Source organism: Bradyrhizobium sp. 160, assembly GCF_023073735.1.
Classification (GTDB): Bacteria; Pseudomonadota; Alphaproteobacteria; order Rhizobiales; family Xanthobacteraceae; genus Bradyrhizobium.
Genome location: NZ_JADPKD010000034.1, coordinates 285360 through 400702, shown reverse-complemented (window position 1 = coordinate 400702; position 115343 = coordinate 285360). Strand labels below are relative to the sequence as shown.

The window sequence follows — 115343 nt, the reverse complement described above, 5'->3', positions numbered from 1 at the left end:
GCGTCCCTTGCGGCTGTTCGACAAGCCGGAGCCGATCAAGGTGCCGTTCGCGACCGTGCCGGACGGCCCGCCGCATCAATTCACCTGGCGCCGCGCGCTGCATGCGGTGGTGCGGGTGGAAGGGCCCGAGCGCATCGCGATGGAATGGTGGCGGCAGGACGGCAAGCAGCTCACGCGGGATTATTTCCGCATCGAGGATGCCGAAGGCCTGCGCTTCTGGATCTTTCGCGACGGTCTTTATGAGGGGGAGGTGTTCGACGACGACGGCAAACCCGCTTCTCCCGGCTGGTATGTGCACGGTCTCTTCGCATGAATACGCCTGCCTATGCCGAGATCGGCATCACCACCAATTTTTCCTTCCTGGGCGGCGGCTCGGATCCGCGCGCCTATGTGCATCAGGCCAGCATCCTCGGCATTCCCGCGATCGGCATTGCCGATCACAACACGCTGGCCGGCGTGGTGCGCGCCTACAAGGAGCTCGACAATGCCGAGGTGCTGCACAAGCCGAAACTCCTGATCGGCGCGCGCATCGTCTTCATCGACGGCACGCCGGACATTCTGGTCTATCCGCGTGACCGCGCGGCCTATGGTCGGCTGTGCCAGCTTCTCACAAAGGGCAAGCGCGGCGACGACATCACGCGGATCGAGAAGGGCGAGTGTCGTCTTACCTTCGCCGACCTCCTCGAGTTTTCGGAAGGCCAGCTCCTGGTCCTGACGCTGCCGCATCGTTTCGAACCCGCGCAGGCGCTGGATGTTCTTGCAAAACTCAAGGACAGCCGGGCCGAGGGCGTGTGGCTGGCGGCGAGCCTGATCTATCGCGGCGACGACCGGCGCCGGCTGACGCGGCTCGATGATCTCGCGGCAAAAGCAAGAGTGCCGTTGCTCGCGACCAACGAGGTGCTCTATCATCATCCCGCGCGCCGTCCTCTCCAGGACGTGCTGACCTGCATCCGGGAAAAGACCACGATCGAGGCGGTCGGACGGAAGCTGGAAGCCAACGCCGAGCGGTTCTTGAAGGCGCCGCAGGAGATGTCGCGGCTGTTCCGCGATTTCCCCGAGGCGATCGCGGAGACCATGCGCTTTGCCGACGCAATCGACTTCTCGCTCGATCAGCTCAAATACCAATATCCGGACGAGCCGGTGCCGCCGGGCAAGACCGCGCAAGGTCATCTTGAGGATCTGACCTGGGCCGGTGTCGACAAATATTTCGGCGGCGTCACCAAAATCGACGAGAAACTGTACGCTACGCTGAAGAAAGAGCTCGCGCTGATTGCCGAGCTGAAATACGCGCATTACTTCCTCACCGTGCACGACATCGTGCGCTACGCGCGCAGCCAGAATATCCTGTGCCAGGGGCGGGGATCGGCGGCGAACTCGGCCGTGTGCTACGTGCTCGGCATCACCTCGGTCGATCCAACCAAGGTCGATCTGTTGTTCGAGCGCTTCATCTCCAAGGAGCGGCTGGAGCCCCCCGATATCGATGTCGATTTCGAGCATTCGCGGCGCGAGGAGGTGATGCAATATGTCTATCGTCGCTACGGCCGCCACCGCGCCGCGATCATCGCCACCGTCATCCATTATCGCCCGCGCAGCGCCATCCGCGACGTCGGCAAGGCGCTGGGCCTGACCGAGGATGTCACGGCCGCGCTCGCCGACACCGTCTGGGGAAGCTGGGGCAAGGGCCTTAACGACATGCAGGTCAGGCAGGCCGGACTCGATCCCAACAATCCCATGATCAACCTCGCGGTCGAGCTCGCAACCGAACTGATCGAATTCCCGCGCCATCTCTCCCAGCATGTCGGCGGTTATGTGCTGACGCAGGACCGGCTCGACACCTATGTGCCGATCGGCAATGCCGCGATGGACGACCGCACGTTCATCGAATGGGATAAGGACGACGTCGACGCGCTCAGCATGATGAAGGTCGACGTGCTGGCGCTGGGCATGCTGACCTGCATCCGCAAGTGTTTTGATTTGATCGCGGAGCACAAGGGCGAGCGCTGGGTGCTGGCGAGCGTTCCGCAGGACGACCCCAAAGTCTATGACATGCTTTGCGACGGGGAATCGCTCGGCGTGTTCCAGGTCGAAAGCCGCGCACAGATGAACATGCTGCCGCGGTTGAAGCCGCGGACGTTCTATGATCTCGTCATCGAAGTCGCGATCGTACGTCCGGGGCCGATCCAGGGCGATATGGTGCATCCGTACTTACGGCGGCGGAACGGTCAGGAGAAAGTGAGCTATCCCTCGCCATCGCCCGAGCATGGTCCCGCGGACGAGCTCTACAAGGTTCTGCACAAGACCAAGGGCGTCCCGCTGTTCCAGGAACAGGCGATGCGCATCGCGATCGAGGCGGCAAAATTCACCTCCGAGGAGGCCAATGGCCTGCGCCGCTCGATGGCGACCTTCCGCAATGTCGGTACCATCGGCAAATACGAGGACAAGCTGATCGGCAATATGGTCGCGCGCGGCTACGATCCCGACTTTGCCCGAAGCTGCTTCGACCAGATCAAGGGTTTTGGCTCTTACGGCTTTCCGGAGAGCCATGCCGCGAGCTTCGCACAGCTCGTCTATATCTCTTCATGGCTGAAGCATTACCACCCCGACGCCTTCTGCTGCGGCCTCTTGAACTCGCAGCCGATGGGCTTTTATGCTCCGGCGCAGATCGTCGGGGATGCCCGCAAGAACGGCGTCGAGGTGCGCGACATCGACGTGTCCTACAGTTTTGCGCAGAACACGCTGGAGCAGGGGAGAGGCAAATACTGCGCCGTTCGCCTCGGCTTCCGCCAGATCGACGGCTTTCACTGGTTGGACGAAGATGAGGAGAGGCTAAAGCGCTCTCAGTCGTCATTCCCCATTGCGCAATTACGCAATGGGCGCGCGCCACTTGGCACGAGCCCGGAAGCCGTCGGGCCGCATACGCCTGACGGAATGGATACTGGGCTCGACGCTGCCGCATCGCGCCGGAATGACAGGAGAGAGGACTGGGCCGACCGCATCGTCGCCGCCCGCAACCGACGTCCCTTCACCTCGCTCGAGGATTTCGCGCGCGACACCGGCCTGCCCAAGCGCGCGCTGATCCTGCTGGCGGATGCCGATGCGTTCCGCTCGCTCGGGCTCGACCGCCGCGAGGCGCTATGGCAGGTGCGGCGGCTGCCGGACGACGTGCCGCTGCCGCTGTTCGAGGCGGCCACCGCGCGCGAGCAGCCGGACGAGCACGCAAGGCCGCTGCCAGTGATGCCGCGCGCCGAGCAAGTGGTCGCCGACTATCAGACCATTCGCCTGTCGCTGAAGGGCCACCCGATGGAATTCCTCCGCGAGATGTTCTCGCGCGAGCGCGTCATCGCCTGCAAGGATGTCAACCATGAGAACGAGCGGCGCCGCGTCCGCTGCGCCGGCGTGGTCTTGGTGCGGCAGCGGCCGGGCAGCGCCAGCGGCGTCGTGTTCATGACGCTGGAGGACGAAACCGGCATCGCCAATGTCGTGGTGTGGCCCAAGATCATGGAGCAATACCGCAAGGAGGTGATGTGCGCGCGCCTCATCCTGGTCGAAGGCTACATCCAGAGCAGCCCCGAAAAGGTGACGCATCTCATCGCTCAGCGCATGATCGATCGCTCGCACGACCTGATCGGCCTCGCCAACGACGCCTTAAGCCGCAAGCATCCGGTGCCGGCAGGCACCGCCCTGATCGAGCCGCTCAACGACGATCCCCGTGCTCACGCGGATAGCCCGGCGCAGAAAATCCGCCACCCCCGCAACGTCCGCATCCTGCCGCCATCGCGGGATTTTCATTGAGTATTTCGGCTCTCTCCCCGATGTCGTCCTGGCGAAGCCAGGACGACATCGAATGCGTGGTGAGCGCTCGTAACCAGCGTTCAAAAATTCACTCGGTTCGAGATTGCGCCGTCCACGACGAGATTGGACCCGGTCGTGAACGACGACACCGGGCTCGCCAAGAACACTGCCGCGCTCGCGATCTCCTGCGGCGTCGCCATGCGGCCGGTCGGATTGCGGCTCATCGCATCCTTGTAGCGCTCGGGCATGTTCTGCTCGATCATGCTCCAGACGCCGCCCTTGAAATAGACGGTGCCGGGCGACACCACGTTGACCCGGATCTTCTTCTTCGCATATTGCCGCGCCAGTCCCTTGGCCATGTGAATCAGCGCCGCCTTGATCGGGCCGTAAGAGCTGGCGAGGTCAGCCTGTGCGGCCGAGATCGAGGAGATGATGACGAAGACCGCATCGCCGCTTCTCTCGCCGCTGGCTTCGAGGAACGGCCGGGCGGCATCGAACGCATGCACGGCGCCGAGCACGTCGAGCCGAAAATTCTGTTCCCAGGACGCGGCATCCTGGCCCTGCGCCATTGCGCCGGCATTGGAGAACAGCATGTCGATGCCACCGAGCTCCTTTGCGGCATTCTCGATCCAGGCTTTCAGCGCCGCGCCGTCGGTGGCATCGACTGGACTGCCGGTCGCACGGATTCCGCTCGCCTTCAATTCAGTGACGGTGGCCGCAACCTGATCGGCGTTGCGCGCGCATACCGCGACATTGGCGCCTTCACCGGCGAGTGTCGCCGCGATCGCCCGTCCGATGCCGCGCGTGCCGCCGAGCACGATGGCGTTCTTTCCTTTGAGACCGAGATCCATTGTCTGGTTTTCCTTGTTGTCTTGCCGGGAGTGTAGCTCTTTTGGGAGATATGCTGAATTCTCCAACGATATGGAGAGAGGCGCCGCCCTCACTCCGGCGCCGCTCCCACCGGCGGGCCGCCGGGCGGGCGGTGCAGGAAGGTCAGCGAGACGTAGGCGCCGACCCAGGAACCTGTCGCGGCGAAGGCGACATAGAAGGCGTTTTCGGTGTAGCTGATCACCGCGTAGGAGGAGAGCATATACCAGATTGCGCTCCAAGTCGCGGCCGGCACGCGCTTTCGCGCAACCACGGCCGAGGTGAACATCACATAGACCGCGTCGGTGGCCGCCGTTGCGACGAACACGGCACCCGCGGTGAGGGGATCGATGGCGGCCATTGCAATCCTTTCTGCGATCATGAGATGGTCGTGAAAATTAGCGCATGATCCGGCAAAGCGTGTAACGGTTTTCCCTCGCGACAAACGACGAATGCGTTTGCGCGAAGACCATGCTCAAACAAACGGGAGAAAAGCGGCCATGCAAAGTGCCGCCGGCATTCTCAGGGATATCTGGACCTCCGTCGGCGGCGATCCGGCTGCGCTCGACCGCGTGCAGCTGACCGGTGAGGAGCCGCAGATCCCATCCTCGTTTCGCGTCGCTGTCGCCGGGCAGACGACGATCGCCGCCGCCGGCCTCGCCGCCGCGGAGATCTGGCGACTGCGCAGCGGCGAGGCGCAGGACGTCTCCGTCGACATGCGTCATGCGGTCGTCGAATGCCGATCCGAGCGCTATTTGCGCGTCGACGACAAGCCGCCGCCCCCGGCGTGGGACGCCATCGCCGGCGTCTACAGGACCGGCGATGGCCGCTTCGTCCGCTGCCACACCAATTTCCCGCATCACCGCGAGGCCGTCTGCAAGGTGCTCCGCTGCGTGCCCGAGCGCGAGAAGGTGCAGGCGGCGCTCATGCAATGGAACGGCGAGGATTTCGAGGCTGCGGCTTACGCCGCAGGCGGCGTCGTTGCCCTGATGCGCAGCTACGACGAATGGTCGGCGCTGCCGCAGGCGCGTGCGCTCGCCGAACTACCGCTGGTCTCGATCGAGAAGATCGGCGAGGCCCCGGCGAAACCGTGGCCGCTGGGATTGTCGAACAGCGATCGTCCGCTCGCGGGCCTGCGCGTGCTCGATCTCTCCCGCGTCATCGCGGGCCCTGTCGCAGGCCGCACGCTCGCTGCGCACGGCGCGGACGTGCTGCTCGTCTCAGGGCCCGAACTACCCGCCATTCCCTGGCTCACCATCGACACCGGCCGCGGCAAGCTCACCACCTTCATCGACCTGAAGAGCGCGGCGGGCAGGGCGCAATTGCGCGCCCTGTTGAAAGACGCCGACGTCTTTTCGCAAGGCTACCGCCCGCGCGCGCTTGCCGCCCTCGGCTTCGCGCCGGAGGACGCAGCGCAAATCAATCCCGGCATCGTCTATGTCACGCTGTCGGCCTATGGTCATGCCGGCCCGTGGGCGGAGCGGCGCGGCTTCGATTCACTGGTGCAGACCGCGACCGGCTTTAACCAGGCGGAGGGACAGGCCGCCGGCATCGACGGTCCCAAGGAATTGCCGGCGCAGATGCTCGACCACGCCACCGGCTATCTGATGGCGTTCGGCGCCATGATGGCCAAAGTGCGCCAAGCCCGCGAAGGTGGCAGCTGGCACGTCCGCGTGTCGCTGGCGCAGACCGGACGCTGGCTTTGGAATCTCGGCCGGCTTGACGGCGGACTGGACACCCCGGATCTTACGGGGGAGGCCATACATGCTGCGTTCATCGAGAGCATGCCATCTGGCTTCGGCATGTTGAAGGCGGTGCGCCATTCGGCGGTGCTATCGACGACGCCGGCACAATGGAGACGTCCGGCGATGCCGCTCGGCACTCATCCGGCACAGTGGCCGGCGCGAAGCTGACATGAAGCTGACACATCGCGAAATTTTAACGTCGACCAAGAGGCGCCTAGCGTTTTTTAGGTTGTTTGAAATCGGAATTCGGCACTATTAGCGCGACCGATAAGGCAGTCATTTGCCGAGATCGTCGCAAACACGACCGGGCTCAATGGTGGTTGAAAATACCAAGCGATTGCAGGTGCTTACAAAACAACGGGTGATCACCTCCGTGGTTTTACTAGCGCTCGCCGGTGCCGGGGCCTACGGCTTCCTGTATTCGGGATCTAAGGAAAAGAAACACTCCGAAATCTCGAGCCAATCGCGCAGGAATGCGCAGACCTTCACACCGACGGCGTCCGAATGGGCGACGCTGACGATCGAGCCGGTCAAGGCCAAGAGCTTCCGGGCCGAGTATGTCACCGAGGGCAAAGTCGCGGTCGACGAGGACCGTTCGACGCCGGTGTTCTCGCCCTATGCGGGCCGCGTCACCAAGCTGCTCGCCAAGCCGGGTGAGATGCTGAAGCAAGGCCAACCGCTGTTCACGATCGAGGCCGCCGACACGGTGCAGGCTCAGAACGATTTCGTCGCGGCCATGACGTCGCAGAACAAGGCGAGGTCGGCGCTTGAGCTCTCCGACATCCAGTTCAAGCGCGCTAAGGACCTCTATGAGGGCCATGCCATTCCGCTGAAGGACTATCAGCAGGCGGAGGCGACCCAGGTTCAGGCGCAGAACGACATGCGCTCCTCGGTGACGGCGCTGGAAGCGGCGCGCAACAAGCTGCGCATCCTCGGCTTCACGGACGAGACCATCAAGGCGTTCCAGGAAAAGGGTGTCATTAATCCGGAAATCACGATCTATTCGCCGATCGCGGGCACAGTCGTGCAGCGCAAGATCGGCCCTGGCCAGTACGTCAGTTCCGGTGCCAGCGATCCGGTCTTCGTGATCGGCGACCTCTCCACGGTGTGGCTCACCGCCTTCGTGCGCGAGAGTGATGCGGCCGCGGTGTGCATCGGTCAGGATATCAGCGTCAACGTGATGGCGCTGCCCGGCCGGCCGCTGACCGCCAGGATCAACTACGTCGCCGCCGCGATCGATCCCAACACCCGCCGTCTCCTGGTCCGAGCCACCATCGACAACAAGGACGGCCTGCTCAAGCCGGAGATGTTCGCCAACGTCACGATCTACTCGGCCGGCGACCGTGCCGCGCCGGCGGTGCCGAAACAGGCTTTGATCTATGAAGCCGACAAGGTCCGCATCTGGGTCGCGCGCGAGGACAAATCGGTCGAGCTGCGCCAGATCAAGATCGGCCTCATCAACGGCAACCTCGTCGAGGTCACCAGCAATCTGAAACCTGGCGAGCAGATCGTCACCAAGGGCAGCCTGTTCATCGACCGCGCGGCGTCCGGCAGCTGATCGACGACCCAAGAAAACTGAAGAGCTGATGGATCGTCTCGTTGCCCTTGCCGTAAACCGGCGCTTTCTGATGGTCGGCATGTTCGTCGCCGTCCTGATCGGCGGCCTGATCGCGTTCAACCAGCTCAACATCGAAGCCTATCCCGATCCGACCCCCCCGATGGTCGACATCGTGACGCAGAGTCCGGGCCTGTCGGCAGAGGAGATCGAGCGCTACATCACGATCCCGATCGAGACCCAGGTCGCTGGCCTGAAAAATCTGACGACCATTCGCACCATCTCGCTCTACGGTCTCTCCGACATCAAACTCCAATTCTCCTTCGCCTACACTTATGACGAGGCGTTGCAGCAGGTGTTGAACCGCCTGGCGCAGCTCGCTCCGCTACCGGGCAACGTGCAGCCGCAGATCTCGCCGCTCAGCCCGATCGGCGAGATCTTCCGCTACCGTCTCGTAGGTCCGCCGAACTACAGCGTGCTGGATCTCAAGACCATTCAGGACTGGATCCTGCAGCGGCGGTTTCGCGCCGTCCCCGGCGTCATCGACGTCACCGGCTGGGGCGGCAGGAGCAAGACCTACGAGCTCCAGGTCGACTTCAACAAGCTGGTCGCCAACGGTCTGACGCTGCCGCAATTGCTCCAGGCGGTCGGCAATTCCAACGTCAATGTTGGTGGCAACACCGTCAATATCGGCCAGCAATCGGCCGTCGTGCGCGGCGTCGGCCTGATCCGCTCGATCGACGACCTCGCCAACACGATGGTCTCGCAAACCAACGGCAATCCGGTGCTGGTCAAGGACGTCGCCACCGTTACCGTCGGCCAGAAGCCACGTCTGGGCATTGCCGGCATCGACGATTCCGACGACATCGTGCAGGGCATCGTCCTGATGCGCCGCGGCGAGCAGAGCTCGCCGACCATCAAGCGCGTCCACCAACTCGTTCAAACCATCAACAATTCCAGCATCCTGCCGCCCGGCGTGCGCATCGAGCGGATCTACGACCGCGGGGACCTGATTGAGCTCACCACCCACACCGTGCTGCACAACATGGTGGTCGGCATTCTCTTGATCGTGCTGCTGCAGTGGATCTTCCTCGGCGATCTGCGCAGCGCGCTGATCGTCGGCGCCACCATTCCGTTCGCGCTGTTCTTCGCCGTGATCATCCTGGTGCTCCGCGGAGAATCGGCGAACCTGCTGTCGGTCGGCGCCATCGATTTTGGCTTGATTGTCGATGCCACCGTCATCATGGTGGAGGCGATCTTTCGACGTCTGACCCAGACCACGCCGATGTCGGAAGCCGAGCAGATGTCGCATGAGACGCTGTTCGGCATGAAGAGCCATGCCATCCTCAGCGCCGCGGCCGACGTTTCGCGCTCGATCTTCTTTGCAGCGGCCATCATCATCGCGGCCTTCCTGCCGCTGTTCACGCTGTCAGGCGTCGAGGGCAATATCTTCGGACCGATGGCGCGCACCTATGCATATGCGCTTGCGGGAGGGCTGCTTGCGACGTTCACTGTCACCCCGGCGCTGTCGGCGATCATCCTGCCCGCCCATGTCGAGGAAACCGAGACCAGGATCATGCAGATCCTGCACAGGCTTTACTCGCCGCTGCTGCATTGGGCGGTCGTCAATCGAAACATCGTGCTCGGCGGCGCCGTCGGCCTCGTGCTGATGACGGTTGCGTTCGGCCGGCTGCTGGGTCTCGAATTTTTGCCCAAGCTGGAAGAGGGCAATCTCTGGATCCGCGCCACGCTGCCGCCGACCATCTCGCTCCAGGAAGGCAATTCTTACGTCAACGAGATGCGCAAGGTGATCCGCGCCCGGCCCGAGGTCGAGTCCGTCGTGTCGCAGCACGGCCGTCCCGACGACGGCACCGACGCGGCCGGCTTCTTCAACGCCGAGTTCTTCGCGCCGCTCAAGCCCGCGAGCCAGTGGCCCGGCACGCGCGACAAAGAAGAGCTGACCGCGCAACTGCTCAAGCAGCTCGACGACCGCTTCCCCGGCGTCGAGTTCAACTTCTCGCAATATCTCCAGGACAACGTCTCCGAAGCCGTTTCCGGCGTGAAGGGCGAGAACTCGATCAAGCTGTTCGGCAGCGATCTCCAGGCGCTGACCGACACCGCCAACAAGATCAAGTCGGTGCTGGCCACCGTGCAGGGGGTCACCGATCTTGCGGTGTTCACCTCGCTGGGGCAGCCGACTATCCAGATCGACATCGATCGCGCCAAGGCCGCGCGCTATGGTCTCGCCCCCGGCGACATCAACGCCACGATCAAGGTGGCGATCGGCGGCGACACTGCGGGCGATCTCTATGAGCCTGGCAGCGACCGCCACTTCCCGATCATCGTGCGCCTCGCGCCGGAATATCGCAGAAGCGCGGAGGCGATCCAGAATTTGCGGATCGGAGCGCCGGGGCCGAACGGCACCGTCACGCAGATCCCCCTGAGCGAGGTCGCCAACATCAGCCTCGTCTCCGGCGCCGCCTACATCTATCGCGAGCAGCAGGAGCGCTATCTGCCGATCAAGTTCTCGGTACGCGAACGCGACCTCGGCAGCGCGATCCGCGAGGCGCAGCAGAAGATCGCCGAGCAGGTGCAGCTACCCCCCGGCTCGCGCATGGAGTGGGTCGGCGAGTTCGGCAACCTCCAGGATGCGATCCGGCGGCTGTCGATCGTGGTGCCGATCTCGCTGGCGCTGATCGGCGTCCTGCTCTGGTTCAATTTCGGCTCGGTGACCGACACGCTGCTCGCGATGAGCGTGATCCCGATGGCGATCTTCGGCGGCGTGCTGGGCCTGTTGATATCAGGCACGGCATTCAGCGTCTCCGCGGCAATCGGCTTCATCGCGCTGTTCGGCATCGCCGTCATGGACGGCATCATCATCCTGTCGCAGTTCAACCAGCTCATCGAGGAAGGCATGGACCGCATGAGCGCGGTGGTGCGCACCGGCGAATTGCAGCTTCGGCCGGTGCTGATGACCTGCGTCGTCGCCGGCGTCGGCCTGTTGCCGGCGGCGCTGTCGGACGGCATCGGCTCGCAGGTGCAGAAGCCGCTCGCGGTCGTGGTCGTCACCGGCATGATGCTGGCGCCGGTCGTGATCCTCGTGACCTTGCCGGTTCTGATCTCCTTTTTCTCCCGCTCCGCGCGCTGATCGTCAGAACCCGTAGAGCCGCGCCGGATTGTCGACCAGGATCTTCTTGCGCACGTCCGCATCTGGCGCCCATACTGGCAACTGGTTGAGCAGACGTCCGTCGTCGATCTGATAGAGCGGCGCGATGTCGGTGGGCTTGCGTCCCTCGACGCGGCTGGAATCCGGATGCGGCCAGTCGGTGCCCCAGACGATGCGGTCCGCGTTCGCCGCGATCAGCGCCTTCGCGAAGGGCACCATATCCTGATAGTCGGGAGCGAGCTTTGATGAACGGTAGGCGGCCGAAATCTTGACATAGGCCTTGCCGGATTTCACCAGCGCCACGAGATCGGAAAAGCCCGGCTGCTCCAGGCCCCGCGAGGCTTCGAGGCCGCCAAAATGGTCGAACACGACGGGCACCGGCGCAGTCTCGACGAGGTCCTTGATCGCCGAGATCATGGCGAGCGTGGTGTAGAGTTGCACGTGCCAGCCGCGCGCCTTCATCCGTTCAACGGCGGCAGTGAAGCGCGGTCTGCCGACATTGGGGTCATTGACGCCGCCGGTCGCAAGATTGAGGCGGATGCCGCGGAATCCGTCCTGATGCATCGTGTCGAGTTGGGCCTCGGTGGTTTTGTCGTCGATCACGGCCACTCCGCGCGCGGTCGCGCCGCGTGCTTTCATGCCGAACAAGGTCGATGAATTATCGGTGCCGTAGACGCTTGGTGTCACGATCACCACCCGCTCGATATGCAGCGCCTTGTGCAGCGCGGCCATCTCTTCGGGGCTCGCCGGCTCCGGCGTGTAGACGCGCCCTGCGAAGAACGGAAACTTTTCGACATCGCCATGGATGTGGGTGTGGCAGTCGCAGGCATGCACCGGGACATCGAAATTGATCGGCGTCTCAGGCTGCGCCGCACGGGCGTTGGCTCTGTTGGTCATGGCTACTCCGGCGCCAAGGGAGGCGAAGAGGACGCCGCGTCGGCTGAGCATGGTTTCTCTCCCTGTAATACTATCTTTGGTAATAGGGCTGGGACAGTATCACATCGGCCCGGCAGCCGCTCCACTCCGCTGCATAGCTGCTCAACTAGGTCTGCAAGCGGGCGTGAGCCGTCAACACGCACGATCGGGTACGTCAAGACGGGCGAGCAGGGCGGAGCGCTGGAGATACTGCGCCGCCGGCTGCTACTGCCCCGACGGCGTGCGCAAGCCGTGCCAGGCGTCGCGGACCTGGTGGTAATGCACCTCGGGCAGGTAATCCGGCGTGTTCAGGTTCAACGTTTTGACATCGAGATGGCCGACCGCGCTGAGTAGCGTGTAGGAGGCGATGACGCGGTCGCGGTTGGCGCTGATGAGGCGCGCCTTGGCCTGGATCAAGTCGGCTTGCGAGTTCAGCACGTCGACCGTCGTACGTTGTCCGCCGGCGGCCTCGCGCTGCACGCCCTGGAGCGCGACGGTGGCCGCCTTCACTTCGGACTCCGAGGCTGAGACCGTGATCTTGGCGCCTTCATTGGCAACCCAGGCGCTGATTGCGGCCGTGCGCGCCTGATTGCGCACCTGGTCGAGCACGAGCCGGCTCTGCGCCGTGATCTCCTTGGCCTGCCGGGTCTGCGCCGCGGCCTGGCCGCCGTCGTAGATCGGGGCGGTGACGTTGGCGACAATCGAGGCCTGATCCTCGGCGAAGGTGCCGAGCGTCGGGTCGTTGTTGCGGCTCTTGCTGGCGCTGCCCTGGATGCTGGCGCTCGGCAGCAGCGTGCCTTCGGCGATGCGGATGTTGGTGGAGGCGACGTCGACGTCGAAGCTTGCGGCCATCACCGCCGGATGCTGGCGGATCGCCATCGTCATGGCGTCCTCGCGGCTCTTCGGCAGATAGCGGTCGACGGCTTCGGCCGGCCGAAGCTGCGACGGCGCGTTGCCGATGACCTGCGTATAGGTTGCCTGGCTGACGGCGAGCGCGACTTCCGCCGCGTTGAGATCGGCAAGGCCGCGGTTGAGGCGCGCCTCGGCCTGGGCGGTATCGGTCGGTGTGACATCACCGGCGTTGAGGCGGCGCTGGGTGACGGCGAGTGTTTCGCGCAGGAAGGCGACGTTCGAGCGCTGAGCTTCGACCAGCGACTGGTTGGCGAGCACGTTGGTGTAGGCGGTGACCGCGTCGAGCAGCACGCCCTGGCCGACATTGCGCAGCGCCTCGCGGCCCGACTGCACCTGGAGTTCGGCAGCGCGCACGCTGTTGGCGGTGCGGAAGCCGTTGAACAGGGTCTGCGTCACGGTGACGCCGATGATCCAGGGTTTCAGATTGGCGGTCTGGATGGTGTTGTCGGGCAGCAGATTGCGCACCGATTGCAGGCCCGCGCTGAGGCTCGCCACGATCTGCGGCCGGTAGCCGGCCAGCGCCTGCGGCACGTTCTCGTCGGTGGCGCGCTGGCGCGCACGCTCGGCATTGAGCTGCGGATTGGTCTGATAGGCTTTTGCCAATGCCTCCGGCAGGGCTTCGGCCCATGCCGCGGAGGGAAGGGCGCACGCGAGCGCCAGCGTGGTCCATGTCGCAAGCACATGACCCGCGCCCGATCGACGTCGCGTCAAACCGCGACTAGCTCTGGCGGTACGCCCAATCATGTAATCCCGCTTAACCCCGGCTGTCCGCCCCCGCCGACGATGGCCTCTTAGCTGTTTAGCCAGCCGAGGTCCCGCAGGCAAACTGCCGCGGGCAAAACCTCCATGTATTCCGTGCTTGTTGCAGGCACGTCACAGGATGTGCGCAGGAGAGCGCCAGAGCCTTACACCAGCCTGACCGGTATGTGCGCTACCGGTTCTTGTTCACCGGCTTGCGCTTCTCGATGAACGCCGCCATGCCCTCGGAGCGGTCTTCCAGCGCGAAAGTCGCGTGGAACAGGTTGCGTTCGACGCTCATACCCTCGGCGAGCGTGGTCTCGAAGGCGCGGTTCACCGCTTCCTTGGCCATCGCGGCGGCAGGGCGCGACATCGCCGCGATCTTCTCGGCTGCCGCCATCACCTCGTCCATCAGCTTGTCGGCCGGCACGATGCGGCTGACGAGGCCACTGCGCTCAGCCTCCGCCGCATCCATCATGCGGCCGGTGAGGCAGAGGTCCATCGCCTTCGATTTGCCGATTGCGCGCGTCAGGCGCTGGGTGCCGCCGATGCCTGGAATGGTGCCGAGCGTGATCTCGGGCTGGCCGAACTTGGCGGTATCGGCGGCGATGATGAAGTCGCACATCATGGCGAGCTCGCAGCCGCCGCCGAGCGCATAACCCGCGACTGCCGCAATGGTCGGCTTGCGGCAGCGCGCGACGCGGTCGCCGCCGATCGCGGCAAAATCCTCGGAGAACATGTCGATGAAGCCTTTCGGCTGCATCTCCTTGATGTCCGCGCCGGCGGCAAAGGCCTTCTCGCTGCCGGTCACGACAATGCAGCCGATGGCCTCATCGGCCTCGAGATCGTCGACGGCGGCCGCAATCTCGCGGAAGACGCCGAAAGAGAGCGCGTTGAGCATCTTCGGCCGATTCAGCTTGATGATGCCGACCGCGCCTTTGCTTTCGACGATGATGTGTTCGAACGTGCTCATGTTCCACCCACGTTTCTGATTGGGTGGGCAATGTGCCCGCTGGCGCGGTGGGCTTCAAGGGGCCGGACGCAGGACGCGCGGGGCGGTGCGTCCTGGCGGAACTGACGGTCAGGCCATGAACATGCGCGCGGCCGAGGCCAGCGTCAGAAACGTGCCGACACCGATGAAGATCTTGCCGATCAGGGAGCTCTGGTCCCAGGCCGAGCTCTGCTGGCTGCTTGCGATCACCGGCGTGGGGCGCGGCTGCGCTTCGGTTGCAGCGACCACGGCCTTCTGCGCCGGCGGGTTGTCCTGTTGCACGGCGCGGTCGATGTCGTTGAGCTGATCGGGGGCCACCACCTGGGTCTCGGCCTTGGGTGCGGTGTTATTGGGGGTGTCATCGGCCGCCGCCTGGACGTTGTCGTTGGCACGGCCCGTCATCGCAGAGGCCGCGGCAGCGGTCGGCATATCGGTGGCGGTGAGCTGCGCATGGGCGTTGGCGACTTCCGGCGGCATCTGGGTTGAGGCGGTCCCGTCTGTGCCGGCCTTGGGCTCGGAGGTATTTGCCGCAGTGTCCTTCTTGTCGGCCTTGTCGTCGGACTTTTGCGCCGTCTTGCTGCTGGCGCGGCGCGACTCATGGTGCCGCTGCTTGCTCGGCTTGGCCGTGTCGGCCTGATTGCCTGCGCTGTCGGATTTGCTGCTTTCGGCTGAGTTCGGCGCCGCCTGTGCAACGCCGCCAAACAGCAAGAAAAGCCCGGCCACAAGGATCAGGGCCGCGCGCCCGCTGGCTTTGATCATGTTGACGATCTCCCCAATTCCGCCCGTCCCAAGAACGAACAGAGACCCTGGGGCGTGACGACAGCGGGGCAGAAAATGGGAATCTTCGGGCTCCACAGGGCGAAAACGGGGCAATCGCCCCTCGCGGCCGGCCGCCGGATGCGGGCCGGGTTGATAGGTGTTATGAGGCGTCGCGGGCTCTTACGGCCGCACCGGAGACGGAGGCTTGGCGTCGATCACGAATCCGTGATCGCGCGGGCGCTGGGGTAACAAATTGAAAGAGCGGCCGAATTGCATGGTGAGGGGCGCGCGTGCGCGGACGTGAGGATGAATGGACCGCCCTGATGCGGTCGGCCATGGCTGGCGATAATGCGGCGTATCATCGCCTGTTGAAGGCGGTTACGCCGGTGCTGCGCGCTGCTGCGAGACGTGGGCTGGCGCGGGCAGGCCAGTCTCCCGACCAGGCCGAGGATATCGTGCAGGAGATTTTGTTGGCGGTTCATCTGAAGCGGCACACCTGGGACAGCGAAGCCCCCTTCGCGCCTTGGCTGTTCGCGATCGCCCGCAACAAGCTGATCGATACGCTGCGGCGGCGCGGCAGGCGCGTCTTCGTCAACATCGACGATTTCGCCGAGACGCTGCCGGGCGAGGCGCCGCAGGAGACGGCTTCGGCGGGCGAGGTCGCCGCCCAGCTGAGCACCCTGCCGGAGCGCCAGCGCGAGGTTTTGCAGTCGATCGCGATCGAGGCCGCCTCGATCAAGGATACGGCGGCAAAGTTTGCGATGAGCGAAGGTGCGGTGCGGGTCGCGCTGCATCGTGGACTTGCTGCACTGACTGCCAAACTGCGGGACCACTAGGCATGGATACCGATCAACTCATTCGCTCGCTCGCGGCCGACAACGTCCATCGCGCGCCGCGCGTCGGCACCGTCCTGACCATGGCACTGCTGGTGGCCGCGCCGCTGTCGATCCTGATCTTCGCGACGTTCCTCGGTGTGCGTCCGGACATGATGAGTGCGATGCGCAACCCGTTCTTCGACATGAAGTTCGCGGTGACGCTGTCGCTCGCGATTCCCGCCATCATCGTCAGCCTGCATCTGTCGCGTCCCGAAGCCCTGCTGCGCGGCTGGGGCTGGCTCTTGCTGCTTCCCGTCGGACTGCTTGCTGTGGCGATCGGCAGTGAGGCGATGATGGCGCCAGCCATGCCGATGACGATGCGCTTGATGGGCAAGAACTCCAGGGTATGCCTGTTTGCGATCCCCGCGATGGCACTGCCGCTGCTTGCGGGAGCGCTGTTCGGCCTGCGCCACGGTGCGCCGTCGCGCCCGGCGCTCGCCGGCGCGCTCGCCGGGCTGTTGTCTGCCGGGCTGGCCGCGACGCTCTACGCTTCGCACTGCACCGACGATTCGCCGCTGTTCGTCGCGACCTGGTACACGATCGCGACCGCGGTGGTGACCGCGATCGGCGCGGCAGTGGGCTCGAAAGTCCTGCGGTACTAGCGCGCCGGGCTTCACGTCGCCGGCGTCGTGCTCTGCTGCATGCGGTAAAAGCGCAGTACCTGCTGCGCGGTCGATGAGCGCAGGGCCTCGTAGGTGTCGCGCAGCGTCAGCATGTCAGTCTGCGAGCCGCCGGAGAGCTTCTCGCGCATGGCGATGATGGCGCGCATGCTCGACCATGACATGCCGGCGACCTTGGCGAGGATCATCACGCCCTCGGTCCGGCTGTCGATCATTATGGTCTCGGCGGTCTCGATCGCGACGCCCGCGAGAGCTGCGAGTCCCGCATTGGTCTCGTCGAACTTGCCCTGCTCGGCGAAAGTGCTGACCTGAAATTCGTTGAGGCGACCGTCCTCGTGCAGCGACTTCACCAGCGCGCGCGCCATCTCGGTCTGCCTGGTCGTGGCGGCGGCGCGGACCCGCTGGGCGGCTTCCTGGACAACGCTCGACACCTCCTCCGCGAGCCCGGGGTGTGCGGCCTCTAACTTCTTGCGCACGCTCAAGGAAGCCTTTGCGATCAGCTTCAAATAGTGATGACGCGGCAGGTCGGGTCGCAGACCGATGCAGGTGGCGAGGTCATCGTCGCGTTCGGCGCGGTTAACGAGGTCGGTGAGACTTCCCTCCGACAGGCGCGCGCCCGGATTGCTGACGGTCGACTGCACCACGTCCTCGTTGCCGCGCGTCACCAACACGTCGGTCAACGCCTCCGATAGCACCCGCCGCAGCGAGATCGCCTTGAGATGCGCCTGGCCTCTGCTGCGCGCGATCTCGATCAGTGTCGCTTCGTCCAGCCGTTCCGATTTCGACAGCACGGGGCCGGAGACTTCGATGACCTCGTCGAGCGCGAGCGTACGGATGATCTTGGGCGGCGCGGACGCGATCGGTGCGAGGCGGTCGGCGAGCAGCGCTCTGGCCGAAACCTCGATCTGCTCGATCAGGCACTGGAACACGTCGTCGAACACGCGGACGTGGTCGTCGGAATAATCCACCGCGTTGCCCACGAAGAGATCGGTGACGCGGCGCAGCGTCTCGACCCGGCGCGCAACGGTGCCGTGGGAGAGCGCCGCCTGCAATTCCTCGAGCAGGTTCTCGGATGACGTTGCGGATTTCGATCTCATGGCCCTGTCCTGGAGCGTTCGGTCCGGCGCCGTCTTCTCACGCGTCGGAAAAAATGAATTGGTCAGTCCGTTATAACGCGGTTGCGCCCTTGCGCCTTGGCGGAATAGAGCGCGCGGTCGGCACGCACGAGAAACGTGTCGGCAGTATCGTTGTCGCGCAGCGTCACGACGCCAGCGGAAATGGTCACGCGCATGCCCGGGGAAAATGCATTCCAGTCGAGATCGGCGACGATTTGGCGCAAGCGGTCGAGCATGCGCGATGCCGCCGCGCCATCCGTTCCGGGCAGCAGCAGCAGAAATTCCTCGCCGCCGTAGCGGCCGAAGCAGTCGGCCGGGCGGATGTTGGCAAAAATGGTGATCGCGAAGGTGCGCAGCACCTCGTCGCCGATGGGATGGCCGTGGGCATCGTTGATGCGCTTGAACCAGTCGAGATCGATCAGCGCGATCGCGCAAGGCGTTGATGCCTGCCGTGACTCTTCGATCGCGGTGTCGAGAAGCCGCATGATGCAGCGGCGATTGTAGGAGCCGGTGAGTTCGTCGAGCTCGGCCAGCTCCTCGATGCGCTGATAGGCGGCCTTGAGCTCGATGCTGCGCCGGTACAGGATCTTGCGCAGCGTTGCGCCAAAGAGGCCGAGGGTGGCGCACTGGCCGATCACCAGCACGAAGCACAGCATCGAGGCGGTCCGCTGCAACCGAGTCGTAACGGGCAGGCCGATCGGCAGATCCGAGCCCAGAAAGACCACGACGAGCCCGCAGGTGGTAAGGCCCCAGGTGACCATCGCCTGGCTCGACGTCATCCGCAGCGTACCAAACGCGAAGATCAGAAACAGCACGGCGAGGAAGGCGACCCCGACCGTCGGTACCGCGAGCAGGAACACCAGTTGCAGCGTCGTATGCGCAGATATCTGGAAAACGGTGAGGTAATGATCTTCGAACCGATCACCGAAGCCGGCTTCCGACAGCACAGTGAACGTACCGATGATCAGGAGGCCGCCGAGCCAGAACAGCGACGGCACGCCCATGGAGATCGCGCCGTCATAGGCGTACAGCAGCAGGACCGAGGCCCCGAGCGAGTAGCTCGCGACCTGGCCGACATACATCTGGCGGCGCTGCCGGGCCCGCCGGGCCACGACTTCCGGAGCCGCCGCCTCGCGCGCGAGGACGAGATCCGCGACTTCAGCGGCATTCCTCTCCGGAAAGGACGTCGCGGCCGTGTTCATTATCCTGCCGATGGTGGATGTCAGCCCACAAATCTACGTGGCAAGCCTTTAGGTTTGGTATCCTTCGGAACCGAATCCGTACGGTGCGTTCCAGCCATGGAACATTTGCGGGTAAGGACATCTGCCGGCCATGAGGCATCGAGTACCGGTCGAGCTAAAACGGGGGTCGCGCGACACACGTCGTGCAGGGCTGCTATGGAGCGAGACTTGGCCACGCTGGCTGTGCCAGACCCGCTTTCTGCTAGGGAAAAATTTCAGTATTATGCTACCGATATGGACTGAGATGGCAGACCGCAACGGGCGGAATACGAACAATGCATGTATGTGGGGTAGATCACATCGGCTCGCGTATGACTGCGGTAAGTTGAAGAATTTCGCCCTTTCGGTCGAACCGTCCGCCGCATCGACCCGACCAATCTTGCGAGACGGCCTTTGAGCGTGACACAGGCGGCTTCGGACGAGGTCCTCATCGCCAGGATCGCTCAAGGCGACCGGCTCGCCATGCAGGTGCTGTACGGGCGGCACCATGTCAGGGTTTACAGGTTCGGGCTCAGGCTCGTGCGGAATGAGCAGGCGGCGGAAGACCTCATCAGCGAGGTATTTCTCGACGTCTGGCGTCAAGCCGGCAAGTTCGAGGGTCGATCCGCTGTTTCCACCTGGCTGCTGGCAATCACCCGATTCAAGGCCCTGTCTGCGCTTCGGCGCAGGAAGGATTTTGAGTTGGATGAAGAGGCCGCCAACGCGATCGAGGATACGTCCGACGATCCAGAAACGCTGGTGCAGAAGAAGGATACCAGTGAGGCGTTGCGGGAGTGTCTGACGGGTCTCTCGCCGGAACACCGGGAAATCGTCGATCTCGTCTACTACCACGAGAAGTCCGTGGAAGAAGTGGCCGAGATCGTCGGGATACCGGAGAACACTGTGAAGACGCGCTTGTTCTATGCGCGCAAGAAATTGGCCGAACTGCTGACGGCAGCCGGCGTTGAGCGAGGCTGGCCATGATGGCGTTGAGCAAGAAGATGCTGGAGCATGAGCCCAGTGAAATTGAACTGCTGCTGCCCTGGCACGCCGCCGGCACGCTGAACGCGCGCGATGCCCGCCGCGTCGAGGAAGCGCTGGCGCGCGATCCGGAGCTCGCGAAGCAATATGCCGCGATCCGCGGCGAGTACGAAGAGACCATTCATCTAAACGAGAGCCTGGGGGCTCCGTCCGCGCGCGCGCTGCAGAAGCTGTTCGCCGCGATCGATGCCGAGCCGGCGCGGGCGACCGGTTCGCTGCCGCTGTCCGCGCGCATTTCGACCTTCTTCGCGAGCCTGTCGCCGCGGACGCTGGCATGGTCGGCGAGCCTCGGCGCCGTCGCGCTCGTGCTGCAAGCCGGAATCATCGGCGCCGTGCTGATGAAGAACCAGCCGGCGACCTTCCAGACGGCTTCGCTCTCGACCAGCGCGCCGATCACACGCGAGCTTGGAAGCACGGCCGCGCCGGCGCGTGCGCTGGTGCGCTTCACTCCCGAGGCGCGCATCGCCGACATCACCGCGCTGCTCGACAGCTATCAGGCGTCGATCATCGACGGAGCCAAGGGCGGCATGTTCCGCCTCCAATTCAACAAGGCGATGAGCCAGGACGAGCTCGCCTCGCTGCTCGGCAAGATGCAGCGCGAGAAGTTCGTCAATCTGGCCGTCGCGACGCCCTGACCGCGCCGCTGAACCGATGACGCGCCAGTCGGAGAGCAGGGTACGCGCCGGGGCCTACGCGACTTCGATCGGAGCCGCGCTGCTGCTCACAGCCTGTCTCGGCGTCGAGCTTGCGCGGGCGCAGGCGACCATGCGTACGCCCACGATCAGCGTTCCCTCGCGCACGCCGACCATCTCTCCGAGCATTGCCCCGCGTGTGAGCCCCGGTGTCGCGGCGGCGCGCGCGGTCGGCGTCGGCCGCGGTCCGCGGACGATCCCGGCCATTCCCCACACCACGTCGTCGCGCATACGGCCGACGCCGGTAATGCCCTATGCGCGCTATTCGCCGAACCTCTATCCGGCCTGCACCGCACCCTACCGCGATGCCGGCGGCGAATGCCTGGCGCAGCCGAACGCGGGCGGCGAGGGCGGTGGAAAATCAGTCAAGAAGAGCGCCGGCAAGGGACGCGGCAACAGCACGCCGGCCGCGGTCACCTCGCGCAGCTTCGCCAAGGAGTTCGTCGCCGAGATCCACGGTGCGCTGTCGCCGGCCGAGGCCGACGAGCTCGCCCGTCGCCACGGCTTGACGCGCGTCGCCTCGGAGAATTTCCCGCTGATCGGCGCCACTTTGGGCCTGTTCCGCCTCACCGATGTCCGGCCATACGAGACGGTGCGGCGCGAATTCGCGGCCGACGGCAGTGTGCGCTCGCTTCAGCCCAACTTCCGTTATGTGCTCCAGGACCAGAAATCGTCGGGGCCGACCGAAGGCGATCCTGCGCAATATGCACTGACAAAGCTTCGCCTGCCGCAGGCGCATACGCTGGCGCACGGCGCCAACGTCACGGTTGCCGTGATCGATTCCGGGATCGACGCCAGCCATCCCGAACTCGCCAATTCCATCGCCGACAATTTCGATGCGCTCGGCACCACCGAGGGACCGCATGTTCACGGCACCGGCATCGCGGGTGCCATCGTCGCGCATGGCCGGCTGATGGGTAGCGCGCCCGAGGCGCGCATCATCGCGATCCGCGCCTTCGGCGGCCCTGCGGGCGGGGCCGAGAGCTCGTCCTACATCATCCTGCGCTCGCTGAACTATGCTGCCGAGCACGGCGCGCAGATCGTCAATATGAGCTTTGCGGGCCCCAAGGACGCCGTGATCGAGCGGGCCATCGCGGCGAGCGCCGCGCGCGGCCTCGTGCTGATCGCGGCCGCCGGCAATGCCGGGGCAAAATCGCCGCCGCTCTATCCCGCAGCCAATCCCAACGTGATCGCGGTGAGTGCGACCGACCAGCAGGACCGGCTGTTCACCGCCTCCAATCGCGGCAACTACATCGCGGTCGCAGCTCCCGGCGTCGACATCTTCCTGCCGGCGCCTGATGGCAAATACCAGATGACGTCCGGAACCTCGTTCTCCGCCGCCTGTGTCTCCGGCGTCGCGGCGCTGCTGCTCGAGCGCAACCATGCCTTGAAGCCGGAAGCGCTGCGCACGACGCTGGCGAAGACCGCGCGCGATCTCGGTCCACCCGGCCGTGATGATCTGTTCGGCCACGGCGAGGCCGATGCGTTTGCCGCGGTCATGGCCGTTCCGGCCGACAGTGCGGCGCCGGTTGCGGCGGCATCCGGTACAACAAAACGTGAAGATGCCGGGAAGCGTCCCGACGAGTCCGGCATCCGCGCCATCGAGCGACCCTCGTTGTCGAGCGCAGACGAAAAATCCGCGATTTCTCAGGCGGATAGGCCGGGGACGCGGTAGCGGCTGCGACAAGACGCGCGCGCCCGCCGAAGGTCAAAAAAGCGAACGCCGCGTTGAACGTTCAGCCAGCTGCCACGACCAAATTATGTGGGAGCGGTCATCCCTCCCCATCGGTCATATCAGGCGCGAGCGCCCATCCACCCCAAGCGCCCATATGGCTCGACCCGTCCGGTTGTCCCCCCGGACGGGTCTTTTCTTTGTGGGCATCCAATTTAAAGCGTCGCGATCGTTCAGCTTCCGGTTGAAGGATCGCATCCGCGTCCGTCGCGTCGCTCGCGCGGCATGCGGCAAGCCGGTCATGCTTGTGCGAAGCTTGACTCGAAAACACAGCAAATCTCCGCACGATTACGGTGCTCGACGGCGGACGCGGTGTCGTTGCTGGACAAGTCAAAACTTTTCCACAAAATAATCATGTCGCGTCTAAATTGATTCGTGTGCGTTGCGTCCCCGCGTCCGTGTTTTCTCCTGACGGGCTGGTTCATGACACATCGCCAAGAAGTCGTTCGCGACGTGGCCGTTAGCCGCGACATTGCGGCACGCTGGTGCGCTCTCGCGGAGCAGCGGCTGCAACATCTCTCCGAAATGTTCGAAACCGGACGCTGGCGCCGCTACCACTCCGAGATCGCATTTCTCGAAAATATCCAGGAGGCCAAGCGTGCGGTCCAGACCTGGCGCGCCCTTGCAACGGGTGCGGACGTCGCTGCGGCAGCCGCCAGCGTGACGCCCGCCTTCGGGTGGTCGCCGGCGACGATGCCGCGCGTGTTTCCGCGCGAACAACAGGCGCAGACCGTGCAGCCGAAGGCCGTCCACATCGCGCCCGAGACCGCGGTGCCGGTCAGGCTCGATCCCACGCCGGACGTTCTCGCCGACATTACCGAAACCCCGATCGCACCGCTGTCCGCGCCGCCCGCGATGGCACCGCGCGCGGCACCTGCCATTATGCCGCCGCCAACGGCGGCAACGCTACTGCCGCAGTTCTCCCCACCCGCCGCCGAAATCGTCGCCGGCCCCGAGCGCGTCGTCGAATTCACCTTCAGCCTCGATGGCCTGGAGGCCAAATACCCGCTGCTGCGCAACGCGTTCTAACGCCGCACCGCATTCCCGCCGACCACCACCTGCGCGAATCGCTGCGCGCCGTCGGCCGACAGGTCGGACGTGACCGCGCGCGCGTGGTCCAGCCCGACCACGGCGCCGCGCGGGGTCTCCGAGATCATGTTGTTGTTGACGAGCGCGGTGCCGGCGCCGGGCATCACGGAGACGCCGACGCCGGCCAGCGCCTTGCGGATCACGTTGCCGGTGATGGCGACGTCGCGCAGATACTTGCCCCAGCCGGCGACGATGCCGTAGGACGGCGCGTTCTCGATCACATTGCCGGTCACCGAGGAATCCGCCTCGATATAAATGCCGACGCCGGCATCGTCGTCCGGCGCGGTGCCGATCGGCCGTTTCGGTATCAGGTTGCGGATGATGTTGCCCTGGACCACGGCGATGCGGCCACCCTCGTTGAAATTGCAGACGGAGACGCCGACGGCGGCGCCGTCGACAATGTTGTTGGCAATCACCGCGGCCTCGAACGCGAACTCCGAATAGAGCGCGACTTCACGCACGTCGCTGACGCTGTTGCCGGTGATATGGATGTTCGAGGCGGAGTTGCCGCGCACGGCGGAGTAATCGCAGTTCCTGATGCGGTTGCCGCGCACGATCACGTTGCCGGCGCGAAAGGCATTGATGGCGTTGCCGTACTGGCCGGAGCCGCCGGGGCCGGCCTTGATGTCCTCGATGCGGTTGTCGGCGACCAGCGTGCCGTCGTCGCCGATCGCGGTGCGCAGAATCTCGATGCCGTTATCGTTGGTGCCGGTGATGGTGTTGCGGGAGACGCTGAGGCCATGGGCATCGAACGAGACGACCGCCGTCATTGCGATATTGGAGAAGATGTTGCCGGAGATGTCGCCCGAGACCTGCTCGAGCCAAATGCCGCTGCCGCCGGAGCCGATCATCACGCAATCGGTGATGCGGACGTCGCGGCCGCCGAGGACGTGGATCAGGCCGCGCCGCGTCGGCAGCGGAATGTTACCACCATCGAACGTGATGCCGGTGAGACCGATCGAGTCAGCGCCGTCGCTCTGGATCGCCGACGCGCCCCCAGTGAAGACGAATTTCGTCGCACCGCGCACGCCGATCAGCTGCCCGCCGCTCGGTACTCGTAATAGTCCAGTGCGGTAGATGCCGGGCGGCAAGGCGAGCGGCATCTGCGCCCGCGCGCTCTCATCGATCGCACGTTGGAGCGCGCGGGTCTGGTCCTCGCTGGCGCCGGGCCGCACACCGTATTGCGTGGCGTCGCGGCCGAGCAGGGAGGTCAGCGGCGCCGCGCGCGCAGCATCGGCCGGCACGGCGAGCGCGCCGGCGATGCCAGCGGTCGAGGCTCCGATGAGATGACGGCGATTGAGGTCCATGACGCGTCCTCCGGCGGACGCGGGAGGTGTCCGCGGGGGACTAGGTAGCTCAGGACCGCCGGTGGCGTGAGGATTGTTCGCGGTAGGGTTAAATGTTTACGCAAGCAGGGTGCGGTAGGGGTTACGGCCCCAACGTGTTCCGTTCCTTCCGCGCCAATCGCACCATCTCCATCAGCATCGCTTCGCCCGCATCCACCAGTTCCTCCAGCGTGATCCGGGCTGCGCCCTTGCGGCGCACTGCGCCGCTGCGCGCGAGCAGCGGGATGTGGATGAACGCCGCAAGCCTGGGCCCGCCTGCTCTCACGTTCTCGATCGCGCGCCAGCTCAGATAATTGCAGAGATAGGCGCCGGCATCGCGCGAGGCGCGCGCATCGATGCCGGTGAGGCGTGCGGCGCGCAGCAGCCTTGCGGTGTGCGGACCGAACGTCATCGCGTCCGCATCGCCGGCGATGCCGCGCTTGCTCGATCGGGTGTTGGCGGCATCCGGCCAGAGCATGGTGACCGCATTGCGGGCGCGGGTCTCGATGCGCAAGTAAGGCGTGCGCGCGGCGAGGCCGAACATCAGAAGCGCATCCGGCTTCACCTTCGCGAGCACGTCAGGCAATTGCCGGTCGACCGCAGCATAGGTGACCGGGAAGATGTGGCTTGCGATCGCGACATTATCGAGCGCCGGGCGGCGCAGCTGCGCCAGCCGCGCTACCAGCGGCTGGGTCGGGTTAAAGGGCGCGCCGGGAAACGGCCCGAAGCCGGTGAGGAGAATGCGGAGCTTTTCGCTCATTGCAGCAGCTCCAGAATCTGCTCCGCGGCGAGGGCCGGCGTGAGGTGGCCGTCGGCCACCTCGGCCTCGATCTTCCGGACCTTGGTGCGCACCGACACCTCGCTGCGCAGCCGCGCCAGCATGCGCTGCTCCAGCATCGACCACATCCATTTCACCTGCTGATCGCGCCGCCGCGCGGCAAACTCGCCGGATGCGCTCATCGCCTTGCGGTGATCAAGGATCCTCTGCCAAATTCTCGCGATTCCGTCGCCGGTCAGCGCCGAATAGGTCTCGACCGGTGGGTGCCAATGCTCGGACCGCGGCGCCAGAATGTGCAGCGCGCCGCGGTAGTCAGCGGCGGTGATCTTGGCGCGCTTGAGGTTGTCGCCGTCGGCCTTGTTGATGGCGATCATGTCGGCGAGCTCGACCAGGCCCTTCTTGATGCCTTGCAGCTCGTCGCCGCCGCCCGGCAGCATAAGTGCGAGGAAGAAATCGGTCATGTCGCAGACCGCCGTCTCGGATTGGCCGATGCCGACGGTCTCGACCAGCACGACGCCGAAGCCTGCGGCTTCGCAAATCAGCATTGCCTCGCGTGTCTTGGCCGTGACGCCCCCGAGCGTGCCCGAAGACGGCGAGGGGCGGATGAAAGCATCGGTGGAAACCGACAGCCGCGCCATCCGGGTCTTGTCGCCGAGGATCGAGCCGCCGCTGCGCGCCGAGGACGGATCGACCGCGAGCACTGCGACCTTGTGGCCCTGTTCGATCAGATACGTGCCGAGCGCGTCGATCGTGGTGGACTTGCCGACGCCCGGAGAGCCGGTGATGCCGACGCGCACCGCCTTGCCGGAGTCAGGCAGCAGCATCTGCACCAGTTCGCGCGCCAGCGCCTGATGGTCGGCGCGCCGGCTCTCCACCAGCGTGATGGCCCGCGCCAGCGCCGCGCGGCTGCCGGCGCGCACGTCACGGGCGAGGGACTTGGTGTCCGGCGAGGCCTTCTTCTCGGTCATGCCTTGCTTTACAACGGCCCGGCTGGGCAGGCGAGGGCGCTCGCCTGTAAATCACCGGGATGTTGCCGTCGCCGTCTGGGGCGGTTTCATCTTGCGCCACGCCCACACCATTACCGGCCACAGCAGCGCGCCGATCGCCATCGCGGCGAGGATCGCCGCGACCGGGCGCTCGAAGAACGGCAGGATGCTTCCGTCCGATTTGATCAACGACGTGACGAAAGCCTGCTCGACCATGGTGCCCATGACGATGCCGAGCACCATGGCTGCCACGGGATAGCCGTTCGCTTCCATGACATAGCCGATCACGCCGAAGGCGGCGACGGTGACGACGCCGAACATGTTGTTGCCGATCGCGAACGAGCCGACCGCGCAGCACAGCATGATGATCGGCATCACGGTGGAGCGTGGCGCCAGCAGGATGTAGGCCGCGACCCGGATCATGGCGATGCCGAGCGGGATCATCATGATGTTCGCGATGATGAACATCAGATAGATCGCGTACATGCTCGACGCCTTCTCGGTGAACAGCGTCGGGCCGGGATTGAGTCCCTTCATGTAGAGCACACCGATCGCGATCGCGGCGATGGTGTCGCCGGGGATGCCGAACAGCAGCGATGGCACCCAGCCGGAGGCGATGCTGGCGTTGTTGCTGGCTCCGGCCTCGACCAGGCCTTCGACGTGACCGGTGCCGAACTTTTCAGGCTCCTTCGAGAAGCGCTTCGACATCGCGTAGGAGACCCAGGCGGCCATGTCGGCGCCGGCGCCGGGCAGCACGCCGATGATGATGCCGACGATATTCCCGCGCGTCATCTGCCAATGATACTTCTTGGTCAGCTTCCACTGGCCGGCCATGATGCTTCCGAATTTTCGTCGCGGCAGCGGTGGCGGCTCGGGCGTTAGCATCGCGCGCATCACCTGCGCCACCGCGAACACGCCGACCAGCGCCGGGATCGGTTCGATGCCGCCGAACAGATCGGTGAGGCCGAAGGTGAAGCGCGGGACGCCGCCGGGATTCTCGATGCCAATGCAGGAGACCAGCAGGCCGATGAACATGCCGGCGATCGCTTTCACGGGCGAGGAGCGCGCGACCAAAGTGGCGCACATCAGGCCGAGCAGCGCCAGCCAGAAATATTCGAACGTCGAGAACGACAGCGCGATCTCGGCCAGCGGCGGCGCCAGGATCATCAGCGACAGCACGCCGGCGATGCCGCCGACCGCGGAGAACCAGACGCCGGCCCCAAGCGCGAGCTCGGCCTGGCCCTTGCGGGTCATGGCATAGGCTTCGTCGGCATAGGCGGCGGAGGCCGGCGTGCCGGGAATGCGCAGCAGCGCGCCGGGAATGTCGCCGGAGAAGATCGCCATCGAGGAGGCCGCGACGATGGTCGCAATCGCCGCGATCGGCGACAGGTAAAAGGTGACGGGGACGAGCAGGGCGGTCGCCATCGTCGCCGACAGGCCCGGCAGCGAGCCGATCACGAGCCCGTACACGGACGCCGCGAACATCGCGATGATGACCTCCCAGGTGGAGATCAGTGCGAACGCATCAATCAGGGTTTTCAGCATGGGATTACCAGGGCGTCGGCAGCAGGCCGGCCGGTAGCGGCACGCGCAACAGCTTGCCGAAGATGAGGTGGATGGCGAACGGCGAGAGCGCCGCGAGCGGCAGCGCCAGCTTCCACTTCGCCCCCAACGCAGTCGAGGTCACGTAGACCATGATCGCGGCAGTGAGGATGAAGCCGAGCCGGTCGGCGGCAAAGACGTAGAACAGCAGCAGCGCCGGCGGCAGCAAGGCGCGAAAGCCGTAGAGCTTGCCCTGCGGCGGCGGGCTGGCGGCCTGGCCGTTCTCGAGCGGGACCAGCTCTTCCTCCTCCTCGAAGGAATGGCCAATGCCGAACACGATGGCGAGCCCGCACAGGGCGAGCCCGGTGCCGATCACCAGCGGAAACACGTTGGGGCCGACCGGCTGCCCCGGCACCGGCGGCAAGATCCAACCGCCATAGGCGGCGGCCGCGCCGAGTGCGACGAGAAACGATCCCGTGACGGAGTCGGGAAGACGCATGGGAGAATCCTATGAGAAGTGCACTTCCTCTCCCCGCGTGGGTTGGGCTAGCGCATATGACGAAGCTGCTCGGCCTGCATGGTTCGAGACGCCCGCTTTCGCGGCCTCCTCACCATGAGGGTCTGATATCTCGCCGCAAAACGCGACCTCATCCTGAGGGCCCGCCGTAGACGGGCGTCTCGAAGGATGGGCTGCAAGCGAGCTACTCGCCACGCTCTTCATATGCGACAGCCCTGCCGCCCGCGCGGAGAGGTGAAAATCACGCCTTGCTCAGGCCCGCCGCCTTCATCGCCTCGCCCATCTGGGCGTCGCCCTTGTCCATGAAGGCGGCGAAATGGGCGGCATCGCCCCACACGGTGCCGAAGCCGCGATTGCTCATGAAGTCCTTGAACTCGGCGGAGTCGTAGACCTTCTTCAGCGCTGCGGTCAGCTTCGTTGCGATCTCCGGCGGCAGGTTCTTCGGGGCGCCGATGCCGCGCCAGGCACCAGTCGCGTAGTCGATGCCCATCGCCTCCTTCAGCGTCGGCACATCTTTGAAGATCGGGTTGCGCGCCGGCGCCATGATGGCAAGGCTCCTGGCCTTGCCGGCCTCGATGATGGCCCGCGCCTCCGGCACCGAGCAGGTGGTCAGGTCGAGGCCACCGGCGGCGAGATCCTGCATCGCGGGCGCTGCGCCATTCGACGGCACCCAGGCGACCTGGTTGGCAGGCAGGCCCATCGCCTGCATCCAGCCGACCAGCGCCAGATGCCAGATGCCGCCCTGGCCGGTGCCCGAAGCCTTGAACTTGCCCGGAGGCGCCGCCTTGATCGCGTCGGCGAGTTCCTTGACCGTCTTGTAGGGCGAGGAGGAGGAGACCTGGATGCCGGGCGGATCCTCGTTCATCAGCGCCAGCGGCGTGTAGCTCTTCGGCGTCAGGTCGGTGAGGCCTTGCCAGTGCATCATCGAGATTTCGACCGTGAGCATGCCGATGGTGTAGCCGTCGGGCTGCGCGCTCGCGATCGCGCTATGGCCGACGACGCCGGAGCCGCCGGTGCGGTTGACCACGTTGAAGGGCTGGCCGAGATCCTTCTCCAGCAGCGCCGCGACGATGCGCGCGGTGGCATCGGTGCCGCCGCCCGCGCCCCAAGGCACGATGACGGTGACCGGACGCGCCGGATAGGCTTGTGCGCGTGCCGGCTTGAACCCGAAAGCGGCGGATGCCGCGACCGCGGCAGACGAGGCCGCAAAGGCGCGGCGGGTGATCTTGGACATTGAATGCCTCCCAGCGGCGCCCGTGACGTCGAGCGCTCTTGTCAACGGCGGCATTCTAGTCGGCTTTGCGGCGGCGCCGCAAGGTAGCGCTACCAGCGAGATCGCCGTTTGTGTGAAACCCATCGGACGGCAGTCGGAGATCGGGTGGGTTTTGCCCGCGCAAGTCGCCAACCTCAGCGCGCAACAAGAGCCAAGGCAAGCCATGACCCAAGCCTATTACAGCACCGTGCTGGACCAGCCACTGGACGAAGTCTGGTCGCTAATTCGCGACTTCAACAACTATCCCGCTTATATCGACGATAATCGTCGCGGACGCGCGAGCCGAAGATGGCGAGCTTCGATACGCCCTTGCCTTTGATGGCATCCGCGTTCTTGTATTGCAGCAATGATTTCGTCAGGTGTCATGGACACAACCTGGCCGGGCGCACGACCAGTCCATCACTACTCCGCCGCCTCGCTATGCCCAAGCCGGACGTTCAGCTTGCGGATCAGTTCCTCCGCCGCATCGGCGATCACGGTGCCCGGCGGGAAGATGGCTTCGGCGCCGGCCGCGTACAGCGCGTCGTAATCCTGCGGCGGCACTACGCCGCCGACGATGATCATGATGTCGTCGCGGCCCTGCTTCTTCAGCGCGGTCTTCAGTTCCGGCACGGCGGTGAGGTGGGCGGCGGCGAGCGAGGAGACGCCGAGGATGTGCACGTCGTTCTCGACCGCCTGCCGCGCAGCTTCGTCGGCAGTCGCGAACAGCGGCCCAATGTCGACGTCGAAGCCGATGTCGGCGAAGGCTGACGCAATCACCTTCTGGCCGCGATCGTGGCCGTCCTGGCCGATCTTGGCCACCAGGATGCGCGGGCGGCGGCCTTCCGCCTCCTCGAAGGCGTCGATCAGCGCCTGAACCTTCTCGACCTGGTTACCCATGCTGGACGCCTCCCGCTTGTAGACGCCGGTAATGGACTTGATCTCGGCGCGATGCCGGCCGAACACCTTCTCCATCGCCTCCGAAATCTCGCCGACGGTCGCCTTGGCGCGCGCCGCGTCGATGGCGAGCGCGAGCAGATTGCCGTTGCCTTCTCTGGCCGAGCGCGTCAGTGCGGCGAGGGCGGCATCGACGTCCTTCTGGTTGCGCTCGGATTTCAGCCGCGTCAGCTTGTCGATCTGCAAGCGGCGGACATTGCTGTTGTCGACTTTGAGGATCTCGATCGGCGCCTCGTCGGTCGGCTTGTACTTGTTGACTCCGATCACGGCCTGCTTGCCGGCATCGATCCGCGCCTGCGTCTTGGCCGAGGCCTCCTCGATGCGCAGCTTCGGCACGCCCGCCTCGATCGCCTTGGCCATGCCGCCGAGCTCCTCGACCTCCTGGATGTGGCTCCAGGCCTTGGCCGCGAGGTCGCGCGTGAGCCGCTCGACATAATACGAGCCGCCCCAGGGATCGATGATGCGCGTGGTGCCGCTCTCCTGCTGGAGGAAGAGCTGGGTGTTGCGGGCGATGCGCGCCGAGAAATCGGTCGGCAGCGCCAGCGCTTCGTCGAGCGCGTTGGTGTGCAGCGACTGGGTATGGCCCTGGGTGGCCGCCATCGCCTCCACCGTGGTACGCATCACGTTGTTGAAGACGTCCTGAGCGGTCAGCGACCAGCCTGAGGTCTGGCTATGCGTGCGCAGCGACAGCGAGCGCGGGTCTTTCGGATTGAATGGCTTCAGCAGCTTCGCCCAGAGCAGGCGCGCGGCGCGCAGCTTGGCGACCTCCATGAAGAAGTTCATGCCGATCGCCCAGAAGAACGACAGGCGCGGCGCGAAGCGGTCGACGTCGAGGCCTGCAGCGAGGCCGGCACGCAGATATTCGACGCCATCGGCCAGCGTGTAGGCGAGCTCGAGGTCCTGCGTCGCACCGGCCTCCTGCATGTGATAGCCGGAGATCGAGATCGAGTTGTATTTCGGCATCTTCTGCGAGGTGTAGGCGAAGATGTCCGAAATGATCCGCATCGATGGCGCGGGCGGATAGATATAGGTGTTACGCACCATGAATTCTTTCAGGATGTCGTTCTGAATGGTGCCTGAGAGTTTTTCCGGCGGCACGCCCTGTTCCTCGGCGGCCGCGACATAGAGCGCGAGGATCGGCAGTACCGCGCCGTTCATGGTCATGGACACGCTCATCTGGTCGAGCGGAATCCCTGCGAACAGCGTACGCATGTCGTAGATGGAATCGATCGCCACGCCGGCCATGCCGACGTCGCCGCCGACGCGCGGATGATCGCTGTCATAGCCGCGATGCGTGGCGAGATCGAAGGCGACCGAGAGGCCCTTCTGTCCGGCCGCGAGATTACGGCGATAGAACGCGTTGGAATCCTCTGCCGTGGAGAAGCCGGCATATTGCCTGATGGTCCAGGGCTGGTTGACATACATGGTTGGGTAGGGGCCGCGCAGAAAGGGCGCGATGCCAGGATAGGTCTCGAGGAAATCGAGGCCGGCAAGATCGGCCTCGCCATAGGCCGGTTTCACGAGGATGCCCTCGGGCGTCAGCCACGGCTCGGCGCTGCCGGCCGGCGCGGCGGTGGCTGTCCGCGCGAAGGCGACGTCGGCGAAATTGGGAATGCGGCTCATGGTCTCAACCATATCATAGGCGCTCAATCATGATCCGGATGCTGATGGCTGACGATGGTCGCCATCTTCTCCGGTCCGTAATTCTGCTGCGTGGTCTGGCTTGGCAAATTGGAGATGCCGACTACCCAGCCGAGGCGAGATTCGGTGCCGAACTGCCGCGTTGGGACAACGTGGTCGGGGCGGTCGAACGTGCCTGTCATGATCTCGATCCGGTCGCCGTCGATGCGGCCAAAGCTCAGCGGCGTGCCGCAGGCGGCGCAAAAGCCGCGCTCGGCGATCGAGGAGGAGCGGAAGAACGACGGCCGTCCCCTGGTCCAGGCAAAGTCCGTCTTGTTGATGTCGGCGAAGGAGGCGAACGGGGCGCCAGCCGCCTTCTGGCACATCCGGCAGTGGCAGATCGAGACCTTGGTCGGTGCCGTCGTGACTCGAAAGCGCACGGCCCCGCATTGGCAGCCGCCGGTGAGAACGGTTTTGCCGGTTTCGATCATGATTGCTCCATCCGTCGATAGGCGTCTTGCAGCGTCGCAAGCGCATCGCCGCCGGCGAAGACGAAACCGGTGACGCCGGCCGCGCGCAGCGCAGCCTCGGCATCCGTCGGGCGGCCTGCCAGGTAGATATGGCGCGCGCCGGCCGTTTGCAGGGCTCTTGCCGCGGCTTCCGCTTGTTCCGCATAGACCTTGTCGCTGGAACAGAGACAGGCGAGGGCGGCGCCGGAGGCCTCGAAGGCGGTAACAAGCTTGGCCGGATCGGCAAAACCCTCGCTGTCGAGGGCCTGGATGCCGCCAGCCTCGAAGTAGCTCTTGGCAAACGTCGCCCGCGCGGTGAAATCGGCGGGCGTGCCGAGATTGGCCAAGAACACCTTTGGGCGGGCGCCACGTGCTTTCAGCGCTGCATCCGACTTGTCACGCAAGGCCTCGAACGGTTGCGCCAGCCGGATCGGCGGCAGTGCATCGAATTTGTATTTTTGCTCACCATAAGGCGGAAGCGCGATTGGCGTCACCTTCAGGACGGCCGTCTCGCTCTCGTGCAGGTTCGGAAACTCACTGGCGCCCGTCAGCACGTCCCGGCGTTTTGCGATGTTGGCCTCGCGCGCCTTTCGCGTAGCCGCTACTTTGCTCTGAAAAACACCCTGCTGAAGCGCGGCAAAGGCGCCGCCGGCTCTCTCGCTCTCCTGGAACAGCGCCCAGGCGGCCTCGCAGAGCTGCGCCGTCAGCGCCTCGATCCCGCCGGCGCCCGCTGCGGGATCGCTGACCTTGGCGAGGTTGCTTTCTTCCAGCAGCAGGGCTTGCGTGTTGCGCGCCACGCGCCGTGCGAACGGATCGGGCAGTCCGAGCGCCAGCGTATGCGGCAACACGGTGATCGCGTTGGCGCCGGCAAGCCCGGCCGCAAAGGTCGCGATGGTCGCGCGCAGCATGTTCACGTAAGGGTCGCGCTGCGTCAGCATGCGCCAGGCCGTGTCGGCAGCGATGAACAGCGGTTTCGGCGTCAGGCCACAGGCCTGCTCGATGCGCGCCCACAGCAGCCGCAGCGCGCGGAATTTGGCCATAGTCAGGAACTGGTCGGCATCGGCGGAAAGCCGCGCATAGACCATGCCCTGCGCCTGCTGCAGCGCAATGCCGGCATTTTCGATCGCGCGCAGATAGGCAACGCCGCAGGCGAGCACGAAGGCAAGCTCCTGCACTTCCGAACCGCCGGCATCGTGGATCACGCGTCCGTCGGCGGACGCGAACGGCCCCTTGAAGCCGAGCCCAGCGAGACCCTTGATGGCGCCGGTGATGGCTGGAACGATCTCCTCCCACGTATAGGGGCTGTGGCCCCACACCGCGCCGGCCGCGAGCGGATCAAGCCCGAAGCGGATGTCGCAGGCGGCGGGATCGAGGCCTGCGCGCTTCACATATTCCGCGACATGGATCGCGGCCATCCGTGATTGCGGACCGATCTGGAGTTCGAGGCCGATGCCGGCATCGAGATGGATGTCCTTCAGGACTCTTGCGACCGCATCGGCTGACGGTTCCAGGCCGAAGCCGTGGGCGCCGCTGCCGCCGGCGAACACCAGCGCGAGCCCCGTCGCGCCGTTCTCGAGATCGGTCAGCGCCTGCGCGTTCGCGGCAGCCGCATCGGGATGGTCGATCCGCTGCATGATCTGCCAGGGCGCAGCTGGCGGCCGGCCCACCACGGGCGCAAGGTCCTTGGCGCGTGGGTAGAGCGGTTCGATCTTCAGGCCATCATAGGTCTTGCCGACCAGCTTCTCGAACGGCGCGCCCTTCAGCACGCCGTCAACCAGCTTGCGCCAGTCTTCGATCGTCGCCTTGGGAAAATCCGCCGCCAGCGGCAGGTCGTCAGTCACGGAGGTCATGCGGCGAGGGGCTCCCGAAATCTTGTTATTCGCAGGCGAAATTGCCACGGCGGACCGCCCCTGCAAACGGTTGTTTTTGGTTAGCCGGTATCCGGAAGCCGCTCAATGCCTTGCGTCGAGACGCTGGCGAGCCCGTCACGCACACGAACGCCTGATATGAGGCGGTCGGGCGCGATCTCGGCCAGCGGCACCAGCACGAAGGCGCGCTCGAACAAGCGCGGATGCGGCAGGGTCAGATCGGGCTTCTGCAAGCTGACATTGTCATAGGCAATCATATCGAGATCGAGCGTGCGCGGGCCCCAGCGCCGCTCCTTGTCCCGCGTGCGGCCGAATTTCTGCTCGATCTTCTGGAGCACGAACAGCAGTGCATGCGGATCAAGGCTGGTCTCGATCTCGATGCACGCGTTGATGAAGGGCTCCTGGTCCTCATCGCCCCAGGGCGGCGTTGCATAGTCGGACGAGCGCGCGATCAGCGCGGCTTGCGCCATGCCGCAGATATGCGCGATCGCCTTGCGGAAGGTCGCGCGGACATCGCCGACATTGCCGCCGAGTGCGATCAAGACGCTCGCCATCTTATGGATGCCGCGAGCGCGTCAGCATGATGCCGACGTCGTCGAAGATCGCGGCGATCGGCGCATGCGGCTTGTGCACGGTGATCTTCACGGCGCGGATGCGTGGGAAATGCGACAGGATGGCATCGGCCACCGCGCCGGCCGCGCGCTCCAAAAGCTTGTAGTTGGTGTTCTTGAACGCCGCCGTGGTGGTCGCCACCACTTCGGCGTAGGACACGGTATCGGCGAGCCGGTCGCTGCGCGAAGGCTCCGACAGGTCGGTATAGAGTTCGAGATCGATGACGAAGCGCTGGCCGACTTCGGTTTCGTGATCCATGACGCCGTGGCGGGCGTGGATCGACAGGCCGGTGACGAAGATCGTATCGGTCATGGCTTGCTCTCGATTGCTGCTGCTACACGCAGGGCCTGCAAGGTTTCGGCGACGTCATGGGTCCGAATGATTTTTGCGCCGCGCTGCGCGGCGATGACGTGCGCGGCGATCGAGCCGGCGAGCCGCTCTTTCGGCTCCGACGGCGACACTGCGGCGATGAAGCGCTTGCGCGAGGCGCCGACCAGGATCGGCAGGCCGAACATGTCGAGTTCGCGCAGCCACGCCAGCGCGATCATGCTCTGCTCGGCCGTCTTGCCGAAGCCGATGCCGGGATCGAGTACGATTTTGTCCCGCGCGATCCCAGCCTTGGCCGCGATATCCAGCGAGCGCAGGAAGAAGGTCTTCATGTCCGTGACGATGTCGATGGTGGGGTCGGCATTGTCGCGGTTGTGCATGATGATGACCGGAACGCCTTTAGCCGCGACCAGCGGTGCCATGGCGGCGTCGCGTTGCAGGCCCCAGACGTCGTTGACGATCGCCGCGCCCTGGTCGAGCGCGAATGCCACCACCTCCGCCTTCATGCTGTCGATCGAGACGGGCGCGCCAAGCGCCACGACGCCAGCCAGCACCGGCTTCAACCGGGCGAGCTCGCGTTCCGCTGTGACCGGCTGGGCCCCCTTGTAGGGCCGCGTGGACTCTGCGCCGATATCGATGATGTCGACGCCATCAGCGATCATCGCCCGGGCACGCACCAAAGCCTGCTCGGGCGCGATGAACGCACCTCCGTCGGAGAAGGAATCCGGGGTGACGTTGAGCACCCCCATCACCGCCGGAAGCGACCGTTCCAACAGCGTCCGCAGCACGTCGGCCCCGGCCGAGCCGGCCGGCGGGACGGATGGGGAGGGCGAGGCATTCATGCGGGTGGCTTTAGCGGTCGGGGAGGGGGAGTTCAAGACCAACCCCTCGTGTCATTGCCCGCGAAAGCGGGCAATCCGAGGCATTGCGACAATACGGAGGAGGCGCGGCGTACGGGATACACGCCTTCGCGGGGTATGACGGAGAGAGGGTGCGGCTAATACGTAATCTTCGGCGGCAGCTTCTTCGCCTTGGCGATGATCTCGCCGACCGACTTCTCGGAAGGCAGGATGCGGAGGAGCTTCTTCTTCTCGTTCGCGTCCCGCATGCTCTGCGCGAGCCTTGCCGGATTCCGATAAGCGAGCTCGCGCACCGTGGTGACGCCGGCAGCGCGGACCAGGCCGACCTTGGCCCGGCCCATGCCGGGGATGCGCATGTAGTCCGAGACGTTGGCCCATTCCAGCAGCAGCTGCTCGCTGATGCCGGTCTTGGCGGACAGCGCCTTGCGGCCTTTCACGGTGCCGGCAGCCTCGAGCAGCGCGTCGGTGGTGCGGATTCCCTGTGCCTTCAACTTGTTGGCGGCAAAGGCCGACAGGCCCTCAATCTCGGAGATGGGATATGTCATGATACTCGATGTGAAATGCGAAAGCTTCAGGCGAATTGGCTGAGGCCCGGCGTCCCCGCGATGATCTTGCCCATCTGATCGGCTCCGATTTTGTCTCGGCCGAAGCGAAAAAGTTCACGGGCGATGTTTTGAATCTCCGACATGCCGAGTCCGAGGCCCATCAGGCGTGAGCCGACGGCCATCAGGCCGCCGCCCATCAGCCGCGACAGTCCGCCGCCGCTCCTGGACGTCTCGATCGCGGCTTCCGCACCGGGAATCTGGTCGATCAGGGCCTGCACGCTGTCGGAAGGACCCTCGCTGCGGAGGAAACCCAGGATAATGCCGACAGTCTTTTCAGCGACAGCACTATCTATGCTGGCGTTTGTTGCCAGCCGCCCGATCAGCTCGTCCATATGGCCTGCCCCTCAGCCGGTTCACATGCCGGAGTATTGCTTTCGAAAATGATCTTGAGCCGGTGCGATGTGAAATACAAGCGATGAACGCGACCAACGTTTCGAACGCGCGAAAAGTGTTGCAGCGATGCAAGAGCGGAGATGGCATCAGCAAGAAAATACCGCGGTGCGAATGCACTTTTCCGACTTTCGGCTGATGTTTCCGACGATGTCGCGTGTCCGGACCACGTTGAATGGTTTCAATCGGCTTGCGACATGCGGTAAACTCCGGAACTGGTGTATTCGAGTTTCGATACGCGAAACTGCAGAGATCAGAGACCATAATGACCGCACAGGACAACAAGCTCGGCGACACCGGCGACAAGATCTTCGTCGGCAAGGGAAACGAGCAGGCATGGCTGACGCTGGCGCTCGCCAATCGCCACGGCCTCGTCACCGGTGCAACCGGAACCGGCAAGACGGTGTCGCTGCAAGTGATGGCGGAAGGATTTGCGCGCGCCGGCGTTCCGGTCTTCGCAGCCGACATCAAGGGCGACCTCTCCGGCATCTCCGAGGTCGGCGAACCAAAGGATTTCATCGTCAAGCGCGCCACCGAGATGGGGCTGACGTTCCAGCCCGACCAGTTCTCGACGGTGTTCTGGGACGTATTCGGTGAGCAGGGCCACCCCGTGCGGGCGACCGTCACCGAGATGGGACCGCTGCTGCTCGCGCGGATGCTCGACCTCAACGACGTGCAGGAAGGCGTGCTCAACGTCGCCTTCCGCGTCGCCGACGACAACGGTCTCGTCCTGATCGACATGAAGGACCTTCGCGCGCTGCTCGACGCCATCGTGCCGGATAGCGGGAAGAAGGGGGCGGACGCGGCGGCGGATCCGCTCGCCGCCATCCGCAAGGCCGCGCAGGGCTTCGGCAACGTCACCAAGGCGACCGTCGGCACCATCCAGCGCCAGCTCCTGGTGCTGGAGAACCAGGGCGGCTCCAAATTCTTCGGCGAACCGGCGCTGACGCTGAAGGACTTCATGAAGACCGACCGCGACGGGCGCGGCATGGTCAACATCCTCGTCGCCGACAAGCTGCTCCAGAGCCCGCGGCTTTATGCGACATTCCTGTTGTGGATGCTGTCGGAGCTGTTCGAGGAGCTGCCCGAGGTCGGCGACCTGCCCAAGCCGAAGCTCGTGTTCTTCTTCGACGAAGCGCATCTGTTGTTCAACGACGCGCCCAAAACGCTGATGGACAAGATCGAGCAGGTGGTGCGTCTGATCCGCTCCAAGGGCGTTGGCGTTTACTTCGTGACGCAGAACCCGGTCGACGTGCCCGATCGCGTGCTCGGGCAGTTGGGTAACCGGGTGCAGCACGCGCTGCGCGCTTTCACCCCGCGCGACCAGAAGGCGGTCGCCGCCGCAGCCCAGACCTTCCGGCCCAACCCGAAGCTCGACACCGCCAAGGTGATCATGGAGCTCGGCAAGGGCGAGGCGCTGGTGTCCTTCCTCGAGGGCAACGGCACGCCTTCGATGGTCGAGCGGGTGATGATCCGGCCGCCGTCGGCCCGGATCGGACCGATCACGTCGGAGGAGCGCAAGGCGATCATGGCTGTAAGCCCGGTCAAGGGCAAATACGACACCGCTGTCGATTCCGAGTCTGCCTACGAGATTCTTCAGAAGCGCATCGCCGGCACGGCGGCAACGGCAGATGGTTCGGCAGGTGGAAGCGGTGGCGGCATCCTCGGCCAGATCGGCTCGATCGTCGGCTCTATCTTCGGCACCAACGTCAAGCGCGGCCGTCTGTCGACCGGCCAGGTCATCGCGCGCGACGTGACGCGATCGGTGACCAACCAGGTGATCGGGGGGATGGCCGCCAATATCGGCAAGTCGGTCGGCGGCCAGCTCGGCGGCTCGATCGGCCGCACCCTGGTTCGCGGCGCGCTCGGCGGATTGTTGCGGCGCTAGAGCGTGATCCGGAAAAGTGTGAAGCGGTTTTCCGAAAAGATCATGCTCGAACAATAACCTGAAGCGCGATGACGATTCATCCCGATCTCGTCGCGCCTTAGGCAGCACGCCCGGCCATGACGCTGCAGGAGGTTTAGCGGCCATCGGGAGGCCATCACAGCGCACAAATTCCGGTGAGGGGCTCTCCAAGCATCCGCCCGTCTGCTACGTGGCTGGGAACCTCGCTCGCTTTGGGCGCGGCCGGCATCCTCATGCTGCTATCGCTGCCGTGGTTTCCCAATGTCATCCAGACCTGGGGCAATAATCTCGTTGCGACCGCCATCCTTGCCGGCAGCCTCGCATGGCACATCTGGCATCCGCCGGTTGCGGCTGGTCCCGAGGCCGCGCCAGCGCTAAAAGCGCAGACACCTTGAGACCAACAATCGGGAATACGACCATGGCCAATGCGCAGCTTCAATCCGTGCTCGACCACATCGACAAGGATTTCGATAACAGCCTGGAGCGTCTGTTCTCGTTGTTGCGGATCAAGTCGATCTCCGCGGATCCGGCCTTCGCCGCCGATTGCAAGGCCGCGGCCGAGCATCTCGCCAAGGACATCGCAAGCCTCGGTGTTGCCACTGAAGTGAGGCCGACCGCCGGACATCCCGCCATCGTCGGCAAGGCCAGGGCGGGCGGACGGCCGCACGTGCTGTTCTACGGCCATTACGATGTGCAGCCGGTCGACCCGCTCGATCTCTGGAACCGTCCGCCGTTCGAGCCCGTCGTCACCGACCATGCCGATGGTCGCAAGATCATCGTCGCGCGCGGCGCCGAGGACGACAAGGGCCAGGTCATGACCTTCGTCGAGGCCTGCCGCGCCTGGATGAAGGTGACGGGCTCGCTGCCGGTCGACATCACCTTCCTGATCGAAGGCGAGGAGGAGGTCGGCTCGAAGAATTTCGTGCCCTTCATCGAGGCCAACAAGGACGAGTTCAAAGCCGACTACGTGCTGGTCTGCGACACCGGCATGTGGGATCACAACACGCCGGCGATCACCACATCGCTGCGCGGCCTGCTCTATGAGGAGCTGAAGATCACTGCCGCCAATCGCGATCTGCATTCCGGCGTCTTCGGCGGCAGCGCGATGAACCCGATCCGGGTGCTGACGAAAATTCTGGGCAGTCTGTTCGACGACGACAACCGCATCACCATTCCCGGCTTCTATGACGGCATCAAGGACACGCCCCCTGACATCTTGGCGCAGTGGAAGAAGCTAGAATTCACACCGGACACGTTCCTCAAGCCGGTGGGCTTGTCGATCCCCGCCGGCGAGAAGGGGCGGCTGCTGATCGAGCAGGCCTCCTCGCGTCCGACCTGCGACGTCAATGGCATTTGGGGCGGCTATATCGGCGAGGGCTCCAAGACGGTGATCCCGTCGCACGCGTCGGCCAAGGTTTCGTTCCGTCTGGTCGAGGGGCAGGACCCCCAAAAGATCCGCAAGGCGTTCCGCGACTACGTGACCGCGCGCATTCCGGGCGACTGCAAGGTCGAGTTCGGCGACCATTCCGCCGCGCCCGCGGTCGCGCTCGATTGGAATATGAAACCGCTCGCCGCCGCCAAGAAAGCGCTGACCGAGGAATGGGGCAAGGAGACCGTGCTGATGGGATCGGGTGCCTCGATCCCGATCGTCGCCGATTTCAAGCGCACGCTCGGCCTCGATTCGCTGCTGGTCGGCTTCGGCCTCGACGACGACAACATCCATTCGCCGAACGAGAAGTACGATCTGCGCAGCTTCCAGAAGGGTATCCGTTCCTGGGCGAGGATCCTCGCCGCGCTGGCGGAGGTGAAGTGACCGCGTAGCGGTCATTCCGGGGCGCCTCGAAGAGGCGAACCCGGAATCTGGAGGTTGTTGCGCGAGATTCCCAGGTGCGCAATTGCGCACCTTAGTTCGCGCTTTTCGCGCGCCCCGGAATGACGGGCGTGACGAGTTACCCCAAATAAAAACGCCGCCCGGAATTGGGCGGCGTTTCATTCCAAAAGGCGTAGAGGTTCGTTGAACGCCACCCTACACCAAATCCCGAAAATCTCAAGTCCGATAGCCCGGATTGACGCGGTCGAGCTTGCGTAGCAGCGGCGGCCACACGAGGTTGGTGGCGCGCAGCTCGGCGCGGTCGCGGTTCGACAGCAGCTCGGTGTTCTTCTCGATCGCGACGTCGTCGACCGGATAGATCGGCGTACCCAGCGCGCGCGTGCGCACCTGCATCGAGCAGGCGCGCTCGAGGTGGTACATGCGCTCGAAGGCGGAAGCGACGGAGCGGCCGACCGTCAGCGTGCCGTGGTTGCGCAGGAGCATGTGGTTGTGGTCGCCGAGGTCCTTCTGCAGCCGCGGCCGCTCGTCATGGTCGAGCGCGATGCCTTCATAGTCGTGATAGGCGAGGTCGTGGGTAACGAGCTGGGCGGTCTGGTTCAGCGGCAACAGGCCTTCGGCGCTGCTCGACACCGCGGTGCCGTCGAGCGTGTGGAGATGCAGCACGCAGATCGCGTCCTCGCGCACCTCGTGGATCGCCGAATGGATGGTGAAGCCGGCGGGGTTGATGCTGTATTCGCTCTCGGAGAGCTGATTGCCATGCAGATCGACTTTGACGAGGCTCGACGCCGTGATCTCGTCGAACATCAGCCCGTAGGGATTGATGAGGAAGTGATGATCGGGGCCGGGCACGCGCGCGGAGATGTGCGTGTCGACCAGATCGTCCCAGCCGTACAACGCGACGAGGCGATAGCAGGCGGCGAGATTGACCCGTTGCTGCCACTCGGCCTCCGTCATGTTCGACGGCACTTCCTTCAGGCGCGCTTCCGCTGGCGACATGGCTGATCTCTCCGAACATCGTTGTTGCGGGGAAGGAGCCTAGTCTTGGGTGAGGCGGGCAGCAAGGCGCGGCCAGCGCGCGGCAGTTCAGCGTTGCCCGCATGAGCGAAGCGATATGCGGGCAGCTCCAAAGTGGCCCCGGATGTCGCTTCGCTCATCCAGGCTTCGCGTTGGGAGAAGATTATTATGGAGCCGGGATCGACAGCAGGCTGGAAATGCTGCGGCCGCGGATATCGTAGACGCGGGCGAACACCACGTCGTCGCGCTTGATCTCGACCATGACGGGTGCGGTGAGGCCCTTGCAGTAGAATTCGCCCAGCGTCATCGCGAAATCGGCCGCGTTGGAATCCCAGCCGATTGTGAAGTCGGGGCCGAGCGCGACCTGGGCCGGTCGCTGCGGCCCGCACACCGCGACCTTCCATTTGCGATTGCTGGGCGGCACTTCCTGGCGCTCGATCAGCTGCTCGCGCAGCTCGTCCGAGGCCTGCTTCAGCGCCAGGCCCCAATAATCGAGCATAAAGCGGTCGTCGGCGCCGCGCACGGTGCCGGCGATGTGGTTGAAGTGCGTGTATTGATAGGGATGCAGCCGGATCATCTCGGCCAGCGACAACGCAAGACCGAAGCAGAAGGTGGCGAGCACGACCGGCTGCCAGGTGCGGTGATTGGCGCGCAGGCGTTCCATAGTCCAGCCGAAGGCGACGCCGCCGAGCACCGCCATCGGCGGGATCACGAAGACGAAATGGCGGATGCCGTTGTACAGCGCGGGACGCTTCACCATCGCGATCGCGAGCGGCAGGGTCGCGGCCAGCGTCAGCATCAAGAGGATGGTCTTGCGGCGCGCGGGAACCTCGCGGCGCGGCAGCATGGCGAAGGTGCTGACGACGGCGCCGCCCATCAGCACCAGCATCACCTCGGGCAGCTGCAGCGCGAACAGCGTCGGCAGATAGGACCAGGGCATGTCGGGCACGGATACGATCGCGCCGTCGAACATCTCCTTCCACGGCTTCTCGAAGAAATGCGAGAAGTAGGTCAGCGCCTCGAAAGGATTGCCCGGCTCCATGATCGACCACGGCCAGATCAGGCCCATCACGAGATAGCCGAACGCAAGGCCAGGCAGCAGCACATAGACGACGTGGGCGAAGCGGCGGACCGCCTCGCGCAAGCCCTCGCTGCGCAATTCCTCCAGGAACAGCGGGACGAAGCCAAGCATGGCGTAGACCAGCGCGAGACCGCCGAGAACGCGGCAGCCCAACGAAAGGCCGGCACCTAGGCCGACGATCAAGACCGTGCGCGGCGAAGGCTGCGGATATTCCTCCGCGAGGCGGACGAGGCCCAGCATCAGGATGATCATGGCCACCGCGAAGGGCGCATCCTTCGGGTTCATGAACATGTGGCCGTAGAAGATCGGGCAGAGCGCGAGGAGCAAAAGTGAGGCAAGACCGGCGAGGGGCCCGCCGATGCGGCGCCCGAGCCGCCACGTCACCGCAAGCCCGATCACGCCGACGATGGCACCGACCAGACGTCGTGTCTCGAACAGTTCGAGCGGAATGATCTTGTGCAGGAGAGCGGCGATCATATCGAAGCCGCCGCCATACATGTATAGATTCGCGAACGACAGCGCTGCGGTATCCCTGAAACCGGAACCGAACATGCGCAGCAACAGATCGGCATATTCAGCGTGGGTGTAATCGTCCCAGCCGAGCCCGTAGTCGCGGAAGGTCAAGCCTGCAATGACGGCGACCGCAGCCAGCACCAGCATGGCGAGATCGTCGCAAGTCCGTTCGACCGAGCGCCGCAGAGGCGTGTCGATCGCCGAAGTCGTGATGGATGTCATGGCTATTGGTGACCCGGAATCCCCTCTGGACCCTGCTGGCGCGCGCGGGCCTGCTCCCCGGGATCCCTATAGCGCAGTTCCATTACCAAGTAATTGGGCATTATGGCTAAATTCCTAATGCGGCGCAGCAAATGCGGAAACTTGGAGTACCGGTAGCAGTAGTGAGCCGCAGCTGAAGGGAATGTGAATAAGTCTCTGATTTCCTTCCCTTTGGGAACACCGCCCACAATTGGCCGTTGGCGTGGAACACCGGATGACGGTATCGTGGCGTGACGAGCGTCGCGCGTGGATGCGCGGTCGGGGGTGAGTTCGATGATCTTGGCATTGCTGATCGTGGGGATATTCGCCGTTCTGGCGGGCCTCCTTGCGATCCTGTTCGGCTACTCCGTCAGGGAATTCAGCGTCGGCAGCACTCTCATAATCTCCGGAACCATCGGCGTCTGCACCGGAATGTTACTGGTCGGCCTGCATCTTCTGCTCCTTGAGCTGAGGCGCATCGCCCGCCGGTTGGCCGCCGGATCAGCCGCATCGTCCGAGGTTCGGGTCAGGCCCGTGCTGCCGGGTCTCGCAATGCCGGGTGCGCCTGCGCCCGAGCCGGCGCTTGCCTCGCCTGCGAAGACCGAGCCGGAGCCACCACCAGCCGCAGGCCCTCCGCCGTGGCAGAGCGAAGCCGCCCTGCGCGAGCGTCCAGGCGCCGAGGCGCCCGAGCCACCAACGCCTCCTGCGGCTCCGGAAGCGCCGCGCCGCCGCAACCTGTTGTTCGCCTCGACCTCGCGCAAGGAGCGTGAGCGCGCGGAGGCAAAGCCCACGGAGGGCCGGCAACCGTCTCATGAAGAGCCCGCAGCCCCGGACGGTCCGCCTGCCAGTTTCGAGGATGCCTGGCCGAAGCCGGAACGCATGCGCCCGCCGGAGCCGCCGGTCACCGCGCGCCGCCCGCCGCCGCGCTCGCCCTCGATCTTTGCGGAAGCCGCTCCCCCGCCCCCTGCACCTGAGCCGGCGCCTTCACCTGAGCCGGCGGCTGCGGCCGAGCAGACGCCCGTGACCGTGCTCAAATCCGGCGTCGTCGATGGCATGGCCTATTCGCTCTATTCCGACGGTTCGATCGAAGCGCAGATGCCGGAGGGCATGATGCGCTTTGCCTCCATCGACGAGCTCCGCGCGCATCTCGACCAGCGGGGCTGAGGCCGCTGTTTGAAAGTAAAGCGCCGCCGTTCACCAGTAATCAGCCCGTCGTCGTCAGTCGTTGTGGTTCAGCCGAACGTATTGTTGACACGGAATACTCTGACGTCGTCAATCCCGTGAGACGCAAGGTGGAGAAGGGGTGGGCGTATGTCGGATGCTGGGAATAAGAATTTCATCGAGCTGACCGCGAGCATCGTGTCGGCCTATCTCAGCAACAATCCGACGGCGGCGGCCGAGATCCCGAACCTGATCAGCCAGGTGCATGGCGCCTTGGTGCGGGTCTCGTCAGGCCGCACCGAGACCGCGCCGCTCGAGCCGGCCAAGCCGGCGGTGTCGCTGAAGAAGTCGATCGCGCCGGATTATCTGGTGTGCCTGGAAGATGGCAAGCGCTTCAAGTCGCTGAAGCGCCATCTGCGCACCCAGTACAACATGACTCCGGAACAATATCGCGAGAAATGGGGCCTGCCGGCCGACTATCCCATGGTCGCGCCGAACTATGCGGTGGCCCGCTCGCAGCTGGCGAAACAGATGGGGCTGGGACAGCAGCAGCGGAAACGGAAGTAAAATTCTTACGAAGCTTCCGCGAGCGCCTCTTTGGCGTCGGTCTTGATGCGCTCGACCATCGAGCGCAGTCCGTTGGACCGCTGCGGCGTCAGATGATCGCGAAAGCCGAACTCGTTGAACACCGCAATCGCATCGGTATCCAGGATCTCCTGCGGTGTCCGGCCTGAATAGAGCGCGAGCACGATCGCGACCAGACCACGCACGATATGCGCGTCACTGTCGCCGCGATATTTCAGGACCGGCGCGCCATTGCTGCGCTCTACCAGCTTCTGGAGCCAGACCTGGCTGACGCAGCCTTGCACCTTGTTCTCGGCAGAGTGCTCCGCCTCCGGCATCGGTTCCAGGGTGCGGCCGAGCTCGATGACGTACCGGTAGCGGTCGTCCCACTCGTCGAGAAGCTCGAAATTGTCCCTGATTTCGTCGATCGTCGTCATGCTGGCCCATGGTTCCCGTTCAGGCCAATATAGGGACGCGAAGCCCTGAAATCGATAGGGTTTGGGCGCTAATTGACGGTGCAGGCCTAATTCGCCGTGGCAGGTCCGCGCCATTCCAGCGCGAGGTCGTCCTGGGTCAGGGTGTCGTGCGGCGCCTCGCTCGCAGCAATGTCGCCTTCGCCGGCCAGCGCGATCGAGCCGGTGTGGTCGGGCGTCTTCTTGTCGGTCTTGTCGTTCTTCTCGTTGGTGTTCTGCTCTTTCTTGTCGTTGATGATCTGGTAGATCTTGCGCGCGCCGTCCTGGGCGCGCTGGCCGATGATGGTTGCGGCCTGTCCGCCGACCTCGCAGGCCGCCGGCTGACGCTTGCAGAACTGGGTCACGTCGGAGACCGCCGCGGTCGCAGCCTGCACGGCGTCGGCGGCGCCGATCTGCGGCAGCTTCTCCGATTCGGGCGTCTTGTCCCGCGGCAGGAGCACCAGCACCAGCCCGAGCCAGAATGTGATGCGGAGCAGAAAGCGCATCTTGCGACCTGTACGTTCGATCCTGCCGCGGCGATTTCCGCGGATATCGGACCTAGCAACGCTCGATAAATCGCAAGTGATTGCCTTGAGCTTAATTCGCGAAAAAATTGCGCAAAAATCTTCGCGGGATCGACCATCTCGTAAATTTTCAATTGACGCCCGCGCCCATGGTTCTGCTGGCCCCCCGCATCCACCAATTCGAAACCATGCCGAGGGATGTGAAACCCCGTGTTCACCATCCGCAGCGAAGACGCCGCCAAATCATCTAAAAAGCCGCGCGATGACGCGGTGTCCGGCCGCATGCCACGCCGCCTTAGCACTCGTTTAAGGTCGCTCTGACACGGTGGCTCAACGACAAGGAGGCGTTCCGGCACGTCTTCTCAGACGATTGAGCCGAAGCGCGAGACCCGTGACAGTTTTGAGTACCATCCGCGATTGTCTCGATGCACTGCTGCATCCCTCCGCGCGTTACGATGCGCTGACGCGAGCGCGCCATCGTGCCTTCATGGCGCCGCGGCTGCTCGGCAGCCTGGCCGCCTTCGCCGCATTCCCGATCTATCTCTTTCTGCGCGGCGCGCCGAGCGCGATCGAGGTCACCGCCTTTGCCTGGCTGATCGCGCCGATCCTGTTGTCCTGGTTCCTGTCGCGCACCGGCCGCTATGAGGGCGCACACGTGCTCTCGTCGCTGGCGCTTGCCAGCCTGATCATGGCGGTGGCGGCCACCACCGGCGGCATCGAATCTTTCGCCGCGATCTGGCTGGTCGTGATTCCGCTCGAAGCCGCGCTGTCGGCCTCGCGCCGCGTTGTGGCCTTCGCATCGCTGCTCGCGCTGTCCTGTGCCGGGATCCTGATCCTCGTCAGCCAGTTCGGCTGGCTGCCGGTCGAGGAGCCGGGCGCTGCGGCGCGCGGCGTGCTAATGGCGCTCGGCGTCGCCTCGGCGACACTCTATGCCGCCGGCCTCGCCTTCGGCGCGGAATCGCTCGCGCGCACCAGCGTTGCGCTGCTATCGCGCGAGGAAGAGCGCTATCGTCTGCTCGCGCGCAACATGAGCGACGTCATCTCGCGGCACCAGCGCAACGGCGCGGTCGAGTTCATCTCGCCGGCGGTGGAGGCCATGCTCGGCATGCCCGTCACGCAACTGCTCGGCCACGGCCTGTTCGACCGCGTACACGTCGCCGACCGTCCGGCCTATCTCACTGCGTTATCGGATGCGGCGCGCGGTGACGTGTGCAGCGTCGAGTTCCGGTTGCGGCGGGAGCCTGCTGGCTCCGAGCGCGGCCAGACCGACTTCATTTGGGTCGAGATGCGCTGCCGCCCGCTCGAACAGGACAGGGCTCATGACGTCACGGGCAAGGCCGAAGTCGTTACCGTGATGCGCGACGTCACCGATCGCAAGCTTTCCCAGCAGGCGCTAGATCAGGCCCGCAGCGCCGCCGAGGCGGCCGATGCTGCCAAGACGCGCTTTCTCGCCACCATGAGCCACGAATTACGCACGCCGCTCAACGCCATCATCGGCTTCTCCGAGATGATCGCGCAGGAGCAGACCTTGATGCTGGGTGCGGCCCAGCGCAAGGAATACGCCCAGCTCATCAACGATTCCGGCCAGCATCTGCTGTCGCTCGTCAATGGCATCCTGGACATGTCCAAGATGGAATCGGGCAATTTCGAGATTGCGTCGGAGCCGTTCGCGCCGCGCGCAGCGCTGCTGCATTGCTGCAATTTGCTGGCGCTGAAGGCGCGGGAGAACGGCATCGACCTCATCACCGATGCGCCGCAGGATCTGCCCGTCATGACCGGTGATCCCAGGGCCTTCAAGCAGATCGTGCTCAACCTCGTCGCCAATGCCATCAAGTTCACCGAGCGCGGCGGTCAGGTCACCGTGACGGCGGAAGTGTCGGGCGCGCAGCTTGCGCTGCGCATCAGTGACACCGGCGTCGGCATTGCGCCCGACGATCTCAAGCGCATCGGCGCACCGTTCTTCCAGGCCGGCAAGACCTATCAGCGCCGCCACGAAGGCACTGGCCTCGGACTTTCGATCGTGAAGAGCCTCATAGCGTTGCATCTCGGTGAATTGACGGTACAAAGCAGGTTAGGCGAGGGCACCACCGTCACCGTCAAGCTGCCGCTCGTCTACACGCCGCCGCAGGTCAAGCCGGCGGAGAGCAAGATCGCGACGCTGACGCCGGTGTTGCGCCAGGAACCCCACGACCAACTTCACGAAGAATCTCACGACCAACCTGCGCTGGTGAAGAAAAGTGCCTAAGAAGTCTGCAAAGGACGAAGCTGCTCCGCGCCGTCGTGGTGCCAAGGCCGCGGTCATCGATGTCGAGACCGAGCGCAACCTCGTCATGCGCGTGCTGCTGCACAGCCCCAAGGATACGCTGGCCGGCCTCGTCGCCGCCGCCGCGATCGGTGCGATCGTCGCCAATGCGCTGTTCCTCCAGACCGGCCGGCACCCCGCGCCGATGTTCGGCACGGTGATCAATCTTCCCGCGCCGTCGTCCGTGTCACTGTCGAACCCCTTGCCGCGTCCGCGCCCCGTTGGCGCCGACACTTCGCCGCTCGAGCCGCGCGCGACGGAGTTTCGCACCGAGCCCAAACCTGTCGAGCGCGTCGCCGAGAAGGCTCCCGAAAAGCCCGTCGAGGCGACCGCCTCGACGCGCTCGAACGATCCGATGACCAATCTGGTCAAGGCCACGACTTCGACGTCGCCCTCGGTCGTGCGCCCGCCGGCGCCGATCCCGGTGCAGAGCCCGGCCGCGCGACGTATCGCCGGCGTGCAGCGCGCGCTGTCCGAATATGGCTACGGCAATCTGAAGATCACGGGCACGATGAGCGGCGAGACCCAGTCCGCGATCCAGAAATTCGAGCGCGAGCACAAGATGCAGGTCACCGGTCAGGTGTCGGACCGGCTGCTGCGTGAGCTCGCGGCCGCGATCGGCCATCCCGTCGAATAGTCTTGGCGCCTGCACGGAGGCTGGTGCTGCTTGCAGCGCTGGCTTATCGTTCGACTCATGCGTTTGAAATCCAACATATGGGTGGCCGCCTATTTGCGTCGCTGCCAAACCGAGGGCGTATTCGGCGCGGTGCGTCGCCGCGGCGCCGAGGAGGCGGGCGCGGTGTTCGTGAAAGTATCGCTGCTCGACGGCCATGCGATGCTGTACGCCCCGGCGCCGCAGACCGTCTATGACGACGGCCGCCCCGTCGACCGCTTCTTCGTGCCGGTCGCGCCGCAGCCTTTGCCGGAACACACCATCGAGGAACGGCTGACCAAGGAAATTCGCTTCGATCCGGACGCCTGGATCGTCGAGACCGAGGACCGCGCGGGCCGGCATTTTCTGGAGCTGGCGCGGACCTGATCAGCGATCGGACGATCCGCCGGTGCGGGTGCGCACCGTCGGGCTCGTGCCCGGCTGCACGCCGGGCCGCGTCTGGCTTGCGCCTGTACGTGCGCGCTGGCGCTCGCCGTCATGCAGCGAGGACTGGTACTTTGCGCGGGTGACGGCGAGCGTCGAGCCGCGCCAGGCCGCCAGCATCACCAGCGCCGAGCGTTCGCCGAGCCGGTCATAGAGCCGCGACAGCCGGTACACGTCGTTCACGGAGGTCCCGATCTCCGGCTTGAAGAACAAGAGGATGCGCTGGAAGACCGGGCTCGGCATGTCGAGTGCGCGCGCGGCGACCGCGAGCGCTTCGCCGCCGGCATCATCGACGATCTGGGCCGCGACGCGCGAGGGCAGGATCAGGCTGTCGCCGAGCTCGAGGGTGAAGTTCTCGATGTCACCCGCGATCGCCGCCATCTCCAGGATCTGGATCGCGCGCTTGGCGCGCACGGTCGGAATCCGCGGCGCCGCCTTGAGCGGGGTCTGCGCCAGATTGTGCAGGATCAGCGCGCGCTCGGAGGCGCCGGCGCCGAAGAACATGTCGTGGATCTCGGCGGCATCCTTCGGCTGCATCGCCATGTTCGAGGCCAAGCGCTGCTCGGCCTCGGTGGGCGTGCGGACCGGGGCGGGTGCCGGCGGCGGCGTCGCAATCTCTCGCGCCAGCGGAACCCTGCGGCCTTCCTGGGCGGCGACCAGTCCGAGCTTCTGGAGGATCGGGACCGGCGTCGATGGATAGACCGCGAGCCGCGCCTTGACGGCGGCGCGCGTCGCCTCGTCGACCTGGTCGATCAAACGTGTGGCGAGCTCGACGAATTGCCGCTGTTCGTCATCGCTGTGGACGCGTGTCTGGACATAGAGGTCGGTCAGCACGCGCAGCAGCGTCGGACGGATGTCGACGCCTTCGCGACGGGAGAGGGTCATCAGCCCGTCGAATCCGGGAAACAGCGACTTGGTCATTGAGGCGTACGCAACTCGGGAGAGACACTTGTCACGAGCCTATCGCAGGTCTTTTAAAACCTCGTTAAGGAAAATGAGGCGTGAAGCCGGCCCGGCAATTTAAGGCATTGTCGTGCCGCAACGGGACGCCGCGGCAGGGCCCGTGCGGTTACGGTCCGGAAAGCGCGTTTACATCCCGTTAACCATGAACTGATCTTAATGAATGCATGTTGCATGAGCGGTTTGGTCGCACGGCAATTGATAGAGAGCTGGATATGGGGACGATCATCGAATTTCCGGCCGGTCGCCGGGCAGGCTCGTCGGGGGATGCCACACCGCACACGGAAACGGGAACGGTTCTGATTCTCCCGGTGGTCCGTATCGAGCGCGTTGCGGACGAAACCAGCGGCGATCGCGGGCCAGAGCAGGGCACAGCGCCGGGGCGCCGTCGTCGCCGCCGCTGACGTCCGGCTTTGCAATGCCGGACACCATCCGCCAGATCCGGCCTTTCGTATCGGCCCTCCTGCTCGCGCTGCTCGGCGCGACGCTCGGCGCCTGTAGCGGCGGCGATTTCGGCCGCACCCGCGCCGACATGCGCAGCGACGACATGCATCGCTGGTTAGGTGCGGAGGTCACCTCCAGCGTCGGCCTGAAGCCCTCGCAATTCCAGCTCACCGACGAAGAACGCCAGCTTCGCGACCTCGCCTATCCCATGATCGAGCCGCCGTTGTCGCGCCCCGCCTGGAAGAGCGTGTTCGGCGACTACAAGCCGCTGCCATCGCCCTGGCGGCAGAAGATCGTGTTCGACCGCACCATGTACGGGCGCACGCTGATCGACGAGCCGCACCGCTCGCATTCCTCGCGCTATGCGCAGCTGATCGAGGACGTGCGCAACGACATCACGCGCTTCGAGCCGTTCTTCGCCAGCGCGATCCGCGTCATCGATCTCGACAGGAAGCGCGATGCCAGCATGGCACGCGTCTCCGCGCTCTCGCCGAGGGAGAAGGACGACGCGGTCGCGCGCATGCAGGAGAACTCGCTGATCGTGCAGTGGGTGCAGCAATGTCTTGAGCAGCGGGTTTCATCCTACCGCTGGGCGCTGGAGCGACTGGTGATCCAGGCCCCCGACGGCATGGCCGCCGACGCCGACCGCCTGATCGGCGAACTCGCCGCCCAGACCGCCAACCCGCCGGTCGCAGCGCAGCCGCCCTACGGCCGCGCGCTCGTCTCGAAGGGCTGACGTACAAGCTCGCCGCGTAAGCTCGCTGCCTGTCGAGAGCGGCCATCTTACCTCGCGGCCAATCGGCGCGACGAGGTGGAGCCGCCTGTCGTGCGCGATCTTTGGGACCTCACGCCGGCGGTAGCCCGCTAACGCTCTTGGGCATCGGGAACCGCATTGATTGTGCTTGTCCTTCCGAGCCGTCTGGATAGGATTATCTCGTTTCTTCAAGTCATTTTACCCAAAGGTCCTTCAAGATGAGCTTAGACGCCACGCGTCCGTTTAAGAGCCGTCTGGACATTTCACCACACCACCTGCTGGCACTTGCCATTCTGCTTGGATCGACAGGCTCCGCAGCCGCGCTGACCAAGGAGGCGGCGATCGAGAATTGCCGGATGACCGTCGGCCGACCGATCGTACAGGGGTGCATGCGCGCAGGAGGAGGCCCCGCCGGGGGCGCCAATCTGGAAGCTTGCCGCGCCAAGGCCACGCCTCAGGTCCGGGCCTGTGTGCAAGCGGCGCTGAATGCCGCCAATGGCCGCGCCAATGTTGCAGTCGAGATTCCGAAGGAAGCGGCGCCCAAGCTCGAGCAAGGCGCCGCGCTTCCGAAGGACTTCGTTGCGCCGCCGCGCAGCATCGCCGACATCACGGCGATCCTCGACGGCGACAAGCCCGACGAGAAGATGATCGCCGAACTGAAGTCGGATGCCGATGCCGCACCGAGCGGGAAGGAATCCCGTCAGGATCTGGCGCAGTTCTATTTCGATCGCGCCAACGCGCGCGCGCAGCTCGGCCGCCTCGGCGAAGCCATCACCGACGCCGACAAGGCCGTGGAGGTTGGGCGCGGCGCCGTCAGTCCTCATTTGCTGGGGCGGATGATGCAGCTCCAGTCCCTGCAGCACGCTCTCGCAGGCGATCCGAAACGCTCGCTCGAGATCATGCAAAGGCTTCTGCGCGAATCGGCCAGCATGCCGGGCGCTAAGGGAATGCAGTTCAATACGAACCGCGCGATCGCATCCGTTCTCATTCAGATGGGAGACGTCGCGCAAGCGGAGGCCTATCTTCGCCGCACCCAGACCGCGATACAGGAGGCCCGCACCAGCGGTCATCCCAATTGGCGATCCGCCTATGCTCGATTTGGCCAGAGCTGGGAAGGCGAGCTGGAGCTCGCTCGCGCCTTGATCTTCGAGGCACGCGGACAGTTTGCCGAAGCCGAGGCTGCCTATCGCACGGCAGAGCTTCGCAAGCGCGCAAGCACGAAGGCCATCATGGAATCGGACAATCCACCGGCCGAGACCCTTCTGCTGCAGGCGATCGACGGCACCGTGTTGAACCAGGCGCGCATGAAGGCGAAGCAGGGCAGGCTCGCCGAGGCCGAGGTGGACGCGCGCCGCGCGCTGCTCTCGCGCCTGAAGGATACCGGCAAGTACAATCCCGTGACGCCGCGTTTCGTGATGGCGCTGGCGGGCATTCTGGTCGATCAGGGCCGTTACGAGGAGGCGGAGAAGCTCGGCCGTGTTGCCCTCGACATCAACAAGACCGTGGGTGTGCCGGAGGATTCGCACGCGACGGTGCAGCTGCTGTCACAGCTCGCCGGCATATTGACGCTTCGGCGCAACAACGCCGAAGCAAGCGCGATGTTTGCTCGGATCGACAAGGCTGTGGCCGGCTGGGAGCCGCAGCGCCGCCAGGTGTTCGAGCTCAATCCGGCCCGGATCCTGTCGCTCTATGGTTCCGGGCAGCTCGACGCAGGCATTGCCGCCGCCGAGCAGCTCGTGAAGAAGCAGATCGCCCGGGTCGGGGAAAATCATTTCGACGCGGCTTCGGCGCGTGGCACGCTGGCGGTCGGATTGATGCGCGCTCGGCGCGATGCCGATGCCATCAGGGAGTTCAAGGCTGCCATTCCGGTCATGATGGCAAGCGCCAACGAAAATGCCGATGACGAGAACACGACCGTGGTGGCTGCGCGGAGTCAGCGGCTGCAGACCATCGTCGAGAGCTATATGCTGCTGCTCGGCAGGGCGGAAGGAGCCGGCAAGGACGTCGGCGAAGAGACGTTCAGCCTCGCCGACGCCGTCCGTGGTCGCTCGGTGCAGCAGGCGCTGGCGGCATCGAGCGCGCGCGCGGCGGCAAAGGATCCCGCGCTCGCCGAGCTCGTGCGCAAGGAGCAGGACCTGACCAAGCAGGTCAATGCCCAGCTCGGCACGCTCAACAACGTGCTCGCGCTCCCCGCGGCGGAGCGCGACGAGAAGGGCGTTGCGCAAATCCAGGCCGCGATCGCCGCCTTGCGCGGCCAGCGCGACAAGGCGCGCCAGGAGATCAAGCAGAAGTTTCCGACTTACGCCGATCTCGTCTCGCCCAAGCCGCCGAGCGTTGCCGAAATCCGTGCGACGCTGGCCGACGACGAGGCCATGCTGTCGTTCTATTTCGGCCAGAACGGCAGCTTCGTCTGGGCCGTGCCGAAGTCGGGGCCGGTCGCGTTCGCGGCCGTCCAGGCCAGGATCGGCGACATCGAAACGAAGATCCGCAAGCTGCGCGAAGCGCTCGAGCCGCAGGCCGCGATGATCTCGGACATTCCGCCCTTCGATCTCAAGCTCGGCCATGAACTGTACGAGCTGCTGCTCAAGCCGGTCGAGAGCGGCTGGAAGCCGGCCAGGAACCTGATCGTCGTGACCAATGGCGCGCTGGGACTGTTGCCGCTGGCGTTGTTGCCGACGGCACCGGCAGAGGTGGCTGCGGATGAGGACCCGCTCTTCATCGGTTATCGCAACGTGCCTTGGCTGGCGCGAACCCATGCCGTGTCGACGGTGCCGTCGGCGGCGGCGTTGCGCACACTGCGGCAGCTGCCGCCGGGCAAGCCCGGCCGCGGCGACCTCGTGGCCTTCGGGGATCCCTATTTCAACAGCGATCAGCAGGCCGAAGCGGAAGGCGGGCATAAGATTCAGGTCGCCGACGCCAGCGGCAACATCACGCGCGGCGGGCCGCTGAAGCGACGCAACAGTCCCAAGCTCGAGGGCGTCGACAGCGCCGAGCTCGGTCTGTTGCCTCGTCTGCCCGATACCGCGGACGAGCTGAAATCGATCGCGCTGGCGCTGCAGGCGGACCCCTCGAAGGTGCTGTTCCTTGGCAAGAGCGCGACCGAGAGCGCCGTGAAGACGATGAATCTGTCCGGCTTCAGAATCCTGGCCTTTGCCACCCACGGTCTGGTCCCGGGCGAGCTGAACGGATTGACGCAACCGGCGCTCGCGTTGTCGTCACCGGCGGTGACGGGCGAGGGCGGCGACGGGCTCTTGACCATGGAGGAGATCCTCGGTCTCAAGCTGGACGCGGACTGGGTCGTCCTGTCAGCCTGTAACACCGGCGCCGGCGCTGGCGCAGGGGCCGAGGCGGCATCCGGGCTCGGGCGCGCGTTCTTCTACGCCGGAACGCGGGCGCTGCTGGTGACGAACTGGTCGGTGCATTCGCAGTCGGCACGGCAATTGGTGACAGACTTGTTCAAGCGGCAGGCCGATGATCCCAAGCTGTCGCGCAGCGAGGCGCTGCGCCAGGCGACGATGGCTCTCATCGATGGTCCCGGCTATCTCAACAACGAGGGCAAGACCGAGTTCACCTATGCGCATCCGCTGTTCTGGGCGCCGTACACCATCATCGGCGATGGCGGCTTGCGTTGACCAACCGGGGAAGGGGTGCACGGACAATGGAGCGGAATGTCTTGCTGGGCCTCATGGCCGCAGGTTTGCTGTTCTCCGGACCAACGCGCGCCACGCCATTGATCACGGAAGAGGAAGCGAAGCTGCCGCCGCCGAAGGGCGCGGTTGCCGTCGATCAGCGCGGCATCATGCGCGGCCCCAAAGTCGAGTTCGTCTCGCCGGGCGACTCGGCGAGTTCACCTCTGCGACTGGTATTGAAGTTTCAGTCCTATGGCGGGGCAAAGATTGATCCGGAATCGGTCAGGGTGATCTTCCTCCGGACGCCGAATGTCGACTTGACCCCGCGGGTCAAGCCCTTCGTCCAGCCCGACGGCATCAACATGCAGGATGCGGAACTGCCGCCGGGCGAATACACGGTGCGCGTCGATATCAAGGACAGTGATGGTCGGCCGGGCACGACCATCTTTACGCTGAAGGTCGCACCCAAATGATGTGCCCCTACTGCCGGTCCGGGACTGCAGAGGGTGCGCTGGTTTGTGCGTCCTGTGGGCGCGACATCGCCGTTCCCGCCACGCTGATCGCCGAGCGCGACGATCTCCTGCGCAAGCGCGAGGAGCTGCGCGATGAACTGCGGCAGGCCAGAGACGAGGTCGAGGCCATCATGAGGCGAAGGAAGTCGCGCTAGCGATGGAATGTCCGTTTTGCGCCGAGACGATCAAGGACGAAGCCATCGCGTGCAAGCATTGCTCGCGGGACTTGCGCGTCGTGCGGCCGACGCTTGTCGAGATTGACGAAATTGTTGCCGATCTGGACAAGATCAGGCGCGATCTCGATCGTGTCAATGTCCGCCTCGAGCGCTATAACAATCCGCTGCGCTATTACGGAACGCATGCGGTGCTCTATGTCGCCATTCCGTCCCTGCTGCTGGTGATCGCGCATGTGCTCGTGACCATCACCTTCAACGTGTCCCCGATCCCGCTTCGGATCGCATCGATCGCCATACCGCTGCTGTTCGGATTCGTGGCCTATCCACTGCATCGGGTTTTCGCCCTGACGGCGTTTGTGCTGGGGTTCCTGACGGCTTGCGTCAGCATCTTCGCGATGCTGACGGTGACCGGGATCCACGATCACGTCCCGATCCTGCCGACGATCTGGATCGAGTGGCGGGAAGTGTTCGAATATGGCGCGAGCATCCTGCTGGCCTTCGTCTCCGGCAATATCTTGAGCGTCGTGATCTTCCAGGTCTTGCCGCGTGTGCTGTCGCACGGGGGCAAACCGAACGCGTTCGCCTTCCGCGTGGCGCGCCTGCTGGGGCAACATGTCGGCGAGGAACAACTGCGCCGCCGCGCCCGCTTGATCCAGGACCTCATGCAGACCGCCGGACCGCTGGCCGGTGTCGCTGCAACCGCGGTCGGCTCGATCTACGCCGGCTTGAAGGGGCTGCTTGGATAGCCTTGCGGACGGGCGGCCGGCGAGAGCAGCACCTGCCTATCGCGATTCCACCACCTTGCCGTCCTCCTTCACGAACCGGCCGACGGGATTCTCCAGGAGATCGATCACGGCTTCCGAGGGACGGCACAGTCGTGTGCCCTTTGGCGTCACCACGATCGGACGGTTGATCAGGATGGGATGCGCGAGCATCTGGTCGATCAGCTCGTCATCGGACCATTTTGGGTCATCGAGGCCGAGGTCGTGAAAGGGCGTGCCTTTCTCCCGCAGCAGTGCGCGAGCGGAGATCCCCAAGCCTTTGATGAGCTCGACCAGCGTTTCGCGGGATGGCGGCGTCTTCAGATATTCGATGACGACAGGTTCGACGCCACTCTGCCGGATCATCGCAAGCGTATTGCGCGAGGTACCGCAAGCCGGGTTATGATAGATCGTGACGGTCATCGGGTTGCCTCCGCAACAGGGATTGGACTGGCCGAGCGAGTGTCCGAGCAGCTAAGTCATCAGCAGCATATCTGCAAACGCGCCACAAGGCTCCCCAAGGATGAAGCGGGGCGGGTCAGCGGGGCGGAGGCCCGAAAGGTGTTTTCCAGGGTCGCGCGACCGCCACGGCCGGATGGCGGACGAGGCCGGCGCACTCCTATTGGTCCCGAGAGTTTCTGTCAGCCGCAGCGCACCTCCTGAGTCCGCAGCAAGCGGTGCCTGACTGTTCGCGCGATCGCTGCCGGCGCCTCGTCGGGGATGGCAAAGCAGGAACTCGCGTTGATCTCGCACAGAACGTATGTGTCGGCCCCCGACGCATCGCGGGGCCCGTACAGGAAGTCCGCATCCCAGATCACCGGTAGCGAAGATTCATCGATGCCGAGCGTCTCCATCATCTGCGGGGTCCATTCGTGCTCCATCGATCTTCGCAACGACTGGAACGGCGGCGCATCAGGCCCGTGCATGATTCGCGGTCCCGGTTGCGCCTCAGCAGCATCCGGGCTTCGCTGCGGCGGCGGGATCAAGGCCTTGATCAATTGATGCCCAAAGCCTGCGACCCTGGCGCCGCTCATATAGCAGCGGATCATCCCCTCGGGCAGACGAGGTTGGAATGCCTGGTCAATGATGCAGCCACCCCAGCCGAAATATTGCTCGCAGCGCGCGATGAGGGCATCGAGCTGGGTGTCCTCGGGCAAGCTGCCACGTTGGGCATGGAGCACCCGGACCATGGCGTCCGTGTCCGGAAGTGCTTCGACCTTCCAAACGCCTTGGCCGCCATTGCCGCGATTTTGCTTCAGCACGCGCGGGCCGCTTGCCCGCAGGCGCGATGGAAATTCGGCGCGGAAGGCCGCGGCGGTATCATAGCGGTGCGTGTCGGTGCCCCAGCCCAGGTGACGCGTCCGGTAGAGCACCTCTTTGACGCCCATCTTCAGGATCACGTCGGGATGTGCGCTCACCCATGTACCTTGCGCTGCAACGTCGCGGAGCAGGTCGTCGAGCTCGGCGCGGGTTTTGCCTTGATGGATCGGATCGATCCAGACGAGCACGCCGTCGGCAGCGAGCAACTGGTCGCGCACCGCATCGGCGAAGCTTTCGTCGTAGATCACCGGTTGGGCTTCGATGCCGAGAGCGGCGAGTGCTTCGAAGACGCGGACGAAGCGGCTGTTTTGCGCCGTCGCCTCCCGGCGCGCGGCAGCATCGCCGCGCGAGAGGATGGCTACGGTGTTGCGGGAAGTGGGGTGTTCCTCGGTGTCCATGCGCAAGCTCCACGAATTGCGTGCTGCGCAGAGCTTGGACCGGAGTCTCACGGGGAGTCTGCTTCATCCCCACGCAGGTAATCTACGTGAGATGGTTCTCATGTTTCAAGACCCCGGTTCGCTCGGTTCCGTCGGAACGTTGAACATTTCTTGACCGGCCGCGGGCATGCGCGCGTTGACAGCTCGTCCGTCGAGGCTTTTACTCGCTGCAACGGGGACATGCGATCTCCCCGTGAGGCGACATGCCCAAGCATCGCGTCCTGATCACCAAGGGCGCCGCATGTCATGATTACCCGATCTCATCCGAACAATTCTTGGTTCATCGTGCGCACGCCGAAGCGCATCGATGGCCGCATCGTGTTGCGTCTCCCGGGATCATCCGGGCGCCACGTCGCAAGCCGATCTAACCTGGGGCAGGGAGTTCACCAGGAGAGAAAGACCATGTGTACACGCATCCTTCATGCCGCCCTGTTTCTCGCGTTCGCGTCAGGGCTGTCGAGCGCACACGCTCTAACACAGGAGGAATTCATCGCCAAAATCCAGGCTGCCGGCTATTCGCAGGTCAGCGACGTCAAGTCGACCGCCGAGGGCACGACCGCAAAGGCCGTCAAGAACGGCAAGCAAGTGCGGCTCGTGGTCGATAGTGGCGGCCAGATCAAGGAGCAGAAGTGAGGCACTGGCGGACGAAATCCAAGCTTGAGGGAGCAGTTCAATGAGAAAGACAATCCCGGTTCTGATGCTCATCGGCACCTGCTTCATGGTGGCGGCTCACGCCCAGAATGTCGACTGGCAGAAGGTTGATGAGACGCTGGGCCGCAAGCCCACTGTTACGGACGATGTCCATCGCTACGGCTTTCCTCGCACCGATCTCACGGTGACGCTCGACGGCGTAACCATCAAGCCGGCGCTGGCGCTTGGCGGCTGGGTCGCGTTCAAGCCGGCGCATGGCGGCGCCATGGTCATGGGCGACCTCGTGCTGCTCGAGACCGAGGTCAATCCCGTCATGGCGAAGATGATTGCGAGCGGTCTCGAGATCACCGCCGTACACAATCATCTGCTTCGCGCGAGCCCGGCCACATTCTACATGCACATCGCCGGACACGGAGATCCAGTCAAACTGGCCTCGGCCATCCATGATGGGCTTGCCGAAAGCAAGACGCCGCTGACGGTGGCGGCGCCGGGAAACGCGCCGCCTGCCATCGAGCTCGACACGGCGAAGCTCGACCAGATCATCGGCGTCAAGGGGCAGGGCAATGGCGGCGTCTACCAGTTCAACGTGAAGCGGCGCGACCCGATCACGGAGGACGGCATGCCGCTGACTCCGGTCGGCGCGATGGGCGTTGCGATAGCCATTAACTTTCAGCCGACCGGCGGCGGCAAGGCGGCCATCACAGGCGATTTCGTCCTGACCGGCGACGAGGTGAACCCGGTCCTCGCGGCGCTGCGGACGCATGGCATCGAGGTGACGGCGCTGCACAGCCACATGCTGGACGAGCAGCCGAGGCTCTTCTTCATGCATTTCTGGGCCAACGACGATGCCGTCAAACTTGCAGAGGGCTTGCGCGCGGCGCTCGACAAGACCGCCAGCACGAAGAGCTGACGCCAGGGAGGGGGCTGCGCACGGTGGTCTTCGTCGAGCCAGTCGCGTGCTGACCGAGTCCAAGTCATCCAAAGCGCTGGTCCAATGCATGGGCGTGGAGCAAGGCACTTGTCGTGCCTTGCCCCGCCGTGCAGCGCCAAGCGCTGCGATCCTTTCTGAACTCATGTGCGGACCGGTTGTTACCGTTCATCGAACAGAGGAGGAAACCATGCGTGTTCTTGCGATGATCACGGCAGTTCTGCTGTCCTGCGCTGTCGGCCCCTCACTTGCCGCCGAAGTGGAGAAGGCCCCGACGCAGTCGGGTCCGGCCGCCGTTCCAGTGCAACCGGATCAAACGCCCGGGCAGGCCGAGCAGGCCCGCGAGCAGGACAGAAAGGATGCTGAAGACGTTCAGATTGGCCGTGATTGGAAAGCGCAAGGCGGCAGCGAAGGCGAACGCGCGGGTCGAGCTGAGTCATCCGGGCAGGAGCATCAAACCGTGGGTCGAGATTGGCGAGCTCATCCTGACGATCCTGAACGGCGGTGAATCGACAGCCAACCTCCGGACGCTCGCAAGCGCTGGTTGTCTACGAGTCAGTTGAAATATCCATCCGCTGGTCAGAGCGGAGTGCGGAGGGCATTTGACAAATCCGCCCGCTGCGCAATAGTTGCGGGTACGGGGAAGCGATCTCCCCGTGAGGCGACATGCCCAAGAATCGCGTCCCTTTTTCGAAGGACGCTGCATGTCTGCCGTTTGCCTATCCATCTCCAAGCCCTTCTATTCCTCTCGCGCGTCAGGACCTCGCGGTCGGCCGGTCGCCGCGCGATCGCAGGCTCGTCAATCAGTGGGCGTCGGGTCCCTGACAGCCTCGCCGGCGGAACGCCGATTCTGGCGCTCAACATGTACGAGCACCTGTCACGTCGATTATGGCGCCAAGGCCAGCAGCTATGTGCTCGCCGGCATCTTGCAGCATATCGCGAGGACGGGAGGTAAGCGGGAGAAGCGTCTGACATAACACCTTATGATTTCGGGGGTACCGCGAGCTCCCCGTGAGATGGATTCCCATCCAAGCGCTCGCCACCTCGTTCCGGGGACGGTCATATGGATGTTCTTGTCTTCACTGTCTTTGCTCTTGCCGCCCTCGTCGGCGGTTTCGTCAGCGGCTTCTCGGGCTTTGCGATGGGTCTGGTGGTTTCCGGCGTCTGGCTGCACATCATCACGCCGATACAGACCGCCACTCTGATCGCTGGATACGGTCTGCTCACCCAGGGCTACGGCATGTACAAGCTGCGACATGTGCTGGATCTGCGCAAAGCATGGCCGCTCGCGCTAGGAACCGTCATCGGCATTCCGATGGGCGTTGGAATTCTCGCCTATCTCGATCCCGTCTATCTGAGGTTCGGCGTCGGATTATTGTTGCTGGTCTACTCGATATATGGCCTCACACGGCCGGTGTTCGCGCCGATGAAGATCGGGACCGGCGCCGATATCGCGATCGGCATCTCAAACGGGATGCTTGGCGGGCTGACAGGACTCGGCGGCGTCATCTCCACGATATCCTGCCAGTGGCGAGGTTGGCCGAAGGATGTGCAGCGGGCCGTCTTTCAGCCGGTGCTGTTCGTCGCCTTCGTGGTCATCTCTCTGTCCCAGGCGGCGGCCGGCACGATCACCAAGGAAACACTGATGATGTACGCACTCGGCGTTCCCTTCATGGTCGCCGGCCTTTGGTCCGGATTCAAGCTGTTCGGAACGATCGATGACGAGACCTTTCGCAAGGCTGTGCTGGCATTGCTGCTGATCGCCGGGCTCTCGCTGATCGCGTCGACACTGCCGTTTTCCTCCCGCTGACCATGAGGGCTTCATGCCACTGAAGAGCTTGGGCTTCATCCCGGTCCCGAATGGCCTGAACAGCGATTTCGATCACGCCGCCGTCGATCCGAAGACGCGCGGCGTCTTCATTGCGCACACGGCGCCCGACTGCCTGGAGGTGATCGCCTTCTGGTATTCTCCGGCGAACGATGACTGCAGATGAGCCGAGGCAAGCCGCACGCCGATCCCATGGCCCGAAAAGTTGATGATAGGACAATTGATGATAGGCACCGCCACAAACTTTCCGTCGCGACCTTCCGCATGGGCGTGGCTTGCTCTTGCATCCATGCTGATTTGGTTATTGGGAGGGAACGCCATGGCCGAGACCCTGAATTTTGACAACGTTCCGGCCGGAATGCCGCCGGAAGGATGGACTTTAACGAAGACCGGTCAGGGAGAATCGAAATGGACTGTCGAGGCCGAGCCCACGGCGCCAAGCAAGCCGAACGTCCTCAAGCAATCCGGACGGGCGACTTTTCCGGTGGCCATCAAGAGTGGTACCACCATCCGCGACGGTTTTGTTGAAGTGAAGTTCAAGGCGGTTACCGGGTCCGAGGATCGCGCCGCGGGAATCATCTGGCGCGCCAAGGATGCCGACAATTACTACGTCGTGCGGGCCAACGCACTGGAGGACAATGTCGTGCTTTACAAGACAATCAATGGCATTCGAACGTCGCTGGAGATTGTCGGTCGCAAGGGCGGATATGGCGTTCGCACGCCGGTGGCGTCCGGGCAATGGCACGCGTTGCGTTGCGACTTCGCGGGACATCGATTCAAGGTGACCTTTGATGGAAAGCCGTTATTCGAGGTGGAGGACGCCACGATTACGAACGCCGGCATGATCGGCCTGTGGACCAAGGCGGATAGCGTGACCCTGTTCGATGATCTGGCATATGGTGAGGTCAAATAGCATCTGCCCAACCTCGCCGGACTTAGCCATGAACGCTCGATGTCTGTCGGTCGCGACCGCCCTGCTGATCGCGTGCATCAGTCCAATGCAGGCGCAAGAAGCCCTGGTTGCCTACAAATCGCTCAGTCCGGAGCTGGCGCTCGATCTCGCGCGTGCCGCGTTGGACAGCTGCCGCACCCGTGGCTACCAGGTTGCCGTCGCTGTCGTCGATCGCTCCGGTCTGACGCAAGTGATGCTGCGCGACCGCTTTGCAGGTCCCCACACGCCAATAACGGCATCGGCAAAGCGTGGACAGCTGCGTCGTTCAAGACCAGTACGACCGATCTGAATGCGATCAGCCAACCCGGCATGATGCAGGCGGGCATTCGAAATCTGCCCGGAACAGTCATCATCGGAGGCGGGCTGATCGTCGAAGCAGGCGGCTCTCTGGTCGGAGCGGTCGGCGTGTCCGGCGCTCCGGGCGGCGACGCGGACGAAGCGTGCGCGAAAGCCGGAATCGAAGCCATCCGTGACAAGCTGGAGTTTTGAGGCGCGGATCAAGCTCGCGGCTGGAATGCCCTTAAACGTTGGCGCGAAGCCGGACCGGGGTTGTCGCTACGGCTGCGGAGGAAACCGATCGAACGTCGGCAGCTCGTGTGCACGCTCCATCCAGCGCAGACGCTCGGCGACCTGGATGTGGATCGTGGCCGGCACGGCATCGGGATTATCGTAGGTCGCACTCTGGACGTCGATGATCCCAGGCATGTTGGCGTTGACGTAGAACAGGCCAGTTCCGCAGTCACCGCAGAAGCGCCGCCGAGCATGTTCCGAAGACCGGTACACCTTGGGCTCGCCCTTGGTCACCTTGACCGCATCCTCCGCATACATCGTCCAGCCGACGAGCGGAGCGCCGGCGTGAAGCCGGCAATCGCGGCAGTGGCACAGCGCGTGCACGATTGCTTCGCCCTCGATCTGATAACGGATTGCGCCGCAGTGACAGCCGCCGGTGATGGTGCTCATGCGTTCCTCCCGCTTGACGCAGTTTTGCAGATCGATAGCGCTGGAAACGTGCTGCTTCAACGGGCGCAATCGATTTTCGCTTGCGTCCTACTGTCGCCTGACATCTCCCGCCATCGCAGCTGCGGTCAGATGACTGGGGAGCAGGTGTCGGCCGCGCGGTTCCGCACGCGCAACGGCCGATCCCTCGATGATGGCATCGTGCCGGTGTTTTGCCCGACGTGTCAAAAGGACGTTTGGCCAGCCCGGTGCCCTCGCGGCCGCTGTGGAGGAAATGCCGACATGAAAGCGGTATGGACTTCAGTAACTTGGCTACTGTGCATGGGGTTGTTTTCGCAGTTTTTGTTGCTGCGCTGCCAAAGCAGCGCGGTTCAACGCCGGCTGCGCGGCGCTTCGGCCTTGGCCGGCGGCTCGGTCTGGGGGGCGCAGGTCGCGGCCGCGAGCGAGCCTTGCGCCTGCTGCATCAGGCCGGGCTCGGGGGCGAGCGCCTTCATCACGATCAGCCCGGTGGTAGCAGGGGAATCGATGATCAGGCGGTCGGCCGCGGTGACCTCCTCGTCCTCGGGCAGCTCGTTGTGCTGCGCCTCCGTCATCAGGTCGAGCTCGATCACCTTGCGGCCCGCGGAGCGGTCGTTGATGGCGTAATAGGCGATCTCGTTGCGGGTGTAGAACGACACCGAGGTGTAGGCCGGGCTCACCGGCACGGTCAGCTTGATCGGTCCGCCCGACAGATCGTAGCGGCAGATCGCGAGCGCAAAGGCCGGATCCATGAACGGCATCGGTGAGGTCTGCGGATCGGCGAGGGGAAGCTGGGTGACGGCGTTCACCTTGGTCATCGGCGTCAGCCGCGAATAGGCGTCCTGCGTCGCGATCCGCGGCAGCGCCAGCACGCTGACGAGATGGACGACGAGACCCAGAATGATGCCGGCAACGATGGTGAACAACAGGCGGATCATGAGCAGCCCACCGTCGTGATCTGCGGCATCGGCGCATCGCGCTGGGTGCGGGTGGCAACGCCGACCGGGGTATCGTAGAGGCGCAGCATCAAGGCGTAGCGCTCGATGCCGCCGGTCGGCAACCAGTTGCCGGCGCGCGAGCGCGAGGCGATGCGGATCTCGAACGAGCCGTCGGACTGGCGCACGATCTCCTGGCTGGTGAAGCCGTAGCGCTGCAGCGAATTGGCGACGAGGTGGCCCTTGCGGTCGTACAGCGTCAGGGTCCAGAACCGCGCCGGCGGCGTCACGCCGGAGACGATCACGTCGCAGCGGCCGTCGAGCGCCTTCTTCTTGTCGTCGGTGGTCGCGGTGAAGGCGACGCCGTCGCCGGTGCCGATCGGCAATTCGCCGTTGCGCACAATAGTGGCGCGTGAATAGGGATCGACGTCGGCGGTGCCGGTGCGCGGGCGCGCGGTCCAGGCGCCGATGGTCAGCGCGCCGATCTCGGTGCCGCGCGTCGTCGTCATCCAGGTCGCGCCGACGCCGACTACCGTCGCAAGCAGAAGGGCCGTCAATGTGATCAGGATCAGCCGCACGGGTTTCGATCAGTTCTTGCGCGGGGCGGAGGCGTTGGCGTTCTCTTCCGCATAATTCTGCGGGAAGGCGAGCGCATTCGTCGACGAGGCCGGCTTGGTGTCGGCGGCCGATTTGTTCGCCGTCTTGGCCGCATCATCCAGCAGCTTCTCGACGCGCACCAGAACGTCGGCGCCGCGCTTGGTCAGCACGGGCGGCGGACCGGGCTTGGTCTCCAGCACCTTCGGCGCCGCATTGGCCTGCGCATTGCTGACATGCTGCGGCGGCAGCTTCTGACCCATGCCGATGCCGGCGATCTCCCGCACCTCGACGCCCTGATGCGCCGCGACCATGATGTCGTGCCAGGTCTGCGCCGGCAGCGAGCCGCCGGTCATTCGGTTGGTCGGCGAATAGTCGTCGTTGCCGTACCACACCGCGCAGGTGAAATTGCCGGTGTAGCCGACAAACCAGGCGTCGCGATACGCGTTGGTGGTGCCGGTCTTGCCCGCGGTCGGAATGCCGTCCAGCGCAGCGCGGCGCGCGGTGCCTTCGCTGACGACGTGGCTCATCATGCCCGCCATGTCGGCGGCAACGGAGGCGGGGATCGCCTGGCGCGGCTTCGGACCGTCGCGGTCCCAGCGCCAGACGAGGTCGCCGGCGCCGGTGCGCACCTCCAGCACCGAATGCGGCGTCACCGCCTTGCCCCGGTTCGGGAACGTCGCATAGGCGACGGCATGCTCGAGCACGGTGACTTCGTCCGAGCCGATCGGCAGCGACGGCGTATCGGGCAGCGGGGCCTTGATGCCGAAACGGCGGGCGACCTCGACGATCTTGGCGCGGCCGACCTTGGCCGGGTTCGGCGCCTTCGGCTGATCCCGCCGGCCGATCTCGATCGACAGCTTCACCGGCACGACGTTGATCGAACGCGTGATCGCCTGGGTCAGCGTCACCGAGCCGGAATAGGAATGGCCATAATTCTGCGGGCACCAGTTGCCGATGCAGACGGGGCCGTCGACCACGACCGAGTTCGGCGTGTAGCCATTCAGCAGGGCGGTGGTGTAGACGTAGGGCTTGAACGAGGAGCCGGGCTGGCGATAGGCGTCGGTGGCGCGGTTGAACTGGCTGGCGCCGTAGTCGCGGCCGCCGACCATGGCGCGGATGCCGCCATCGAGATCGGCGACGACGGTTGCCGCTTGTGTCGCGTGATAATCGCGACCGAACTGGCGCAGCTGGTTCTCGATCGCGTCTTCGGCGGCCTTCTGCACATTGGTGTCGATCGCAAGCCGTACCACGAAGACGCGCTCGGTGTAGGACTTCGGGAAGGTGTCGACCAGCTTGCGCATCTCGTCGAAGGCGTAGTCGAGATAATAGTTCGGCGACGCCTCGTCGCGGCGGTCGACCGCGAAGGCCGGGTTGCGGCGGGCGCCGAACACCTGGCCCTCGGTCATGAAACCGGCATCGACGAGGTTGTCGAGCACGACGTTGGCGCGGGCGCGGGCGGCGGGCAGGTTGATGTGCGGGGCGTATTTGGTCGGCGCCTTGAACAGGCCGGCGAGCATCGCCGCTTCCGCCAGCGTCACGTCGCGCGCCGACTTGTTGAAGTAGAAATGCGCGGCGCCATCGACGCCGAAGGTGCCGCCGCCCATATAGGCGCGGTCGAGATAAAGCTTGAGGATCTCGTTCTTGGTCAGGCGCCATTCCAGCCAGATGGCGAGGAAAGCCTCGTTGACCTTGCGCTCGATGGTGCGCTCGTTGCTCAGGAACAGGTTCTTGGCGAGCTGCTGGGTGATCGAGGAACCGCCCTGGCGAACGCCGCCGGCCTGGGCGTTGGTGACGAGAGCGCGCGCGGTGCCGGCGACGTCGATGCCAAAATGGTCGTAGAAGCGGCGGTCCTCGGTCGCCAGCGTCGCCTTGATCAGCACGTCCGGAAAGTCTTCCAGCGGGATCGAGTCGTTGTGCTTGATGCCGCGGCTGCCGATCGGGTTGCCGTAGCGGTCGAGGAAGCTCACCGCGAGGTCGGACTTCTTCAGCCAGTCCTCGTCCGCGGTCTCGCGGAAGGCAGGGATGGCGAGCGTGAGCATCACGACCAGGCCGCCGAGGCCGAGGGTCGCGGCTTCCGACAGCGGCTCGATGAAGACCCAGCGCTTCCAGCGCCCGACATAGAACCGGTCCATGAAGGTCGAGTAGCGCTCGTAGAGTTCGCGGATGCCCTTGGCCGAGGAGAACAGCGAAGAGTCGATGCGCGCATCGAGATCCAGGAGGAAATTCCGGATCTTCTGCTTCCAATGCGGTGGTATGATCTGGCGCACCTAGAACCCTTGCGGCTTGCTTCGAAAGCGTTCAAGCACCCGGCCGGGGCGGCATCGAGACGTCCTGCGGGAATGTTGCGGCAAACCCAAGGCGCCCGGTTCGCGTCCTTTGGGGACTTGCTGTTCGTTCTAGCCGAGCAGGGCCCATAAACCAATGGCCACGCTCGCGATTTTGAACAACAGGCCTAATTGACCCCGGGTCATTACGGGCCTCAAAGGGCGTCTGCTTGCACCTGCACAGCCGCACGCCGTAGATGACATCGCCGTAGCTCTTTCGAACTCTTGTTGAGGCGCATGACCGCAGCTCCCAAACGACCTTCCGGCCAGGAAGGATTCTTCTGGAAAACCAAGACGTTGGAAGAGATGTCTGGGGACGAATGGGAAAGCCTGTGCGACGGCTGCGGGCGCTGCTGCCTGAACAAGCTCGAGGACGAGGACACCGGCGAGATCTATTTTACCCACATCGGCTGCAAGCTGCTCGATGGGGCGAGCTGCGCCTGCAAGGACTACCCGAATCGCTCCGACAAGGTTCCGGACTGCGTTCGCCTCACCCCGGCCAATGTCCGCACCCTGAACTGGCTGCCGCCGAGTTGCGGCTACAAGCTGGTTGCCGAGGGGCGCGACCTCTATTGGTGGCATCCGCTGGTGTCAGGCGATCCCAATACCGTGCATGAGGCCGGCGTCTCCGTGCGTGGGCGGGTCGAGGGCAGCGAGGAGGAGATCCCGGACGAGGATCTCGAGGACCACATCGTGCGATGGCCGGCCGTGCTGCCGAAACGAGCCCGCCTGAAGCGACGGCCGAAGAGCTGACCCGCCGCAGGCTCCGCATCACGTGTTCGGGATGACCCGGCGGCGGGATGCACCCATGCGCCGCGGTGCCTGCCCGGGAAGGATTTTGCTGTCTACATTGGGCTGCATAGAACGAATCCTTCGCGGCGTTGCGCCGCCACACGACGTCCGAGCGAGATGAACAAGTTCGACCGGCAGAGCAGTTCTGCCGACATCCAGGCGTTGCCTGACGACATTGCCGAAGAGCTGTCCCGCCTTCCGAGCGAAGTCATCAGCGTCGATGACGCGCCGTCCATCGCCCCGCCGGTGCCGCTGTCACAGGACGAGGTCCGCACCATCGTCATCAGCCTAATGGTGACGATGTTCCTGGCCGCGCTCGACCAGACCATCGTGGCGACCGCGCTGCCGACCATCGGACGCCAGTTCCAGGACGTCTCCAGCCTGTCCTGGGTGATCACGGCCTATCTGCTCGCCTCGACCGCGGTCGCGCCGGTGTTCGGCACGCTCAGCGACATCTACGGTCGCAAGGCCATGATCATCACTTCGCTCAGCCTGTTCGTCGCGGGCTCGGTGCTGTGCGCGATCGCGCCGAACATGCCGATGCTGATTCTGGCGCGCGGTCTTCAGGGCCTCGGCGGCGGCGGCATCATGCCGGTGGTGCAGACGGTGATCTCTGACGTCGTCTCACCGCGCGAGCGCGGGCAATATCAAGCCTATTTCTCCAGCGTCTGGATGGTCGGCGGCATCCTCGGCCCGGTCATCGGCGGCGTGTTCGCCGAGCATCTGCACTGGTCAATGATCTTCTGGATAAACCTGCCGCTGGCAGCCGCCGCGATCGCGCTGCTGCTGCCGAGGATGAAAAAGATCCCGGTGTTCCACCGCAAGCGCAAGGTCGACTGGCTCGGCGGCGTGTTGCTGATGGCGTCCGCCGTTGTGTTCATGCTGGTGCTGACCTGGGGCGGCACGCGCTATGCCTGGCTATCGCCGGCCGTGCTTGCGATGCTGGGTGGCGCCGTCGCGCTCGCCGTGACCTTTGTCTGGCACGCGCGGCGTGCGGACGAGCCGTTCCTGCCGCTGCCGCTGCTCGGTGGGACTGTTGCGCCGTTCGCCCTGACGGCTGGCGGTTGCGGTCTCGGCGCGATCACAGGCCTCACCGTGCAACTGCCGCTTTATTACGAGCAGGTCTATCATCTCACCGCCAGCGAGGCGGGGCTTGCTCTGATTCCGCTCGCGGCGGTTTCGACCTGCGGCGCGGCGATTGCCGGCCGCACCATGGCGCGCGCCAAGCACTACAAGCGCGTCGCCATCATCGGGACGTCCTGGGCTGCGCTGTGCGGCCTTGGCCTCACACTCACGACCTTGCCGCTATGGGGCCTCCTCACGCTGATGGCCGCGTTCGCGCTTGGGCTCGGCACGACCTTCCCGGTGTGCGTGGTTTCGCTGCAGAACTCGGTTGCGCGTCCGCAAGTCGGCACCATCACCGGCGCAATGAATTTCTTCCGCTCGCTGATGTCCTCGTTCACGGTCGCGGCGTTCGCGGCGATCCTGCTGATCGCCCTCGGCACCGACGTTCCGCTCGCGGGCGAGCATCACGCCGCAGGCAGCATCGCAATCCCCGCCGACGAGATGCGGCACGCCTTCCGTTACGTGTTCGGTGCCGCCACCGCGCTGATGACCACCGCCGCGCTCTGCCTGATTGCGATGGAGGAGCGGCCGCTCGCCGGGCCCGCCACCGCGCAGCCGGTCGAGATGGCGGAGTAGGGCGCTTCACCCGCCGCGATCGGCGTAGGGATCGTCCCCGGCGCTGCCTTGGCTCGCCTTCCGCGCCTTCGCTGCAAGCTGCTCTTTGAGCTGCGCCAGTGCTTCGGCGGACCAGTCATGGACATCGGTGACCGCGACCCAGGCATCGACGTAATGCTCGGGCGCGTAGACATGGCCAAAGCCCATCGGCGCCCCGTTCGCGGCCGCCATGTCGAGGGCGAGCTGCAGCATAGTCACGACGGGATACCATCGCAGCTCTGGTGACACGTCCGGCCCGCGCGGCGTCAACCAGGCGGGGGCCTGATAGGCGTCGCGGTACGCGAAGAAGGTGATCGCGTCGCTGGCATATTGCAGGTAGACGATGCGCATCGGCCCCCAGGGCGCATCCGGCGGCACCGTCGGTCCGTTCTGGTTCATGAAGCGCACGACGCGACTGTCACGGAATTCCGGCAGCCACGCCGGCGAGCCCGGATTGCGGTTCGCGGTGACCGCGCGCCAGATGCGGCTCTCGAAGGGCGCCCCGCTCCACAGCGCACCGGCAATCGGATCGCCGATTGTCTCGAACAGCTCCGCGGATTTTTCCGAGTTCATGGCGCCGAGGCTGAGCCCGTGCAGATACAGCTTCGGCCGGCGGTCCTTCGGCAGCGTCGTCCAATAGCCGTAGATCTCCGCGAACAGGATGCGCGCAGCTTCCGCGCCGTACTCGGGCTGAAACAGCAGCGACAGCGGGCTGTTAAGATAGGAATACTGCATCGCGACGCTCGCGACGTCGCCGTGATGGAGATATTCGACCGTATCCATGGCGGACGGATCGATCCAGCCGGTGCCCGTCGGCGTAATGATGATCAGGACGCTGCGCTCGAATCCGTGCTGCCGCTTGAGCTCCTCGAGCGCAAGCTGCGCGCGCGCCTTCACATCGCCGCTACCGAGGCCCACATAGACGCGCACCGGGTCCTGCGCGGACCTTGCGGTGATGGCGCTGATCTCGGTTGCTGTTGGACCCGAGGTGATGAACCGGCGCCCCGTACGCCCGAGGTCCTGCCATGTCACCAGGGACGCAGGACTTCCCGTTCGCCCGGGAGCGGTCGGCTGCGGCCGCTCGGGCTCATGCAAGGCGTCGAGTTCGCGGAAGGAGGAATCCAGTGCGCGAAACGCCGTGTCGATCAGGAGATTGCTGGCGATCGACCAGAACAACAGGCCTGCGAGGACAATGCCGACGACGTTCGCGATCTTCCGCGGAATGATGCGCCTGGTGCGCGCAGCAAGGAAGCGCGCGACAAGCGCGAACACCCGCCCCAGCACCAGCAGCACCACGAATGCAATCAGGGCGACGGCGCAGACCTTGAGCGGATGCGCGGTCTCGACGGGCGCCATCTTCATCACAGCGCGGATCGAATTCTGCCATTCGGCGCTGCGCCGCAGAAAGACGACGACGACAAGCAGGCAGCCGGCTGCGACAAGCGCATTCGCTATCGATCTCGCGTGCGCCGAAGGTTCGGGCAATTCGAGATGGCGCCAAAGCCAGCGCCACAGGACGCCGGCGCAATAACCGATCGCAAAGCAGCCGCCGGCGAGGGCGCCCTGGGTGAGGTAGCTCCGTGGGATCAGCGTCGGCGTCAGCGCGGCCGCAAAGAACAGCGCGCCCAGCGCCAGGCCGACACCGGACAGCGAGAGCAGGTGCCGTCGAATGAACCACGCGAGACTGTTCAAAACACCCCCCTGGTTGGCGCTATCCCTTGTCGTTCTCCGCGAAACTGCTCTTCCGCGGCAGCAGGATCGTGAACTCGGTGAACGCGCCGGGCTCCGTCGTGACGTCGATGGTGCCGCCGTGCTGCTTCACCACGATGTCGTGGCTCATCGACAGCCCGAGGCCGGTGCCTTCGCCGGCTGGCTTGGTGGTGAAGAACGGATTGAACATCTTCTCCCTGACCTCGTCCGCAATGCCGGTGCCATTGTCGCGGATGCGGATCTCGATGCTGTCGCCGCGGTCGCGCGTGGCAGCGATCACCACCGGCTCGTAATCGGCAGCGCCCTCGGCCTTGCGCTTGGTGACCGCATGGAAGCCGTTCGAGATCAGGTTCAGCAGCACCCGGGTGATCTCCTGCGGAAACACTTCGGCTTGCCCGGCCGCAGGATCCAGCTCGCGCTTCAGCGTCACGTCGAATCCCGGCTTCTCGGCGCGTGCGCCGTGATAGGCGAGGTTGAGGCTCTCCTCGACCAGCGCGTTGATGTCGCTCAGCCCATGGTCGCCGCCGCCTTCTCGCGAATGCAGCAGCATGTTCTTGACGATGGAATCGGCACGTCGTCCGTGCTGCACAACCTTTTGCAGATTGCCTTTCAGAAGCCCCGTCAGCTCGTCGACCTCCGCCCGAATGTCGTCTGCGAGCATGACAGGCGCAAGCACCTCGTTCAGCTCGTCCGTCAGCTCGGCGGAGAGAGAAGCAAAATTGTTGACGAAGTTGAGCGGGTTCTTGATCTCATGGGCGATGCCGGCGGTGAGCTGGCCCAGCGATGCAAGCTTCTCGGTCTGAACCAGCCGGTCTTGCGCGGCGCGTAAGTCGTCGAGCGATTTGGCGAGCTCGCGGGTACGGTCCTGCACCTCGTTGAACAGGCGCGTGTTCTCGACCGCGATGACGGCTTGATCGGCAAAGGTCTTGAGCAGATTGATCGCCTTCTCCGGAAAATGACCGGGCTCCCGCCGCGTCACCGCGATGGTGCCGATCGCGATGCCGTCGCGCAGCATCGGCACCACGAGGATGCTGCGATAGCCCCGCGTCCGCGCCAACTCCTTCATGGCCTCGGTGAGATCGGGTTCGCTCTGCATGTCGCTGCGGAAGGCATATTGTCCGCTTCTTGCCACCCGGCTGTGAATGCCTGACGCCGACAGCGGCGTCGGGAAGGAGCTGAGCAGGTCTGCGTTGCCGGCCTCAACGTCGGTGGTGAAGGCTGCCAGATGCAGCATGCCGTCGACGACCCGTGTGACGGTGGAGGAGTGCCCGCCGATCAGCGCCTTGGCGCTGTCGGATATGGCCTGAAACACCGGCGTGACGTCGGCAGGCGAGGCCGCGATCACCTTGAGGATGTCGGCAGTCGCGGTCTGACGTTCCAGCGCTTCCCTGGTGGCGTTGAACAGGCTCACATTCTTGATCGCGATCACCGCCTGGTCGGCGAAGGTCTGTAGCAGCCGCACGTGATGCTCGGCGAAGCGGCCGGTCGCCCGGCGCGTGGCGATGATGATGCCGATGGCTTCGCCCTCGCTCATCAACGGCGTGAACAGCATGCTGCGATAGCCGCGGGCGCGCGCGATGTCGCGCGCGGCCGGCTCGAGGTCGGTGTCGGGCAATTGCGCCGCGGCGCCGTTGGCCACGAGCGAGTATGGCGGGAACTGCGCAAAGGGCACCGGAAAGGAATTCTGGAGCACGCGATCCCCGGCCGGATCGGTCGGGGTGAATGCCGCAAGGTGTGCGGCGCCGTCGATGTAGCGCAGCACCGCCGTGGAGAAGCCGCCGATCAGGCGATTGGCGTTGGCGGCGATGGCCTCGAACACCGGCTGCACGTCGGATGGCGAGGCGGCCATCACCTTGAGGATGTCGGCGGTTGCGGTCTGGCGCTCCAGCGCCTCGCGCGTCTCGTTGAACAGCCGTGCATTCTCGATCGCGATCACGGCCTGGTCGGCAAAGGTCTGGAGCAGCTGCACGAGATCGGGCGCGAACGCGCCAGGCTCGGCGCGCGTGACGCTGATCATGCCGACCGGGGCGCCCCGGTTCATCAGCGGCATGAACAGCACGCTGCGGAAGCCGCGCAGCCGCGCCAGCCTTCGGTTCAGCTCCGGGACGTCGGCGGCCTCGCTGTCAGGGAACTGGATCGTCTCGCCATCGCGCACCAGGGCAAAGGTCGGGAAGTCCGCGATCTTGCGCGGGAACGATGCCTTGAGCCCTTCGTCAGCCTCCGGACTGGTCGGCGTGAACGCCACGAGGTGCAACTCGTCGCCGATGAACTGAAGTACGGTGGCGGAGAAGCCGTCGAGCAGGCGCTTCGAACTGGACGCGATCGCCGCGAAGACCGGCCGGGCGTCGGAGGGCGAGGCTGCGATGGTACGCAAGATCTCGGCGCTGGCGTTCTGGCGATCCCGCGCGACCGCAAGCTCGCCGCGCAGCCGTGCATTCTCGGTTGCGGCCGACTGCAATCGCTGTTCGAGTTCTTCGATTTCGTTGGAAGGGGCAGTCATTCCTAATCCGGCTTGATGCCGCGACAAGCGCGGCACCGGGCCGGATTATCACATCTTCTGCTGCCTGAGCCAACGCCCCGCCATGCCACTGAAGCCCGGCCGGCTCACGTGCCCGGCCGCGACACCTCGGTTTCCTTGCTGGTGATGAACTCCAGCAGCACCGGTACGCCTTCCCGCGTTTTCTGGATGCCGCGCTTGATCGCGGGCACGATGTCCTCCGGCCTCAACACACGCTCGCCATAGCCGCCGAAGGCGCGCGCCATCGCGGCGTAGTCCCCGGAAATGTCGGTCGAGCGATATTTCTCGGTCGAGACCGGCATCACCTTCAATTCGATCGCCATAGAGAAATTGTTGAGCAAGATCGACATGATCGGGATGCGCTCGCGCACCGCGGTCTCGAAATCCATGCCCGTAAAGCCAATGGCAGCATCGCCCCAGACATTGATACAGAGCTTGTTCGGCTTTGCCAGCTTGGCGCCCATCGCGAGCCCAAGCCCATAGCCGAGCTGCGTCGTCTTACCCCAGCCGAGATAGCTGAGAGGCTCGACCGATTTCCAGAATGGCGAGAGCTGGTCGCGCGGGCTGCCGGCATCATGCGTGATGATGGTGTTGTGGATGTCGACGGTGTGCTGCAGGTCCCAGAGTACCCGATACGGGCTGAGCGGCGCATCGTTGCTGGTGAGTTTCGGCATCCATTTCGCCAGCCACTGCTCGTGCGAGGCCGCAATCTCCGCCGCGACCACAGAGGCATCACGATCGGATGTAACCGACTTGCCGATCTCCTCCAGCAGTGCATCGAACACGAGGCCGGCGTCGCCGACGAGGCCGATCCTGGCTTCCACATCCTTGTTGAGATGGTTCGGGTCGAGTGTGGAGTGGATGATGGTCTTGCCCTTCGGCATCGCGATGCCGAAATTGGTCTCGGTGAAGGAGCAGCCGACGCCGAAGATGACGTCGGCTTCAGCCAGAAACTTCGGGACCGCGCGCGGCACCGCGAGCCCGCCCGAACCGAGCGAGAGCGGATGTGTTTCCGGAAAGGACGACTTGCCGCCAAGACTGGTGGTGACGGGGATAGCCAGCCGTTCGGCCAGCCGTTTCAGTTGCGGCCACGCCTGCGCGTAATGCACGCCCTGGCCGGCATAGATCACCGGCCGTTTTGCATTCACGAGCAGGCTGGCTGCTTCCTTCACGTGAACAGGATCGGCGCCGTAGCGCGTGCGCAGCACCGGCGTGTAGTCGAGCGGCTCCGGCACCTCCTCGGTCCACATGTCGGCCGGTATCTCGACGATCACAGGCCCGCCGCGGCCGTTCTTCAGCTTGGTGAAGGCGCGGCGGAAGATGTTGGCGACCTCGGCCGCGAGGTTGATCGGCTCGGAGGATTTCGCAAATGGCTTCATCGCCTCGCTGGAATTGAAGTTCGGCTCGATATGCGCAAGCCTGCGCGGATAGCCCATCGGCAACACCAGCACGGGAACGGATTCGCCGAAACACTGCGCAACCCCGCCCATCGCGTTCTCCGCGCCCGGCCCATGCTGCATGCAGAACGCGCCGATGCTGCGCCCCGATGACACCCGCGAGATCGCATCCGCCATGTGGATGCCGACGCGCTCCTGCCTCACCATCACGGGCCGGATCTCGGCTTTCGCCGCATGCTCGATCAGATGGTTGACCGGGTAGCCGCAGAGGATCTCGATCCCCTCACGCCGCATGATTTCCGCGATTGCGGTGCCGAGTTTCATGGCGTCTCTCTCCTGAGGCTTGGCCGGTTGGCCCGGCTGATTGGAGGAGAGAGGATCAGGAAATTGGGTGAGGGTAAAGCGCGAGCAGACGGTAGTCGCGGTAGGTCAGCCATGCGGTGTGCTGCGGTAGCCCGGCTGGAGTGCAATCCGGAAAACTGCATCCGCGGAGCCACTCCCGGTGTTCGCTCCGTCTCCAAGCGGGCTACAATCTTGCCAGCCACTCAGCCGCTTTTGCCAACGGCCGAGAAACTTCCCTATTTGCAATTCTTGCAAATCGTCAGCTTTCGCTTCAACGCCTCATCGTCCTGATCAATCGATGATTGCCCCGCGAGGCCATTTGTCTCCAGATTGGAACTGGAGCCCTTTGCTGCGCGTGACCTCACGGGCGGCGTCACCTGACTTGGGGTGTCATGGTCGTCGGCGGTGCCTATGCTGAAGCCATCGTAATCGGCGGCCGGATTCGGCACCTGCGGCGCAGTGCCGATCACGGGGGGCGAAGCTTCTCTGCCGGATGCCGCCGGCGGAATTCTGGAGTTTGTTGCGCTCCCGCGTGGCGGCGATGTATTGGGGGGAGCAAGCGAAACCGGTGGCGCGGCCGAACTCTGTCCTCTGGCGCTCTCGCCCGAGCAGACGCCGACAAACATAAAACTGAGAGCCAAGAGCGCCACGCTTCTCATCCGCATCCTTCAAGCAGCTCTGGTTCATCCATTGACGGCATGGCTCGTCGAGCCATGTCGTGCCGAAGGATATCAGGACTTACATGGCCGTCAAAGCGCGGCGCTGCGAAGCTTCGCTGCGCTCGGAATGACGAGATGGGGAAGGCGGCATGCTCCGGCAAGGCGCTGCGAGCCATGCTGAAGTCAGTGCGCGGGAAGTCCGCCGCCTCAGGCGAGGGCGGCCGTTACTTCATCGACGAACTGATCGAGTTGAACTTGTTGTTGAGGAGCTGGCTGCCCGTGTTGTTCACGACGGTGACGATGGCCAATGCAATGCCGGCGGCGATCAGGCCGTATTCGATGGCGGTGGCGCCAGTCTCATCGGCAAGGAAAGACCTAAGCAAACTCATTGCCAACTCCTCTTCATCCGATCCAATGTATGGCCGCGTTGTTTTCGAACTCGTCAATCGATCGAATAGATTTTCTTCGCGCCAAAACAATTAAACCCAGGCGAGCGCGCCACTGCTTCATACGTTGCCATTCATTAAGTTAAAGTTCCCTCATCCCATCCAAATGCGCGCAATTCGGTGCACTCTCTGTGGCAGCCGCAGCGTGCGCTAGGACGGCATCATTGTGCCAGCAGGCGGCGTTTCAGCACGGCGGCGAGGCGGCCGACGAAGGCCCATCTTGCCGGGCTGCGACTGCGCCGTGTGCGCGGCCCAGTGCTCAACTTCGTCTCGCGCAGGAATACCCTGGTTCACGCGCAGAGCGCCGCATATTGGAAAACGAGGGTCTCGCTTAACGGATTATTGAGCCTGTTCGTCAAGGGGTCGGCAAGCATGCCAACCGAAGGTCGCGGCCATCGCTCTCATGCGCGCCGGCCGTCCGCATTCAGCGCCCGCAACATGGCGATGCGGGCAAACATCACCCAGCCGCCGCCGGTCTCGGCCGCATTGATCAAGGTTTCGATGGCAGTCTGCCAGTGCGCCTCGTGCTGCGCATCGTCCGGGAGCTGCATGATGTAGTCCGCCGCTTCCTGAAGCGTGAGCAAGTTGCGCTTGTTGCTCACACGAACCGGATCGTCGAACGCCGTCGACCAGGGCATGTCAGTCCGGCCGACCGGCGAGGGGGGACATCACGCGAGATCGTAAGTGTGAGGTCGCTAACCGGCCTTCTTCGTTCGCGCTGGCGCACGTACTGGCTTGTCGGCCCTTTTCGAAGCCTCTTTGGGCGCGGTTTTCGCCGCGGCGTCCTTGCCGCTCTTGCCGGCGATTGGCAGCAGCATCTCGCGCTGGCCCTCGACGCGCTTCTTCGGCTTCTTGCCCTTGACGGTCTCCTTGGCGACCCCCGCCGCGGGAGCCGTCTCCCGCTCGCTCGCGAGACTCTTCTTCAGCGCGTCCATCAGATTGATGACGTTGCCGCCGGTCTTCGGTGCCGCCTTGGCGGTGATCGGCATGCCGCTGCGTTTCTTGTTGATGAGATCGATCAGCGCGGTCTCGTAGTGATCTTCGAACAGCTCGGGCTCGAAAGCGCCGGACTTCTTCTCGACGATGTGCTTGGCAAGGTCGAGCATGTCCTTGGTCAGCTTCACGTCCTGGATGTCGTCGAAATATTCCTTTTCACTACGCACTTCGTAGGGATAGCGCAGCAGCGTGCCCATCAGCCCGCTCTCGAGCGGCTCCAGCGCGATAATGTGCTCGCGGTTGGTCAGCACCACGCGGCCGATCGCGACCTTATCCATGCTGCGGATCGTTTCGCGGATCACCGCATAGGCGTCGTGGCCCACCTTGCCATCGGGCACGAGGTAATAGGGACGGATCAGGTAGCGGCTGTCGATGTCCGCCTTCGGCACGAACTCGTCGATCTCGATCGTGTGCGTGGAGTCCAGCGCGATCTCGTCGAGCTCATCTTTGGTGACCTCGATATAAGTGTCGGTATCGACCTTGTAGCCCTTGACGATGTCCTCCGACGTCACCTCGTCACCGGTCTCGGCATCGACCTTGAGGTACTTGATCCGGTGGCCGGTCTTGCGGTTGATCTGGTTGAAGGAGACCTTCTCGGTATCCGAAGTGGCCGGATAGAGCGCGACCGGACAGGTCACGAGCGATAGACGCAGAAAACCCTTCCAATTGGCGCGGGGGGCCATGGGCTACTCCAAACGCAACGGGGACAGACGACTAGGATACCATCAGGGCACAACGAATCATAGCAAGGCGGGTTGCTGAATCTTGCAACTGCGTTAACCGGCCGCTGGGCCTGCTCTCCTGCGGATCGAAGCGTAAAGGCCGGAACATCATATTCAATCAGGCGTTGGCTCGGGACATCGGCTGCGAGGAGGTCGCGGCTATCGAAGCGACGTCCAGAGATTGAGGGCATTATGGCAACCACGCGAGAGCGGCATCAGATCGTGGAAACTCCGACCGAGGCGCGCCAGGGCGAGCCCGGGCCTTCGGTGGCGGCGCTGCTTGCCATCTCGACGGGCCTTGCCGTCCTGATCCTCGCCGTCGTCTGGTTCGTGTTCTTCCGGACCTGACCCGGCTGGATCCGAACGCCACGGATCTTCATATTCGCCGCGTGACGCAACACTTTGCGCCCGCCATGCTGCCGGCTCGCCCGGTTGCCTGGCGGGCGCAGTCGCGTCGGCGCGTCAGAGGTCGTATATGACCAAAAAGTAACCTGGCCGGTTCCCCGCGTTCATATTGGGTTCACGCCGGAATTGCTCATCTCTGGCCGTGGTCATGCAGCCTGTTCTTGCAGCTAATCTTTGGAGAGAAGCGTGCGCCTGCTCGTTGTTGAGGACGACCCCGATCTCAATCGCCAGCTTACCAAGGCGCTGACCGACGCCGGTTACGTCGTCGACCGCGCTTTCGACGGGGAGGAGGGGCATTATCTCGGCGACAACGAGCCTTATGACGCCGTGGTGCTCGACATCGGCCTGCCGAAGAAGGACGGCATCTCGGTGCTGGAGGCCTGGCGCCGCAACGGCCGCACCATGCCGGTCCTGATCCTCACTGCGCGCGACCGCTGGAGCGATAAGGTGCAGGGGTTCGACGCCGGCGCCGACGACTATGTCGCAAAGCCGTTCCATTTGGAGGAGGTGCTGGCACGCATCCGCGCGCTGCTGCGCCGCTCGACCGGCCACGCCCAGAGCGAGCTCAGCTGCGGTCCCGTTACGCTCGACACCAGGACAGGCCGGGTCAGCGTGTCAGGCAATCCCGTGAAGATGACCTCGCACGAATATCGGCTTCTGGCCTATCTGATGCACCATTCCGGGCGTGTCGTCTCCCGCACCGAGCTGGTCGAGCATCTCTACGACCAGGATTTTGACCGCGACTCCAACACAATCGAGGTCTTCGTCGGCCGCATCCGCAAGAAGCTCGACGTCGACATCATCCAGACCGTTCGCGGGCTCGGCTATCTCCTGACCCCGCCCAGTCCCGGCGCTTGAAGCGGCTTGACGGGCGGCCCGCCAGGGGCCTTGGTCCGGTCATGACCGACGCTTTGCCATCCTGCGCCTCCCGGGATCGTTCCGATGCCCGCTAGCTCACTTGCGAACCGCCTGTTCCTCTCGGCGACCGCGTGGCTCGTGGTGATCCTGGCCATTACCGGCGTCGTGCTGTCCTCGGTCTACAAGAACGCCACCGAGCGCTCCTTCGACCGCCGTCTCAATCTCTATCTCCGCACGCTGATCGCCGAGGTCGCCACCCCCGACGAGCCGCCCGACCGCCAGTTCCAGTCGCTGGGCGAGCCCTTGTTCGACCTGCCGCTGTCCGGCTGGTACTGGCAGATCACGCGGACCGACACCGAGAAGCCGGAAGTGCGCTCCTCGCGCTCGCTCTGGGACAAGAAACTGCCGAAATTGGAAGAGCAGGGGGCCGAGCTCACCGCCGCCGGCATCCGGCTCGCCTATGTCGACGGGCCGGAAGGGCAGAACCTGCGTATGGTGGAGCGGCCGGTCGATCTGGGCGCCGACGGCAAATTTCTCGTCAGCGTGGCCGGCGACGCCACCGAGATTTTCGACGAGACGCGGAGCTTCGACTATTACCTCGGCGGCACGTTTACGGCGCTCGGCATCGTGCTGCTGCTGACGACCGTGTTCCAGGTCCGCTTCGGTCTGGCGCCGCTCAAGCGCATCTCGGAATCCATCGCCGACATCCGCTCGGGTCGGGCGGAGCGACTCGAGGGTGAATTTCCCGTCGAGATCGCGCCTCTGGCGCGCGAGACCAATGGGCTAATCGATGCCAATCGCGAAATCGTCGAACGGGCGCGCACCCATGTCGGCAATCTCGCCCATGCGATCAAGACGCCGCTCTCCGTCATTCTCAACGAGGCCGGCGCCCACGCGGCCGATCCGTTCGCGGCCAAGGTGATGGAGCAGGCCGACGTGATGCGCGACCAGGTTGCCCATCATCTGGAGCGCGCGCGCATTGCGGCACGGGTCTCGGTGGTCGCGACGGTGACGGAGGTGGCGCCCGCGATCGAGGCGCTGCGGCGGACGATGGAGAAGATCCATCGCGACCGCGGCATCGTGGTCGAGGCCAAGGCCGATCCGTCTGCGAGGTTCCGGGGCGAGCGCCAGGATCTGGATGAGATGGTCGGCAATCTGGTCGACAATGCCTGCAAATGGGCAGCCTCACGCGTCTTCATCGAGGTTGCGGTCGAGACGCCGCAACTGGCCGGCTCCGGCCCACGTCTGCGGATCATCGTCGACGATGACGGCCGCGGCCTGTCGGAGGCCGAGCGCACCCAGGTCTCCCGGCGTGGCCAGCGGCTCGACGAGTCCAAGCCGGGCTCGGGGCTGGGACTGTCGATCGTGACCGACCTCGCCGCGCTCTATGGCGGCAGCCTCTCCCTCGGCGGCGCGCCGATCGGGGGGTTGCGAGCCGAGCTGGTCCTCCCGGGATTGTAATCTCTTGTTCTCACTTGATTTTTCGCCGTGGCCGATGCTTCTCGGCAAAAGCCGGTGGCATTCGAGGCGACTTCCTAAACGGCTTCTTAAGTGGGGAGCTCCTAAGATCGCGCCCGGACGCATCCCATGTCCGCCATTTACCGTGCATGACCCGGGCGCATGAGCCAGACATCGATCGAGCGGCTGAGGGAATATCTCGCGCAGCTCCCGCCGCAGTCGCAGGCACTGCTGATGCGAGAGTTCGAGCGCGCGCTGGAGCGCGGCCAGGACACGGCTGTCGCGACCCTCGTGCTCGAGCAGTTGCGCAAGATCGTCCGCAAGACCGAAGCCGACGAAGCCCCGCCGCCGCGCACGGACGATCTGTCGCGGCTTCTCTTCCAAGTGCTGGAACCGTTCCTGGTCGAGGCGGGCGCCCCGGTCCGGGTCGGACAAATCCGCCGCTCCTCGCTGCATCCAATCTGGCAATGGCTCGGCCGTGACGGCGCCCCGGACAAAGTCAAGGAATTCGAGGCGGCGCTGGCACGCATACCGCTAGACAGTGCAGGCCAGGTCGAGGCGCTGGCCTCGAGGCTCCAGGCGGTGGCGGCGAACGCCATCCTCGAGCTGACGGGGCCAGGCGGCGGCGACAAGTCGCGCGCGCTGGCCCGTGTCGGCCCGCCCAACGTGATCGAGGACCTCTATTCAATCGGTGCGGTGCTCCAGGTTCGCGAAGCCATCGCCGCCCTGAACGAGAAGTTGCCGCGCTTCTTGCGCGTCTTCGGTGATTCCCAGATCGCCTCGGTGACGTCGGCGCTCAACATTCCAGTCCTCCAGACCCCGCAGATGCTGCCCTTCGCGCTGTCCATGGTGGTGCAGCGGATGACCGCGCCGTGGCAGATCATCCGCCTCGCCATCAAGATTGCCGCCTCGGACGACGAGATCCGCGTCGCGGCAACGCCCTATGGTGTCGCCGTCACGATCGCCCTGCACGATCTGTCCTGTGTGGCCGCGGTCCTGCGCATGGACATCAAGCGCGGCCATTTCGACAATGTCGCCGACAATCTCAAGGCGCTGCATGACGGCGTGCGCGGCCTGCGCACCGAGCTCGATCTGCGGAACGATTCCGCCTGGGGCAAGCAGTTGGTCTCGATCCGGGCCGACATCTCCAATGCGCTGCAATCCGAGATCGACAGCGTTCCCGGCCGCGTTCGTCGCATCCTGCGCCAACGCGCCGAGAAGGACATTCCGCCAGGGGCGCGAATCGACAGCACCGAGGTCGAGGAAACCGTGGCGCTGATCGATTTCGTCGCGACCTGCCGCAACTATGCGAGTGAGCTTGCGATCAACGAGGTGACGCTGCGCACCTATTCCGACCTCCAGCAATATGTCGAACGCTCGACCGAGCAACTGGTGCAGTCGCTGCGCGCCGCCGATCACAAGGTCCGCACCTATCGGCAGCAGCAGGTGCAGGCCGCGATCCGCTTCTGTCAGGTGCTGTTCGGCGACGACTACGCCTCGCTGATGAGTCGCGCGGCCGAGAATGCGGCGACGGGCGAGCGCAAATCGTCGCGCGCAAGCTGATCCGAGCGCATATTTTCGTTGTCACAATTTCTGGTTGACGGTACCGATATCGCGCCCTACGGTCGCCAGCAAGTCTGGGGAATTTCTATTTGTGGGCGCATGAAACCGGTTATCAGCTCCATCGAAATCGAGAACCGCGTCGTTGTTGCCAAATATCAGAGACTGATGGTCGGCGCGAAGGTGGTGCTGGTCGAGAAGGCAAGCGGCCGGCAATTGTCTGAAACGCTCACCAGGGTCGCGTCTCCGGTTCCAGTCGGGGCGCTGCGCATCCGATTGCCGGATGCTGTCAGGCCGGGAACATATTTCCTGAAGGCCTTCAACGGGCACGGCGAGGATGCCGCGCAGAGTGCGGACTTCGACATCGGCTAAGCTGTTGGAGTTTCTCCGTTTCGGGACCAGGCGCGGTCGCGCCGAATTGACAATTGTCAATTGCCGCCTCCTCCGGCCGTGGTGTAAAGCCACCTATGGGCGCGGATCGCGCGCCGCCGGAAGCCTGCCAGATGACGCTATGGTTCGTGTTCGCGCTGATGACAGTCGCGGCGATTTTCGCCGTGCTTCTGCCGCTCGGCCGCAGCGGAGCCGCGCAAAATCAAGGCAGCGAGATTGCCGTCTACAAGGACCAACTGGCCGAAATCGAGCGTGATCTCGGCACCGGACTGATCGCCGCTCCTGAAGCCGAGGCGGCCCGCGTCGAGATCAGCCGCAGGCTGCTCGCCGCTGCCAGCGAACCTGCCATGGCGCCGAAATCGAGCCTCAAATGGCGCCGCGCGGCCGCGGTGCTGGCGTTGGCCGGCCTGCCGCTGGTTGCGGTCGGCGTCTATATGCCGCTGGGCTCGCCCAGGCTTCAGGACTTTCCCTTGGCGCAGCGCGAGCGTGGATCCGGATCCGGGATGGCGCAATCGCTCGAGAATCTCGTCGTGCAGGTCGAGCAACATCTGGAAAAAAATCCGACTGACGGTCGCGGCTGGAACGTGCTCGCGCCGGTGCTGGAGCGGCTCGGCCGCTTCGATGATGCCGTGCGCGCCTATCGCAACTCGCTCACCTACAATGGCGAGAGCGCCGAGCGCCGGTCCGATCTCGGCGAGGCGCTCTCGGCGGCCGCCGGCGGGGTCGTGACCGCCGAGGCCAAAGCGGAATTCGAGCGTGCGCACGCGCTCGATGCCGATGATGCCAAGGCGAACTACTTCCTGGGGCTCGCCGCCGAGCAGGACGGCCGCAAGGATGATGCGGCCAATATCTGGCGCGCGCTGCTGGCGAAGGCGCCGGCGGATGCGCCGTGGCGATCTCTGGTGCAGTCCTCGCTGGCGCGGGTCGGCGGCGGCACGATGCCAGCGCTGTCGGACGAGACGATCGCAGCCTCCAAGGATATGGCCGAGGACGATCGCAACGCGATGGTGCGCGGCATGGTCGAACGCCTCGCCACCCGCCTCAAGCAGAACGGCGGCGACGTCGAGGGGTGGCTGCGCCTGGTGCGCGCCTATCTCGTGATGGGCGACCGCGGCAAGGCGGTGGGGGCATCGGCCGATGCCCGCCAGGCGGTTGCCGGCGATGCCGAGCGGCTGCGCCAGCTCAACGAAGGGCTCAGGACTCTCGGGCTCGACGGATGACGATTTCGGGACCAGACGAGCGGAGAACGGATACGCCATGACGCGCAAGCAGCGACGTATGACCATCATCGGCGGCTCGCTCGCCGTGCTTGCGCTCGCCGCCGCGCTGGTGCTCAACGCATTGCGCGACTCCATCGTGTTCTTCTCGACTCCGACCATGGTGGCCGAGAAGCACGTCGAACCCGGCAAGCGGTTTCGTCTCGGCGGGCTGGTGCAGCCCGGCTCGCTCCAGCGCGGCGACAATCTCGCGGTGACCTTCGAGGTCGCCGACGGCAACGCCAAGCTGCCGGTCGCCTACAAGGGCATCCTGCCGGACCTGTTCCGTGAAGGGCAGGGCGTCGTTGCCGAAGGCGCACTCGACGGCAACGGCGTGTTCAAGGCCGACACCGTGCTCGCCAAGCACGACGAAACCTACATGCCCAAGGACGTTGCCGATGCCCTGAAGAAGCAGGGCCACTGGAAGGACGATTACGACGCAAAGGCTTCTGAAGCCAAGGCTTCTGATGGCAAGGCTTCGGGCGGCAGCAAGCCTGCGGCCACGACGGCGCAGGGTAACCCGCAGGGAGCCATGCGGTGATCGCAGAATCCGGACATTACGCGCTGGTGCTGGCGCTCGGGCTTGCACTGATCCAGTCCGTCGTGCCGTTGATCGGTGCACGCCTGCACGACACCGCGCTGATGAACGTGGCGCGGTCCACCGCGCTGGCGCAACTGCTGTTCGTCGGGGCATCGTTCATGGCGCTCGTGATGCTGCACGTGAACTCGGATTTCTCCGTCGCCAATGTCTACGAGAATTCCCACTCGATGAAGCCGCTGCTCTACAAGATCACCGGCGTGTGGGGAAATCATGAAGGCTCGATGCTGCTATGGGTGTCGATCCTCGCTTTGTTCGGCGGGCTGGTTGCGGCTTTCGGCAACAATCTGCCGCTGTCGCTGCGCGCGCACGTGCTGAGCGTCCAGGCCTGGATCGCCAGCGCCTTCTATCTCTTCATCCTGATGACATCGAACCCCTTCCTGCGCATCACGAGCCCGCCGCTCGAGGGACGCGATCTCAATCCGGTGCTCCAGGACATCGGTCTCGCCGTGCATCCGCCGATGCTCTATCTCGGCTATGTCGGCTTCTCGATCTCGTTCTCCTTCGCCATCGCGGCGCTGATGGAGGGGCGGATCGACGCGGCTTGGGCGCGCTGGGTGCGGCCGTGGACGCTGGTGGCCTGGATCTTCCTCACGCTCGGCATCGCCATGGGCTCGTACTGGGCCTATTACGAGCTCGGCTGGGGCGGCTGGTGGTTCTGGGATCCGGTCGAGAACGCCTCGCTGATGCCGTGGCTCGCCGGCACCGCGCTGCTGCATTCGGCGCTGGTCATGGAGAAGCGCAACGCGCTGAAGGTCTGGACCATCCTGTTGTCGATCCTGACCTTCTCGCTGTCGCTGCTCGGCACCTTCCTGGTCCGCTCCGGCGTCATCACCTCGGTGCATGCTTTCGCGACCGACCCGACCCGCGGCGTGTTCATCCTGCTGATCCTCTGCCTGTTCATCGGCGGCAGCCTGGCGCTGTTCGCGGGCCGTGCCACCTCGTTGAAGCAGGGCGGCCTGTTCGCGCCGATCTCGCGCGAGGGCGCGCTGGTGCTGAACAACCTGCTGCTTACCGTCGCCTGTGCGGTCGTGCTGTTCGGCACGCTCTATCCGTTGGCGATGGAGATGCTGGCCGACTTCAAGATGTCGGTCGGCGCGCCCTTCTACAACCTCACTTTCGCGCCGCTGTTTGCCCTGTTGCTGTTCGCCGTGCCGTTCGGGCCGATGCTTGCGTGGAAGCGCGGCGATCTGCTCGGCGTGACGCAGCGCCTGCTCGCGGCGGGCGTTGCCAGCCTTGTCGCCATCGCCGTCGCCTGGGCCTGGGCGCGCGGCGGCAGCGCGCTGGCGCCGCTGGCGATCGGGCTTGGTGTTTTCGTCATCGCCGGCGCTGTCACCGACATCGTCGAGCGGACGGGCCTGGTTCGCCTGCCGTTCGCCACAGTGCTGAACCGGGCGCGTGGCCTGCCGCGCTCGGCCTGGGGAACCACGCTGGCGCATGCCGGCCTCGGCGTCGCGCTGATCGGGATCGTCTGCGAGACCACCTGGAACAGCGAATATATCGCGACGATGAAGCAGAGCGACGTCGCCCATGTCGCCGGCTACGACGTGAAGCTCGAGGGGTTGTTTCAGCGTCAGGGCCCGAACTACCGGGAGATGATCGCCGAGTTCAATGTCAGCCGCGACGGCGAGACGCTGAGCATGATGACGCCGTCCAAGCGCAGCTTCACCACGCGCGGCTCGTCCACCACCGAAGCGGCCCTGCTGACGCGCGGCGCGAGCCAGCTCTACGTCTCGCTCGGCGATGCCACCGCCGAGGGTGCCATTGCCGTGCGCATCTATTACAAGCCGATGGTGCTGCTGATCTGGTGGGGACCGGTGCTGATGGCGTTTGGCGGCGTGCTGTCGCTGTCCGATCGCCGCTTGCGGGTCGGCGCGCCCAAGCCGGCGCGGGCCAAGCAGCGGCTCCAGCCCGCGGAGTAATCCGATGCGCCGGATAAGGTTCGTGATCGTCGCGCTGATGCTGCTGGCCTCGCCTGCGGCACACGCCGTGCAGCCCGACGAGATCATGTCGGATCCCGTCAAGGAGGCGCGTGCGCGCGAACTGTCGCGCGAGCTGCGCTGCATGGTCTGCCAGAACCAGTCGATCGACGATTCCGACGCGCCGCTGGCGCGCGATTTGCGGCTGCTGGTGCGCGAGCGGATTGCCGCCGGCGACAGCAATTCGCAGGTGCTCGACTTCTTGGTCGCGCGCTATGGCGAGTTCGTGCTGCTGAAGCCGCGCTTCGAACGCCAGACCCTGCTGCTATGGCTGCTCGCGCCGCTTCTGTTGGTTGGCGGCGGCCTGGCGCTATGGCTGCAAATCCGGCGCCGCGCGCGGAGCGGTGCAGATCTGCCAGCACCGCCGCTCACGCCCGAGGAAGAGGCGCGGCTCGCCGGCTTGATGTCGGACGATGCGAAGTCGCAGTAGCTGAAAACGGGGCGCGGCCCAGAAAGCCCAACGGCCTCGAGTGGTGCCGCTGCGGAGCAATCCAGGTCACCAAAAGCTGTTCCGATACGTTTCACCGGAACTCGACTAAGTTCCTGTAGGACCAGAACTTTTAGCCTGCGTTAAACTGCCGCATCGCCGCTGCCCTTCATTACGAAAGTTTAACCCCGCCGCCAGCGCGCGGTAAGGCGGGAGCCCCCATCTTCAGGTCCGCAAGGTGCTGGCATCCGGCACCTAAAAGAATTCAAGGCCCTGGAGATTTCTGCATGACCGACCGTTCCGACCTCTCCCACCTCCCGTCCTACCGGCAGCCGCGCCGGTCGGTATTCTCCGCGCGCAAGATCGCGCTGATGGCCTCGGTCGTCGCCGGCCTCGGCGCATCCGTCTATGGCTTCAGCCCGTCGACCTCGCCGGGCGACCTGTTCTCCAGCCCGGCGCATGCGCAGGTCAACCAAGAGGTTCGGAAGGTCGAGCGTCCGATCGGCTTTGCCGACATCGTCGAGCGCGTGAAGCCGTCGGTGATCTCGGTGAAAGTGAACATGAAGGAGAAGACCGCGAGCAACGATGACGGCGATGATTCCTCCTCGCCGTTCCAGCCGGGCTCGCCCATGGAGCGCTTCTTCCGCCGCTTCGGTGGTCCGGATGGTTTCCCGGGCCTGAAGGGCGGTCGTGGCCGCGTCGTTCAGGGCCAGGGCTCCGGCTTCTTCATCTCGCCCGATGGCTATGCCGTGACCAACAATCACGTGGTCGACGGCGCCGACAAGGTCGAGGTCACCACCGACGACGGCAAGACCTATACCGCCAAGGTCATCGGCACCGACCAGCGCACCGACCTCGCCTTGATCAAGGTCGAGGGCAGCTCGAATTTCCCGTTCGCCAAGCTCGCCGACGGCAAGCCGCGGATCGGCGACTGGGTGCTCGCGGTCGGCAATCCCTTCGGCCTCGGCGGCACCGTGACCGCCGGCATCGTCTCGGCCAGCGGCCGCGACATCGGCAACGGTCCCTATGATGATTTCATCCAGATCGACGCGCCCGTGAACAAGGGCAATTCCGGCGGTCCGGCCTTCAACACCGAGGGGGAGGTGATGGGCGTCAACACCGCGATCTACTCGCCCTCCGGCGGTAGCGTCGGCATCGCGTTCTCGATACCCGCCAACACCGTGAAGAGCGTGGTGGCCCAGCTCAAGGACAAGGGCTCGGTCAGCCGCGGCTGGATCGGCGTACAGATCCAGCCGGTGACGTCTGACATCGCCGACAGCCTCGGCATGAAGAAGGCCGAAGGCGCGCTGGTCGCGGAGCCGCAGGCGAACGGTCCGGCGGCGAAGGCCGGCATCGAGTCCGGCGACGTGATCACCGCGGTCAACGGCGAGCCCGTCAAGGACGCTCGTGAGCTTGCCCGCACCATCGGCGGTATGGCGCCCGGCGCCTCGGTGAAGCTCAACGTGCTGCACAAGGGCCAGGATAAGGTCGTCAACCTCACCCTCGGCCAGCTGCCGAACACGGTCGAGGCCAAGGCCGACACCGACAATGACAGTGGCAAGGGTGCGAGCCGCGGCACCGACGTGCCCAAGCTCGGCATGACCGTTGCGCCCGCCAATTCCGTGGCCGGCGCCGGCAAGGAAGGCGTCGTGGTCACCGAAGTCGATCCGAAGAGCGCCGCGGCCGAACGCGGCTTTAAGGAAGGCGACGTGATTCTCGAAGTCGGCGGCAAGAGCGTCAGCACCGCCGCCGAAGTCCGCGATGCCATCAACACGGCGCGGACCGACAACAAGAACAGCGTCCTGATGCGCGTGAAGAGCGGCGGCCAGTCGCGCTTCGTCGCCGTGCCCATCGCCAAGGGCTGAGGCCTCAGGAGGCTTACGAGATGAAGGGTGTCGCCGGCATCAGTCGCCCCCGCCGACGGCGCCCTTCGGGGGAGCAGCGCAACGTTTGCTTCCCCTGTCTACCTTCCGGTGGAATTACGCCCCCCTCCGTCGGAAGGCCTAGGGCGGTGAAGTCCCCCCAGCTTCACCGCCCGCCTTTTCCCCGATCCGAGATCGTTCCGCTCGGCTTGCATGCGATTGCCGCTCGCGCCATGTTTAGAGAAGGTTCACTCCCTTGACTGCCGCCGAACGCACGATGCGCCTCCTCATCATCGAAGACGACCGCGAATCCGCCGACTATCTCGTGAAGGCGTTTCGCGAAGTCGGACACATTGCCGATCATGCCGCCGACGGCGAGGAAGGCCTTGCCATGGCCGAGAACGGCGATTACGACGTGCTGGTGGTCGACCGCATGCTGCCCAAGCGCGACGGCCTGTCGCTGATCGGCGCGCTGCGCGACAAGGGCAACACCACGCCGGTGCTGATTCTCTCCGCGCTCGGACAGGTCGACGACCGCATCAAGGGGCTGCGCGCCGGCGGCGACGATTATCTGCCAAAGCCTTATTCGTTCGCCGAACTGCTCGCCCGCGTTGAGGTGCTTTCGCGCCGCCGCGGCGGGCCCGCCGAGGACACGCTCTACCGCGTCGGCGATCTCGAGCTCGACCGGCTGTCCCACCGCGTCGCCCGCGGCAAGGACGAGCTGACGCTCCAGCCGCGCGAATTCCGCCTGCTCGAATACCTCATGAAGCACGCCGGCCAGGTGGTGACGCGCACCATGCTGCTCGAGAACGTCTGGGATTATCATTTCGATCCGCAGACCAACGTGATCGACGTGCACATTTCGCGGCTGCGCTCCAAGATCGACAAGGGCTTCGAGCGCCCGCTACTGCATACGATCCGCGGCGCCGGATACATGATCCGTGACGGCATTCGGTAAACTCGTCCGCACCACGGCATTCCGGCTGACGCTGGTCTATCTGCTGCTGTTCGCGATGTTCGCGGCTTCGCTGCTCGCCTATTTCGCCTGGAATACGCGGCGGCTGATCACCGAGGAGATCACGCAGACGGTGAATTCCGAGACCTCGGAGATCAACGAGATCTACGGCCGCCGCGGCCTGCGGGGCCTCGTGCTCGCGATCGAGTACCGGGCGCTGCGGCCGGGCGCCAACCTCTATCTGGTGACTACGCCGACTGGGCAGGCGATCGCCGGCAACGTCGGCTCGCTCGCGCCCGGCGTGATGGCGACGCGCGGCTGGTCCGAGACAGCCTATCGGCGGATCGAGGATGCTGACGAACGCGATCATCGCGCGCTGGTGCGCGTCACCGAGCTGGAGAACGGCTTCCGGCTTCTGATCGGCCGCGATCTCGACGAGCGGCGGCGGCTGTTCGGCATCGTCGCGAAGGCGGCGCAATGGTCGATCCTGATCGTCGTGGTGCTCGGCCTCGGCGGCGGCGTCTTCGTCGCGCGCCGCGTGCTGAGGCGCATCGATGCCATGACCGGCACCGCGCAGCGGATCATGACCGGTGATCTCAGCGAGCGCCTGCCCGTGGGGCGCAGCGGCGACGAGCTCGACCGTCTCGCCGAAAACCTCAACGCCATGCTGGAGCGGATCGAGGCGCTGATGGCGGGGCTGAAGGAAGTCTCCGACAACATCGCCCACGATCTCAAGACGCCGCTGACGCGCTTGCGCAACCGCGCCGAAGAGGCGCTGGCGAAATCGGGCTGCGAGGCGGACTACCGTGCAGCGCTGGAGCGCACCATCGAGGAATCCGACGGGCTGATCCGCACCTTCAACGCGCTTCTGATGATCGCGCGTGCCGAATCCGGGCAGGCGCGCGGCAACATGGACGATTTCGACGCTGCCGAGGTCGCGAATGGCATCCACGAACTCTACGAGCCGCTGGCCGAGGATGACGGCATGACCCTGAAGGTCAAATGCGAGCCGGCGCCGGTTCACGCCAATCGCGAACTGATCAGCCAGGCGCTCGCCAATCTCGTCGAGAACGCAATCAAATACGGCAAGCCGGCGGCGCAGACCGCGGGAACCGTGGTCAGCATGGACGTGAGGCAAATCACGATCGAGGCGAGGCGCGATGGCGACCAGGTGCTGCTCAGCGTCACCGACCGTGGTCCGGGGATCCCCGAAGCGGATCGCAAGCACGTCGTCGAGCGATTTGTGCGGCTGGAGGCCAGCCGCACGCTGCCGGGCTCCGGCCTCGGCCTCAGCCTCGCCTCGGCCGTTGCGACATTGCATGGCGGTGAGTTGCGCCTAGGCGATGCCCATCCCGGTCTCGTCGCCACGCTGGTGCTGCCGGCGCGCGCGGGCGCCGGCGACAGGGTTGCTCCGCCAATGCCGGATGTGCCACAGAAGGTGGCATGAACCACTCCGCGCCGGGAAACGCGGACAAACATGGTGAGAGCCTCGCGGCACGCTTCGCGGAGGCTCCCTATGTTGCCGCTTCCACAACCGACCAAAGACGCTTCGAAAATTGGCTGGCCGAGCTCGAGCCGGTGCAATCGACTCGTCTCCAATCCCTGCTGGTTCGTCCCTTCGCGCGGGATATTCTGACCGGCATCGCGGAATTCTCGTCCTATCTGTTCGATCTGATGCGCGCCGATCCCTTGCGCCTGATGCGGTTGCTCGAATGCGATCCGGAGGTGCATCTGGGGGCGCTGATGGCGGAGGCGAGGGCCGCCGTACTCGCGGCGCCGGATGAAGCCGAGGTGATGCGCCTGCTTCGCCGGATGAAGGCGGAGGCGGCGCTGCTGATCGCGCTGTGCGATATCGGCGGCGTCTGGCCGGTGATGCGGGTGACGGCGGCGCTGACAGATATCGCGGTGTTCTCGGTGCAGGCGGCGCTGCAGTACTTGCTGCGGCAGGAAGCTGCACGCGGCAAGCTCTCACCGCCCGATCCCGAGGCGCCCGAAGAAGGCTGCGGGCTGATCGTGCTCGCGATGGGCAAGATGGGCGCGGGGGAGCTGAACTATTCCAGCGACATCGATCTCATCGTGTTCTTCGATCCCGATGCCACCACGCTCGCGCCCGATATCGAACCGCAGCCGTTCTTCGTGCGCGTGACGCAAGGCATGGCGCGCATCCTCCAGCAGCGCACCTATGACGGCTATGTCTTCCGCGTCGATCTGCGGCTGCGGCCCGATCCGTCCTCGACCCAGGTGGCGATCTCCCGCGATGCCGCGCTGAACTATTACGAGCGGGAAGGGCGCACCTGGGAGCGCGCCGCGATGATCAAGGCGCGCGCCTGCGCCGGCGATCCCCGCGCGGGTGAAGCGCTTTTGGCAGAGATCGCGCCCTTCGTCTGGCGCAAGCATCTCGACTTCGCCGCGCTTGCCGACGTGCACGATATGAAGCGACAGATGCAGACCTATCGCGGCCAGAGCGAGGTCGCGGTCGAGGGCCATAACGTCAAGGTCGGGCGCGGCGGCATCCGCGAGATCGAGTTCTTCGCGCAGACGCAGCAGTTGATTGCGGGTGGCCGCCATCCGGAATTGCGGGTCCGGCCGACGCTCAAAGCGCTCGACGTGCTCGCCTCCAGCAACTGGATCACGTTCACGGCGCGCGACGAACTGACCACGGCCTACGAATTCCTGCGCCGGGTCGAGCATCGCCTCCAGATGATCGCCGACGAGCAGACCCATACACTGCCCGAGGACAAGGAGGCGGTCGAGCGCTTCGCCTGGTTCTTCGGCTACCCGGACCGGGAGGCCTTTGCGCGCGACCTGTTGCACCAGCTCCAGATCGTCCAGGGGCACTACGAAAAACTGTTCGAGGGCGATGATCCGACCGGGACGGCCAAACTGCCGGCGCTCGACTACAGTGCCGGTCCCGACGATCCGCGCCTGCTCCAGCACATTGCGGCGCTCGGCTTCAAGAAGCCGGCCGCCGTCGCGCAGACCGTGCGCGACTGGATCACCGGCGACTATCGCGTGTTCCGCAATGAGGCGACGCGCAACGCGTTCGTCGAATTCGTGCCGGCCTTGATCGATGGTCTCGCCCATGCCGAGGAGCCGAACCGTGCGGTCGTGGCGTTCGATCATTTCCTCGGCGCGCTTCAGCGCGGCGGCCGGCTGATCACGCTGCTCGGTCAGAACCGCGATCTGGTCGCACTGGTGGCGCTGGTGCTAGGCGCGGCGCCCCGGCTCGGCGAGATGCTGGCGCGCCAGCCGCAGCTCATGGACGGCCTGATCGATCCGCGCTTCTTCGGCGCCATGCCGGACAGGCAGGAATTGTCGGGACGGTTAGCTGCGACCGTGCAGGACGCGGGCTCCTACGAAGAGTTCCTCGATCGCCTGCGCCTGTTCGGACAGGAGAGCCTGTTCCTGATCGGTACGCGTATCCTGTCCGGCACGGTGTCGGCGCAGCAGGCGAGTACCGCTTTTGCGGACGTCGCCGAGGGCATCGTCCACACCGTGCATGGCCTCGTTGCCGAGCGCTTTGCCGCCCAGCATGGCCGCATTAGGGATCAGCAGACCGCGATCATCGCGATGGGCCGGCTCGGCAGCCGCGAGATGACGGCGTCGTCCGATCTCGACCTGATCCTGCTCTACGATTTCGACAGCGACAATCCGGACTCCGATGGTGCGAAATCGCTGCAAGGTGCCCACTACTTCGCCCGCTTCACCCAGCGTCTGATCAGCGCCTTCACGACGCGCACCAATTACGGCGTGCTCTATGAGATCGACATGCGGCTGCGTCCGTCGGGACGCGCCGGTCCCGTGGCCTCGAGCCTGGTTTCGTTCGCGGACTACCAGGCGAACGAGGCCTGGACCTGGGAGCACATGGCGCTGACGCGCGCGCGCGTGGTGTCGGCCTCGCCCGAATTCCGGGAACGAATCGAGCGCGTCATCCGCGACGTCCTGACCCGCCGCCGCGATCCCGCCATCACCGCCAACGACGTTGCCGACATGCGGCGCGCCATCGCCCAGGAGAAGGGCGAGGCCGATTGCTGGGATCTCAAACATGCCGCCGGCGGCATGGTCGACATCGACTTCATCGCGCAATATCTTCAGCTCGTGCACGCCCACGACAAGCCGGAGATCCTCGACGTCAGCACCATGCAGGTGCTGGAGAACGCATGTAGGCTCGGCGTGCTCGCGCAATCTGAAACCGAGATATTGCGCGCCGCGGCCCGGCTCTATCACGACCTGACGCAGATCTTGCGGCTCTGCGTCAGCGACCGCTTCAAGCCGGAGACCGCCGGGACCGACCTCCTGCGTGTGATGGCGCGCGCCGGCGACGCGCCGGATTTCTCGTCGCTGCAGGCGCGTGTAAAGGAGACGCAGAGCGAGGTGCGGCGCGTGTTCAGGGTGCTGCTGGAAGGGTCGTCGTCTGCTTCAGCGAGGTGAGGGCCTCGCGGACATCAGGCGCAAGGCCCGCGCCCCCCGCATCGAGATGGGCGAAGATCGCGCGTTTCATCCGGGGATCCCAGAACTTCTTGATGTGCTCGGCGATGCCCGGCACGGCCCTGTCGTGGCCCTGACTCTGGAAGAATGTGCCGATCTGGTTGGCCATGTAGATCAGACGGTCAGGCGACATCAGCAACCTCCCTGGCATGGCGGGCGACGACCCGGTCACCATGCGAGAACACTTCGAAGCCGTCCTGGCGGGCAATGGCAATCAGCGTGATGCCGGCGGCTTCCGCCGTGCGCACCGCGAGCGCGGTCGGCGCCGACACGGCAACCATCACGGGGGCGCCGATCGCGGCTGTCTTCTGCACCATCTCCACCGAGACGCGGCTCGTGAGCAGCACCATGCCGCCGCGCGCATTGGTGCGGCTGCGTGCCAGGGCGCCGGCGAGCTTGTCGAGCGCATTGTGGCGGCCGACGTCCTCGCGCAGCGCGACGATGTTGCCGGCAGGGGACCAGAACGCGGCAGCGTGAACGGCGCGGGTTTGCAGGTTGATCGATTGCAGGGGCGCGATGGCCTGCATCGCCATCATGATTTCTTCCGGCGTGAAGCTCTGCCCCTGCGGCACCACGGCCGCCGGGCGCACCGCCTCGGCAATGGACTCGATGCCGCAGATGCCGCAGCCGGTCGGACCTGCGATGTGGCGACGACGCTCGTTGATGCGCGCGGCAAGCTTCGGCGCCAGCCACATGCGCAGCTCGATGCCGTCGTCGAGGCGGACGATTTCGAGCGATCGGATCTCGTCGGCCGATCCGACGATGCCTTCGCTCACGCTGAAGCCGACGGCGAAGTCCTCGAGGTTCTGCGGCGTCCCCATCATCACGGCGTAGGTGCCGCCATTATAGGTCAGCGCCAGCGCCGTCTCCTCCGGGATCAGCCGCGCGCCCTCAGAGGCCGTCCCGTTGCGCCAGATTTCACGATCGATAGCCTGGACCGCTACGTGCATGCCATTACTCCGCGGCTTCGGCGGGCACGATGCGGCGGGACTGCCGTGCCTGCGCGTCATAGGCCTTCTGCCAGTCGGATGGTCCGTTCGACGGCGAGACCTGCACCGCCGTGACCTTGTATTCGGGACAGTTGGTAGCCCAATCCGAATAGTCGGTCGTGATCACGTTGGCCTGCGTGTCCGGATGATGGAAGGTGGTGTAGACGACGCCGGGCGCGACGCGATCGGTGATCTCGGCGCGCAGAGTGGTCTCGCCGGCGCGGCTTTTCAGCCGCACCCAGTCGCCGTCACGAACGCCGCGCTGCTCGGCATCGTGCGGATGAATCTCGAGCCGATCCTCGGCGTGCCAGATCACGTTGTCGGTGCGCCTGGTCTGAGCGCCGACATTATACTGGCCGAGGATGCGCCCTGTCGTGAGCAGCAGGGGATAGCGCGGGCCGGTGCGCTCGTCGGTCGCGACATACTCGGTGACGACGAATTTGCCCTTGCCGCGGACGAAGCCGTCGATATGCATCACCGGCGTGCCCTCCGGCGCCTTCTCGTTGCAGGGCCACTGCACCGAGCCGAGCTCATCTAACTTGGCGTAGGAGACGCCGGCAAAGGTCGGCGTCAACGCCGCGATCTCGTCCATGATCTCGGAGGGATGGCTGTAGTTCATCTCGAAGCCCATGGCCTTGGCGAGGCCGATAGTGACCTCCCAGTCGGCAAGACCGTTCTTCGGCGTCATCACCTTGCGCACGCGCTGGATGCGGCGCTCGGCATTGGTGAAGGTGCCGTCCTTCTCGAGGAAGCTCGATCCGGGCAGGAAGACGTGGGCGTAGTTTGCAGTCTCGTTGAGGAAGAGATCGTGGACGATGACGCATTCCATCGCCGACAGCGCCGCCACCACGTGCGAGGTATTGGGATCGGACTGGAGGATGTCCTCGCCCTGCACGTAAATGCCCATGAAGGTGCCTTCGACCGCGGCATCGAACATGTTGGGAATGCGCAGGCCTGGCTCCGGGTTGAGCTTGACATTCCACAGCGCCTCGAACTGGTCGCGCACGGCATCGCCCGAGATATGGCGGTAGCCGGGCAGCTCGTGCGGGAACGAGCCCATGTCGCAGGAGCCTTGTACGTTGTTCTGGCCGCGCAGCGGGTTCACGCCGACGCCGGGACGGCCGATATTGCCGGTCGCCATCGCGAGGTTGGCGATCGCGATCACGGTGGTCGAGCCCTGGCTGTGCTCGGTGACGCCGAGGCCGTAATAGATCGCGCCGTTGCCGCCGGTCGCGTAGATGCGGGCCGCTTCCCGCAGCGCCTTGGGGTCGACACCGGTGAGCATGGCGGTGGCTTCCGGGCTGTTCTTGGGCTGGGCGACGAAGGCGGCCCATTCCTCGAACTCGCTCCAGTCGCAGCGCTCGCGCACGAAAGCTTCGTTGACGAGCCCTTCGGTGACGATGACATGCGCCAGCGCCGTCATCACAGCGACGTTGGTGCCGGGCATCAGGGGCAGGTGGAGCGCCTTCACATGCGGCGATTCCACCATCTCGGTGCGGCGCGGATCGATCACGATCAGCTTTGCACCCTGGCGCAGCCGCCTTTTCAGTCGCGAGGCGAATACCGGGTGCGCCGAGGCAGGATTGGCGCCGATGATGAGCACGACATCGGTGTCCTCCACCGAGTCGAAATCCTGCGTGCCGGCGGAGGTGCCGAAGGTGGTGGCGAGGCCGTAGCCGGTCGGGGAGTGGCAGACGCGGGCGCAGGTGTCGACATTGTTGTTGCCGAAGCCGGCGCGGATCAGCTTCTGCACCAGATAGGTTTCTTCATTGGTGCAGCGGGACGAGGTGATGCCGCCGATGGCGTCGCGGCCATATTTCTTCTGAATGCCCCGCATCCTGGCGGCGGCAAACGAGAACGCCTCGTTCCACGACACCTCGCGCCAGGGATCCTCGATCCGTTCGCGGATCATCGGCTTGAGGATGCGCTCCTTGTGGTTGGTGTAGCCCCAGGCGAAGCGGCCTTTGACACAGGAATGGCCGCGATTGGCCTTGCCGTTCTTGTACGGCACCATGCGCACGACTTCCTCGCCGCGCATCTCGGCCTTGAAGGCGCAGCCGACGCCGCAATAGGCGCAGGTGGTGACGACGGAGTGCTCGGGCTGACCGATCTCGATCACGGATTTTTCCGTCAGCGTCGCGGTCGGGCAGGCCTGCACGCAGGCGCCGCAGGAGACGCATTCGGAGCCGAGGAAGCTCTCGTTCATCCCGGGGGAGACACGGCTGTCGAAGCCGCGGCCCGAGATGGTCAGCGCGAAGGTTCCTTGCACCTCCTCGCAGGCGCGGACGCAGCGCGAGCAGACGATGCACTTGGAAGGATCGTAGGTGAAGTACGGGTTGGACTCGTCCTTCGGCATCCATTTGTCGTTGCTGCAGCCATCCGTCTTCGCGAAGACATGGTTCTCGCCCTCATAGCCGTAGCGCACGTCGCGCAAGCCCACGGCGCCGGCCATGTCCTGCAATTCGCAATCGCCGTTGGCGCCGCAGGTGAGGCAATCGAGCGGATGGTCGGAGATGTAGAGCTCCATCACGCCCTTGCGAAGCTGCTTCAGCCGCTCGGTCTGGGTGCGCACGACGAGGCCGTTCGTCGCGGGCGTGGTGCAGGAGGCCGGCGTGCCGGCGCGGCCCTCGATCTCGACCAGGCAGAGCCGGCAGGAGCCGAACGCGTCGACCATGTCGGTGGCGCAGAGCTTTGGAATCTGATGGCCGGCCTCCATCGCCGCGCGCATGATCGAGGTGCCCTCGGGCACCGAAATCTGCTTGCCGTCGATGGTCAGCGTCACCACCGTTTCCGATTTCGAGGGCGGCGTGCCGAAGTCGATTTCTTCGATCAGAGACATGGTCGTTCTCCTATTCCGCGGCCTGAAGCGTGGTCGGCGCCGGAAGGAAATCCTCCCGGAAGTGCTTCAATGCGCTGAGCACGGGATAGGGCGTGAAGCCGCCGAGCGCGCAGAGCGAGCCGAATTTCATGGTGTTGCAGAGGTCTTCGACGAGCATGATGTTCTCGCTGACGCGCTCGCCCCGCATGATCTTCTCGATGGTCTCGACGCCCCGGGTCGAGCCGATCCGGCACGGCGTGCACTTGCCGCAGGATTCGACCGCGCAGAACTCCATGGCGAAGCGCGCCTGCCTGCGCATGTCGACGCTGTCATCGAACACGACGATGCCGCCATGGCCGATCAGGCCGTCGCGCGCGGCGAAGGCCTCATAGTCGAACGGCGTGTCGAACAGGGCGCGGGGGAAATAGGCGCCGAGTGGGCCGCCGACCTGGACCGCGCGAACGGGCCGGCCGGTGAACGTGCCGCCGCCGACGTCGTCGACGAGCTCGCCGAGCGTCACGCCGAACGCGGTCTCGAACAGCCCGCCATGGCGGATGTTGCCGGCGAGCTGGATCGGCATCGTGCCGCGCGAACGACCCATGCCGAAATCCGCATAGGCCTTGGCACCCTCAGCGAGGATGAAGGGGATCGCCGCGAACGACAGCACGTTGTTGATGACGGTCGGCTTGCCGAACAGGCCGTGATGCGCCGGCAGGGGCGGCTTGGCGCGCACGAGGCCGCGGCGGCCTTCGAGGCTCTCCAGCAGTGAGGTCTCCTCGCCGCAGACATAGGCGCCGGCGCCGACGCGCACCTCGAGATCGAAGGCTTGTTTCGAGCCGCCGATGTTGCTGCCGAGATAGCCGCTGCGCTTCGCCGCCGTAATGGCAGCGTTCATCGCCTCGACCGCGTGCGGATATTCGCTGCGGATGTAGATGTAACCTTTGGCCGCGCCGACGGTGAGGCCAGCAATCGTCATGCCTTCGATCACCAGGAAGGGATCACCTTCCATGATCATGCGGTCGGCGAAGGTGCCGCTGTCGCCCTCGTCGGCGTTGCAGACGATGAATTTGCGGTCGGCCTTGGCCTGCGCGACCGTCTTCCATTTGATGCCGGTCGGAAAGCCCGCGCCGCCACGGCCGCGCAGGCCGGACGCGGTGACCTCGCTCAGGATCGCATCCGTGCCGAGCGAGAGCGCGCGCTCCAGGCCCCTGTAGCCGCCATGGGCGCGGTAGTCGTCGAGCGAGCGCGGATCGATCACGCCGCAGCGGGCGAAGGTGAGGCGGGTCTGGCGCTTCAGCCAGGGGATCTCGTCGACCGCCCCCAGCCGCAGTAGATGCGGCGTGTTGCTGGCGAGCGCATCGAGCAGGGAGGGCACGTCGGTTTCGGCGACGGGGCCGAACGCGATGCGGCCCTGCGGTGTCGCCACCTCGACCAGCGGCTCCAGCCAGTATAGGCCGCGCGAGCCGGTCCTGACGATGTCGATTGCAACGCCCCGCCTGGCGGCGGCTTGCTCAAGCGCCAGCGCGACCTCGTCGGCGCCGACGGCCACCGCGCCGGCATCGCGCGAGACGTATAGACGCATGCTCATCGCTGCGCCTCCGCAACCAGCGCATCGAGGCGCTTCTGATCGAGCCGTCCGATCAGGCGGCCGTCGAGCATCGCGGACGGCGCAGTCGCGCACAGGCCGAGGCAGTAGATCGGCTCCAGCGTGACACGATTGTCGGCGGTGGTGCTGCCGAGCGGCACGCCGAGCTTCGCCTCGGCGCGTGCAGCGAGCGCATCGCCGCCCGCAGCCTGGCAGGCCTCGGCGCGGCAGAGCTTCAGCACATGGCGGCCGGCCGGCCTGTGCCGGAAATCATGATAGAACGTGAATACGCCGTGCACTTCGGCGCGCGACAGATCCAGCGCCTGAGCCACGATCGGAATGGCGGCCTCCGGCACGTAACCGAACGCCTCTTGAAGAGCATGCAGGATGACGAGCGTCGCGCCTTCCTGCCGAGCGTGTTCGGCGATGATCTCGGCGCCGCGCGTTTCGCCCCAAGGCTCATAGCAAGGCTCGTAGCAAGGCTCGTAAACCGCTGTCATTCTTCGTTCTCAACTTAAGCGTTTCTGATCGCAAACTATTTGGAATCACTCGAAGATCAATAAAGCTGTCCCGTGCTGCGATTGCGAATTCGGATCGATTGGCATGGGCGATCGGTCGATCCGAAAATGCAATTATGGGCGTTCCGCTCGGCGGTTTTTGCGTGTTGCAAGGGGGCGAGCGTGCTAGCTTGCATGCCACGACAGAATTCGAGGGGACGACCGGTTGATCGACAAGCTTGAACTATTGCTGGCGCTGGCGAAGGAGCGGCATTTCGGACGCGCGGCGGAGGTCTGCGGCGTGACGCAGCCGACGATGTCGACCGGGCTCAAGCAGCTCGAGGAGATCCTCGGCGTGATGCTGGTCCAGCGCGGGTCGCGCTTCCAGGGCTTTACGCCGGAAGGCGAGCGGGCGCTGGATTGGGCGCGGCGGATCGTGGGCGATGCCCGCGCCATGCGCGACGAGATCAACGGACTGAAGCATCAGCTCTCCGGCGAGATCCGCATCGCGGCGATCCCGACCGTGCTCGGCATGGTCGCCGCGCTGACGACGCCGTTCCGCGCCAGGCATCCCGAGGTGCGCTTCCGCATCCAGTCCACCACCTCGTCCGAGGTGCTGGGGCTGCTGGAAAATCTCGAGGTGGATGCGGGGCTGACCTATATCGAGAACGAGCCGATCGGCAAGGTGCGAACCATTCCGCTCTACAACGAGAGCTACCGGCTCCTGACGGCCCCCGATGCGATGTTCGGTGACCGCGAGACGGTGACCTGGACCGAGGTCGGGCAGGTGCCGCTGTGCCTGCTCACGCCCGACATGCAGAACCGCCGCATCATCGATCGCGCGCTGCGCTCGGTCGGTGCCGAGGCAACACCGACGCTGACCTCGAACTCGCTGCTGGTGCTGTTCACGCACGTCAAGACTGGGCGCTGGGCGAGCGTGATGCCGGCCAAGCTCGCCGAGACGCTCGGCCTGTCCGACACGGTGCGTTCGATCCCGATCGCCGACCCCGAAGTCAATTACAGCATTGGCCTCGTGATCCCGCAGCGCGATCCGATGACGCCGCTGATCGCGGCGCTGGTCAATGTCGCGCGCGAGGTCGCGCCCTCGCTACAATCATAGCGCATTACGAGATCAGGTGTGCCGGCAGCCTAGGTGCCACCTCTCCCCAGCGGGGAGAGGTCGGATTGCGCTGGGCGATGCGTCGCATCGTCCAGCGCAATCCGGGTGAGGGGCCGCCGCGATTGGTGGGAGTGTAACCCCTCACCCGGATCGCATCTTTGCGATGCGATCCGACCTCTCCCTACGGGAGAGGTGAACAAGCTCTGGGGCCGACAGCGGTTCAATTCATTGTGGCCTGTTGATCGCCTCAAGCCGCTGCCGATATCGCCGCCGCCGCCTTGATCGCATCGCGCGGCAGCGTCACGCGCACCACCGTGCCGACATCGATTTTGGAACGCAGCCGCATCGAACCGCCGTGGAGCTGCGCCAGCGAGCGGGCGATCGCCAGGCCCAGTCCGGAGCCGTGATAGGTCTTGGTGAGCTGGCTCTCGACCTGCTCGAACGGGCGGCCGAGCCGCGCCAGCGAATGCGGCGCGATCCCGATGCCGGTGTCGGCGATCATCAGCACGATCCGGTCGTCGAGCTGCCGGCTGCGCACCACGACGCGTCCGCCGTCGGGCGTGAACTTCACCGCGTTGGACAGCAGGTTGACGATGATCTGCTTGGTGGCGCGGCGGTCGGCGACGACGGAGATGGATTTGGCGATGTCAGCATCGAGCGTCAGGTGCTTGTCCTGCGCCCGGCCGGTGACGACGCGCAGGGATTCCGCCAGCGTCCGCGACAGGTCCAGCTCTTGCATGTCGAGCTTCATGCGGCCGGCCTCGATCTTTGACATGTCGAGGATGTCGTTGATGACCTCGAGCAGATAGTGGCCGCTGGTCAGGATGTCCTGGCAGTATTCCTGGTACTTCTCCGAACCGAGCTCGCCGAACATGCCCGAGCCCATGATCTCGGAGAAGCCGATGATCGCATTGAGCGGCGTGCGCAGCTCGTGGCTCATATTGGCGAGGAATTTCGACTTGGTCTGGTTGGCTTCCTCGGCGCGAGTCTTCTCGCGCTGGTACTTTTCGGCCAGGTCGGCGAGCTCGACCGCCTGGCGTTCGAGCGCGGCCTGCGAGCGCTTGAGGTCGATGACGGTGGCGCGCAGGCGCAAATCGTTGTCGACCAGCTTCTGCTCGTGCTCCTTGATGCGGGTGATGTCGGTGCCGACCGAGACGTAGCCGCCGTCTTTGGTGCGCCGCTCGCTGATGTGCAGCCAGCTGCCGTCGTCGAGTTGTGCCTCGAAGGTGCGTGCGCCCGGGCCCTGGCTCGCGGTCTCGTTATGGCGGGTGCGCACCTCCGGCATGCGGCCGACTTCGAGCACGGTCTCGTAGGAGGTGCCGGGGATCACGGCGGTGTCGGGCAGCTTGTGCAGCCGCTGGAAGTGCGAGTTGCAGAGCACGAGGCGGTCGCTCGCGTCCCACAGCACGAAGGCTTCCGGAATGGTCTCGATCGCGTCGCGCAGGCGAAGGTCGGCTTCCACCGTTCTCTCGGCGAGGCTCTTCTGCTCGGTGATGTCGACCGCGATCCCGATCAAGTGCACGCTGGAATCGGTCGCCCCGCGCGTCTTCTCGCAGCGGACGCGGAGCCAGATCCAGTGGCCGTCGACATGCTGCATGCGGAAGGTCTGGTCGATGTGGTCGATCTTCTCGGAGATGAGCTGATCGGCGATCTCGAACAGATCGATATCGTCGGACTTCACCAGCGCGTTGACCTCGCCGAAGGTGAGGAGCTCGTTGCGGCCGTCGAGGCCGAGCATCGAGAACATTGACTGCGACCAGAAGATCCGGCCGCGCGACAGATCCCAGTCCCACAGTCCGCAGCGGCCGCGATTGAGCGCGGTGTCGATGCGGCCGCGCACGGCGTCGTTGATGAGGTCGCCTTCGCGGGCGCGGGTCGACTGCCAGTGGAAGGCAAAGCCCAGGATCAGGACGACGAAGCCGGTGGTCGCCGACAGCGTCACCGAGAGCGCGGCATCCGAGCCCCAGATCGGCTCGTTGCGCTCCTGGATCACCGTGACGAAGCCGGGCAGCGACTTGATCTGGCGCGAGGTCGCCATCGCGGCGTTGCCGTTCGGCAGCGTCATGTCGGCGACGTTGCCGTCGCGCGGGGGCGCCGCGAGCAGTTGCGCCGTCGTGATCGCGTCGAGCAGGCGGTCGTTGCCGGAAGGGTCGCTATCGACCGGGACGCGGGCGAGGATGCGGCGGTCGACGTCAGCCGAGGCGACAATGATGTGGCGGCCCAAGGCCGTGCCCCATGACGGAATGAGATCGGGCAGCAGCTTCGGCAGGCTCTCGATGTTCTTGAGCCGCTCCTGTCGCACGGAGGTGAGGCGGTCGATGCGTTCGGCGAGCAAATCGGCGAGCGCCGAGATGTCGTGCCGGATCACCAGCCGCTTCTGGCGCGTCTGGTCGACGACCTGCACGAACGCGCCGAGGCAGATCGTGATCAGGAAGGCGATGATGAGCGTTGGCACGGCGCGGCGCAGCGCCGGCTCCGCGATCAGCAGCCGGTGATAGGCAGGTTTCGCGATCGATTGCGCCAATCCCTTGATCGAATCGGATTGAACGCATGCGTTCGCGGCGTCTGCACGCGCCATGCCTTCGGCCCCCTGAAAACCTGCTTACGACGAGTGTCGAAAGCGGCCCCACGTCGCTTTCGAATCACACCGATTTGAATCCAGTTTTCGCGGGCTGTCGAGAGTCAACGAATCCTTAACGCGAAATTATTCTTATCCAACGCGCAGTTTGCGCATCGCTTGTCCGTAAAGTGACGTGCGCGACAGGTCCGAAACGAGAACGTGTGACTCTTCGCGCGCTGTCATGCACGCGGGGGCTCGGCGTGGCTGATCACGCGCTTCACGCTCGGGAACGCGCGCCGCAATGCACGCTCGATTGCATCGACATGCTCGTGCACCTTGATCACGCTCATCGATGGCGTGGCGCGGCAGTGAAAGTTGACGATCTCGCCGGCCTCGGTGTTGCGGACGCGCACATTATGGATGTCGTGGATCTCGCCCTCGCCGGCAAATTCGGTCAACGCGGCGGCAATGGCCTGCACGCGCTCCGCGGGGGCGTCGACACCGAACGGCAGTTCCGGTTCCAGCGGCTCGATATGGACGTCGACTTCGACGTCCTCGCCGAATTCCTCCTGGATGCTGCGCTCCAGCGTGTTGGCGACATCGTGGGCGGCCTCGAGCTGCATTTCGCCATCGACCTCGAGGTCGATGCCGACGATCAGCTTGGCGCCGAGGTCGTGCACCGTGACATGGTGGATGGCGAGGCCGGAATTGCGCGCGATCACCATGATGCGGTCGCGCACGGTCTCGTTGTTGCGCGCGACGGGGACGGCCGTGAAGGTGAGGTCGGCGTCGCCGAACGCTCTGCTGACGGCGGCTTGCGCATTGCGCTTGATGTCCTCGACGCGGTCGATCGGATAGGTCCGCGGCACTTTTGCGATGGTATCGATGAAATAGGTTGCACCGACCATGCGCACGCGCAGCCGCTCGACGTCGATCACCCCGGGCACGCTGCGGATCGCGGCCGTGGCCTGCTCATGGGCGCCCTCCGGCGCGCGGTCGACCAGCGTCTGCACGGTCGAGCCCGCCATGCGCAGGCCGAGAGCCGCGATCATCACGGCGACGGCGGCGGCCGCGGCGGCGTCACCCCACCAGAACCCGAGTCCGGCGAGGATCAGGCCCACGATCACCGCAGATGAGCCCATCACGTCGGAGGCGAAATGCAGTGCGTCCGCGGCGAGCGCCTGGCTCCTGGTCTCCCGCGCAGCGCGGTGCAGCGCGCGGGCGCGCCAAAGATTGACGGCGATGTCGATCACCAGCACGACAAAGGGCACGGCCGAAATGGTCGGCGGCGCGGTTCCCTCCCGCAGCCGGCTATAGGCCTCGACCAGGATGCCGCCGGCGAGCACGTAGAGCAGGGCGGTGACGCCCAGCGCCGAGACGCTCTCCAGCTTGCCATGGCCATAATGGTGCTCCTCGTCGGCCGGCTTGTCGGACACCCGCACCACCGCCCAGGTGATGATGGTCGCGACCAGGTCGATCGAGGAATGCAGGGCCTCGGAGATCAGCGCCAGCGAGCCGATCGCAATTCCGACCACGAATTTGGCCGCCGCCATGCCGCCGCTGGCGAAGATCGAGATCGCGGCGACCGAGGTCTTGTTGTGCTGGGAGATCATGGCGGGGATTTAGCAGGACGTAGGTGAACATCAAGCGACGATCCACAGCCGTAGTCGCAAGTGACTTGCAGGAGCGACGGCGATGTCATTCCTGGGATGGCGACCAGACCCGACTCTCGAGATTTCAGGTTCGGCTCTTCAAGCGCTCCGGAATGGCGCTTAAGGCACCGTCACGACAATCTTCCCGAGATGCTTGTTCGCCTCCATGTGCGCGAACGCCTGATCGATGTCATCGAATGTGAACACCTTGTCGATCGGCAGTTGCAGCTTTCGCGACTCGACGGCGCCCCAGATGTCCTTGCGCACCTGCTCGAAGATCTCGCGGACCTCCTCGATGGTGCGGGTGCGGAAGGTGACGCCGACATAGTCGATGCGGCGTGCGGCGTGCAGGTCGAAGTTGAAGTCGGCATGGGTGCCGCCGAGCCGGCCGACATTGACGATGCGGCCCTTCACCTTCGTCGCGGCAAGGTTATGGTTCGCGACCTTGCCCGAGACCTGGTCGACGATGAGATCGACGCCTTCGCCGCCGGTCGCTTTCAGGACCTCGTCGACCCATTTCGGATCGGAGCTATCGACGGCCAGATCGGCGCCGTATTCCTTCAGCCGGCCGCGGCGAGTGGCGTCGGTCGACGAGCCGATTACGAGCTTGGCGCCCTTGAGCCTGGCGATCTGCATCGCCATCAGCCCGACGCCGGAGCTCGCGCCCTGAATCAGCACGCTCTGGCCCGCTTGCACGCCGCCGACGGTGACGACGGCATTGTGCATGGTCGCGAGCGCCACGGGAAGGGTGGCCGCCTCCTCGAAATTCATGTTCGAGGGCGCGTGGAACAGCCGGCCGTGATCGGCCAGCGTATATTCGGCAAATGCGGCACTGCCCGACCCCATGATGCGGTCGCCGATCTTGACGCCCTTCGCGTCCGGCCCGAGCTCGGCGACTTCGCCAGCCCATTCCATGCCGAGCACGGTGCCGACGCCGCCGGCTGCGCCGTGGGCATGACCCTTGCGCATGCCGGTATCGGCGCGGTTCAGGGCACAGGCGCGGACGCGGACCAGCACCTGCGTGCCCTTAGGCTTCGGTTGAGCGACATCGGAAATCGTAGCGCCGTCAGGACCGTAGACATAAGCCTTCATGTCTTCTCGCTTCTTACAGTGATTATTCCGCCGCTTCGTGTTGCGGCTGAACGATCATGCCCCCCAGCCGGCTGCGGATGATGGCTTCCGCCTCCCGCACGATGCGGGAGACCAGCTCGGCGCAGCTCGGGATGTCATGGATCAGGCCCTGCACCTGGCCGGCCGACCAGATGCCCTCGTCGGAGTTACCCGTCGCGTAGACCATCTTGCCGCGGGCACCGGCGACGAGTTCGCGGATGTCCTCAAACTTGGCACCTTCCTTTTCCATGGCGACGACCTTGGTCGAGATCGCGTTCTTGGCCACGCGCGAGGTGTTGCGCATGGTGCGGAAGATCAGCTCGGTCTCGCGCTCGTCATTGGCGACGATCTTCTCCTTGATGAGCTGGTGGATCGGGCTCTCCTTGGTGGCCATGAAGCGGGTGCCCATGTTGATGCCGTCGGCGCCTAGCGCCAGCGCGGCAACGAGGCCGCGCGCATCGGCAAAGCCGCCGGAGGCGATCATCGGAATCTTGATCTTGTTCGCGGCGGCCGGGATCAGGATCAGGCCGGGGGTGTCGTCCTCGCCCGGGTGGCCGGCGCATTCGAAGCCGTCGATCGAGAGGGCATCGACGCCCATGCGTTCGGCCGAGAGCGCGTGACGGACGCTGGTGCATTTGTGCACGACCTTGATGCCGTGCTTCTTGAATTCGTCGACATGCTCCTGCGGCTTGTTGCCGGCGGTCTCGACCACCTTGATGCCGCTGTCGATGATGGCGGCGCGGTATTCGGCATAAGGCGGCGGCTTGATCGCGGGCAGGATGGTGAGGTTGACGCCAAAGGGCTTGTCGGTGAGGTCGCGGCAGCGCGCGATCTCCTTGGTCAAGTCTTCCGGCGTTGGTTGGGTCAGCGCCGTGATGAAGCCGAGTGCGCCGGCGTTGGCGACCGCGGCAACGAGCTCGGCGCGCCCGACCCATTGCATGCCGCCCTGGACGATCGGGTGCTCGACGCCGACGAGCTTAGTGAACCGTGTCTGCAGCATAATGTTTCCCCCGCCGGTGTGGCGCTCTGGTCTCGGTTGATGCAGGGGAGGATGCCGCCCGGACCGGGAAATGTCTATTCGTCGCGCCGTGCGGTGCAGGCGGGGCCATCATGCGGGACGCGAAGGGATTCCGTGGGGCGGATAATTGCCGCTGCCGGACGGAGCGAAGAGCTACTCCGCCGACAGCCGCACCATCTGGCGGCCGCCGTTCATTTCTTTGAGGCGGTTGACGAAGTTCTCCGGGCGCTGCCAGCGGTTGGGGACTTGCAATCCCATGAACTCGGCGATGTCGCCGATGAAGCCGGTGCAGTTAGTGGTCTCCGCGTTCCACACCGGCGAGTTCGCCTGCAATTTCTTGATGTAGGCGAACACGCGCTTGGCGTCAGCCTCGTTCAGGTACACGCGATAGCTCGCGGTCAGATATTCCGGATCGAGATCGCCGTAGCTGGCGCCGGTCTCGGAGGGCACAAAGGTGATGTGGCCAAGCACGTAAGCAAGCGTGTCGCCGGCGGGTGTGAGGCCCGCGACCTCGACCGCGCGTTCGCTGGTCTTGCCGTACCAGACGAAGGCGTGGCCCCAGCTCGCGGCGGTTCTCGCCCGGAAGTCGACGTAGTACGGACCTTTCTCCGCACGCGCGACGGGACGCCGCGTCGCTTGCGGCGCCGGTCGCGATGTGGTGTCGGTCGTCGCAAGCGCGTTCGCATCGGCAACGCGCTTGTTCGCTTCATGGGCCGAGGCCGAGGGCATCGTGCATGCGATCATGGCCGCGAGCGCGAAGCCCGCGAGGATGCAGGATCCCGATCGACCAGATTTGTAGGTCACGCTGTGCCCCTCGACTCTCGCCCGCTTACGCAGATTCGTGTTGCGTGTCAGTACCGCGCTGCGACCGGGCCGGGCGCCTTGCCGATCGGGGCCTTTCCAACCGGGCTCTTGCCGATCGGCATCTTGCCGATCGGAGCCTGCTCAGCCGGATAGGCCGGCACGGGCTGGCGGCGCGGCAGATCCGCAGCGTTCGCAACCGTGACCAGAGCAAGCGTGGCACCGAGAGCAAATACAATCTTCTTCACAGTCATACCCCTAGAAGTTTGGTCCAAACACGGCGGCGCCGTGCCCCCAGACACGCATCACAGAAGGGCGGCCGAATGCGTCCAAGTTGCGGCACGCGCGGGACATGTTGACGGCATATGTCGGGCGTACGCAGATGTGATGTTTAGGGATACTTCGGAGTGTGTGACGGCCGGGGATTGGGCTGTCGCTGCGCGCATTCGGGCTGCGGCGGCGCGCTGGCGGCTACAGCCGAAACTCGTTCGTTAGCTCGCCGATGCCGTCGATCGCGACGGTCACAGTGTTCAGCGGCTCCTTCATCACGCCGACACCGACCGAAGTGCCGACGGCAATGAGGTCGCCGGGGAGCAGGGTCATGTCGTGGGAGATCCTGCTCACCAGCTGCTGCGCGCTGAAGATCATGTCCGAGATCGGATAGTTCTGCCGCTCCGCGCCGTTGAGGATAGTGCGGACCGTGAGCTTGGCCGGATCGAGGCCGGTGGCGATGACGGGCCCGAACGGGCCGTAATCGTCGATGCCCTTGGCGCGAGCCCATTGCGGGAAAGTGGGGTCGCTGGTCAGGATGTCGTTGGCGGTGATGTCGTTGACGCAGGTGTAGCCGAAGATAAAGCTGTCCGCTTCGCCAGGGGAGACGCGTGCGCAGGTCCTGCCGATCACGATGCCGAGCTCGCCCTCATAGGTGGTCTTGCCGTCGTAGTAAGACGGGCGGCGGATCACGGCGCCAGGCGTCGTGATGCTGGTGGTGGCTTTCAGGAGATACAGCGGCTCCGGCGGCTCGGGCTGGTTAAGCTTGGCCGCGAGCGCATGGAAATTATTCCAGAGCGCGACGATCTTGCTGGGGGCGCAGGGCGCGAGCAGCTCCACATCCGACAGCGCCAGCATCTTGCCGCTGCTGGCATTGCGGCCGAACATGTCGCCCTCATGCACGCTGATGCCTGATGGCGTCAGCGTGCCGAAGCCGGTCGTGCCGCCATGGCGGAAGCGCAGCCAGCGTTTCATCTCGCCCGCCATCACGCCACCGCCAGTGCGCGCGGATCTGATGGTGCCGAAACGCCGTCATAGAGGCCGGCGATGCGTGCGCGCTGCGTCACCATCGCCAGCACCGAATCGAGCACGGGCGTGGCAATGCCGGTGAGGCGGCCCATCTCCTGCACCACGGTGACGAGCGGATCGATCTCCATCGGGCGGCCGCGCTCCAGATCCTGGAGCATCGAGGTCTTGTGCGCGCCGACCTTGCGGGCGCCCTCGATGCGGCGCTCGACGTCGACGCGGAACGTGACGCCGAACGTCTCGGCGATGGCTTGCGTCTCGACCATGATCGCGCGCGACAATGCACGCGTCGCCGGATCGGTGCAGATCACGTCGAGCGTTGCATGGGTCAGGGCGCTGATCGGATTGAAGCAGACATTGCCCCACAGTTTGAGCCAGATCTCGTCGCGGATGCGGTCGAGCACCGGCGCCTTCAGCCCGGCCGCGACAAAGAGATCGGAGAGGCGCTGCACGTCCGGCGTGATCTCGCCGGAGGGCTCGCCGAGCGGGAAATTGTTGCCGTAGATGTGGCGGATCATGCCGGGCGCCTCGATCTCGGTGGCGGGATAGACGATGCAGCCGATGGCGCGCTCGGCGCCGATCTCGCGCCACTGCCGGCCGCCGGGGTCGATGCTCTCCAGCGTCGAGTTCTCGTATGGGCCGCCGTGCTTGTAGAAATACCAGTAGGGAATGCCGTTGACGGCGGTGACGATGCGGGTGTGAGGCCCGAGCAGCGGCTGCATCTTCTCGATCACACCGGTGATCGAATGCGCCTTCAGCGTGATGATGATGTAGTCCTGCACGCCGAGCTCGGCGGGATCGTCGGTGCAGCGCGGATGCACGGTGTGCTGCTCCTCGCCCGCGAGCAGCGTCAGGCCGCGCTCGCGCATCGCGGCAAGGTGCGCGCCGCGTGCGACCAGGCTGACGTCGGCGCCCGCGCGCGCGAGCTGAACCCCGAGATAACCGCCGATCGCGCCGGCGCCGTAGATGCAGATTTTCATGAAGTCCTCGCGAAGGAGCTGAAAGCCGGAATTTGGCACGAAAGATCCGGTCCGGCTCGGAAGGGTCCGAGCCGGGGCCGGCAGTCGCAGGGGGAGTGTGGAGGGCTCTAGGCTGCTTGCGGCGTAGAGTTGGTGGCCTCGTCCACGGCAGCGGCGATGTCGCGCCTGCTGATGACCGAGACGAGGCTGTAGTCGTCGATGACGGGCAGATGGCGGATGTGATTCCGGTTCATCAAGTGGCGGACGTGCTCGATCGTGTCCGAGGAGGTGCAGGACACGAGCTGCTGCACCGAGACCAGCTGCGAGACCTTGACGTTGATGGCATTGGCGCCGTGATCGGCGACGGCGCGCACCACATCGCGCTCAGTGAACATGCCGACCGCAGTGTTGCCTTCGGAGCGGACCACGTCCTTCACAACCAGCGCGCTGATGTTGTTGGCGCGCATCAGCTTGGCGGCGATACCCACGGTTTCGTTCATTCGCACCGTGACAACGCGCGGCGTCTTCTTGCGCAGAATGTCTCCGACCAGCATTGCAACCTCCCTGGGTGAATGACAGGGAGAAGTGTGGTATACATAATGCCAATCGTCAAGCGCTGGATTTGGCTGATCCGAAAAATCTTGCGGCAGCATTGCTGACGTTTGTGGGCGCCAAAAAGAAAGAGGCGCATCGCTGCGCCCCTGTTCAATCCTCTAAGCCGTGTGGTGGCTTATGCCGTCTCGGTCTTGGCATTGCCGGTCGCGGCCTCAATGGTCTCGGCTTCCTTGCCGAGGATAAAGGAGCGGCGCAGCGGCTTGATCACGAACAGCGCCATCAGCGCTGCCGTCGCATTCAGCGCCACTGCCACCACGAACACGGCCTTCCAGCCATAAGCAGTCGAGATCACGCTCGCCAGCGGGACGAGCAGGGATGCCGTGCCCTTCGCGGTGTAGAGCATGCCGTTGTTGGTGGTCGCGAATTTCGCGCCGAAGGTGTCGCCGCAGGTCGCGGGGAATAGCGAGTAGATCTCGCCGAACACGCCGAAATAGACCGCGGTGGCGAGCACGAAGACGACGGGCACATGGCCATAGGCCGACAGCGCCAGAAGCATCAAAGCAGCGGTGCCGAAGGCGATGAACATGGTGGGCTCGCGGCCAATCGTATCGGAGACCCAGCCGAAGAAGGGACGTCCGAAACCGTCGAAGATGCGGTCGAGCGAAATCGCGAAGGTCAAGGCCGCCATCTGGAAGCCGGCGAGCGTGACCGGCGTGTCGGCGATCTTGAAGTCGTGCGCGATCGGAGCGATCTGCGCCGCGGTCATCAGGCCGCCGGAGGCGACCATCACGAAGACGAGATACATCACCCAGAAAACAGGGGTCCGCAGCACCTGCGGCGGGGTGAAGTCGATCTTGGTCTGCGGCAAATTGAGCTGCTTCTTCTTCGGCGGGATCGAGATCCGCGGCGGCTGGATGAAGAAGGCGAGCACGAACACGATCAGGCCCTGGCCGATGCCGAAGGTGAGGAAGGCGTGCTGATAACCGCTGGAGACGATCATGCTCGCGATCGGCACGACGGTAAGCGCGGCGCCGGCGCCGAAGCCGGCGGCGGTCGCGCCCGCTGCGAGCCCGCGGCGGTCGGGAAACCATTTCAGTGCGTTGCCGACACAGGTGCCGTACACCGCGCCCGCGCCCATGCCGCCGATGATCGCGGCGGCATAGAGCAGGGTAAGGCTATCGGCGTAAGAGTTGAGGATCCACGAGAGCGCGATCATCGCGCCGCCGAACATGACGACGATCCGTGGACCGTATTTGTCGACGAACCAGGCTTCGACTGGCACCAGCCAGGTCTCGGTGACGACGAAGATGGTGAAAGCGAGCTGGATCGCGGCGCGCCCCCAATGGTGGGCCGCATCGATCGGATCGACGAACAACGTCCAGCCGTATTGCAGATTGGCGATCATCGCCATGCAGACGATGCCCATCACGAGCTGGAGCCAGCGGAAACCGGTGCGAAGTGGCGCGGCCGTGACGGCGCCATCCGGGCTGGAAATCATCAAGAACCTCCCAAGGCGCCTGATTAGCTGCGACGCAGGATCGCAAGATGACCTGATGTCGCAAATATTGTGGCTTATCGTCGCAGGCGCGGGCCGAACATTGGTATACGATATTCCAGATTGCAAGCCCTAACTTGGCGCCACATTGAAGAATGCGCGAAGTTCCATCGTGATTTCGGGGGGCATCGCGGGGGCCTTCGCACCAAACGAAAACGCCCGACCGTGAGGCCGGGCGTCCCGCTGAGTGAATTGTAGCGGAGCGGGTCAGACGGTCGATTTCGCGACCACGACCTTGCGCCAGGGTTTCAGCACCGCGATTGCGAGCAATGAAGCCAGAATGTTGGCGCCGGCCGCAATGATGAACACGCTGTCCCAGGTGCCCGACGATTGCTGCATGTAGTTGGCGATCGGCACCAGCAGCGCGGCGGTGCCCTTCGCGGTGTAGAGCAGGCCGGCATTGGTGGTCGCGAACTTGGCGCCGAACGTATCGGTGCAGGTCGAGGGGAATA

General features: G+C 64.9%; 102 protein-coding genes and 3 pseudogenes (2 of these 105 cut by a window edge). 48 read left to right on the top strand and 57 right to left on the bottom strand.

The window, feature by feature from the left end; all coding sequences use genetic code 11:
• Positions 1-313: the 3' end of a Y-family DNA polymerase gene (locus tag IVA98_RS15720; protein ID WP_247301309.1), read on the top strand. Its footprint begins 1280 nt before the window's first position; the window shows 313 of its 1593 coding nt (coding positions 1281-1593); its start codon lies off the left edge, out of view; the stop codon is at positions 311-313.
• Complete coding sequence (locus IVA98_RS15715) at positions 310-3792, top strand: error-prone DNA polymerase (protein WP_247333445.1); 3483 nt, start codon at positions 310-312, stop codon at positions 3790-3792. The genes IVA98_RS15720 and IVA98_RS15715 overlap by 4 nt, the downstream gene beginning before the upstream one ends.
• Positions 3793-3872: 80 nt before the next feature.
• Here IVA98_RS15715 and IVA98_RS15710 read toward each other — a convergent pair whose 3' ends face one another.
• A complete protein-coding gene (locus IVA98_RS15710) occupies positions 3873-4643 on the bottom strand; it encodes an SDR family NAD(P)-dependent oxidoreductase (RefSeq protein ID WP_247301307.1) in 771 nt (256 codons plus the stop codon).
• An 89-nt stretch (positions 4644-4732) separates the two neighbouring features.
• Positions 4733-5020 carry a hypothetical protein gene (locus IVA98_RS15705; RefSeq protein ID WP_247301415.1) on the bottom strand — a complete coding sequence of 96 codons (288 nt, stop codon included), beginning with the start codon at positions 5018-5020 and terminating at the stop codon, positions 4733-4735.
• 139 nt (positions 5021-5159) lie between these two features.
• Between IVA98_RS15705 and IVA98_RS15700 the strand changes: the two genes are divergently transcribed.
• The 3 genes from IVA98_RS15700 (at position 5160) to IVA98_RS15690 (ending at position 11107) form a co-directional block, all read left to right on the top strand.
• Positions 5160-6572, top strand: coding sequence for a CoA transferase (locus IVA98_RS15700; protein WP_247301306.1), 1413 nt, complete (start codon positions 5160-5162; stop codon positions 6570-6572).
• A 145-nt stretch (positions 6573-6717) separates the two neighbouring features.
• Entirely contained in the window at positions 6718-7962 is a 1245-nt protein-coding gene (locus IVA98_RS15695; protein WP_247301305.1) for an efflux RND transporter periplasmic adaptor subunit, read from the top strand.
• Between the two features lie 28 nt (positions 7963-7990).
• A complete protein-coding gene (locus tag IVA98_RS15690) occupies positions 7991-11107 on the top strand; it encodes an efflux RND transporter permease subunit (protein WP_247333446.1) in 3117 nt (1038 codons plus the stop codon).
• A 3-nt stretch (positions 11108-11110) separates the two neighbouring features.
• On the opposite strand, the gene IVA98_RS15685 is transcribed toward IVA98_RS15690, so the two are convergent.
• The 4 genes from IVA98_RS15685 to IVA98_RS15670 all read right to left on the bottom strand — a co-directional run bounded on the left by IVA98_RS15685 (position 11111) and on the right by IVA98_RS15670 (position 15440).
• Complete coding sequence (locus IVA98_RS15685) at positions 11111-12073, bottom strand: amidohydrolase family protein (protein WP_247301303.1); 963 nt, start codon at positions 12071-12073, stop codon at positions 11111-11113.
• 192 nt (positions 12074-12265) lie between these two features.
• Positions 12266-13696, bottom strand: a complete 1431-nt coding sequence (locus tag IVA98_RS15680) for a TolC family outer membrane protein (RefSeq protein WP_247301302.1) — start codon at positions 13694-13696, stop codon at positions 12266-12268.
• Between the two features lie 187 nt (positions 13697-13883).
• Positions 13884-14663 carry an enoyl-CoA hydratase gene (locus IVA98_RS15675; RefSeq protein WP_247301301.1) on the bottom strand — a complete coding sequence of 260 codons (780 nt, stop codon included), beginning with the start codon at positions 14661-14663 and terminating at the stop codon, positions 13884-13886.
• Positions 14664-14771: 108 nt separating this feature from the next.
• Positions 14772-15440, bottom strand: coding sequence for a hypothetical protein (locus IVA98_RS15670; protein ID WP_247301300.1), 669 nt, complete (start codon positions 15438-15440; stop codon positions 14772-14774).
• A 290-nt stretch (positions 15441-15730) separates the two neighbouring features.
• Between IVA98_RS15670 and IVA98_RS15665 the strand changes: the two genes are divergently transcribed.
• Complete coding sequence (locus IVA98_RS15665; RefSeq protein WP_247355167.1) at positions 15731-16276, top strand: sigma-70 family RNA polymerase sigma factor; 546 nt, start codon at positions 15731-15733, stop codon at positions 16274-16276.
• A gap of 2 nt (positions 16277-16278) precedes the next feature.
• Positions 16279-16917: an NrsF family protein gene (locus tag IVA98_RS15660; protein ID WP_247301298.1), complete on the top strand. Its 639-nt coding sequence runs from the start codon at positions 16279-16281 to the stop codon at positions 16915-16917.
• Between the two features lie 11 nt (positions 16918-16928).
• Here IVA98_RS15660 and IVA98_RS15655 read toward each other — a convergent pair whose 3' ends face one another.
• Together IVA98_RS15655 and IVA98_RS15650 are read right to left on the bottom strand one after the other, a co-directional pair.
• Complete coding sequence (locus IVA98_RS15655; RefSeq protein WP_247333447.1) at positions 16929-18032, bottom strand: DUF2336 domain-containing protein; 1104 nt, start codon at positions 18030-18032, stop codon at positions 16929-16931.
• A gap of 62 nt (positions 18033-18094) precedes the next feature.
• Positions 18095-19252, bottom strand: coding sequence for a GGDEF domain-containing protein (locus IVA98_RS15650; protein WP_247333448.1), 1158 nt, complete (start codon positions 19250-19252; stop codon positions 18095-18097).
• A gap of 432 nt (positions 19253-19684) precedes the next feature.
• On the opposite strand from IVA98_RS15650, the gene IVA98_RS15645 reads away from it, so the two are divergent.
• The 4 genes from IVA98_RS15645 (at position 19685) to IVA98_RS15630 (ending at position 23764) form a co-directional block, all read left to right on the top strand.
• Complete coding sequence (locus IVA98_RS15645) at positions 19685-20254, top strand: sigma-70 family RNA polymerase sigma factor (RefSeq protein WP_247301295.1); 570 nt, start codon at positions 19685-19687, stop codon at positions 20252-20254.
• On the top strand, positions 20251-20946 hold the full coding sequence (locus tag IVA98_RS15640) for a hypothetical protein (RefSeq protein ID WP_247301294.1): 696 nt from the start codon (positions 20251-20253) through the stop codon (positions 20944-20946). Before IVA98_RS15645 ends, IVA98_RS15640 begins: the two co-directional genes overlap by 4 nt.
• Positions 20947-20962: 16 nt before the next feature.
• A complete protein-coding gene (locus IVA98_RS15635) occupies positions 20963-22678 on the top strand; it encodes a S8 family serine peptidase (protein WP_247301293.1) in 1716 nt (571 codons plus the stop codon).
• A 510-nt stretch (positions 22679-23188) separates the two neighbouring features.
• Complete coding sequence (locus IVA98_RS15630; RefSeq protein WP_247333528.1) at positions 23189-23764, top strand: TIGR03809 family protein; 576 nt, start codon at positions 23189-23191, stop codon at positions 23762-23764.
• On the opposite strand, the gene IVA98_RS15625 is transcribed toward IVA98_RS15630, so the two are convergent.
• The 6 genes from IVA98_RS15625 to IVA98_RS15600 all read right to left on the bottom strand — a co-directional run bounded on the left by IVA98_RS15625 (position 23761) and on the right by IVA98_RS15600 (position 30206).
• Positions 23761-25131, bottom strand: coding sequence for a TIGR03808 family TAT-translocated repetitive protein (locus IVA98_RS15625; RefSeq protein ID WP_247301292.1), 1371 nt, complete (start codon positions 25129-25131; stop codon positions 23761-23763). The genes IVA98_RS15630 and IVA98_RS15625 overlap by 4 nt on opposite strands.
• Positions 25132-25252: 121 nt before the next feature.
• A complete protein-coding gene (locus IVA98_RS15620) occupies positions 25253-25909 on the bottom strand; it encodes a pyroglutamyl-peptidase I (RefSeq protein WP_247301291.1) in 657 nt (218 codons plus the stop codon).
• Positions 25906-26895 (bottom strand): methylmalonyl Co-A mutase-associated GTPase MeaB, encoded by a 990-nt coding sequence (meaB, locus tag IVA98_RS15615; RefSeq protein WP_247301290.1) that lies wholly within the window; start codon positions 26893-26895, stop codon positions 25906-25908. Before meaB ends, IVA98_RS15620 begins: the two co-directional genes overlap by 4 nt.
• Before the next feature lie 51 nt (positions 26896-26946).
• A complete protein-coding gene (locus IVA98_RS15610; protein WP_247301289.1) occupies positions 26947-28458 on the bottom strand; it encodes a tripartite tricarboxylate transporter permease in 1512 nt (503 codons plus the stop codon).
• Positions 28459-28462: 4 nt separating this feature from the next.
• Positions 28463-28954, bottom strand: a complete 492-nt coding sequence (locus IVA98_RS15605) for a tripartite tricarboxylate transporter TctB family protein (protein ID WP_247301288.1) — start codon at positions 28952-28954, stop codon at positions 28463-28465.
• Positions 28955-29213: 259 nt separating this feature from the next.
• Entirely contained in the window at positions 29214-30206 is a 993-nt protein-coding gene (locus tag IVA98_RS15600) for a tripartite tricarboxylate transporter substrate binding protein (protein ID WP_247301287.1), read from the bottom strand.
• Here IVA98_RS15600 and IVA98_RS15595 point away from each other — a divergent pair.
• Positions 30193-30564: a hypothetical protein gene (locus IVA98_RS15595; protein ID WP_247301286.1), complete on the top strand. Its 372-nt coding sequence runs from the start codon at positions 30193-30195 to the stop codon at positions 30562-30564. The two genes, IVA98_RS15600 and IVA98_RS15595, sit on opposite strands and share 14 nt — an antisense overlap.
• Positions 30565-30647: 83 nt before the next feature.
• Here the strand turns inward: IVA98_RS15595 and scpA are convergent, their stop codons facing one another.
• From scpA to IVA98_RS15555, 8 genes are all read right to left on the bottom strand, one after another.
• Positions 30648-32804 carry a methylmalonyl-CoA mutase gene (gene scpA / locus IVA98_RS15590; protein WP_247333530.1) on the bottom strand — a complete coding sequence of 719 codons (2157 nt, stop codon included), beginning with the start codon at positions 32802-32804 and terminating at the stop codon, positions 30648-30650.
• Positions 32805-32827: 23 nt separating this feature from the next.
• Positions 32828-33292, bottom strand: coding sequence for a GFA family protein (locus IVA98_RS15585; RefSeq protein WP_247355166.1), 465 nt, complete (start codon positions 33290-33292; stop codon positions 32828-32830).
• Entirely contained in the window at positions 33289-35160 is a 1872-nt protein-coding gene (locus IVA98_RS15580) for a methylmalonyl-CoA mutase family protein (RefSeq protein WP_247301284.1), read from the bottom strand. The genes IVA98_RS15585 and IVA98_RS15580 overlap by 4 nt, the downstream gene beginning before the upstream one ends.
• A gap of 80 nt (positions 35161-35240) precedes the next feature.
• Complete coding sequence (gene folK, locus IVA98_RS15575) at positions 35241-35732, bottom strand: 2-amino-4-hydroxy-6-hydroxymethyldihydropteridine diphosphokinase (protein WP_247301283.1); 492 nt, start codon at positions 35730-35732, stop codon at positions 35241-35243.
• 1 nt (position 35733) lies between these two features.
• Positions 35734-36102 (bottom strand): dihydroneopterin aldolase, encoded by a 369-nt coding sequence (folB, locus tag IVA98_RS15570; protein WP_008553485.1) that lies wholly within the window; start codon positions 36100-36102, stop codon positions 35734-35736.
• Positions 36099-36959 carry a dihydropteroate synthase gene (gene folP / locus IVA98_RS15565; RefSeq protein ID WP_247355190.1) on the bottom strand — a complete coding sequence of 287 codons (861 nt, stop codon included), beginning with the start codon at positions 36957-36959 and terminating at the stop codon, positions 36099-36101. The genes folB and folP overlap by 4 nt, the downstream gene beginning before the upstream one ends.
• 155 nt (positions 36960-37114) lie before the next feature.
• The gene (locus IVA98_RS15560; protein ID WP_247276652.1) at positions 37115-37522 is read right to left on the bottom strand and encodes a DUF4332 domain-containing protein; all 408 of its coding nucleotides are present in this window, start codon (positions 37520-37522) and stop codon (positions 37115-37117) included.
• 26 nt (positions 37523-37548) lie between these two features.
• Positions 37549-37914 (bottom strand): DUF2267 domain-containing protein, encoded by a 366-nt coding sequence (locus IVA98_RS15555; RefSeq protein ID WP_247301282.1) that lies wholly within the window; start codon positions 37912-37914, stop codon positions 37549-37551.
• A gap of 323 nt (positions 37915-38237) precedes the next feature.
• Between IVA98_RS15555 and IVA98_RS15550 the strand changes: the two genes are divergently transcribed.
• From IVA98_RS15550 to IVA98_RS15540, 3 genes and pseudogenes are all read left to right on the top strand, one after another.
• Complete coding sequence (locus IVA98_RS15550) at positions 38238-39860, top strand: helicase HerA-like domain-containing protein (RefSeq protein WP_247301281.1); 1623 nt, start codon at positions 38238-38240, stop codon at positions 39858-39860.
• Positions 39861-40072: 212 nt separating this feature from the next.
• A pseudogene (locus IVA98_RS15545) lies at positions 40073-40273 on the top strand (hypothetical protein); the annotation flags it as partial.
• A 23-nt stretch (positions 40274-40296) separates the two neighbouring features.
• Positions 40297-41691, top strand: coding sequence for a M20/M25/M40 family metallo-hydrolase (locus tag IVA98_RS15540; RefSeq protein ID WP_247301280.1), 1395 nt, complete (start codon positions 40297-40299; stop codon positions 41689-41691).
• A gap of 234 nt (positions 41692-41925) precedes the next feature.
• Here the strand turns inward: IVA98_RS15540 and IVA98_RS15535 are convergent, their stop codons facing one another.
• Positions 41926-42705 carry a class II aldolase/adducin family protein gene (locus IVA98_RS15535; protein WP_247333454.1) on the bottom strand — a complete coding sequence of 260 codons (780 nt, stop codon included), beginning with the start codon at positions 42703-42705 and terminating at the stop codon, positions 41926-41928.
• Positions 42706-42889: 184 nt separating this feature from the next.
• Positions 42890-44539, bottom strand: coding sequence for an ArnT family glycosyltransferase (locus IVA98_RS15530; protein WP_247301278.1), 1650 nt, complete (start codon positions 44537-44539; stop codon positions 42890-42892).
• Positions 44540-44851: 312 nt separating this feature from the next.
• Between IVA98_RS15530 and IVA98_RS15525 the strand changes: the two genes are divergently transcribed.
• On the top strand, positions 44852-45721 hold the full coding sequence (locus IVA98_RS15525; RefSeq protein WP_247301277.1) for a DUF308 domain-containing protein: 870 nt from the start codon (positions 44852-44854) through the stop codon (positions 45719-45721).
• Between the two features lie 147 nt (positions 45722-45868).
• Positions 45869-46285 (top strand): Ros/MucR family transcriptional regulator, encoded by a 417-nt coding sequence (locus tag IVA98_RS15520; RefSeq protein WP_247301276.1) that lies wholly within the window; start codon positions 45869-45871, stop codon positions 46283-46285.
• A gap of 5 nt (positions 46286-46290) precedes the next feature.
• On the opposite strand, the gene IVA98_RS15515 is transcribed toward IVA98_RS15520, so the two are convergent.
• Together IVA98_RS15515 and IVA98_RS15510 are read right to left on the bottom strand one after the other, a co-directional pair.
• Positions 46291-46719 carry a SufE family protein gene (locus tag IVA98_RS15515; RefSeq protein ID WP_247301275.1) on the bottom strand — a complete coding sequence of 143 codons (429 nt, stop codon included), beginning with the start codon at positions 46717-46719 and terminating at the stop codon, positions 46291-46293.
• An 86-nt stretch (positions 46720-46805) separates the two neighbouring features.
• The gene (locus IVA98_RS15510; RefSeq protein WP_247301274.1) at positions 46806-47240 is read right to left on the bottom strand and encodes a DUF5330 domain-containing protein; all 435 of its coding nucleotides are present in this window, start codon (positions 47238-47240) and stop codon (positions 46806-46808) included.
• A gap of 409 nt (positions 47241-47649) precedes the next feature.
• Between IVA98_RS15510 and IVA98_RS15505 the strand changes: the two genes are divergently transcribed.
• From IVA98_RS15505 to IVA98_RS15495, 3 genes are read left to right on the top strand one after another with little or no spacing between them, the layout of a single operon-like run.
• Positions 47650-49503 carry a sensor histidine kinase gene (locus IVA98_RS15505; protein ID WP_247301273.1) on the top strand — a complete coding sequence of 618 codons (1854 nt, stop codon included), beginning with the start codon at positions 47650-47652 and terminating at the stop codon, positions 49501-49503.
• Complete coding sequence (locus tag IVA98_RS15500; RefSeq protein ID WP_247301272.1) at positions 49496-50197, top strand: peptidoglycan-binding domain-containing protein; 702 nt, start codon at positions 49496-49498, stop codon at positions 50195-50197. The genes IVA98_RS15505 and IVA98_RS15500 overlap by 8 nt, the downstream gene beginning before the upstream one ends.
• A gap of 57 nt (positions 50198-50254) precedes the next feature.
• A complete protein-coding gene (locus IVA98_RS15495) occupies positions 50255-50599 on the top strand; it encodes a DUF1491 family protein (protein WP_247301408.1) in 345 nt (114 codons plus the stop codon).
• On the opposite strand, the gene IVA98_RS15490 is transcribed toward IVA98_RS15495, so the two are convergent.
• On the bottom strand, positions 50600-51577 hold the full coding sequence (locus tag IVA98_RS15490; protein WP_247301271.1) for a DUF2336 domain-containing protein: 978 nt from the start codon (positions 51575-51577) through the stop codon (positions 50600-50602).
• A 254-nt stretch (positions 51578-51831) separates the two neighbouring features.
• Between IVA98_RS15490 and IVA98_RS15485 the strand changes: the two genes are divergently transcribed.
• The 6 genes from IVA98_RS15485 (at position 51832) to IVA98_RS15460 (ending at position 57877) form a co-directional block, all read left to right on the top strand.
• Positions 51832-52020 (top strand): hypothetical protein, encoded by a 189-nt coding sequence (locus tag IVA98_RS15485; protein ID WP_247301270.1) that lies wholly within the window; start codon positions 51832-51834, stop codon positions 52018-52020.
• 14 nt (positions 52021-52034) lie between these two features.
• Complete coding sequence (locus tag IVA98_RS15480; RefSeq protein ID WP_247301269.1) at positions 52035-52796, top strand: hypothetical protein; 762 nt, start codon at positions 52035-52037, stop codon at positions 52794-52796.
• A 236-nt stretch (positions 52797-53032) separates the two neighbouring features.
• Positions 53033-56446: a CHAT domain-containing protein gene (locus IVA98_RS15475; RefSeq protein WP_247301268.1), complete on the top strand. Its 3414-nt coding sequence runs from the start codon at positions 53033-53035 to the stop codon at positions 56444-56446.
• A 41-nt stretch (positions 56447-56487) separates the two neighbouring features.
• Positions 56488-56916 (top strand): hypothetical protein, encoded by a 429-nt coding sequence (locus IVA98_RS15470; protein ID WP_247301267.1) that lies wholly within the window; start codon positions 56488-56490, stop codon positions 56914-56916.
• Entirely contained in the window at positions 56913-57110 is a 198-nt protein-coding gene (locus tag IVA98_RS15465) for a hypothetical protein (protein ID WP_247301266.1), read from the top strand. The genes IVA98_RS15470 and IVA98_RS15465 overlap by 4 nt, the downstream gene beginning before the upstream one ends.
• A gap of 2 nt (positions 57111-57112) precedes the next feature.
• Positions 57113-57877, top strand: a complete 765-nt coding sequence (locus IVA98_RS15460) for a hypothetical protein (RefSeq protein WP_247301265.1) — start codon at positions 57113-57115, stop codon at positions 57875-57877.
• A gap of 36 nt (positions 57878-57913) precedes the next feature.
• On the opposite strand, the gene arsC is transcribed toward IVA98_RS15460, so the two are convergent.
• Both arsC and IVA98_RS15450 read right to left on the bottom strand, forming a co-directional pair.
• Positions 57914-58315, bottom strand: a complete 402-nt coding sequence (gene arsC / locus IVA98_RS15455; protein WP_247301264.1) for an arsenate reductase (glutaredoxin) — start codon at positions 58313-58315, stop codon at positions 57914-57916.
• Between the two features lie 218 nt (positions 58316-58533).
• Positions 58534-59610: a Cj0069 family protein gene (locus tag IVA98_RS15450; protein WP_247301263.1), complete on the bottom strand. Its 1077-nt coding sequence runs from the start codon at positions 59608-59610 to the stop codon at positions 58534-58536.
• 441 nt (positions 59611-60051) lie between these two features.
• Between IVA98_RS15450 and IVA98_RS15445 the strand changes: the two genes are divergently transcribed.
• The 4 genes from IVA98_RS15445 (at position 60052) to IVA98_RS15430 (ending at position 63038) form a co-directional block, all read left to right on the top strand.
• Positions 60052-60282 carry a hypothetical protein gene (locus IVA98_RS15445; RefSeq protein ID WP_247275878.1) on the top strand — a complete coding sequence of 77 codons (231 nt, stop codon included), beginning with the start codon at positions 60052-60054 and terminating at the stop codon, positions 60280-60282.
• Between the two features lie 40 nt (positions 60283-60322).
• Positions 60323-61210 (top strand): DUF1259 domain-containing protein, encoded by an 888-nt coding sequence (locus tag IVA98_RS15440; RefSeq protein ID WP_247301262.1) that lies wholly within the window; start codon positions 60323-60325, stop codon positions 61208-61210.
• Positions 61211-61418: 208 nt separating this feature from the next.
• Positions 61419-61736, top strand: coding sequence for a hypothetical protein (locus IVA98_RS15435; protein WP_247301261.1), 318 nt, complete (start codon positions 61419-61421; stop codon positions 61734-61736).
• 555 nt (positions 61737-62291) lie between these two features.
• Positions 62292-63038, top strand: coding sequence for a sulfite exporter TauE/SafE family protein (locus IVA98_RS15430; RefSeq protein WP_247301260.1), 747 nt, complete (start codon positions 62292-62294; stop codon positions 63036-63038).
• Between the two features lie 72 nt (positions 63039-63110).
• Here the strand turns inward: IVA98_RS15430 and IVA98_RS15425 are convergent, their stop codons facing one another.
• Complete coding sequence (locus tag IVA98_RS15425) at positions 63111-63377, bottom strand: hypothetical protein (RefSeq protein ID WP_247301259.1); 267 nt, start codon at positions 63375-63377, stop codon at positions 63111-63113.
• Here IVA98_RS15425 and IVA98_RS15420 point away from each other — a divergent pair.
• Together IVA98_RS15420 and IVA98_RS15415 are read left to right on the top strand one after the other, a co-directional pair.
• Positions 63376-63969, top strand: a complete 594-nt coding sequence (locus IVA98_RS15420) for a hypothetical protein (protein ID WP_247275874.1) — start codon at positions 63376-63378, stop codon at positions 63967-63969. The genes IVA98_RS15425 and IVA98_RS15420 overlap by 2 nt on opposite strands.
• 28 nt (positions 63970-63997) lie before the next feature.
• A pseudogene (locus IVA98_RS15415) lies at positions 63998-64497 on the top strand (heme-binding protein).
• 66 nt (positions 64498-64563) lie between these two features.
• Here the strand turns inward: IVA98_RS15415 and IVA98_RS15410 are convergent.
• The 4 genes from IVA98_RS15410 to IVA98_RS15395 all read right to left on the bottom strand — a co-directional run bounded on the left by IVA98_RS15410 (position 64564) and on the right by IVA98_RS15395 (position 68782).
• Complete coding sequence (locus tag IVA98_RS15410; protein WP_247301258.1) at positions 64564-64968, bottom strand: GFA family protein; 405 nt, start codon at positions 64966-64968, stop codon at positions 64564-64566.
• 368 nt (positions 64969-65336) lie between these two features.
• Complete coding sequence (locus IVA98_RS15405; RefSeq protein WP_247301257.1) at positions 65337-65921, bottom strand: DUF1254 domain-containing protein; 585 nt, start codon at positions 65919-65921, stop codon at positions 65337-65339.
• The gene (locus IVA98_RS15400; protein WP_247301256.1) at positions 65918-66496 is read right to left on the bottom strand and encodes a DUF1214 domain-containing protein; all 579 of its coding nucleotides are present in this window, start codon (positions 66494-66496) and stop codon (positions 65918-65920) included. The genes IVA98_RS15405 and IVA98_RS15400 overlap by 4 nt, the downstream gene beginning before the upstream one ends.
• 9 nt (positions 66497-66505) lie before the next feature.
• Positions 66506-68782 (bottom strand): transglycosylase domain-containing protein, encoded by a 2277-nt coding sequence (locus tag IVA98_RS15395; RefSeq protein ID WP_247301255.1) that lies wholly within the window; start codon positions 68780-68782, stop codon positions 66506-66508.
• Between the two features lie 294 nt (positions 68783-69076).
• Here IVA98_RS15395 and IVA98_RS15390 point away from each other — a divergent pair, with 294 nt between their 5' ends.
• Positions 69077-69592: a YcgN family cysteine cluster protein gene (locus IVA98_RS15390; protein ID WP_247301254.1), complete on the top strand. Its 516-nt coding sequence runs from the start codon at positions 69077-69079 to the stop codon at positions 69590-69592.
• Positions 69593-69748: 156 nt separating this feature from the next.
• Positions 69749-71332, top strand: a complete 1584-nt coding sequence (locus IVA98_RS15385) for an MDR family MFS transporter (protein ID WP_247333458.1) — start codon at positions 69749-69751, stop codon at positions 71330-71332.
• A 6-nt stretch (positions 71333-71338) separates the two neighbouring features.
• On the opposite strand, the gene IVA98_RS15380 is transcribed toward IVA98_RS15385, so the two are convergent.
• From IVA98_RS15380 to ku, 7 genes and pseudogenes are all read right to left on the bottom strand, one after another.
• On the bottom strand, positions 71339-73042 hold the full coding sequence (locus tag IVA98_RS15380) for an alpha/beta hydrolase (RefSeq protein WP_247301252.1): 1704 nt from the start codon (positions 73040-73042) through the stop codon (positions 71339-71341).
• A 19-nt stretch (positions 73043-73061) separates the two neighbouring features.
• On the bottom strand, positions 73062-75560 hold the full coding sequence (locus tag IVA98_RS15375) for a GAF domain-containing sensor histidine kinase (protein ID WP_247301251.1): 2499 nt from the start codon (positions 75558-75560) through the stop codon (positions 73062-73064).
• A 104-nt stretch (positions 75561-75664) separates the two neighbouring features.
• Positions 75665-77308, bottom strand: a pseudogene (locus IVA98_RS15370) (thiamine pyrophosphate-requiring protein); the annotation flags it as partial.
• 245 nt (positions 77309-77553) lie between these two features.
• The gene (locus tag IVA98_RS37250) at positions 77554-77787 is read right to left on the bottom strand and encodes a hypothetical protein (protein WP_346657719.1); all 234 of its coding nucleotides are present in this window, start codon (positions 77785-77787) and stop codon (positions 77554-77556) included.
• A 413-nt stretch (positions 77788-78200) separates the two neighbouring features.
• Complete coding sequence (locus tag IVA98_RS15360; RefSeq protein WP_247275863.1) at positions 78201-78365, bottom strand: Flp family type IVb pilin; 165 nt, start codon at positions 78363-78365, stop codon at positions 78201-78203.
• Between the two features lie 458 nt (positions 78366-78823).
• On the bottom strand, positions 78824-79060 hold the full coding sequence (locus IVA98_RS15355) for a hypothetical protein (protein WP_247275862.1): 237 nt from the start codon (positions 79058-79060) through the stop codon (positions 78824-78826).
• Positions 79061-79117: 57 nt separating this feature from the next.
• On the bottom strand, positions 79118-80101 hold the full coding sequence (gene ku, locus IVA98_RS15350) for a non-homologous end joining protein Ku (protein ID WP_247301248.1): 984 nt from the start codon (positions 80099-80101) through the stop codon (positions 79118-79120).
• 231 nt (positions 80102-80332) lie between these two features.
• Here ku and IVA98_RS15345 point away from each other — a divergent pair, with 231 nt between their 5' ends.
• From IVA98_RS15345 to IVA98_RS15285, 13 genes are all read left to right on the top strand, one after another.
• Positions 80333-80488, top strand: a complete 156-nt coding sequence (locus tag IVA98_RS15345) for a hypothetical protein (protein WP_247275860.1) — start codon at positions 80333-80335, stop codon at positions 80486-80488.
• Between the two features lie 243 nt (positions 80489-80731).
• Positions 80732-81403 carry a response regulator transcription factor gene (locus IVA98_RS15340; RefSeq protein ID WP_128934932.1) on the top strand — a complete coding sequence of 224 codons (672 nt, stop codon included), beginning with the start codon at positions 80732-80734 and terminating at the stop codon, positions 81401-81403.
• A gap of 84 nt (positions 81404-81487) precedes the next feature.
• The gene (locus IVA98_RS15335; RefSeq protein ID WP_247301247.1) at positions 81488-82864 is read left to right on the top strand and encodes an ATP-binding protein; all 1377 of its coding nucleotides are present in this window, start codon (positions 81488-81490) and stop codon (positions 82862-82864) included.
• Between the two features lie 159 nt (positions 82865-83023).
• Complete coding sequence (locus IVA98_RS15330) at positions 83024-84424, top strand: hypothetical protein (protein ID WP_247301246.1); 1401 nt, start codon at positions 83024-83026, stop codon at positions 84422-84424.
• Between the two features lie 99 nt (positions 84425-84523).
• Entirely contained in the window at positions 84524-84793 is a 270-nt protein-coding gene (locus IVA98_RS15325; RefSeq protein WP_247275889.1) for a hypothetical protein, read from the top strand.
• 131 nt (positions 84794-84924) lie between these two features.
• Complete coding sequence (gene ccmI, locus IVA98_RS15320; protein WP_247301245.1) at positions 84925-86031, top strand: c-type cytochrome biogenesis protein CcmI; 1107 nt, start codon at positions 84925-84927, stop codon at positions 86029-86031.
• A gap of 37 nt (positions 86032-86068) precedes the next feature.
• Positions 86069-86608: a cytochrome c maturation protein CcmE gene (gene ccmE, locus IVA98_RS15315; protein ID WP_247301244.1), complete on the top strand. Its 540-nt coding sequence runs from the start codon at positions 86069-86071 to the stop codon at positions 86606-86608.
• Complete coding sequence (locus tag IVA98_RS15310) at positions 86605-88587, top strand: heme lyase CcmF/NrfE family subunit (protein ID WP_247301243.1); 1983 nt, start codon at positions 86605-86607, stop codon at positions 88585-88587. The genes ccmE and IVA98_RS15310 overlap by 4 nt, the downstream gene beginning before the upstream one ends.
• 4 nt (positions 88588-88591) lie before the next feature.
• Entirely contained in the window at positions 88592-89074 is a 483-nt protein-coding gene (locus tag IVA98_RS15305; RefSeq protein ID WP_247301242.1) for a cytochrome c-type biogenesis protein, read from the top strand.
• Between the two features lie 284 nt (positions 89075-89358).
• Entirely contained in the window at positions 89359-90936 is a 1578-nt protein-coding gene (locus IVA98_RS15300; RefSeq protein ID WP_247301241.1) for a Do family serine endopeptidase, read from the top strand.
• A gap of 274 nt (positions 90937-91210) precedes the next feature.
• Positions 91211-91891 (top strand): response regulator transcription factor, encoded by a 681-nt coding sequence (locus IVA98_RS15295; RefSeq protein ID WP_247275851.1) that lies wholly within the window; start codon positions 91211-91213, stop codon positions 91889-91891.
• Positions 91875-93335: a sensor histidine kinase gene (locus tag IVA98_RS15290; RefSeq protein WP_247301240.1), complete on the top strand. Its 1461-nt coding sequence runs from the start codon at positions 91875-91877 to the stop codon at positions 93333-93335. Before IVA98_RS15295 ends, IVA98_RS15290 begins: the two co-directional genes overlap by 17 nt.
• A complete protein-coding gene (locus tag IVA98_RS15285) occupies positions 93332-96319 on the top strand; it encodes a bifunctional [glutamine synthetase] adenylyltransferase/[glutamine synthetase]-adenylyl-L-tyrosine phosphorylase (protein WP_247301239.1) in 2988 nt (995 codons plus the stop codon). The genes IVA98_RS15290 and IVA98_RS15285 overlap by 4 nt, the downstream gene beginning before the upstream one ends.
• On the opposite strand, the gene IVA98_RS15280 is transcribed toward IVA98_RS15285, so the two are convergent.
• The 5 genes from IVA98_RS15280 to IVA98_RS15260 are packed head-to-tail and all read right to left on the bottom strand — an operon-like array spanning position 96276 to position 102268.
• Positions 96276-96509 (bottom strand): formate dehydrogenase subunit delta, encoded by a 234-nt coding sequence (locus IVA98_RS15280; protein ID WP_247301238.1) that lies wholly within the window; start codon positions 96507-96509, stop codon positions 96276-96278. The two genes, IVA98_RS15285 and IVA98_RS15280, sit on opposite strands and share 44 nt — an antisense overlap.
• Complete coding sequence (gene fdhD, locus IVA98_RS15275; protein ID WP_247301237.1) at positions 96499-97326, bottom strand: formate dehydrogenase accessory sulfurtransferase FdhD; 828 nt, start codon at positions 97324-97326, stop codon at positions 96499-96501. The genes IVA98_RS15280 and fdhD overlap by 11 nt, the downstream gene beginning before the upstream one ends.
• A 4-nt stretch (positions 97327-97330) precedes the next feature.
• Positions 97331-100204, bottom strand: coding sequence for a formate dehydrogenase subunit alpha (gene fdhF, locus IVA98_RS15270; RefSeq protein WP_247355164.1), 2874 nt, complete (start codon positions 100202-100204; stop codon positions 97331-97333).
• A gap of 10 nt (positions 100205-100214) precedes the next feature.
• The gene (locus tag IVA98_RS15265) at positions 100215-101771 is read right to left on the bottom strand and encodes a formate dehydrogenase beta subunit (protein ID WP_247301235.1); all 1557 of its coding nucleotides are present in this window, start codon (positions 101769-101771) and stop codon (positions 100215-100217) included.
• Entirely contained in the window at positions 101768-102268 is a 501-nt protein-coding gene (locus IVA98_RS15260) for a formate dehydrogenase subunit gamma (protein ID WP_247301234.1), read from the bottom strand. Before IVA98_RS15260 ends, IVA98_RS15265 begins: the two co-directional genes overlap by 4 nt.
• 223 nt (positions 102269-102491) lie before the next feature.
• On the opposite strand from IVA98_RS15260, the gene IVA98_RS15255 reads away from it, so the two are divergent.
• Positions 102492-103385 (top strand): LysR family transcriptional regulator, encoded by an 894-nt coding sequence (locus tag IVA98_RS15255; protein WP_247301233.1) that lies wholly within the window; start codon positions 102492-102494, stop codon positions 103383-103385.
• 247 nt (positions 103386-103632) lie between these two features.
• Here the strand turns inward: IVA98_RS15255 and IVA98_RS15250 are convergent, their stop codons facing one another.
• From IVA98_RS15250 to oxlT (IVA98_RS15200), 11 genes are all read right to left on the bottom strand, one after another.
• Complete coding sequence (locus IVA98_RS15250; protein WP_247301232.1) at positions 103633-105963, bottom strand: PAS domain-containing sensor histidine kinase; 2331 nt, start codon at positions 105961-105963, stop codon at positions 103633-103635.
• Between the two features lie 221 nt (positions 105964-106184).
• On the bottom strand, positions 106185-107558 hold the full coding sequence (locus tag IVA98_RS15245) for a cation-efflux pump (protein WP_247301231.1): 1374 nt from the start codon (positions 107556-107558) through the stop codon (positions 106185-106187).
• A 159-nt stretch (positions 107559-107717) separates the two neighbouring features.
• Positions 107718-108689, bottom strand: coding sequence for a quinone oxidoreductase family protein (locus IVA98_RS15240; protein WP_247301230.1), 972 nt, complete (start codon positions 108687-108689; stop codon positions 107718-107720).
• A 22-nt stretch (positions 108690-108711) separates the two neighbouring features.
• Positions 108712-109707, bottom strand: coding sequence for an NAD(P)H-dependent flavin oxidoreductase (locus tag IVA98_RS15235; RefSeq protein WP_247301229.1), 996 nt, complete (start codon positions 109705-109707; stop codon positions 108712-108714).
• 171 nt (positions 109708-109878) lie between these two features.
• On the bottom strand, positions 109879-110529 hold the full coding sequence (locus tag IVA98_RS15230) for a hypothetical protein (protein WP_247301228.1): 651 nt from the start codon (positions 110527-110529) through the stop codon (positions 109879-109881).
• Positions 110530-110576: 47 nt separating this feature from the next.
• Entirely contained in the window at positions 110577-110780 is a 204-nt protein-coding gene (locus tag IVA98_RS15225; RefSeq protein ID WP_104463929.1) for a hypothetical protein, read from the bottom strand.
• Positions 110781-110997: 217 nt separating this feature from the next.
• Complete coding sequence (locus tag IVA98_RS15220; protein WP_247301227.1) at positions 110998-111771, bottom strand: fumarylacetoacetate hydrolase family protein; 774 nt, start codon at positions 111769-111771, stop codon at positions 110998-111000.
• Positions 111772-111782: 11 nt separating this feature from the next.
• Positions 111783-112802: a 2-dehydropantoate 2-reductase gene (locus tag IVA98_RS15215; RefSeq protein WP_247355163.1), complete on the bottom strand. Its 1020-nt coding sequence runs from the start codon at positions 112800-112802 to the stop codon at positions 111783-111785.
• Positions 112803-112909: 107 nt separating this feature from the next.
• Positions 112910-113335, bottom strand: a complete 426-nt coding sequence (locus IVA98_RS15210) for a CBS domain-containing protein (protein WP_247301225.1) — start codon at positions 113333-113335, stop codon at positions 112910-112912.
• A 176-nt stretch (positions 113336-113511) separates the two neighbouring features.
• A complete protein-coding gene (gene oxlT / locus IVA98_RS15205; protein WP_247301224.1) occupies positions 113512-114834 on the bottom strand; it encodes an oxalate/formate MFS antiporter in 1323 nt (440 codons plus the stop codon).
• A 264-nt stretch (positions 114835-115098) separates the two neighbouring features.
• On the bottom strand, positions 115099-115343 hold the 3' portion of the coding sequence (gene oxlT, locus IVA98_RS15200) for an oxalate/formate MFS antiporter (RefSeq protein ID WP_247301223.1). The gene runs 1045 nt beyond the window's last position; only the last 245 of its 1290 coding nucleotides appear in the window; its start codon lies beyond the right edge, outside the window — the gene reads right to left on this strand; the stop codon is at positions 115099-115101.

Bases quoted from the DNA above. Each gene is read 5' to 3' on its own strand.
- IVA98_RS15715 (WP_247333445.1), top strand. From the start codon at position 310: ATGAATACGCCTGCCTATGCCGAGATCGGCATCACCACCAATTTTTCC.
- IVA98_RS15710 (WP_247301307.1), bottom strand. From the start codon at position 4,643: ATGGATCTCGGTCTCAAAGGAAAGAACGCCATCGTGCTCGGCGGCACG.
- IVA98_RS15705 (WP_247301415.1), bottom strand. From the start codon at position 5,020: ATGGCCGCCATCGATCCCCTCACCGCGGGTGCCGTGTTCGTCGCAACG.
- IVA98_RS15700 (WP_247301306.1), top strand. From the start codon at position 5,160: ATGCAAAGTGCCGCCGGCATTCTCAGGGATATCTGGACCTCCGTCGGC.
- IVA98_RS15695 (WP_247301305.1), top strand. From the start codon at position 6,718: ATGGTGGTTGAAAATACCAAGCGATTGCAGGTGCTTACAAAACAACGG.
- IVA98_RS15690 (WP_247333446.1), top strand. From the start codon at position 7,991: ATGGATCGTCTCGTTGCCCTTGCCGTAAACCGGCGCTTTCTGATGGTC.
- IVA98_RS15685 (WP_247301303.1), bottom strand. From the start codon at position 12,073: ATGCTCAGCCGACGCGGCGTCCTCTTCGCCTCCCTTGGCGCCGGAGTA.
- IVA98_RS15680 (WP_247301302.1), bottom strand. From the start codon at position 13,696: ATGATTGGGCGTACCGCCAGAGCTAGTCGCGGTTTGACGCGACGTCGA.
- IVA98_RS15675 (WP_247301301.1), bottom strand. From the start codon at position 14,663: ATGAGCACGTTCGAACACATCATCGTCGAAAGCAAAGGCGCGGTCGGC.
- IVA98_RS15670 (WP_247301300.1), bottom strand. From the start codon at position 15,440: ATGATCAAAGCCAGCGGGCGCGCGGCCCTGATCCTTGTGGCCGGGCTT.
- IVA98_RS15660 (WP_247301298.1), top strand. From the start codon at position 16,279: ATGGATACCGATCAACTCATTCGCTCGCTCGCGGCCGACAACGTCCAT.
- IVA98_RS15655 (WP_247333447.1), bottom strand. From the start codon at position 18,032: ATGAGATCGAAATCCGCAACGTCATCCGAGAACCTGCTCGAGGAATTG.
- IVA98_RS15650 (WP_247333448.1), bottom strand. From the start codon at position 19,252: ATGAACACGGCCGCGACGTCCTTTCCGGAGAGGAATGCCGCTGAAGTC.
- IVA98_RS15640 (WP_247301294.1), top strand. From the start codon at position 20,251: ATGATGGCGTTGAGCAAGAAGATGCTGGAGCATGAGCCCAGTGAAATT.
- IVA98_RS15635 (WP_247301293.1), top strand. From the start codon at position 20,963: ATGACGCGCCAGTCGGAGAGCAGGGTACGCGCCGGGGCCTACGCGACT.
- IVA98_RS15625 (WP_247301292.1), bottom strand. From the start codon at position 25,131: ATGGACCTCAATCGCCGTCATCTCATCGGAGCCTCGACCGCTGGCATC.
- IVA98_RS15620 (WP_247301291.1), bottom strand. From the start codon at position 25,909: ATGAGCGAAAAGCTCCGCATTCTCCTCACCGGCTTCGGGCCGTTTCCC.
- meaB (WP_247301290.1), bottom strand. From the start codon at position 26,895: ATGACCGAGAAGAAGGCCTCGCCGGACACCAAGTCCCTCGCCCGTGAC.
- IVA98_RS15610 (WP_247301289.1), bottom strand. From the start codon at position 28,458: ATGCTGAAAACCCTGATTGATGCGTTCGCACTGATCTCCACCTGGGAG.
- IVA98_RS15605 (WP_247301288.1), bottom strand. From the start codon at position 28,954: ATGCGTCTTCCCGACTCCGTCACGGGATCGTTTCTCGTCGCACTCGGC.
- IVA98_RS15600 (WP_247301287.1), bottom strand. From the start codon at position 30,206: ATGTCCAAGATCACCCGCCGCGCCTTTGCGGCCTCGTCTGCCGCGGTC.
- scpA (WP_247333530.1), bottom strand. From the start codon at position 32,804: ATGAGCCGCATTCCCAATTTCGCCGACGTCGCCTTCGCGCGGACAGCC.
- IVA98_RS15585 (WP_247355166.1), bottom strand. From the start codon at position 33,292: ATGATCGAAACCGGCAAAACCGTTCTCACCGGCGGCTGCCAATGCGGG.
- IVA98_RS15580 (WP_247301284.1), bottom strand. From the start codon at position 35,160: ATGACCTCCGTGACTGACGACCTGCCGCTGGCGGCGGATTTTCCCAAG.
- folK (WP_247301283.1), bottom strand. From the start codon at position 35,732: ATGGCGAGCGTCTTGATCGCACTCGGCGGCAATGTCGGCGATGTCCGC.
- folB (WP_008553485.1), bottom strand. From the start codon at position 36,102: ATGACCGATACGATCTTCGTCACCGGCCTGTCGATCCACGCCCGCCAC.
- folP (WP_247355190.1), bottom strand. From the start codon at position 36,959: ATGAATGCCTCGCCCTCCCCATCCGTCCCGCCGGCCGGCTCGGCCGGG.
- IVA98_RS15560 (WP_247276652.1), bottom strand. From the start codon at position 37,522: ATGACATATCCCATCTCCGAGATTGAGGGCCTGTCGGCCTTTGCCGCC.
- IVA98_RS15555 (WP_247301282.1), bottom strand. From the start codon at position 37,914: ATGGACGAGCTGATCGGGCGGCTGGCAACAAACGCCAGCATAGATAGT.
- IVA98_RS15550 (WP_247301281.1), top strand. From the start codon at position 38,238: ATGACCGCACAGGACAACAAGCTCGGCGACACCGGCGACAAGATCTTC.
- IVA98_RS15540 (WP_247301280.1), top strand. From the start codon at position 40,297: ATGGCCAATGCGCAGCTTCAATCCGTGCTCGACCACATCGACAAGGAT.
- IVA98_RS15535 (WP_247333454.1), bottom strand. From the start codon at position 42,705: ATGTCGCCAGCGGAAGCGCGCCTGAAGGAAGTGCCGTCGAACATGACG.
- IVA98_RS15530 (WP_247301278.1), bottom strand. From the start codon at position 44,539: ATGACATCCATCACGACTTCGGCGATCGACACGCCTCTGCGGCGCTCG.
- IVA98_RS15525 (WP_247301277.1), top strand. From the start codon at position 44,852: ATGATCTTGGCATTGCTGATCGTGGGGATATTCGCCGTTCTGGCGGGC.
- IVA98_RS15520 (WP_247301276.1), top strand. From the start codon at position 45,869: ATGTCGGATGCTGGGAATAAGAATTTCATCGAGCTGACCGCGAGCATC.
- IVA98_RS15515 (WP_247301275.1), bottom strand. From the start codon at position 46,719: ATGACGACGATCGACGAAATCAGGGACAATTTCGAGCTTCTCGACGAG.
- IVA98_RS15510 (WP_247301274.1), bottom strand. From the start codon at position 47,240: ATGCGCTTTCTGCTCCGCATCACATTCTGGCTCGGGCTGGTGCTGGTG.
- IVA98_RS15495 (WP_247301408.1), top strand. From the start codon at position 50,255: ATGCGTTTGAAATCCAACATATGGGTGGCCGCCTATTTGCGTCGCTGC.
- IVA98_RS15490 (WP_247301271.1), bottom strand. From the start codon at position 51,577: ATGACCAAGTCGCTGTTTCCCGGATTCGACGGGCTGATGACCCTCTCC.
- IVA98_RS15485 (WP_247301270.1), top strand. From the start codon at position 51,832: ATGGGGACGATCATCGAATTTCCGGCCGGTCGCCGGGCAGGCTCGTCG.
- IVA98_RS15480 (WP_247301269.1), top strand. From the start codon at position 52,035: ATGCCGGACACCATCCGCCAGATCCGGCCTTTCGTATCGGCCCTCCTG.
- IVA98_RS15475 (WP_247301268.1), top strand. From the start codon at position 53,033: ATGAGCTTAGACGCCACGCGTCCGTTTAAGAGCCGTCTGGACATTTCA.
- IVA98_RS15465 (WP_247301266.1), top strand. From the start codon at position 56,913: ATGATGTGCCCCTACTGCCGGTCCGGGACTGCAGAGGGTGCGCTGGTT.
- IVA98_RS15460 (WP_247301265.1), top strand. From the start codon at position 57,113: ATGGAATGTCCGTTTTGCGCCGAGACGATCAAGGACGAAGCCATCGCG.
- arsC (WP_247301264.1), bottom strand. From the start codon at position 58,315: ATGACCGTCACGATCTATCATAACCCGGCTTGCGGTACCTCGCGCAAT.
- IVA98_RS15450 (WP_247301263.1), bottom strand. From the start codon at position 59,610: ATGGACACCGAGGAACACCCCACTTCCCGCAACACCGTAGCCATCCTC.
- IVA98_RS15445 (WP_247275878.1), top strand. From the start codon at position 60,052: ATGTGTACACGCATCCTTCATGCCGCCCTGTTTCTCGCGTTCGCGTCA.
- IVA98_RS15440 (WP_247301262.1), top strand. From the start codon at position 60,323: ATGAGAAAGACAATCCCGGTTCTGATGCTCATCGGCACCTGCTTCATG.
- IVA98_RS15435 (WP_247301261.1), top strand. From the start codon at position 61,419: ATGCGTGTTCTTGCGATGATCACGGCAGTTCTGCTGTCCTGCGCTGTC.
- IVA98_RS15430 (WP_247301260.1), top strand. From the start codon at position 62,292: ATGGATGTTCTTGTCTTCACTGTCTTTGCTCTTGCCGCCCTCGTCGGC.
- IVA98_RS15420 (WP_247275874.1), top strand. From the start codon at position 63,376: ATGGCCGAGACCCTGAATTTTGACAACGTTCCGGCCGGAATGCCGCCG.
- IVA98_RS15425 (WP_247301259.1), bottom strand. From the start codon at position 63,377: ATGGCGTTCCCTCCCAATAACCAAATCAGCATGGATGCAAGAGCAAGC.
- IVA98_RS15410 (WP_247301258.1), bottom strand. From the start codon at position 64,968: ATGAGCACCATCACCGGCGGCTGTCACTGCGGCGCAATCCGTTATCAG.
- IVA98_RS15405 (WP_247301257.1), bottom strand. From the start codon at position 65,921: ATGATCCGCCTGTTGTTCACCATCGTTGCCGGCATCATTCTGGGTCTC.
- IVA98_RS15390 (WP_247301254.1), top strand. From the start codon at position 69,077: ATGACCGCAGCTCCCAAACGACCTTCCGGCCAGGAAGGATTCTTCTGG.
- IVA98_RS15385 (WP_247333458.1), top strand. From the start codon at position 69,749: ATGAACAAGTTCGACCGGCAGAGCAGTTCTGCCGACATCCAGGCGTTG.
- IVA98_RS15375 (WP_247301251.1), bottom strand. From the start codon at position 75,560: ATGACTGCCCCTTCCAACGAAATCGAAGAACTCGAACAGCGATTGCAG.
- IVA98_RS15360 (WP_247275863.1), bottom strand. From the start codon at position 78,365: ATGAGTTTGCTTAGGTCTTTCCTTGCCGATGAGACTGGCGCCACCGCC.
- IVA98_RS15355 (WP_247275862.1), bottom strand. From the start codon at position 79,060: ATGCCCTGGTCGACGGCGTTCGACGATCCGGTTCGTGTGAGCAACAAG.
- ku (WP_247301248.1), bottom strand. From the start codon at position 80,101: ATGGCCCCCCGCGCCAATTGGAAGGGTTTTCTGCGTCTATCGCTCGTG.
- IVA98_RS15345 (WP_247275860.1), top strand. From the start codon at position 80,333: ATGGCAACCACGCGAGAGCGGCATCAGATCGTGGAAACTCCGACCGAG.
- IVA98_RS15335 (WP_247301247.1), top strand. From the start codon at position 81,488: ATGCCCGCTAGCTCACTTGCGAACCGCCTGTTCCTCTCGGCGACCGCG.
- IVA98_RS15330 (WP_247301246.1), top strand. From the start codon at position 83,024: ATGAGCCAGACATCGATCGAGCGGCTGAGGGAATATCTCGCGCAGCTC.
- IVA98_RS15325 (WP_247275889.1), top strand. From the start codon at position 84,524: ATGAAACCGGTTATCAGCTCCATCGAAATCGAGAACCGCGTCGTTGTT.
- ccmI (WP_247301245.1), top strand. From the start codon at position 84,925: ATGACGCTATGGTTCGTGTTCGCGCTGATGACAGTCGCGGCGATTTTC.
- ccmE (WP_247301244.1), top strand. From the start codon at position 86,069: ATGACGCGCAAGCAGCGACGTATGACCATCATCGGCGGCTCGCTCGCC.
- IVA98_RS15305 (WP_247301242.1), top strand. From the start codon at position 88,592: ATGCGCCGGATAAGGTTCGTGATCGTCGCGCTGATGCTGCTGGCCTCG.
- IVA98_RS15300 (WP_247301241.1), top strand. From the start codon at position 89,359: ATGACCGACCGTTCCGACCTCTCCCACCTCCCGTCCTACCGGCAGCCG.
- IVA98_RS15295 (WP_247275851.1), top strand. From the start codon at position 91,211: ATGCGCCTCCTCATCATCGAAGACGACCGCGAATCCGCCGACTATCTC.
- IVA98_RS15285 (WP_247301239.1), top strand. From the start codon at position 93,332: ATGAACCACTCCGCGCCGGGAAACGCGGACAAACATGGTGAGAGCCTC.
- IVA98_RS15280 (WP_247301238.1), bottom strand. From the start codon at position 96,509: ATGTCGCCTGACCGTCTGATCTACATGGCCAACCAGATCGGCACATTC.
- fdhD (WP_247301237.1), bottom strand. From the start codon at position 97,326: ATGCACGTAGCGGTCCAGGCTATCGATCGTGAAATCTGGCGCAACGGG.
- fdhF (WP_247355164.1), bottom strand. From the start codon at position 100,204: ATGTCTCTGATCGAAGAAATCGACTTCGGCACGCCGCCCTCGAAATCG.
- IVA98_RS15265 (WP_247301235.1), bottom strand. From the start codon at position 101,771: ATGAGCATGCGTCTATACGTCTCGCGCGATGCCGGCGCGGTGGCCGTC.
- IVA98_RS15260 (WP_247301234.1), bottom strand. From the start codon at position 102,268: ATGACAGCGGTTTACGAGCCTTGCTACGAGCCTTGCTATGAGCCTTGG.
- IVA98_RS15250 (WP_247301232.1), bottom strand. From the start codon at position 105,963: ATGGCGCGTGCAGACGCCGCGAACGCATGCGTTCAATCCGATTCGATC.
- IVA98_RS15245 (WP_247301231.1), bottom strand. From the start codon at position 107,558: ATGATCTCCCAGCACAACAAGACCTCGGTCGCCGCGATCTCGATCTTC.
- IVA98_RS15240 (WP_247301230.1), bottom strand. From the start codon at position 108,689: ATGAAGGCTTATGTCTACGGTCCTGACGGCGCTACGATTTCCGATGTC.
- IVA98_RS15235 (WP_247301229.1), bottom strand. From the start codon at position 109,707: ATGCTGCAGACACGGTTCACTAAGCTCGTCGGCGTCGAGCACCCGATC.
- IVA98_RS15225 (WP_104463929.1), bottom strand. From the start codon at position 110,780: ATGACTGTGAAGAAGATTGTATTTGCTCTCGGTGCCACGCTTGCTCTG.
- IVA98_RS15220 (WP_247301227.1), bottom strand. From the start codon at position 111,771: ATGAAACGCTGGCTGCGCTTCCGCCATGGCGGCACGACCGGCTTCGGC.
- IVA98_RS15215 (WP_247355163.1), bottom strand. From the start codon at position 112,802: ATGAAAATCTGCATCTACGGCGCCGGCGCGATCGGCGGTTATCTCGGG.
- IVA98_RS15210 (WP_247301225.1), bottom strand. From the start codon at position 113,335: ATGCTGGTCGGAGACATTCTGCGCAAGAAGACGCCGCGCGTTGTCACG.
- oxlT (WP_247301224.1), bottom strand. From the start codon at position 114,834: ATGATTTCCAGCCCGGATGGCGCCGTCACGGCCGCGCCACTTCGCACC.